Origin of the sequence: Caulobacter sp. DWR2-3-1b2 (genome assembly GCF_049896345.1) — a bacterium.
Classification (GTDB): Bacteria; Pseudomonadota; Alphaproteobacteria; order Caulobacterales; family Caulobacteraceae; genus Caulobacter.
In genome coordinates this window covers 1-109433 of record NZ_JAFCUC010000006.1, presented here as the reverse complement: position 1 = coordinate 109433, position 109433 = coordinate 1, and the positions used below count along the sequence as shown (strand labels likewise).

Genomic DNA, 109433 nt, shown 5'->3' with positions numbered 1-109433 from the left:
GTGATGGTCACCCACGACATCGCCGAGGCCGCGCTGCTGGCCGACCGCATCGTGGTGATGGCGGGGGGCAAGGTGATCGCCGACGATACGCCGAAGACTTTGCTGGCCGGCCATGCCGACCCGGCCGTCGAGGCCCTGATGCAGGCTCCCCGCCGCCAGGCCGCCCGGATGCGGGAGATCACCGGTGAATAGCGGTCTGCTCTCGCTCCTTCCCGACCGCCTGGCCTGGCACGTGGTGCTGTCGGCCTCGGCCCTTGGGCTCGGCCTGCTCATCGCCCTGCCGCTGGGCGTGCTGGCCGCCCGCAGCCCGCGCCTGCGCTGGCCGGCCCTGGCCCTGGCCGGACTGGTCCAGACCATCCCCAGCCTGGCCCTGCTGGCGCTGTTCTACCCGCTGTTGCTGCTGCTCTCCAACCTGGCCAAGGGGGCGTTCGGCCACGGCTTCTCGGCCTTGGGCTTCTTGCCGTCTCTGCTGGCCCTCACCCTCTATTCCATGCTGCCGATCCTGCGAAACACCGTGGCCGGCCTGACCGGTGTCGAGCCGGCGATCGTCGAGGCGGCGCGCGGCGTCGGCATGACCGACCGCCAGCGGCTGTGGCGCGTCGAGCTGCCCCTGGCCCTGCCGGTGATCATGGCCGGCGTGCGCACGGCGGCGGTGTGGACCATCGGGGCGGCGACCCTGTCGACCCCCGTCGGCCAGACCTCGCTGGGCGACTACATCTTCTCCGGCCTGCAGACCGAGAACTGGGCGATGGTGCTGACGGGCTGTATCGGCTCGGCCGCCCTGGCCATGGCCGTCGATCAACTGCTGGGCCTGGTCGAGCGCGGGGCCGAGCGGCGCGACAAGCGGATCTGGGGCGCGGGCCTGGCGGGCCTGACCATCGGCCTGGTCGCCGCCGTCGCGCCCCTGGCCGCCGACTTCGCGCCTCACCCCTCGACCTATGTGATCGGGGCCAAGAACTTCTCCGAGCAATATATACTGGCCGAGCTGATGGCCGACCGGCTGGAGGGGCATGGGGCGCGGGTCACCCGCAAGATCAACCTCGGCTCGGCCGTCGCCTATCGCGCCTTGGCGGCCGGCGAGATCGACGCCTATGTCGACTATTCCGGCACCCTGTGGGCCAATGTCCTGGGCCGCACCGACAATCCCGGCCGCGCCGCCGTGCTGGATGGCCTGCGCGCCGAGCTGAAGCGCCGCGACGGCGTGGTGCTGCTGGCGCCGCTGGGCTTCGAAAACGCCTACGCCCTGGCCATGCGCCGCGACAAGGCCCAGGCGCTCGGGATCAGGACCCTGGCCGACCTGGCGGCCAAGGCGCCCGACCTGACGATGGGCGGCGACCTGGAGTTCTTCTCGCGCCCCGAATGGGCCAACGTCGAGCGCGTCTACGGCCTGCGGTTCAAGGCCAAGCGCCAGTTCCAGCCCACCTTCATGTACCGCGCCCTCGGCTCGGGCGAGGCCGACGTGATCTCGGCCTTCTCCAGCGACGGGCGCATCGCCGCCGACGGCCTAGTGGTGCTGGGCGACCCCAAGGGCGCTCTGCCGCCCTATGACGCGGTGCTGCTGGTCTCGCCGAGCCGGGCGAACGACGCGCCGCTGCGCAAGGCGCTGGCCGGGCTGGACGGAGCGATCACGGTCGAGGCGATGAGGGCGGCCAATCTCAGCGTTGACCGCGACGACCACAAGAGCTCGCCGACGGAAGCAGCGAGGGCGCTGGAGAAGGGTTTGAGAACGGGACAGCCGTGAACGCCCGGCCGAGTCGGCTCGGGTCCCGACGTTGGTCGGGATAAGCGGAAGGTAGGGGCGCGCAGTTGCCCCCAACGCGCCCTCACGCCGGCCACATCTCAAGTTTTCCGTGCGAACGACCGCTCACCACCTTGAGACGTTCAGCCAACAGGCGGGCGCCCGACTGGGGGGAATTGTGGCGGTTTGGCGCCGTTGCGCTGCACAGCGATCTGCTCAAAAGCCGCAAACGGCGCCGTCCAAAGGGGCGCCTGAGCCTGCAACGGCGCTGTTGCGGTTCGGTAACGGAACGATCTGTTGCAGAAATTTCAGGTTCGGCGAACAGTCAGTTCGCGGCAATGTCCGTGAGTTCAGTTTGTATTCGCGTCCAAAAATAAGAATAGCCTAATTGGGTTGAAGCGCCATGGAGGAGAACACAATCGCGCGTTAAGCGCATGAGGGGGTATAGATGAATAATTACTCGCGGAATATTCTGCTCGCAGGAGTGTCGCTCATTTCGCTTTGCGCGACCGGTGCGGCTTTTGCTGCCAGCGCGGACACTCCGGAGACCCCGGATCCCACCGAAGTCGAAACCGTCATCGTCACGGGCACGCGCACCACCGGCATGAAGGCCGTGGACAGCCCGGCCCCGATCACGGTGCTCGGCAGCGACGTTCTCAAGCGCACGGGCCAGCCGGACATGATCCAGGCCCTTGCCCAGAACGTGCCCTCCTTCAACGCCCAGGCCTTCGGCGGCGACACCGCCGCCCTGACCCTGTCGGCCAAGCTGCGTGGCATCAGTCCCAACCACACCCTGGTTCTGCTGAACGGCAAGCGCCGTCATGGCACGGCCAACCTGGCCGTGCTGGGCGGGGCCTATCAGGGCGGCGCGGCCGCTGATCTTAACTTCATCCCGCTGGCCTCGGTCGACCACATCGAAGTGCTGCTGGAAGGCGCCGCCGCCCAGTACGGCACCGACGCCATCGCCGGCGTCATCAACATCATCCAGAAAAAGGCCACGTCCGGCGGTGAGGTGATCATCAGCGGTGGCGGCTATCAGGACGGCGGCGGAACCACCGGCGACTTCACCGCCAATATCGGCATCGCCCCGACCGAGAAGTCCTATCTGAACCTGACGGGCGAGACCAAGTACCACGGCTACAGCTTCCGCGGCGCCTATGACCCGCGCGTAGTGGATTCGGTCTATAACGCCGGCGCCAACAACAGCCCGGCCAAGAGCTATCCGCAGGTCAAGAACGCCCCCAACTGGCCCTATGTGAATCGCATCGCCGGCGACGCCCAGTACCGCCAGACGGTGCTGGCCTACAACGCCGGCTACGAGATCACCCCGGACATCGAGCTTTACAGCTTCGGCACCATCGGCCGCAAATGGAGCGCGGCCCACGAGAACTATCGCCTGCCCAACGTCGTCAAGGGCAAGATGGCGACTGACATTGCGTTTCCCCTGGGCTTTGACCCCAAGGAGTCGATCACCGAGACCGACTACGCGGTCACCGGCGGCCTCAGCGGCGTGACCAACGCCTGGAACTGGGACATCAGCTCGACCTATGGGAAGGACGACGACTCGGTCAACGTCCTGAACACCGCCAACGCCTCGCTCTATGCCGACACCTCGACCCTGACGACCGCCGGCTACACGCCGCGCAACATCCACGCCGGCGGCTTCATCAACACCCAATGGAGCAACACCCTCGACGTCAGCCATGACTTCGAGGTCGGCATGGCCGGCCCGCTGACCTTCGCGGCGGGCGGCGAATACCGCAAGGAAACCTACGAGATCACGGCCGGGGACAGGGCCACCTATTATGGCGGCGGTTCGCAGTCCTATTTCGGCTTCGCCCCGGTCAACGCCGGCAAGCACAAGCGCAACAACAAGGCGATCTATGCCGACATCGCCCTCAGCCCGATCGCGCCCCTGAAGCTGGACGCCGCTGTCCGCTATGAGGACTTCAGCGACTTTGGCGACACCACCGTGGCCAAGCTGACCGCGCGCTACGACTTCTCGCCGGCCGTCGCCCTGCGCGGCACGGTCAGCAGCGGCTTCCGGGCGCCGACCTTGGCGGAGTCCTACTATTCGGGGATCAATGTCTCGCCCAGCTCGATCAGCGGCCAACTGCCGCCCAACTCGCCCGGCGCCAGCCTGCTGGGCATCAACGGCCTGAAACCGGAAAAGTCGGAAAACTTCAGCATCGGCCTGGTCACGCATCTGGCGCCGAAGCTGACGATCACGCTCGACGCCTATGAGATCAAGATCAAGAACCGCATCGTCAGCTCCGGCACGTTGTACGGCGAGAACATCATCACGGTCGGCGGCGTGAAGGTGACCAACGGCATCGTCTCGCCGGCGGTCATCGCGGCCCTGGCGGCCAACGGCGTCAATGTGGATTCCTCGATCCGCACCAACGCCACCTACAGCGTCGGCGCCAACATGTTCGTCAACGGTCTCGACACCCGCACCCGGGGCGTCGATTTCGTCGGCACCTACTATTCCGACTTCGACACCTGGGGCCGGATCGACTGGACGCTGAGCGGCAGCTACAACAAGACCGAAGTCACCAAGATCGCAGCCAATCCGCCTGGCCTGGATCCGCGCCTGACCCTGTTCGACGCCATCTCGATCGCCAATCTGGAAGACACCTCGCCCAAGTACAAGATCATTGCCGGCGCCTTCTGGAGCCTGGACAAGTGGGCAGTGAACCTGAAGGAAACGGTCTACGGCGAATCCTCGGGCCTGAGCAATGACAGCGGCTCGTCCAACCTGATGAAGACCACGGTCAAGACGGCTCTGATCACCGACCTGGACATCAGCTATGCGCTGCTGGACTCGGTGAAGCTGACGATCGGCGCCAACAACCTGCTCAACCGCTATCCCAACCGGATCAACGGCCTGCTGCGCGAACACTATCTGAAGAACAACAGCAACGGCTACGTGACCCAGTTCCCCTCGTTCTCGCCCTTCGGCATCAACGGCGGCTACTACTACGGCAAGGTCGTCTACAGCTTCTGATCGCTGGACCTGCCCTCGACGGCGGAAGAGCCGGGCCTCGCGCCCGGCTCTTTTCGTTTCGATTCGCTGTTCTCGTTTTTGGTCAAGAGAGTGAAATTTCACTTCGCCCGCTGTTCGCGCAGGCGGCGCTTCCGGCGCCCATGCGCACGGCATAAGCGGGTTTTAAGGACGGCCCGGGGAGTTTCGCATTGCTCCGGCGAGGCGCAAGTTTCGTGATGCGCAAGCTGGGGCGTCCGGTTCGCGGACGATCGATCACAGCACAAGAAAATTTCGGGGGTCGTATGGGTGATCAATCGGTCGCGGCGTCGGGTGGCGTGTTGACGCGGCGGCGGTTTTTCGAGGGTCTCGCGGCCTTCGGCGGCGTTTCGCTGGCCATTGCCGGCATGGACGCCCTGGGTTTCGGCTTCTCCTCGGCCATGGCCGCGCCCCCCACCCTGGAAGGCGACGCGAAGGGGACCAAGGTGGTGGTGCTGGGCGCCGGCCTGGCTGGCATGACCGCCGCCTATGAGCTGACCAAGGCCGGCTACCAGGTGCAGATCATCGAGGCCCGGTCGTTCGCCGGCGGTCGCTGCCAGAGCGCGCGCAAGGGCTTCCAGCACACCGACCTGAACGGCAACGCCCAGACCTGCGACTTCGACGAGGGCCTGTATATCAACCACGGCCCGTGGCGGATTCCGTATCACCACCGCTCGACCCTGCACTACACCAAGCTGTTCGGCGTGCTGCTGGAGAGCTTCGTCAACGACAATGACGCCGCCTATGTCTATTTCGAGAAGGGCGAGGGCCCGTTGAAGGGCAAGCCGGTCCGCAAGGGCCAGATCGCCGCCGACGCCCGCGGCCATGCCGCCGAGATGATCGCCAAGGCCGCCTCCAAGGGCCAGCTCGACGCGCCGATGACGGCCGAGGATCGCGACCTGTTCGTGGCCTACATGATCAATGAAGGCCGGCTGTCGGCCACCGACCTCAGCTACACCGGCGCCGACGGCCGCGGCTTCGACGTCAAGCCCGGGGCCGGCGTCGATCCTGGCCCCGGCAAGGAGTCCACGCCTTACAGCCTGGCCGACATCCTGCATTCCAAGGCCTGGCAGGTGCTGACCTCGGTCGCCGGCTACGAGCAGCAGCGCACCATGCTGCAGCCGATCGGCGGCATGGACCAGATCGCCAAGGGCTTTGAAAAGCGCGTCGGCAGCCTGATCCGCTATTCCTGCGTGGTCGACAAGATCAAGCAGAACGCCAAGGGTGTCACGGTCACCTACACCGACAAGTTCGGCGAGCAGGACACCATCTCGGCCGACTACTGCATCTGCACCATCCCGCTGAGCGTGCTGAAGAACATCGACGCCGACTTTTCCAAGCCGTTCAAGGCCGCCATGTCCGGCGTGGCCTATGCGCCGGTCAACAAGATCGGCCTGCAGATGAAGACCCGGTTCTGGGAAGACAACCACTTCATCTATGGCGGCCACATCTACAACGACATGCCGGGCATCGGCACGATCACCCTGCCGTCCACCGGCTGGCAGAGCCAGAAGGGCGTGCTGCTGGGCTATTACGCCTTCGGCGGCGAGGCGGTGAAGGTCAGCATGAAGAACCCCGCCGACCGCGCGGCCTTCGCCGTGGCCGCCGGCCAGAAGGTGTTCCCCGAATATGCCGAAAACTTCGAGACCGCCTTCTCGTTCAGCTGGCACCTGGCGCAGTTCAATCTGGGCGGCTGGGCCGAGTGGAGCGAGGACGGCCGCAAGGAGTCCTATCCCGTGCTGTGCGAGCCCGACGGCCGCATCTATCTGTCGGGCGAGCACCTGACCTATCTGGGCGGCTGGCAGGCCGGCGCGATCGAATCAGCCTGGCAGCAGATCGGCAAGCTGCATGCCCGGGTGCGCGCGGCATGAGCCGAAGCTATGCCTTGGGAAAACATGGGTTTGGAGATTCCATGAGCCATTCGATCGTCTTGGCTTGCGGCCTCCTGGCCGTGTCGGCCTTCGCTGTCTCGGCGCATGCGGCGACGCCCCAGTCGCTGTTCAACGACAACTGCTCGGCCTGTCACCAGACCACCGGTAAGGGCGTCAAGGGCGCTTTCCCGGCCCTGGCCGGCAACGCCTTCGTGCGGGGCGACGCCGGGCCGGTGATGGCCACCGTCCTGGCCGGCCGGGCGGGCATGCCGTCGTTCAAGGACGACCTCAGCGACGCCGAACTGTCGGGCATCCTGACCTATGTCCGCTCCTCCTGGGGTAACAAGGGCAAGCCGGTGACCCCCGCCGACGTGGCCGCCGCGCGGGTGAAGCTCAAGGCTGTGAAGAAGCCGATCAACCTGCAGGCTCATTGACTATAATTCCGTCTTCCCGGCGAAGGCCGGGACCCAGGTGAAACCCCGTGAGCCGCTCTGGATGAATCTGGGTCCCGGCCTTGCCGGGAAGACGGGTGAGAGTGGCGTCCGAAATTTTCAAAAACGACATCAAGGAAACGACTCATGAAGCGCCTGATCCTCGCCGCTGCCCTGGCCGCACCATTCGTTTTGGGCGTCGCAACCGCCGCCAACGCCCAGGCGGTCCATGTCGGCCCGCCGACCTCGCCGATCTCCAGCGTGGTGGTGGCGCCCGCCGGCTATGAGACGATCTATGTTAGCGGCATGACCCCGCCGGCCCTCGACGCCAAGGGCGACACCGCCCTGCCGGCCACCTTCGGCGACACCAAGACCCAGACCCTGGGCGTACTGACCCGCATCCAGGACGCGCTGAAGGCCCAGGGCGCCGACATGGGCGACGTCGTCATGATGCGCGTCCTGCTAGTCGGCGACCCGGCCAAGGGCGGCAAGATGGACTTTCCGGGCATGATGGAGGCCTACAAGACCTTCTTCGGCACGGCGACCCAGCCCAACAAGCCGGCCCGCATCACCAGCCAGGTGGTGTCACTTGTCGCTGGCGGCATGCTGGTGGAGATCGAGGTCCAGGCGGTGAAGAAGCCGAAATAGAGGGCTTTTCCACAATTCCGCTCATCCCGGCGAATGCCGGGACCCAAATCCCATGGCGTCGAGGATGATTGGAAGAGCTCCGCGCCCGTGGAACCCAGTCTGAGTCCTTCCATCTGGGTCCGGGCATTCGCCGGGATGAGCGGAACGGGAAGAGGCCCTAGCCCTCCCGCAACAGCGCCCCCAACACCTTCAACCCCCGCTCCGCCGCCTCTGGCGCGGCCAGGCTGAAGTTGAGCCGCAAGGTCGAGCTTGCGCCGCCCTGGGCCAGGAAATGGCTCCCCGGCGTGAACAGCACGTTCCGCTCCAGCGCCCGCTTCAGCAGCGCCTCGGTATCCACGCCATCCGCCAGGGTCAGCCAGAAGAACAGCCCGCCCGGCGGGGTGGTCCACGCGGCCCGGTCGCCCAGATGTCGCGTCAGGGCCTCGGCGAAGACGTCGCGCTTTCGCCGGTAGAGGTCCACCACCCGCGCCATCCGCGCCTCACGGTCCGGGTCGGTCAGATATTGCAGCACCATCCATTGGCTCAGTCGGTTGGTGTGCAGGTCGGCCGCCTGTTTCAGGCGCACCAGATAGGGGAACAGGTCTTCCGACGCGGTCAGGAAGCCCAGGCGAAGGCCCGGGGCGACGGTCTTGGAGAACGAGCCCTGGTAGATCCACGACGCCGACTTCAGGTCGGCGCTGACGGGCCGGCGGTCGCAGGGCTCATAGGCCAGGTCGCGATAGGGATCGTCCTCGAACAGGATCACGTCATGGGCGTCGCAGGCCCTCGCCATGGCCAGGCGCTCGGCCGTGGTCCAGCACTGGCCGGTCGGGTTCTGGAAGGTGGGGGTGACGTAGGCGAGGGCGGGGGCCGCCTCGTCCCAACCGGCGGCAGGCGCGGCGCGGTCGAGGATCTCGAACCGCGCGCCGAAGAACCGGAACACCTGCAGGGCAGCCAGATAGGCCGGCGATTCCACGGCCACCCCGACGCCCGGATCGACCACCAGCTTGGCGACGAGATCGATGCCCTGCTGCGAGCCCGACAGCACCAGAATCCGCTCGGCCGGCGCGTCGATCCCCAAAGCCGTCAGTTCCTTGGCGATCTGCTCTTGCAGGTCGGGCTCGCCCTCGGTCGGGCCATATTGCAGAAGGGCTTGCGGCGGGGGCGGCAGGTCTAGCCCCGCGAAGGTCTCGGGCGAGGGCAGGCCGCCGGCGAACGAGATCACCCCCGGTCGCTGGGCCACGCTGAGCATTTCGCGCACCGGCGAGGCGTGCAGGTCGGCCTTCCGCATCGACAACCGCGCCATGGTTCGTCTCCCCCTTCAGGGTCAATAAGCTTGACCTATCGACAGTCATTGATCGCGTCGACTACTGTGTCAACATGATTGACCTAAACCGCCAGGCCCAGCTGCGGACCGCGATCGAGTCGCTGTACTTCGCCTATCGCGGCTTCACCGACCGCCCCGACCGCATGCTCGAGCGGCGGGGCCTGGGCCGCGTGCATCACCGCATCCTCTACTTCATCGGCCGCCGGCCCGACGTGTCGGTCAAGGGCCTGCTCGACCTGCTGGCCGTCAGCAAGCAGGCGCTGAACGCGCCGCTGCGACAGCTGTTGGAGATGGGGCTCGTCGCGGCCGTGGAGGGGACGGAGGACCGCCGGGTCAAGAACCTGCGGCTTACTGCTGAGGGCCAACGGCTGGAAGCCGAGCTGACCGGCGCCCAGATGAAGCACCTGCAAGCCGCGTTCGACAGTGCAGGCCCGGCGGCGGAGCAGGGATGGCGGGACGTGATGGCGGCGCTGGTCCAGGGCTAGGGCAGACGCACAAAGTACCGGTCAAGCGACCCGATGTTGGCAATCCTTGCCAAATTATGCCAACAATAGCTTGGAGGTCCGCCGTGGCTACAATGAACGTCTCTCTCCCTCACGCGATGAAGGCCTGGGTTGAAGGCCAAACTGACGGGGGGCGCTACAGCAACGCCAGCGACTATGTGCGCGACCTTATCCGGCGCGACCAAGAGCGCGCCGACAAGATCGCCGCTCTGCAGCGCCTTATCGACCAAGCTGAGGAAAGCGGCGTGAGCGCCAATTCGATGAGCGACATCTTAGCCGTGGCGCGAGTGCGGGCTGGCGTGGTCCGTGACCTATAGGCTCAGCCGGAACGCCGAAGACGATGTGATCCAGATCTACGTGACGGGCGTTACGGAATTTGGCGTCGATCAAGCCGAGCGTTACCACGAAGGACTGGAACGCGCCTTCGCCTTCCTCTCCGACTTTCCTCTCGCGGCGCCGGAGCGAGCCGAGCTGAAAGGCTCCATTCGGGTCCATCCCTACAGAAGCCATATCATCATCTATCGTCTGGACGGCGCGGACGTCCTTATCCAACGGGTGCGTCAAGCTGGCGAGGATTGGCTGGGGCGGACGATCTAGTCGATCCGGCGACCTTTCGCCGCGTGCCAGACCGCATGCTGTTAATCCTCCCTAACCCGCTGTTAACCATGACCGGCGAGGATGCCAGCCATCAGTTCCCTTCGCGTGCGCGCGTCAGCAAGAGGCTCTCCGATGACCGGAGCCGAAGTCCTGGATGTCGGCCGCGACGCCATCTGGCTCACCCTGCAGCTCTGCGCGCCGGTGCTGCTGGTGGGGCTGGTGGTGGGTGTGGCCATCGGCCTGTTCCAGGCGTTGACCCAGATTCAGGAGGCCACCCTGGTCTATGCGCCGAAGATCGTGGCGATCTTCGTGTCGCTGCTGCTGTTCCTGCCGCTGATGGGCGCGCTGATGTCGGGCTTCATGCACGAGATCGCCGCCAAGATCGCCGGGATGTAGCTTGGACAGCTACGCCACAGTCCTGCAGATCTATGTGGCCGGCCTGGTCTTCGCCCGGATCGGGGCGATGGTCATGCTGATGCCCGGCGTCGGCGAGACCGTGGTGCCGCCGCGCATCCGCCTGTCGTTCGCCGTTCTGATGGCCATCATCCTGTCGCCGCTGGTCTCGAGCTCCATCACCACCGTGCCCAGCAGCGTCGGCGACGTGGCCGGGGCGGTGATCCACGAGGTGCTGATCGGCCTGATGATCGGCATGGTGCTCAAGCTGTTCGTCAGCTCGCTGACCACGGCCGGCGAGATCATCTCGATCCAGACCACGCTGTCCTTCGCCCAGACCGCCAACCCGGCCGGCGCCCCCAGCAGCACGGCGGTGGCCACCTTCCTGTCGATGCTGGGCCTGGTGCTGATCATGGTCACCGACCTGCATCACCTGTTCATCGGGGCGATGGTCAAGTCGTACGACATCTTCCCGTTCGCCCGGGCCGTGCCGGTCAATGACGCCGCCACCCTGGCCGTGCGCACCGTGGCCGACAGTTTCAAGCTGGGCGTCCAGCTGGCCGCCCCGGTGCTGGTGTTCTCGATCGTCTTCAACCTGGCGACCGGCCTGGTGGGCCGGGTGATGCCGTCGTTCCAGATCTTCTTCGTCACCTCGCCGCTCAGCGTCATCCTGGGCCTCTCCCTGCTGGGCCTGTCGCTCGGCGGCATCGCCATGGTCTGGAGTGATCGCTATCGCGAGCTCCTGGCGGTGTTCAACTAGGGACGCGCCATGGCCGACGAACCCGACGACGCGTCAAAGACCGAAGAGCCAACAGCCAAGAAGCTGTCGGACGCGCGCGCCAAGGGCGACGTTCCCAAATCCGCCGACATCTCGCAGCTGGCCTCGCTGTCGGGCGCTTTTGGGGTGGTCGTCATCGCCGGTGGCTGGTTGACCCGCGACATGGTCAACACCCTGACCCCGTTCTTCGCCCACGCCGGCACCATGGACGTCGAGGGCAGCATCCGGGCCATCGCCAGGACCACGGTGATGGCCGCCTTGCCCGCCGTGATCCTGGTGATGGTGGTGTCGGGCCTGCTGGGCGCGGCGGCCAATGTGGCGCAGTCGGGCTTCATGCTGTCGCCCGACAAGATCAAGCCCGATCTGCAGAAACTGAACATCATCAAGGGCCTGGGCCGGATCTTCGGCCCCGACGGGTTCATGCAGTTCGCCAAGTCGGCCCTGAAATTCATCGTGACCGGGCTGATCGCCTGGTACGTGGTCAAGCCGAACGCCGCCGAGATCCCCAACCTGGTGGGCATGGACGTGGCGGCGATCATCCCGATGTCGCTGAAGCTGTGCGTCAAGCTGTTCTGGATGGTGCTGATCTTCCTGGGGGCCACCGCCGGCTTCGACTGGTTCTGGCAGCGCATCCGCTTCACCAAGCGGATGCGGATGAGCCTGCAGGAGGTCAAGGACGAGATGAAGCAGTCCGAAGGCGACCCGCACATCAAGGGCAAGCAGAAGCAGCTGCGCATGCAGCGCTCGCGCCAGCGGATGATGCAGGCGGTGCCCAAGGCGACCGTGGTGGTCATGAACCCCACCCACTACGCCGTGGCGCTGAAATACGAGCAGGGCGAGAACGCCGCTCCGGTTTGCGTGGCCAAGGGCGTCGACGACCTGGCCCTGCGGATCCGCGCGGTGGCGCAGGACGCCGGCGTCTACATCCTGGAAGACCCGCCCCTGGCCCGCGCCCTCTACGCCACCATGGAGGTCGACGACCAGATCCCGGCCGAGCATTTCGAGGCCGTCGCCAAGGTCATCGGCTTCGTGCTGAACAACAAGCAAGCCAAGGCGCGCAGCTGGGCGGAGTAAGGCGTCGCCCCGACTCATTTCCGTCACGGAATCACGAATCGATGACGGATCGCGCTCCAAGGGTGCGTTAAGGGTATCCTATCCAACGAATCGGCGGGCAAGGTCCCGTAAAGGCTGAAGAAGGATTTCGGTCACCCATGACCGAGGCGTCCACCAAAGACATCGCAGGGCCCGGCAAGCGTCGCCCCGACTTCCTGATCTGGGGAGCGGCGATCTTCCTCGTGCTGGCCGCCGTGTTCGCTGCCGCGCCGGCCCTCAAGGCCGGTCCGGCCACCCTGGCGGGGCTGCTGCTCTTGGGCGGGATCGCCGGCGTGGCGATCCTGGGCCTGGTGGCCATCCGCGCCTCGACCAATCTCCAGGACGAGAGCCTGGAAGGCGCCGAGACCTTCATCGACGCCCTGCCCGAACCCGCCGCCCTGACCGCCGCCGACGGCCGTGTGCTGGCCGCCAACCCCGCCTGGACCGACCTGATCGGCGACGCGCGTCGCCTGCCCAAGGGCGCGGCGGGGGCCGGGCTGTTCACCGCCCTGGTCAAGGCCCAGGGCGGTGAGCGCGCCGAGGGGACCCTGGTCGTCGACGGCCGTGAGCGTCCGGCCCAGGTCTCGCGCCTGCGCGGCGGCCGCCTGCTGGTTCGCCTGCCCATCCTCATCGAAGCCCCTGTCGTCGCCTTGGCCGCCGCTCCGGCCCCGACCCTGGCCGAGACCGCCCCGGCCCCGCGCACCCTGGACGCCTTTTCCGGCGCCTCGCCGTTCGGCGCGGCCCTGCTGGAGGGGCTGGACCCCTTCAACGCCCGCATCCTGGAAGCCAATCCGGCCCTCACCGCCATGGCGGGCCCTGTGCCCACCGGCACGGTGTTCGGCGCCCTGATCGACCCGCCGTCGCGCGCCGAGGCAGACACTCGCCTGGCCGAGGGCAAGGCCGGACCCTTCGAGGTGCGCCTGGCCCGCGACCCGACCCGCATCGCCCACCTCTATCTCTACCGCGCCGAAGGTCGGCTGGTGGCCTATTTGATCGACGTGTCCGAGCAGAAGCAGATGGAACTGCAGCTGGCCCAGGCCCAGAAGATGCAGGCCATCGGCCAGCTGGCCGGCGGCGTGGCCCATGACTTCAACAACCTGCTGACCGCCATCCAGCTGCGCCTCGACGAGCTGCTGCACCGCCACCCGGTCGGCGATCCCTCGTATGAAGGCCTCAACGAGATCCGCCAGACCGGCGTCCGCGCCGCCGACCTGGTGCGCAAGCTGCTGGCCTTCAGCCGCAAGCAGACCGTGCAGCGCGAGGTGCTGGAGCTGGGCGAGCTGATCAGCGAGTTCGAGGTCCTGCTGCGCCGTCTGCTGCGCGAAGACGTCAAGCTGATCACCGACTATGGCCGCGACCTGCCGCAGGTGCGGGCCGACAAGAGCCAGCTCGAGACCGCCGTGATGAACCTGGCCGTCAACGCCCGCGACGCGGTGCGGGCGGCCAAGGGCGGCGGCGTGGTGCGCATCCGCACCGCCCGCCTCACCCAGGACGAGGCCCAGTCCCTGGGCTTCCCCGGGGCCGAGGGCGACCAGGCCTTCATCGAGGTCAGCGACGATGGCCCCGGCATTCCGCCCGAGGTGATGGGCAAGATCTTCGACCCGTTCTTCACCACCAAGCCGGTGGGCGAGGGCACGGGCCTGGGCCTGGCTACGGTCTATGGCATCGTCAAGCAGTCCGACGGCTGGATTCATGTGCACAGCCGGCCGGGCGAGGGCGCGGCCTTCCGCATCTTCCTGCCGGTCTATGTGGCCACCCCCGCCCAGCAGGCCGCCGCTGCGGCCGCCCTGGCCATGGCCGAACCGGCCAAGCCGCGCCCGCCCCGCGACCTGTCGGGCGCCGGCCGCATCCTGTTCGTCGAGGACGAGGACGCCGTGCGCGGCGTCGCCGCCCGCCTGCTGCGCGCCCGGGGCTACGAGGTGCTGGAAGCCTGCGACGGCGAGGAGGCCCTGATCATCGCCGAACAGCACGCCGGCACCATCGACCTGCTGATCAGCGACGTGATCATGCCCGGTATCGACGGCCCCACCCTGCTGAAGAAGGCCCGGATCTTCATCGGCAACGCCCCGGTGATGTTCATCAGCGGCTATGCCGAGGCCGAGTTCAGCGATCTGCTGGAAGGCGAAACGGGCGTCACCTTCCTGCCCAAGCCGATCGACATCAAGACCCTGGCCGAGCGGGTGAAGCAGCAGATGGCGGCGGCTTAGGGCAGGGGCGAAGGCCGACGGGTGAGGGGTGTCTCGGACCTTTCCGGACAAGGCTTCCGACCCCTCATCCGACCCGCTTCGCAGGCCACCTTCTGCCGCAAGGGGAGAAGGAAACTCCGGCGGCAACTCACCCTTCGCTGGCCTTCGAAACGTCTGCTTCTCGGCGAACGCCCGCATCCGCCTCGCCGTTGCGGGCGGACTGTGAAAGGGGCTGGGCGCCATAAACAAACGCTCCGTCCCCCACCCGCTTTGGGGAAGGTGGCCCCAAGAGGTCGGGTGGGGTTTGATGAGGCAGCCGGCGTAGCCCCACCCGTCGGCTTCGTCGCCACCCTCCCCGTAAAGGAGAGGGAAGGAGCGTGAGGAGGTCGGCGCGAGTGACGACGAAGTAACATCGAGCAAAATCAACGCCCTAAACCTTTTCAATCTTTTTGACGCTCACCCCTTTTGGGCGCCCTCATAATGATCTCACCCCATCGCACGGGGAGGGACGTCGGCCGGCGACCTGACGGGCGGTGGGAAGTGGTCGAGCGGGTAGGCTTGGCCGCCGTGTTTCCTTCGGGAGACGCCCCAGGTTGGTCCGGAGCAGGTTCACCCCCGTGGTGACGAAACTCCGGCGCCTGGGGTAGGCGACCCAGCCAGCAGGCATGCGGGGGTTACGCATGCGGTGCGGGACCGGGGCTCGCCGCCCTGGCCCGCCCGTCGGGGGCGCGAGCGAAAGCGTCGGGAGAAGGGCTAAGACCCCTGCCTGCCCGACCGCTCCCGAATAACGGTTCCACGCGAAGCGCTCGTCTTCGTCGAAACGGTAATCACACTGCAAAACCTCCGGGCGGAGCCCGGGCGCTTCGCAACCCTCCCCAAACCAACTCACAGCCAATTGGCGTGGGATCACACCCACTTGCCCCACCTGACCGCTGCGCGGTCTGTCCGCCCCATGGGGGCGGAGCCTCGCGCGATCTGAGCCCCGCCCCCTATGGGGGCGGACAGGCGACGCAGTCGCCAGGTGGGGGCAAGTGGGTGAGCCACAGGAGGAAAACATGTCCGACGACCGCAAGCCCTTGCCGCGTTGCCCCATCGATCGCGCCATCGCGCGGCTCACCGCCGCCCAGGTCCGCCACGCCCAGCTCCAGCGCCTGGCCCGCCTTCAGCGCGAGGTCGCCGTCCTCGGCGATCCGGCCCAGCCCGGCGCCTACGAGACCTTTCGCCAGGGCTCGAACGCCCGGATAGACGAGATCATGAAAAAGCTGGCCGCGCTTGGCGCCTAGAGCATCGCGCGGAAAAGTGGCCACCAGTTTTCCGCAAAAGCGATGCGAGAACAGATGCCTAGCCCCGCCGCAAGAGCACCGTCGGTCCGTCCTTGTAGATCGTCCGCGCCACCTCGACGAACTCCATGCGCCTTGCCAGCTTCAGCGACGGGGCGTTGTCCGGATCGATGATGCAGACCACGGGACCCTCGCCCCACACCGTCTCGCCCCAGGCCAGGCCCGCCGTCACGGCCTCCGACGCCAGGCCCTGCCCATGCGCCCAGAGCGCCAGCACCCAGCCCATCTCGGGAATTCCGTCGATCGACGGCTCCAGCGCCCGGTGAAAGTCGGCGAACCCCACCTCGCCGACATAGCGGCCGGTGGCCGTCTCGCGCACGCCCCAATAGCCGTAGCCCAGCAACGACCACAGGCCGCGGGCCCGCAGCAGGCGCGCCCAGCTCTCCTCCGGCGTCGAGGTGCGGCCGCCGACATGGCGGGTGACCATCGGGTCGCTCCACAGCGCGACGCTGTCCTCGAAGTCGGACCGCTCCGGCGGGGCCAGGGTCAGGCGTGCGGTGGTCAGCACGGGCAGGGACGACATGCGGTCGGGGCCTCCTGTTTGCGACGGTCAGGGCGCAGCCTATACCGGCGTACGGCCCGCCAGCCACATGCAACTCGAGCGCTTGCCCATGACCTCGCCCACCGACGCCATCGCCGCCCGCCGTAAGCTGACCAACAGGCTGATCGCCGGCAAGGACGCGCGTCGCCTGGCGCCGTTCTTCGCGCTGGACATCAAGGTGATCGTCGGCGACGGGTCATTGATCCTGGGTCGCGACGACGTGCTGGCCGCCTTCGCCAGCCAGTTCACCGACCCGGCCTTCGTCGCCTATGTCCGCACCACCGAACGGGTCGTGAGCGACGCCCAGGGCGACCGGGCCGCCGAGCACGGAACCTGGGTCGGCACGACGCGCGGCGTGGCGGATACAAGCGGGACCTATCTGGCGACCTGGCGCAAGATCACCGGCCAGTGGGTGATCGAGAACGAGCTGTTCGTGACCTTGAGCTGACACGGTCCGCCGCATGAAACATGCGCTTGGCCGCAAGATGACGGGAAATTAATGCCGCCGCCGTTGCCGCGCCGGGCAAGGCCCTCTAGGCCTTTGCCCAGCTAGATCCAGGGCAAGGGGACCCACGCCATGCAAAACCGTCGTCAGATGCTGCTGTCCACCGTCGCGGCGGGCTTCGCCGCCAGCGCGCCCAGCCTGGCCCTGGCCGACGCGCCCGCCGCCGCCGCCGCCACCGGCGAGGCGGCCAGGCTGAACGCCCTGTTCGACGCCTTCATGGCCAAGACCCTGCGCCAGTCGCCCGAGACCACCACTGGCCTGGGCATGGACGTCGGCGACCTGGCCTGGACCAAGTCGCTGCTGGCCGACCGCTCGTCCGCCGCCATCGCCGCCGGCGTCGCCCAGACCAGGCAGCAGCTGGCCGACCTGCGCGCCATAGACCGCAAGGCCCTGACCGGCATGGACGGGGTCAATTACGATACCGTCGAGTTCACCCTAGCCGTGCAGGATGAGGGCAACAGCAAGTTCAGCTATGCCGGCGGCGGCTCCGGCGCGCCCTATGTGCTCAGCCAGCTGACCGGCTCCTACCAGTCCTGTCCCGACTTCCTCGACACCCAGCACGCCATCGAGACCAAGGAAGACGCCGACGCCTATCTGTCGCGGTTGGAGGCCTTTGCCCGGCTGATGGACCAGGAGTCAGCCATCGCCGCCCGCGACTTCGCCGACGGCGTGATCCCGCCGGACTTCGTGATCGACAAGGCCCTGATCCAGATGAAGGCCTTCGCCGGCACGCCCGTCGCCGAGGCGCCGCTGGTGCTTTCGGTGGCCCGCCGGACCAAGGCCAAGACCATCCCCGGCGACTGGGCCGGCGAGGCGACCAGGATCTACGAGACCTCGGTGCTGCCCGCCCTCAAGCGCCAGATCGCCCTGCTGGAAAGCGTCCGCCCCAAGGCCACCCATGACGCCGGCGTCTGGCGGCTGAAGAACGGCGACGACTACTACGCCGTGTCGCTGAAGAACTACACGACCTCGAGCATCACACCGGACGAGATTCACCAGCTGGGTCTGGACCTGGTCAAGTCGCTGTCGGCGCAGATCGACGTGCTGTTCAAGAGCCGGGGGATCACCAAGGGCACAGCGGGCGAGAAGATGCGCGCCCTGGCCACCGATCCCGCCCAGATCTACGCCAATACCGACGCGGCCAAGGAACAGCTGATCGCCGACCTCAACGCCAAGGCCAAGTGGATCGACAAGCAGCTGCCGGCCTATTTCGGTGAACTGCCCAAGGCCCCGCTGGAGATCCGCCGCGTGCCCAAGGCCATCGAGGCCGGCGCGCCGGGCGGCTACTACAATTCGCCGTCGCTGGATGGCAAGCGTCCGGGCATCTACTGGATCAATCTGCGCGACACCGCCGAGCAGCCGAAGTATCTGCTCACCACCCTGACCGTCCACGAGGGCGTCCCGGGTCACCACCTGCAGCTGTCGATCTCGAACGAGGCCAAGGGCCTTCCGCTGATCCGCAAGACCATCGGCAATTCCGGCTACACCGAGGGCTGGGCGCTCTATACAGAGCAGCTGGCCGTCGAGATGGGCATCTATAAGGACGACGCCTTCGGCCATATCGGCATGCTGCACGACGCCCTGTTCCGGGCCGTGCGCCTGGTGGTCGACAGTGGCATGCACCACAAGAGGTGGAGCCGCGAACAGGCGGTCAAGTACATGGCCGAGACCATGGGTGACGAGGAGAGCGGCACGATCACCGAGATCGAGCGCTATGTGGTCTGGCCGGGCCAGGCCTGCAGCTACATGATCGGCAAGATCACCTGGCTGAGGGCCCGCGAACGGGCTCGCAAGGCGCTAGGCAAGCGGTTCGACATCCGCCAGTTCCACGACGCGGGCCTGCTGGCCGGCATGACGCCGCTGGTCGTGCTGGACCGCGTGGTGGACGACTACGTAGCCAAGACCAAGGCCGGTAAATAGGGGTTAGCCCCAGCCTTCCGAAATCCCGGCCCGCCGTGCTGCCGGGGTGACGGAGGCCACCTTCAACGCCGGCTGCGGCTTGTCGGCCGGCTTGCCGAACAGCCAGCCCTGGGCGAAATCGACCCCGGCCTTGCGGACGACCTCCTCGACCTCGACGGTCTCGACCATCTCGGCGACGGTGCGGATATTCAGGTCGCGGCACATCTGGACCAGGTGGCGCACCATGGCCCCGTCGCGGCCGCTGCCGGCCAGTTCGCGCACATAGCGGCCGTCGATCTTGACGATGTCCAGGCTCAGTTCCTGCAGATAGGCGAAGGACGAGGCTCCAGCCCCGAAATCGTCCAGGCACACCAGTGAGCCGAGGCCTCGGAGGGCCTGGATATGCTGGTTGGCGCGGGGCAGATCGTCGATGGCGCTGGATTCGGTGATCTCGAAGATCAGGCGACCCTTGGCCTTGTCATGCTTGGCCAGCAGGCGGCCGATGTGATCGACGAAGCCCTCGTTGACGATCGTCCGACCCGAGACATTGACCGCCAGCTTGATGGCGCCCGTTCGGTCGCCGGCCAGACGCTGGACGGCCATCTCGGCGATCGCGTGGTCCAGCTCCTCGATCAGGTCGAGCTCCTCGGCCATGCGGATCAACTGGAACGGGCTGCCGCCGTCCTCGAAGCGCACCAAGGCCTCGTGGTGATGGGCGATCCCCGTCGCCAGGTTGACCACCGGCTGGTAGGCCAAGGTGAACCGCCGCTGGCTGACCGCCACGCCCAGGGCGCCGGCCTTGGCCAGGGTGCGCTTGACCGAGCGGTTCATGGCTTCCGACAGGCTGATCGGGGGGGAGTCCTTCAGCCCCTCGCGAAGGAAATCGTCCAAGGCGTAGCGCAGGGCCTTCAGCCCGCGGGCCGGGGCGACGCCGGCGTCCAGCGGCACGACATGGGCGGTGGCCGTCAGCGTCGTGGACTTGGTCAGGCGTTGGGCCATGTCATCGGGATGGTCGGACTTGGTCCGCACCAGGGCGAAGCGTTCGGACGACAGCCGCGTGGCCATGCCGCCGGCGTGCGACTCGGCCCGCACCGCGCCGGCCAGCTTGACGTCCAGGGCGTGGGCCTCGCGAGGCGACAGCTGGTCGCGGACGACGTCCAGGCCCGAGAAGTCGACCATCGCGAGTTCAAGCTCGAGCCCGGTGACCCGGGCGGCCTCGAACAGGCCCCGGGCGATATCCTCGAAGCTTTCGCGGCTGCGCAGGCCGATCTCGTCGACCTGGCCCGAAGGGGCGGGGGCGGGGGTGACCGAAACCGAAATCCGGCCGCCATTGTCGGGCAGGGCGCGCATGGTCAGATTGACGTGACGCGGCGGCTCGCCGGCCATGCGCAGTGTGACGGGTCCGCGCCGGAAGCCATCGCTCATCACATTGAGCACGGCTTCGACCAGCGGGCGGTCGGCGGCGGTGAAGAGATCCCGGAACACCCGGCCCATCACCGAACGCTCGTCCAGGCCCATGATCCGCTGGGCCGCCCCGAGCGCCAGGATCACCTGGCCATTCTCGACTTCCATCAGCAGGTCGGCGCTGGCGAAGGCCAGGCCCAGTAGACGGCGCGGATCGATCGACAAAACGGTGCTCCCCCCGGGAAGAGAGCACCATGAGCGCCTGCCTGTTAAGGAGCGGTTGAGGCGCGGACGAAAGCTCGACCGCAGGGCGCGAGAAAATGTCGCAGGGCGGCGATTTGCGTCGCGACCTATGTGACCGCTTCTGACGCATATAGCCGATAGACCGTCCTCATCGCTCCCGCGCCACGAAAAAAGAACATCTTGTGAACACGGAACAAAGCATGTACTCGTTAATCATTCCACAGGCGAAGGGCGCGCCGAGCGCGAACCTCCGATCTGCCGGTCGGAATCATGGAATAAGGGCGGATCTCCAATGAGCAATCAGGCGGCTTTGAAACTCGTGGGCAAAGAAGACGGCGACAAACAGCGCGCTCTTGAAGCGGCGCTGGCGCAGATCGACCGGGCGTTCGGCAAGGGCTCGGTGATGAAGCTGGGCGAAAAGGGCAAGATGGAGATCGAGTCGGTGTCCACCGGCTCGCTGGGCCTCGACATCGCTCTGGGCATCGGCGGCCTGCCCAAGGGGCGGGTGATCGAGATTTACGGTCCGGAAAGCTCGGGCAAGACCACTCTGGCCCTGCACGTGGTGGCCGAGGTCCAGAAGGCCGGCGGCACCGCCGCCTTCGTCGACGCCGAGCACGCGCTCGATCCGGGCTACGCCTTCAAGCTGGGGGTCAATCTCGACAACCTGCTGGTCTCGCAGCCCGACAACGGCGAGCAGGCCCTGGAGATCACCGACACCCTGGTGCGCTCCGGCGCCGTAGACGTGGTGGTCATCGACTCGGTCGCGGCCCTGACCCCCAAGGCAGAAATCGAAGGCGAGATGGGCGACAGCCTGCCGGGCCTGCAGGCCCGCCTGATGAGCCAGGCGCTGCGCAAGCTGACCGGCTCGATCAACAAGACCAACACCATCGTCATCTTCATCAACCAGATCCGTCACAAGATCGGGGTGATGTACGGCAGCCCGGAAACCACCACGGGCGGCAACGCTCTGAAGTTCTACGCCTCGGTCCGCCTGGACATCCGTCGTACCGGCTCGGTGAAGAACCGTGACGAGATCGTCGGCAACAACGTCCGGGTCAAGGTGGTCAAGAACAAGGTGGCGCCGCCGTTCCGCGAGGTCGAGTTTGACATCATGTATGGCGAAGGCATTTCCAAGCTGGGCGAGATCATCGACCTGGGCGTCAAGGCCGGGGTGATCGACAAGGCCGGCTCCTGGTTCTCCTATAACAGTCAGCGCATCGGTCAGGGCCGCGACAATGTCCGCGAGTTCCTCAAGGTTAACAAGGATCTGGCCAACGAGATCGAGGCCGCCGTCCGCAAGTCGTCGCAGAAGATCGAGGAAGAGCTTCTGGTCGGCGGCCCGGAGGAGGGCGACGAAGCTTAGGTCCAGGCCCAGCGCCTGACCTGACACAGGTTTCGCGGCCGCCGTTTCCATAGCGTGCGACCCCGCCTTATAGCCGCCGTGGAATACCGCCTCGGCAGGCCGCGATCCCCGGACGCCTGGACCCCATGCCAGGCGTCCGATTTCGTTTCTCCGACAATCCTCTCACGCAGGGGGAGGTGGCCCGCAGGGCCGGAGGGGGTCTACCGCGCTATCTGCCAATTCCCTTCAAGGGGAGGAGCCGCCCGCTTCGGGGGACGGAGGGGTCTGCTCAGTTGGCCGGTAGGTCTCGCTTCCTAAGAGGAGGTGGCCCGAAGAGCCCCGGCGGCTCCGCCGCCTCGACCACCCAAGTCCTCTCCCCCCCGTGGGGGAGGCGGTCGCGAAGCGACCGGTGTGGGAGTGTGGGGTCGACTGAGTCGGGTGGTGACCTGCGCCGCTCACACCCCCTCCGTCGGCTTTGCCGACACTTCCCCTACGGGGGAGGATCTCAAGCCCCGGCCTGCACCCCAACGACCAACGTGGTTTCCACTCCGCTTGAAACCGCGCTATGCAGCCCCGACCTCCGGTTCGACCGGATCCAGTACGAACACCCGAGACGCCGATGACCAGCCGACCCAACCTGAACGAGATCCGCAGCACCTTTCTGAACTATTTCGGCGCGGCCGATCATGCGATCACGCCCTCGGCGCCGCTGGTGCCGCAGAACGATCCGACGCTGCTGTTCGTCAATGCCGGCATGGTGCCGTTCAAGAACGCCTTCACCGGCGCCGAGGCCCCGCCCTATCCGCGCGCCACCTCGTCGCAGAAGTGCGTCCGGGCCGGCGGCAAGCACAATGATCTCGACAATGTCGGCTACACCGCCCGCCACCACACCTTCTTCGAGATGCTCGGCAATTTCTCGTTCGGCGACTATTTCAAGGAACAGGCGATCACCCACGCCTGGACCTTGCTGACCCGCGAGTTTGGCCTGCCCAAGGACAAGCTGCTGGTCACCGTCTACCACACCGACGACGAGGCCGCCGATCTCTGGAAGAAGATCGCGGGTCTGGATGACAGCCGCATCATCCGCATCGCCACCAACGACAATTTCTGGTCGATGGGCGATACCGGCCCCTGCGGCCCGTGCTCGGAAATCTTCTTCGACCACGGCGACCACATCCCCGGCGGCCCCCCCGGCAGCCCCGATGAGGACGGTGACCGGTTCATCGAAATCTGGAACCTGGTCTTCATGCAGTTCGAGCAGATGGCCGGCGGCGATCGCCTGTCGCTGCCCAAGCCCTCGATCGACACCGGCATGGGCCTGGAGCGCATCGCCGCCATCCTGCAGGGCGTGCACGACAATTACGACATCGACCTGTTCAGGGCCCTGATCGGCGCCAGCGTCGAGCTGACCGGGGTGAAGGCGCAAGGCGACCAGGCCCCGTCGCACCGGGTGATCGCTGACCATCTGCGCTCGTCCTCGTTCCTGCTGGCCGACGGCGTCACCCCCTCGAACGAAGGCCGCGGCTATGTGCTGCGCCGGATCATGCGCCGGGCCATGCGCCACGCCTATCTGCTGGGCGCGGGCGAGCCCTTGATGCACCGCCTGGCGCCGACCCTGGTGGCGCAGATGGGCCAGGCCTATCCCGAACTGCGCCGCGCTGAGGCCTCTATCGTCGACACCCTGCGCCAGGAAGAGGAGCGTTTCCGCGTCACCCTGGGCCGCGGCATGGGCCTGCTCGACGACGCCACCGCGGGCCTGACGGCCGGCGGCGTGCTGGACGGCGAGACCGCCTTCAAGCTCTACGACACCTACGGCTTCCCGCTCGACCTGACCCAGGACGCCGTGCGCGCCAAGGGCATCACCGTCGACACCGACGGCTTTGACGTGGCCATGGACCGCCAGCGCACGATGGCCCGCGCCAACTGGGCGGGCTCCGGCCAGACCGGGGCCGCCGCCGCCTGGTTCGGCGTCAAGGAACGCGCCGGCCCGACCCAGTTCACCGGCTATGACCACACCGAGACCACGGGCGTTGTGAAGGCGATCCTGATCGACGGCGCGGAAACCGACGCCGCCACGGCGGGCACGACCGTCGAGGTCCTGCTCGACCGCACCGGCTTCTACGCCGAGAGCGGCGGCCAGGCCGGCGACACCGGCGTGATCGAGGCGAACGGCGTCGAGAGCCGGGTGCTCGACACCCAGAAACAGGCCGGCGAGCTGTATGTGCACCGCGTCGAACTGGCCGGCCCGCTAAAGGTCGGCGATCAGGTCGTCGCTTCGGCGGACGCCGGCAAACGCGCCACCACCCGCGCCAACCACTCGGCCGCCCACCTGGTGCATGCCGCCCTGCACCATGTTCTGGGCCCGCACGTGGCTCAAAAGGGCCAAATGGTCGATGGCGACCGCATGCGCTTCGACTTCAGCCACGGCGGCCCGCTGACCGCCGACGAGATCGAGCGCATCGAGGCCGAGGTCAATGAGGTGATCCGCCAGAACGCGCCCGCCGAGACCAAGGAAATGGCGCCCCAGGAGGCCATCGAGGCCGGCGCCATCGCGCTGTTTGGCGAGAAATACGGCGACAGCGTCCGCGTCCTGACCCTGGGCAAGTCGCTGACCGAGGACGGCAAGGCCTATTCGGTCGAGCTGTGCGGCGGCACCCACGTGGCCCGCACCGGCGACATCGCCCTGTTCAAGATCGTCTCCGAGCAGGGGGTCGCGGCCGGCGTCCGGCGCATCGAGGCCCTGACCGGCGAGGCGGCCCGCCGCTTTCTGCTTGACCAGGCTGGCGTCGCCAAGGCCTTGGCCGACCAGTTCAAGGCTCCGGTCGCCGAGGTCGCCGCCCGGGTCGACGCCCTGATCGCCGACCGCAAGCGCCTGGAGCGCGAATTGGCCGACGCCAAGAAGCAGCTCGCCCTGGGCGGTGGTTCGGGCCCGGCTTCGGGTCCAGAGGACGTCGCGGGGACGGCCCTGATCGCTCGTGTCCTGGACGGCGTGGGCGGCAAGGAACTGCGCGGCGTGGCCGAGGAGTTCAAGAAACAGCTGACGTCCGGCGTCGTGGCCCTGGTGGGCACGAGTGATGGCAAGGCCGCCGTGACGGTCGCCGTCACCGCCAACCTAACGAGCCGGTTCAGCGCCGCCGAGCTTGCCAAGGCGGCCGTTCTGGCCATGGGCGGCCAAGGCGCGGGCGGCAAGGCCGACTTCGCCCAAGGCGGCGCGCCCGACGCGACCAAGGCCCAGGCGGGCCTGGACGCCATCAAGGCGGCGCTGGCAGGCTAGAGCATTTTTCGAGCGAAGAGGTTGCGGTTCGCGTGAAGAAAAATGCGTCAAAACAAGAGATTAGAGCTCACGGCCTGACGCAGTCAGGTCGGGAAATGCTCTAGGGCCTTTGGCGACGTTCCCATGAGGTCGCTCCGGCGCTGTCAGGACTGCCCAGGCCGCTGCCGCCGGCCTGCTCTTCGATGGAGGCGGCGACGACTTGGGGATCGGCGGGCTTGGCCATGTCTTCGGACTCGGTGTCCACCCGGTCGGCGATGTTGGGCGCGTCGCGCCTCAGTTCCTCAAGGAGCTGAATGATCTTGGCGCTTTTCTTGTCGGCCAGCAGCGCCAGCTGCAGGGTCAGTTGGGCGCGGCGGTCGGCAAGCTGGTCCTCGCGCCTCTGGGTCACCAGGATCAGGATCGCCACCAGCAGGGCGGCCAGGGTGGCGGCCAATTCCAGCCAGGCGAATGACGGTTGATCGACCCGGCCGCCCCCGCGCCACGCCGCCAAGCCCGCCCAGCCTGCGATCACCACGGTCAGAAAGACGGCGGCGGCGGGCCGGCCGAGCCGCTCTGTGGCGCTGTCGATCAACCGCTGAAGGCTGCTGGCCCGCCGGTAATGGTCGCGATGAAGGCAGGCGACGGCCTCGACCGTATCAACCTCATGGTCGGCGAGGCCATCGGCGGCGCGATGGGATGGTCCACCCGGACCCTCGGTGTCGGCCATCGTCTGTATCTCCCTGGGCAGCCCGGGAGACTGTCAGTCACCGCAACGGCGCCCGTTGCTCATCGTTCCCACTCACCAGATCTCGCGAGGTGTTCACCAAAACCTAGGTCAAGCGAGCTGCCGCCCAAGCCTTGGCGGTAACGGACGTTTCGCGGATCTAGCGGACCAGAACCCGTTCCAGCAGGATCGCCGCGACCGACAGGGTGACGCAGGAGGCGGCCGTGGTCAGGGCCACGATCCGCGCCCCGCCGCGTTCGAACACACTGTAGGCCTTGGTCTGGATGAACACATTGACCGCCGTCGGGGTGGCGGCCATCAGTGTCGCGCCAAGGCGGAAGATCAGCGGCGCGTCGACCAGGCCGGTGGCGAACCAGGTGGCGATGGGCAAGAGGATCAGCTTGGCCACGGCGGCGACGACGATTGGGCCCCAGCGCGGGATCGGGGCCGGTTCCTCGGTGGGGGGATCGGAAGGAACACCGGCGGCCGGCAGGCCGGTCAGGCCCAGCGCCACGCCCAAGGCGACCAAGGCCGCGGGGCTACCCGAGGCCGCTGCGGCGCCAACCGCGCGATCCAGCACGTCGGGCAGGCGCAGGGCAAGGAGGGCCATGGCGGTGCCGGTGATGGCGGCCAGCACGATCGGATTGCGCAAGGCCTGCATCAGCGAGCGCCAGGTCGAGCGTCCGCCGGCCCAGCCCAGCAGGCCTACGCCGATGGCCGCAACGACCACGAAATCGACCGCCACAACGCCCGCCGACACGCGGGCGGCCTCGGGGCCAAGCACGGCGGCGGCGATCGGCAGGCCCAGGAAGGCGCTGTTGCCCAAGCTCGCCGACAAGGCGCCCCCGGCCCGTTCCTCACGGGTCCAGCGGAGCGCGACGCCCAGAGCGACCATCAAGGCCACCACCAGCAAGGCGCAGGCGCCATAGGCCGACAGCCCCAGGGTCAGGGCGCGATCGGGGATACCGACCCGCGACAGCGAATGGATGAGCAGGGCGGGAAAGCCGATCCAGTAGACATAGCTCGACAGGCCGGTCGACATCCGGGCGTCGAACAGCCGCAGCCGCGCCAGGGTGACCCCGGCCGCGACCAGCAGGAAGAAGGGCAGCACCCGCTGCGGCACGTCGAACAGCAGGGGGATCAAGGCGCTACCAGGAAGCTACGGGACGATGACACGCGGCGGTCTCCGCCCAGGTGGGCCGCAGGTCGATACCATTGGCGGCGGCCGGCGGTCTAGCGCCCGATCAGCGCTCGTCTTGCGGCAGGCGCACATGCACCAGCTTCCACTCGAACAGCTTGCCGCGCTGGAAAGTGAAGACCGTGGTCTTGTCCGCCGCATCGGGCCGTTTGACGGCGATCCGCACGCGGTTGGGATCCCAGTAGGCGATGGCGGCGTGCGGTCCGGTGACGGCGGCCTTGGCCTTGTCCATGGCGGTGACGGGCTTGGCGGCGGCGGTCGGCGCCATGCCCGGCGGATAGCCGCGGGTCAGGGCCGACAGCCCCGCGACGGTCAGATAGCGATCCACCTTCGGCTCGCGCGGCGCGATCGGCTCGATGGCCCGCTTGAAGACCCCCAGCGGGTCGCGCCAGATCGACGGCGGTTCGGCCGGCGCCACGGCGGCGGGCTCGGCGTCGTTCAACTCGCTGGTGAGGCTGCGACGCACCGCGGGAAAATCGACCAGTTCGCTGATCGCTTGCACGTCCTCGTACTGGGCGGCGGCCTTGAGGGCGCGAAAGGCAAACCAGGGTGCGGTGGCGAAGGCGGCGGCGAAGACGAAGATCGCCAGGACCACCAGGTCCCACAGCCGTTTCTGAAAGGTCATCGCCGCCCCCGCGCGAAGAAGGTTAACGCCAGCATAGACACCCTAATCCCCGGCGCGCCGCAAGGCTTCTCGCGCCACGCGAGCATGGGATTTCAGACAGTACGCCCGCAAACACCGACCTGCCTTGCCAGACCGCTCCAATCCATGGAAATCGTCAATGCGCCGCGACCCGCCTTGTCCCTCAATTGAAAGCGATCCTGTGTCCGAAGCTGACTTCCCTATCGTCATCTTCCACAACCGCAGCCTGCGGGACCTCGCGCAACGTCGTGGCCATCGTCGAGGCGGCGGGCTATGCGCCGACGGTCGTCAAGTATCTGAGCGTCGGCTGGACGGGCGACCAATTGCGCGACCTGTCGGCTCGGGGGGTGGCGTGTCTCCGCGACCTGTTGCGCGAGATGGGCGCCCCGGCCGGCGAGCTGGGCTTGGCGGACGGGACGGCGACCGAAGATCAGATCCTGGAGGCGACGGTCGCTACCCCCATCCTGGTCGATCGACCGATCGACCGATCGACACCTTCAGCAAGGAAGATGGCGAAATCGTCGCGCCATGTTCCTCGCGTCGCTGATCTTCCGAGCGGCGCGGCCATGATCACGCTGCGGCTCATCACTAACGACGAGGGTGCGCAGGCTGCGGCGCTCCATCGCCGGGCCGGGGCCTTGATCCCCGGCTACGACACGTCGCTTCACTCCGAAGCCGAATTCGCCGCCTTCTATCGTGACAGGGTGATGGTCGAGGGTCCTGTCTGGGGCGCGTTCGAGGACGCCATCCTTCGTGGACATCTCGCGTTGCTGCCTGGATGGATTGACCATCTCTATGTGGACCCAGATTTCCACGGGCAGGGGATCGGCGGCGCCTTGGTGCGACTTGCCCAGAGCCAGCAAGATGAACTGCGGCTCTACACATTCCAGTCAAACCTCAGAGCCCGGACTCTCTACCAGCGGCATGGCTTCCTGGTCGAAGAACTGACCGACGGCGCACGCAACGAAGAGAAGATGCCTGACGTGACCTACCACTGGCGACGCCGCTAAATTGTTTAAGCCCACCACGAACGAAAAACGCCCCCCGGTTTCCCGAGGGGCGCTGCTTCTGTTCCGTCGATGACGGTTCGCGACCTAAACCGCCATCGCGATCTTCAGGTTCTCGTCGATCTTGTCGAGGAAGCCTTCGGTGGTCAGCCACGACTGCTGGTCCCCGACCAGCAGGGCCAGGTCCTTGGTCATGAAGCCGCTCTCAACAGTGTCGACGCAGACCTTTTCCAGGGTGTGGGCGAAGGCCGTCAGTTCGGCGTTGTCATCCAGCTTGGCGCGGTGGGCCAGGCCACGGGTCCAGGCGAAGATCGACGCGATCGAGTTGGTCGAGGTGCTTTGGCCCTTCTGGTGCTGGCGATAGTGGCGGGTGACCGTGCCGTGGGCGGCCTCGGCTTCCACCGTCTTGCCGTCCGGGGTCATCAGCACCGAGGTCATCAGGCCCAGCGAGCCAAAGCCTTGGGCCACGATGTCGGATTGAACGTCGCCGTCATAGTTCTTGCAGGCCCAGACATAGCCGCCCGACCATTTGATGGCCGAGGCCACCATGTCGTCGATCAGGCGGTGCTCGTAGTGGATGCCCTTGGCCTTGAAGGCCTCGGCATATTCGGCGTCGAAGATCTCCTGGAAGATATCCTTGAAGCGGCCGTCATAGGCTTTCAGGATCGTGTTCTTCGTCGACAGATAGACCGGATAGCCGCGACCCAGGCCATAGGCGAGCGAGGCGTGGGCGAAGTCGCGGATCGACTCATCCAGATTGTACATGCCCATGGCCACGCCGGCCGACGGGGACTTGTAGATTTCGTGTTCGATCACCACGCCGTCCTCGCCGACGAACTTCATCGTCAGCGTGCCCTTGCCGGGGAACAGGAAGTCGGTGGCCTTGTACTGGTCGCCGAACGCATGGCGGCCGACGATGATCGGCTGGGTCCAGCCCGGCACCAGGCGCGGCACGTTCCGGCAGATGATCGGCTCGCGGAAGATCACGCCGCCCAGGATGTTGCGGATGGTGCCGTTCGGCGACTTCCACATCTTCTTGAGATTGAACTCGGTGACCCGCTGTTCGTCTGGGGTGATGGTGGCGCACTTGACGGCGACGCCGTGCTTCTTGGTGGCCTCGGCCGCGTCGATGGTCACCTGGTCGTTGGTGGCGTCGCGGTTCTCGACGCTGAGGTCGAAATAGTCGAGCTCCAGGTCCAGATACGGAAAGATCAGCTTGTCCTTGATCAGCTTCCAGATGATCCGGGTCATTTCATCGCCGTCCATATCGACGACGGGATTGGCGACTTTAATCTTGGCCATTGCAGGGGCTTTCCTCTGGCGGTGGCGCGCCTGTGACTCTTTGGCGCACAGGGCCCAGGAGCGGCGCGGACGGGAGGCCTATAGACTGTTGCAAGCCGCTGGGAAAGGCGAGGTCGCGACGACGTCGTCCTAGGCGGTTAAGGCGCTGATCGGGTAGGGTAAAATCTTGTTGAGGCTTGCGGGGTAACAACGGGCGTGGAGAGCCGTCGAGCCAATACCGAAGTTACGTCGCCACTTGCCCGGCGCCTGTTGGCGATCGTCGCGATCCTGTCGATCGCGGTGACTGGCGTGGCCACGGCCGTGACCTTCGTTTTTGTCCAGCGCGCCGCCGCCGACGTCCAGATCCGCCACCTGGCCGAATATGTCGCCGAGAGGGTGAAGACCGAGGACCGTCTGTTCTCGGACCTGGTCAAGGTGCACGAAGCGGCCTCGGACTCGCTGGCCCGCCGGCTTCAGGCGTTGGATTCCGCCACCGTCGACCGGGAATTCGACGCTCAGTTCCCAAAACAGGGCGACGGCACGCGACGCTCGGTCGATACGCTCTATGACGGCGGCGTGGTCGATGGTGACTACACCTACGGCATCGGCGGTTTTCTGCGCGACGCTGATAAACTGACCCGGCCTCAGAAGGCCCTGATGCTGGCCGCCACCCAAGTGGTCTCGCACACCGGCGAGGCCGAGCTAAACCGCTACGACAACTTCTACTTCTTCACGCCCGATACCCGGCTGGTGATGTTCGGTCCCAAGCGCGCCGACCGGCTGATCTACTACCGCCGCAAGGCCCCGCCGACCCTGGATATCCGCGGCGAGGAGATGAACCTCCTGACCCTGCCGCAGCAGAACCGCCAGCGGGTCATGAAGTGCACCAAGCTGATCTCCGACCCCAGTGGCCGAGGGCTGAACTCGGCCTGCGTGACGCCCTTCGACTATCACGGCCAGCAGCTTGGCGCCTGGGGCACCAGCCTGTCGCTGGACTCCTACCTGCTGCGCGCGGTGGGCGACGCCCTGCCGGGTGGGCGCAACATGATCGTCTCGTCCGACGGCGAGCTGATCGCCTTGCCGGGCCTGGCCAAGAACGGCGTGGTCGACGCCCAGACGCTGGTGCGGGCCCAGAGCGAGGAGGGCGTCGCCGACGTCGTTCGCCAGATCCGGGCGCGCGGCGACGATGTCGGCGCGATCCGCAACAAGCACCGGGTGATCGCCTATGGCCGGCTGAAGGAGCCCGACTGGTACTTCCTGATGATCTTCCCGTCCGGCGACCTCGTGTGGTCGGCGGTCAAGACCGCGTCGTGGGTGCTGCTGTTCGGCGTGCTGGGCGCGGTGGTGCAGGTGGCGCTGCTCTACCGCGTGATGCGCATCACCGTCGAACGGCCGCTGGTCGTGCTGGCCGACGCTCACCGCACGGGCAATGTCTATGAAGCCGAGCCGATCGAGACCCGCACCGACGAGATCGGCGCCCTGGCGCGAACTCTACGCAGCCAGCGCGACGGCAATATCGAGCTGCTCCGTTCGCTGGAGGAACGCGTCGCCGAACGCACGATCGAGCTGGAGCGCGCCAACCAGGCCAAGTCGGTGTTCCTGGCCAACATGTCCCACGAGCTGCGCACGCCGCTGAACGGCGTCATCGCCATCGGCGATCGGCTGGCCGAGGAGATGGATCCGGAGCGTCGCCGCCAACTGGCCGCCCTGGTCACCTCCTCGGGCCGGCTGCTCGAGCAGGTGCTCAGCGACATTCTCGACGTCTCCAAGATCGAGGCCGGTCAGTTCCAGCTGTCCTCGGCGGCGTTCGACCTGAACCAACTGGTCAATGGTGTCGCCGAACTGCACCGCGCCTCGGCCGAGGCCAAGGGACTGGATTTCAACTGGTCGCTGGAGCCCGGCTCTGAAGGCGCCTATCTGGGCGACGCCGGACGGATCAGCCAGATCCTCAACAACCTGCTGGCCAACGCCGTGAAATTTACCGCCGTGGGCGGCATCGGCCTGGTGGTCGAGCGCACCGAGGAGGGGCTCAGCTTCACGGTCAGCGATACGGGCGTCGGCTTTGACGACACCGTGCGTCGCCGCCTGTTCAAGCGCTTTGTCCAGGCGGACCAGTCGATCACTCGCCAGTTCGGCGGCACGGGCCTGGGCCTCTCGATCTGCGCGGCCCTGGCCGAGATGATGGGCGGCCGCATCGACGCCCGGGCCGTGGTGGGACGTGGGGCGATCTTCCAGGTCGATCTGCCGCTGGCCCAGGTCCAGGCCATCGAGATCGACGACGATGGCGACGGCGAGGAGGTTTCCCTGGAGGGCCTGCGCGTGCTGGTCGCCGAGGACCATCCGACCAATCAGAAGGTCGTCGAGATCGTGTTGCAGCCGTTCGACGTGATCCTGACCATGGTCGAGGACGGTCAGGCGGCGGTGGAGGCCTTCGAGGTCGGCGCCTTCGACGCGATCCTGATGGACATGCAGATGCCGATCATGGACGGCCTGACCGCTACCCGGCTGATCCGCGAGCGTGAAGCCTCCACCGGCGCGCCGCCGGTGCTGATCATCATGCTGACCGCCAATGCGATGGAAGAGCACGTCGCCGCAGCCAAGGCCGCTGGCGCCGACCTCCACCTGGCCAAGCCCATGCGGCCGGCCATGTTGCTGGAAGCCCTGGCCCGGGTGCGGATAAAGCCGCGCGCCGAGCCGATCAGCGCGGTGAGCTAGAGCCCGACTTCACCTCTCCCGCCGCCTTGATCACGATCCGCCCGACATCGGCGATCAACCGCTCCTGCTCGACCTCGCCTAGCGACGAGCCCGACAGGAATACCGCCACGGCGACCTTGCGGCCGTCCTTCAACCGATAGGTGCCGATGTCGTTGACCACCGGTGTGAAGCCTAGATCAGTGCGCGCCGTGCCGCCCATGTGGGCCAGCCCCGCCTCGTTCGGCAGGGCGGCGCGCAGGCGGCCGGGCGCCGCGGGGCTGTGGATCATTAGGCCGATCAAGCGCTGGGTCGAGGCCGGGGACAGAAGTTCGTTCTGGTTCAGAGCTTCCAAAAAGCGCACGGCGGCCAGCGGCGTGGCGGTGTCCTTCGGATCGGTCAGAGAAGCCAGGGTCGCGCGACGGCGGGCCTGGGCGGGCACGGCTCCCAGCGCCGCGCGATAGGCGGCCTCGCCCTTCCAGTCGGGGCGGAACGAGGCCAGGCCAAGACTGTCGGGCTCCAGTTGGCGGGTATAGCGATCAATATCGAGGCGCTCGATCTTGCGACTCTGCAACCAGGCGGTCACCGCGCCCGGTCCGCCGATCTCGCGCATCAAGAGGTCGGCGGCGGTGTTGTCGCTGTCACCCACCGCACGCTCCAGCAGGTCGCCGATCGTGTAGTCCTTGCGGCCTGGCCAAGCGTCGGCGATGGGGCTGTAGGGTGGCGAGAGGTCCTCGTCCTCGATCGTCACGGTCTGGTCCAGCTTCAACCGTCCGGCGTCCACCTCGGCCAGCACGGCGGCGCCCAAAGGGGCCTTGGAAACCCCTTGCAGAGGAAAGCGCCGCTCGCCGTTGAACGACATCACCTGGCCAGTGCGCAGATCCTCGACCGCCACGCCCAGGGTTCCGGACCCAGCGCGGTCGGCGACCGTCTGGAACTGGGCGGTCAAGGTGTTGGGGTCGAACAAGGGGACCTCCTGGCCCAGCATCGGCGGCTCTCCGCAGCGGACCAGCAACAGCGTCAGGGCGAGGAGGGCGGGACGGATGAGCATGCGCGGCGGTCTCTTGCGGTCTTGTGGGAGCGAGCTGGACCGTAGCTAAACGCGCGACTTGCCATTGTGGGGCTTGCACCCTGGGTGCGTCCGGCGGCAAAGGGAGGCGATGACGACGATCTTCCCCCCGCCCTGCGTGATCCTCAACCATCCGCAGATGGCCGAAAACATCGGCGCGGTCGCCCGGGTCATGGCCAATTTCGGGCTCGAGGACCTGCGCCTGGTCAAGCCGCGCGACGGCTGGCCGCAGGAACGCGCCTGGCCCAGCGCCTCGGGCGCCACCTGGCCGCTCGACAACGCCAAGGTGTTCGACACCCTGGCCGAGGCCATCGCCGACCTGAAGCTGGTGTTCGCCACCACCGCCCGTCCCCGCGAGACCCGCCTGCCTGTGGTCACCCCGCGCGAGGCCGCCGCCCAGCTGTCGGACGAGGTGGGCCAGGGCCATGCCGTCGGCCTGCTGTTCGGCGGCGAGCGGGCCGGACTGGAGACTGACGACATCGCGATGTGCCAGGCGATCATCAGCATTCCGATCGCCGAGCGCTTCCGGTCGCTGAACCTGGCCCAGGCGGTTTCGATCACCGCCTATGAGTGGAAGCTGACGGTCGACGACCGGCCGTGGGTGAAGTTCGAGCAGAACGTCGAGCCGCCGGCCGACCAGTCCAGCCTGCTGGGCCTCTACGCCCAACTGGAGGAGCAGCTGGAGGAGGCGGGCTTCTATCACCCGCCCGAGAAGAAGCCGTCGATGGTCCGCAACCTGCGCGCCCCGCTGGCAAGGGCCCGGTTAACCGAGCAGGAGGTCCGCACCTTCCGCGGCGTGGTCACGGCGCTATCGCGCGGCCGCGGCCGGGTGCTTGCCAAGCTGGCGGCGCAGAAGGCGGCGAAGGCCGATAAATAAATCTTCTCCCCTCCGGGAGAGGGTTTCAGAACTTCACCCCTCCCACTGAAACACCCGCTCCACGCCCACTCCGAAAACCTGGGCGATGCGGAAGGCGGCTTCCAGGGAGGGGGAGTATTTGCCCTGCTCGATGGCGGCGATGGTCTGGCGGGTCATGCCGATGCGCTGCGCGAGATCGGCCTGGGTCATCTCGCCGTGCTCGAAGCGCAGGCGGCGGATGTCGTTCTTGATCGGGGGCGGGGCGGGCATGGCTCAGCCCGCCCGCCGGTAGCCGAGGATGATCCCGCCGTGCCGGGTGAGTTCCGAGACCGCGAGAGCCAGGATCACCGCATGGGCCATCAGGGTCTTGTCGGCGAAATAGACCGTGATCGCCGCGCCCATCGCCGCCACCTGCAACACGTAGAAAGCCCGCGTCGAAGCCTCCAGATCAATCAGCCGCTCGCGCTCGTCCTGGGCGGTGCGGGGCTCGCGCGACAGGGCCGCCAGCGCGATCTGCAAGCCGACCTGCAAGACCACCAGCACCAATATGCAGGCTGTCAACGGCCCGGCGAAGCCGAGGGACCGGCCCTCGATCGCCATCTTGCCGACATAGGCGACATAGGCGACATAGACGATCAGGGTCGTCCAGAACGAAACCCACGCACTCTTTTCTCGCAGAGCCATGGCCTGCTCCTGTGATGTAAAATATCTTGTACATAACGTCTGCTAAGGGCGTCAGCATGTCAAATATACTTTACACAAGGCGGCACGGTTCGTCGGAGAAGATCGCGCTGGGACTGGCCCGCGCCGTCAAGCCTTGGCAAGGTGCCGCCGACTCACGTTCCGGAGAGCTTTCGATGAAAACCCGCGCCGCCGTCGCTTTTGCCGCCAAGCAGCCGCTGGAGATCGTCGAGGTCGACCTGGAAGGGCCAAAGGCCGGCGAAGTGCTGATCGAGATCAAGGCCACCGGCGTCTGCCACACCGACGCCTACACGCTGGACGGGCTGGACTCCGAGGGTCTGTTTCCCTCGATCCTGGGCCACGAAGGCGCGGGCGTGGTGGTCGAGGTGGGGGCCGGTGTCACCAGCCTGGCCGTCGGCGACCACGTGATCCCGCTCTACACGCCCGAATGTCGGCAGTGCAAAAGCTGCCTTTCCGGCAAGACCAACCTGTGCACGGCGATCCGCGCCACCCAGGGCAAGGGCCTGATGCCCGATGGCACGAGCCGCTTCTCCTACAAGGGCCAGACCATCCACCATTATATGGGCTGCTCGACCTTCTCGAACTTCACCGTGCTGCCCGAGATCGCCGTGGCCCGGATCCGCAAGGACGCGCCGTTCAAGAGCGCCTGCTATTGTGGTTGCGGCGTGACCACGGGTGTGGGGGCCGTGGTCAACACCGCCAAGGTCGAGCCGGGCGCCAATGCCGTGGTCTTCGGCCTAGGCGGCATAGGCCTCAACGTGCTGCAGGGCCTGAAACTTGTGGGCGCCGACAAGATCATCGGCGTCGACATCAACCCGGACCGCGAGGACTGGGGCCGCAGGTTCGGCATGACCCACTTCGTCAATCCCAAGGACGTGCCGGGCGGCGACGTGGTGGCCCATCTGGTGGCTTTGACGGACGGCGGCGCGGATTACAGCTTCGACTGCACCGGCAACACCACGGTGATGCGCCAGGCTCTGGAATGCTGTCACCGCGGCTGGGGGACGAGCATCATCGTCGGCGTGGCCGAGGCGGGCAAGGAAATTTCCACCCGACCCTTCCAACTGGTCACCGGCCGGGTCTGGAAGGGCACGGCCTTCGGCGGCGCGCGCGGCCGCACCGACACGCCGAAGATCGTCGACTGGTACATGGACGGCAAGATCCAGATCGACCCGATGATCACCCACGTCCTGCCGCTCGATCGCATCAACGAGGCGTTTGATTTGATGCACGCGGGGACAAGCATTCGGACGGTGGTGACGTTCTAGATCTCTATAATCCGCTCATCCCGGCGAATGCCGGGACCCAGGTGAAACCCACCAACCGCTCAGGCTGAATCTGGGTTCCGGCATTCGCCGGGATGAGCGGATTGGGGATCTTTGGTCAGGTACCGAAATGTCCAACCTCGAGACCCTCGCCACCCACCGCACCCAAGGCGGGACCCTGCGCTACTGCCAGCACGACAGCGCCAGTACCGGCACGCCAATGAAGTTCACCGTCTGGACGCCTGGACCAGACAAGAATTGCGGGAAGAGACCATTCCCCTATCTCGTCTGGCTGTCGGGCCTGACCTGCACCGAGGACAACTTCACCACCAAGTCTGGCGTCTACGCCTACGCGGCCCAGCAAGGGATCGCCATCGTAGCGCCCGACACCAGCCCGCGAGGGGAAGGGGTGGCCGACGATCCGGCCTATGACCTGGGGCAGGGGGCGAGCTTCTATGTCGACGCCACCCAGGCGCCGTGGGCGTCGCACTTCTCGATGTATTCCTACGTCACCAAGGACCTGTTGGAGGCCGTCGACGGCGCCTTCCCGCTAGATCCGGCCCGGCGGGGGATCTTCGGCCACTCGATGGGCGGCCACGGGGCGCTGACGATCGCCCTGCGCAACCCCGACCGCTTCAAGTCGGTCAGCGCCTTCTCGCCGATCGTCTCGCCGCTGAACTGCCCGTGGGGCGACAAGGCCCTGACCGCCTATCTGGGCGAGGACCGCGCCGCCTGGCGGGCCCATGATGCTGTCGCCCTGATCGAGGACGGCGCGGGCGCCGCCTTCGACGAGATCCTGATCGACCAAGGCCTGGCCGACAACTTCCTCGAAAACCAGCTGAAGCCCGAACTGCTAGAAGCCGCGGCCGCCAAAGCGGGCCGCAAGGTCACCGTCCGCCGCCAAGAAGGCTACGACCACAGCTACTTCTTCATTGCCACCTTCATCGGTGAGCACGTGGCATGGCACGCGGCCAGGCTTTAGGCAGCTTTGAGGGGCGCCGTCGTCGTGATACGGTCGAAACCATGACCCCCGAACCCTCAATCTTCGATCAAGTCGATGACGAGTCGGAAACAGCTGCTGACGCCGAAGGTCTAGCGGACCTAGAGGCTGGACGGGTGGTGCCTCATGCTGAGGTGGCAGCCTGGCTAGACACTTGGGGCGCAGCTGACGAAAAGCCAGCACCGGCGTCGTGGTTCAAGTAATCTGGACGCGCCGAGCGCTTTCGGATTTGGCGGCGCTCCGGGCCTATATAGGCCAGTTCAGTCCACTCGCCGCCCAACGTATGGCCATTCGGCTCAAGCGGGCTGGCGACAGTCTTGGCGAGCATCCCGAGCGAACCCGATCGATCGGGCCAAGCCTGAGAGAATTCACGGCCATTCCACCCTATATTCTGCGCTATCAGGTGACGCTTGAGGCAGTGGTCATCATCCGGATAAGGCACGGCGCCCAGCAGGATGATTAGGTCCTACACCCGTTGACTCCCCGCATCCCCTCCGCCATAAACCGCGCCTTCTCGCCAGCGGCTTGCCGTTTGGCGAGAAGACCACATGACGGATTGATGCGACGCCGCCGTTGAGATCGTGCCCCTGCCAGCAGGGGCGCCGGCCCGGATCGAATAGAAGAGCTACACATGTCCAAGCGCCATAGCGCCAAGTACAAGATCGATCGCCGCATGGGCGAGAACCTCTGGGGCCGGCCCAAGTCGCCGGTCAACCAGCGGTCCTACGGCCCCGGCCAGCACGGCCAGCGCCGCAAGCAGAAGGTTTCGGACTTCGGCCTGCAGCTGCGCGCCAAGCAAAAGCTGAAGGGCTACTACGGTAACCTGACCGAAAAGCAGTTCAGCCGCACCTATGAAGAAGCCGCGCGCCGCAAGGGCAACACGGCTGAAAACCTGGTCGGCCTGCTGGAGTCGCGCCTCGACGCCATCGTCTATCGCGCCAAGTTCGTGCCGACCCCGTTCGCCGCCCGCCAGTTCGTCAACCACGGCCACATCCTGGTCAACGACAAGCGCGTCAACATCGCCTCCTACCGCGTCAAGCCGGGCGACGTCGTCAGCGTCCGCGAAAAGTCGCGCAACATGGCCTTGGTCATCGAAGCTTTGGCCTCGGGCGAGCGCGATTTCTGCGAGTATGTCACCGTCGAAGCCAAGGCGATGAGCGCGACCTATGTCCGGATCCCGGAACTGTCGGAAGTGCCTTATCCGGTGAAGATGGAACCCAACCTCGTCGTCGAATTCTACGCCTCGTAAGACGCGTCGCCTTCGCAACGATCGGAAAGGCCCCGGGAAACCGGGGCCTTTTTCGTATCGGGTCGCGCCCTTGAAACCGGCGCCGCGCCTTCCCAGTTACAGCATGCGGGCCGGGCCCCTCTGGCGAGTGATGCAAGCACTCGTGATGTCGGACCGCATCGGGTGTTCTCGATGTCTGGGTCCGGTTGTCCCCCTCCCGCGTTCCGGATCAGCATCGAGAGCACCCGTTCCATCCACGGAACCAGGACCGCCCATGCCACTTCTGATGTGCCCCAATTGCGACGCCTCCATGCAGGCCGTGCAGCGCGCCACCGTCGAGTTCGACATGTGCCCCCAATGCCGGGGCGTTTGGCTGGACCGCGGCGAGCTGGAAAAGCTGATGGCCATGGAGCGGGGTGAGCCGCGTGTCGCCCAACCCCGCCTGCCCGATTACGACAGGCCCCGCGAGCCGCGCGACGACCGGCGCGATGACGACCGGCGCTACGACCAGGGCGGCCAGAGCAAGAAGAAGCGCTTCGACCTGTTCGACATCTTCGACTGATCCCGCGACAATCTGTCACCCCGCCTCGCCGAGGCGCGTGTCCTTAACCAGGCGACAAGGCGCACGGCGTTATCTGCTTGAAACGCCAAGGGGAAAGCCATGACCGTCACGCTTGAGAAGACCCAAACCACCAGCATGGTCGACGTGCTCGAAGCCCTGTCAGCGGAGATGTCGATCGCGGCGGTGTCGTGCGGCCACCTCGACGGCGCGCTGGGCCAGATCCTCGAGGAAGTGCCGATGGAGTCGCGGATGAAGGTGATGCAGGAGCTGCACATGGTCGACATGCTGGCTCAGCACATCACCGCCATCACCGACTTCACCGCTGGCCTGGCCCAATCCATGGCCGCCACGGGCGCGCCTGACGTCCACGGCTCGCTCTCGCGGATTACCTTGGGCGACGTGGCTAATCGCTTGCGCGAGAATTTGGCCAAAGGCCAAGCCTAAGGGGCCGCCACCGGCAGCACCGGATTATACTCCCACGTCCACGGCATCCCCACGTCGCCAAGCGCCGCCTTCACCAGGGGCGGGAAGAGCCGCGCCCCGACGCCGCTGTTGGTCAGCATGACGATGCAGCGCTGGCCGCGTTCGACACAGATCAGCTGATTGTCGGTGATGTCGTTGTGGCCGCCCTTGTACAAGGCGTGGCCTTGAGGGCCGTCGAACACCACCACGCCGATCCCGGCCGCCAGACCGATCTTCGCATTGTCTGGATTGTCGACGATCCGGAACGGTGGGAACTGGTGGGCGCCGACGATCGGGAAACTGGCCTTGGTTCGCTCGGCCCGCGCTTTCACCGACAAGCCTTTGCCCGAGACCATGGCGGCGGCCAGCTGCGCGAGATCGTGGATCGAGGTGTCCAGCGAGCCGGCGGCCTTCACGCTGCCCCGCATGTCATGGTCCTCGAACGACCCATCGGCCTTGTAGCCGTCGGCCAGGTTGCCGGCGAAGTCGTCGCGCCAGATCATGCTGCTGCGGGTCATGCCGAGGGGGGCGAAGATGCGTCGCTGCATCTCGTCGCCGACCTTCAGCCCGAGGCCCTCGTCGATGACGAATTGCATCAGGTTGATCCCCTCGCCGGAATAGGCGTAGCGCGTGCCAGGCTCCAGGTTGAACCGCAGCTTGTTGTCGGGGTCATAGACCCGCTGGTTGGCCAAGCCCGAGCTGTGGGTCAGCAGCATCCGCGGGGTGATCTTTTCCCAGCGCGGATCGCCGGCCAAGTCGGCGTAGCGCGGATAGTCGGGCAGCGGCTTTGGCAGATAGGTCTTTATCGGCGTGTCGAGATCGATCTTGCCGTCATCCACCAGCATCAGCACGTACTGCGCGAAGGCGGCTTTGCTGATCGAGGCGCCGTACATGATCGTTTCAGGCGTCAGGGGCAGCTTCTTCTCGACATTGCGAAAGCCCTGAGCCGAGACGTGCACGACCTTGCCGTGCTCGATCACCGCGAAGGCCAGGCCCGGGATCTTGCCCTGCCTCATCAGTTGGGCGGCCGTTGCATCCAGCGCCCCGTAGTGGGCGGCGAAGGCGGGCGAGGCAGCGGCCAGGGACAAGGCCACGGCGGCGATCGAAGCGATTTTACGGAGCACTCGGGTCCTCGTCGGTTGCGCGCGGCCAAGCCGTGGGCAAACTAGGGCGGAGTTTCTCTCTAATGCCAAGGCGTGCATGACCCTCGATCGACGCGGACTGCTGGCGACCGGGCTCCTGTTGGCCCTGGGCGGCTGCGCGGCGTCACGAGGAATCACCCTGGTGGCGGGCCCCACGGGCGAAACAGCCGAGCTGGAAGCGCTGGAGGCGATCACCGCCACTCGCGACGGCTTGGTTCTGCGCGTGACTTCCAGCGGCTGCACGCGCAAGGAGGATTTCACCTTTTACCTCGATCACGCAGCCTTGCCGCCGACGGTAGCCTTTGCCCGCAAGCGCGTGGATGGCTGCCACGAGGCGGCGGAGGCGGTCGAGCTTCGGTTTAGCTATGAGGAGCTTGGTGTCGTCAGGCGGGGGCGGTTGGCTGTGCTCAATCCCGTGACGCAACAATAGAGCATTTCCCGACCTGACTGCGTCAGGCCGTGAGCTCTAATCTTCTGTTTTGACGCATTTTTCTTCACGCGAACCGGAACCACTTCGCTCGAAAAATGCTCTAGCTCAGCCCTTCAGGTCGCCCACCCAGGTGTAGCCTGTGGCGGTCTTGTGGGGCAGCAGTTCGCGGCGGTAGTCGATCTCATGCCGGCGCGCCACCCAGCTCCATCCCGCCCGCTCTTCGGGCAAGGCCCAGGCGTCCCAATGGGCGATCGCCAGGTCCGGACCCAGGCCAGATAGACCACGTTGTTGACATGGCCATTGTTAACTATGCTGCGGGAAGGAACAGTTCCGGGCGCTAGGCCAATTTCTCGCTTCGACCCGTTGCGGACATTTCGACTATCCGTTTGAGCGGGTTTTCAGACACAGCCGCTATTGCGAGCGCTTCGCCACACGCGTAGGTCGCTCTTGCATTCCGCCGCCCACTCTGTGCTCCTCCCTAGGGAGAGCGCATTGCGCCGAGCGGGGACGGATCATGGGTAACCCAATAACCGATCGTCAGCTCGCTTGGTCCAGGCGGTGGGCCGAGATCGCGACCGGCTGTTTTTGCTATTTCATTGTGGTGCTTGTCCTTCTGCATGGTCTGCGGCCGGACTACACACCCGTAGACCACATGATCAGCGACTATGCGGTCGGACGTCTTGGCTGGGTGATGACGACGGCCTTCGTGGCGCTGGCCGTGGGCTGCCTGACGCTAGGAATAGGAATGGCCATGGCCGGTCCGAGATCCTTGCCGGGCCGTGCAGCGGTGCTGCTGCTGTGGGTCGCGACGGTGGGCCTATTGACGACGGCGACGTTTCCCACCGATCTTGAAACGGCGGCCACGACAATAACGGGCAACATCCACACCGCCAGCTTCCTGGTCAACGTGGTCAGCGTGATCCTGTGCTCGCTGCTTTTCGCCGTCAGCTTTCACCAGAGCGAGGAGTGGCGCGGCTATCGCTGGATCGGCCTGGCTCTGGCGATCGCCTTGCTCACGGCGTTCATCGCCCAGTTCCTGACCCTGCATCGAGGCGCGCCCTATGGACTGACGAACCGTCTCTTCGTCGCCGTGCTCATGAGCTGGTTCGTGGCGACCGCCATACGACTCCGCCGCGTCGCCATTCTGCGACAGGTGGCGTGACATTCAATGCGTCGTTGGGCGGTCCAACCGCCTACAAAGGGTGGTTCCTGCCCTTGATGGCGACCAGAATCGGCCTTGGTTTGGCCACCTCTGGCGCGGGGGCCAGTTTCTTTTTTCCACCCTTCAGAAGTTCGAAAGTCCGCTTCCGGGCTTGCGGCAGACGACAACGTCGCCTCAGCAAGCTATCGCCGACTGTGCAGTCAGCATTGTCTATTCAATACAGAGCGTTAGCCCGATCTGGCCAACTTGTGAATGTGTTGACAATTGTTGACGTGGCCATTGGCGTCGATCTCCGACGCCTTCGGTTCGAAGGTTAGCTGAAAGGCGTCGCCCGCCGGGACGAAGACCCGGCTCAAGCGCGCGCCCCGAAAGTGTGGGCGGTTTCGGGACAAGGGCGCGCGTTCGCTAAGAGAGGTGAGCCCGCCGAAGGCGGTCTCAAGCGGCGATCAGGCCTTGCTCTTCCATCAGGGTCTTCAATTCGCCCGACTGGAACATCTCGCGGACGATGTCGCTGCCGCCGACGAATTCGCCCTTGATGTAGAGCTGGGGAATGGTCGGCCAGTCGGTGAAGGCCTTGACGCCCGCCCGCAACTCGTCGTCCTGCAGCACGTCGACGCCGATGAACTCGACGCCCAGATGGTCGAGGATCTGCACGGTGATCGACGAGAAGCCGCAGCGCGGCTGATCCGGCACGCCCTTCATGAACAGCACGACGGGGTTTTCGGCCACGGTCTTGGCGATGAACGCCAGGGCGGGCGAGGCGGCGGCTTCGGCGGTGACGTCGGTCATGGGGGAAGATCCTTGGCGTAGCCTCTCAGCTAGGCGCCAGGGCGGTCCGGGTCAAGGGCGAGGGCGTTGCAACGATCGGGGACAGGCCCATGGGCCTGGCTCCGATCGTCAGGCCCGACGCTTGTTGCGTTCGGCTTCCTGGGCCGAAAAGCGGGCCATTTCGATCTGGGCCGAGCAGCCGGTCGGCAGGTCTCGCTCGGCGATGGCGGCCAGATCGGCCAGTTCGGCCGGCGTGCTGGCTGTGATCTGCACCGTGGCCAGCGAGGGCTCGGTGAGGGCGTAGGCCAGGCAGATCTGCTGCGGAGTCCAGCCGTGGGTGTCGTGCAGGAAGGCGTAGCCGCCCACATCGGCCAGCGGGTCGGTGCGGCGACGCCACAGCGACGGCTTTGGCAGGAAGGCCTTGCGATCGTCGCGCAGGGCGTGGGGCCAGAAGTCTAGCCCGACCACCGCGATCTCACGGCCCATGGCCGCGCGCACGCGATTGCGCTCCACCCAGCCCGAAGCCAGGTTGAACGGCGTGGCCATGGCCTCGAACAGCCCCGAGGCCACATAGGCGTCGAACTTGTCGCCCCCGCCGGCCACCGCCAGGGTGCCGACAAGCCGCGCGCTACGGACGGCCTTCAGGTGTTCCAGGGTCTCGGTCGGGAAATCATTGGCGTCCGGATCGTCGATCGTGGCGACGTCCAGATAGCCCAGGCCCGTGCGGTCCAGCGCCTGTTCGATCATGTCGTGGATCGCCTCGGCCTTCAACGCCCGGTCGCTCTGGGCGCGCAGCCGCCAGCCGATGAACAGCAGCCGCCGCTCGACCGTGGAGAAGGCTTCGGTCGCGCCTTCCATCAGGGCCGGCGACACGCCGTCGAACTCGAAGCTGTTGATGCCATTTTCCAGCGCCGCGAAGATCAGCTTGCGCCAGTCGTCGGCCTTAAGGCGCGGCTGGTCCTGGAGGCTCAGCGAGATCGCCGAGACCGCCACGCCCGCATTGCCGAAGGGTCGGTAGCGCACCGGGCTATTCCGGAGGCGCGGCGGTTTCGAGCGCCAGGGCGTGCAGCGCGCCGCCCAGCACATCGGCCAGGGCGCGGTTGACCATCTGGTGCTGCTTGACCCGGTTCAGGCCCCTGAAGGCCGGCGAGACGATGCGCGCCTTGTAGTGATCGCCGTCGCCCGCCAGGTCGGTCAGCACGATCTCCGCGTCGGGAAACGCGTCGTTGAGGCGGGCTTCGAGGTCGGCGGGGGACATGGGCACGGCGGAAGACTCCGAATCTCTGCGCCTTGGTTATGCCGCGTAAACCTTAAGAACGGGCGTACGATGGAAATGCGCGCTGGGCCGGAGCTGTCATTTCTCGACTGGCGATCCCGGACGACGCGCGGCATGAAGACGTGGTCACCGGGATGTCTCACATGCGTCACCACCTGATTTCCGTCGCCCTCCTAGCCGCGCTCTCGACCGCCAGTTACGCCACCGCTGCGCCCAATCCCGGCGTCCACGCCCTCGACGACGTCCGCATCCTCTCCGCCGACGACATGGAAGGCCGGGGCGTCGACACGCCGGGCGGGGCCAGGGCGCGGGCCTATATCGTCAAGCGGTTCGGCCAGATCGGGCTGAAGCCGCAGGGCGCGACGTTCGAGCAGCCGTTCACCTTCACCAGCCGGCTGGGAAAGATTCTGCACGGCGTCAACCTGGTGGCTCGCATCCAAGGCACGTCGAGCTCGGACAAGGTTCTGGTGGTCTCGGCCCATTACGACCACCTGGGGATCAAGAACGGCAAGATCTATAACGGCGCCGACGACAACGCCTCGGGCGTGGCGGGCCTGCTGGCGGTGGCCGAGGCGTTCAAGGCGCGGCCGCCGCGTCACACGGTGCTGATCGTCGCTTTCGATGGCGAGGAAAGCGGCCTCCGGGGCGCCAAGGCCTTCGTAGAGAAGCCGCCCGTGCCGCTGGACACGCTTGGTCTGGAGGTCAATTTCGACATGATCAGCAAGAACGCCGAGGGCGAACTCTATGTCAGTGGGGCTGGCCCGCAGCTCTGGCTGAAGGCGGTGCTGGAGCGCGTCGCCAAGTCCGCGCCGCTGACCCTGAAGCTTGGCCACGACACCGACGCCAACGGCAAGCACGACAACTGGACCGACCAGTCCGACCAGGGACCTTTCGCCGCCACCAAGGTCCCCTGGGTCTATTTCGGCGTCGAGGACCACGCCGAATACCACCAGCCCACCGACGATTTCGAGACCGTGCCGCGGGACTTCTTTCAGCACGCGGTGACGACGGTGGTGATGGCGACGCGCGCACTGGACGATGATCTGGACGCGATCAGCAAGGCGGCCGGGCGGTAGGTCGGTCGGCGCGTGACGCCCCCTCCGTCAGCTTCGCCGCCTCCTCCGCCGTTGCACGGGGGAGGAGAAAGATCATTCAGCTTCCTCCTCACCCGTGAAACGGGGGAGGCGGCGCGATGCGGATACGCATCGTGATGGAGGAGGCGTCCTGGCGCGGCTTTCAAAAGAATTACATCCTTCGGCAGCCGCCGCCCGTAGCTCCGTCGCCTCGATCAGGGGCGAGGACCACCCGGAGCCCACCCCCATGAAGACGACCCTGCTGCTCGCCGCCGTCGGCGCGCTGACACTTTCGGCGGCCCCGACCTTCGCCCATGTCGCCGCCCAGATGAAGCCGACGCCGATGGCGCACGAGAAGACCGTCATGGTCGGCGGCGCCGCCATGTACCCGTCCAAAACCATCGTGCAGAACGCGCTGAACTCCAAGGATCACACCACCTTGGTCGCCGCCGTCAAGGCCGCCGGCCTGGTCGACACCCTGTCGGGGCCCGGTCCGTTCACGGTGTTCGCCCCCACCAACGCCGCCTTCGCCAAGCTGCCGGCCGGCACGGTCGAAACCCTGATCAAGCCCGAGAACAAGGCGACGCTGACCAAGATCCTGACCTATCACGTCGTCGCCGGTCGCATGACCGCCGCCAACCTGAAGGCCAATGCCAAGGCGCACGGCGGCAAGGCGATGCTGACCACCGTTCAGGGCGAAAAGCTCACGGTCAGCAAGGCCGGCAGGGGCTGGAAGGTCACCGACGCCAAGGGCGGCTCGGCGATGATCACGGTTCCCGACGTGATGCAGTCGAACGGCGTGATCCACGTGGTGGACACGGTCTTGATGCCGTAATGGGCGGCGTGTAGGGGGCGTCACTTGCCCCCTACGGATCGCTTCGCGATCGTCTTCCCCCAAAGGGGGAAGAGCTCGAACCATACGGTGCTCCGCCCCCCCGTGGGGGTGGACAGACCGCGAGAGCGGTCAGGCGGGGGCAAGTGCGTGAGCCGCCAGAGCATTTTTCGAGCGAAGTGGTTCCGGTTCGCGTGAAGAAAAATGCGTGAAAACAAAAGATTAGAGCTCACGGCCTGACGCAGTCAGGTCGGGAAATGCTCTAGCCCGCCGTCTCGTCCACCTCTTCCGAGTCGTCTTCTTCCAGTCCGAACACCTCGTCGATGACCTCGACGATCTCCTCGAGGTCATCCAGCGTGACCTTCAGCTTCAGGGTCGTCTCGTCGTCGCCGGTGACGGTCAGGAAGATGCCGTCCTCGGTTTCCTCGAGAATGAACTCGTCCAGGTTGGCGATCGTGGTCATGGGGCCGTTCCTCGTTTTCGGGCAAGCGGCCAGGGCGGGGCTTTCGTTCCCGCCCAACCCTTACGCCTCCACCGAAAGATAGTCTCGCCCCACGCAGCATCGTGACGCCGAGCACGTCAGCCTGTTCGCCGACCCTGTAGCGTGGGGGCCGACAGCCCTATCAGACGCGACCGGTCCGCCATGACTGTGTGCTGCGCGATCTTGGTTGAGACTTCGCGCCGGTGCTCACCAGCGCCGCTGGCGTTCGGCAACCGTCACTTCGCCGCCGAGGGTCTGACCAGCCAGATCGTCGAGCTAGCTAGGGCGCGGCGTCGATCTGTGTTTAGCTGGTCGAACGCCGTCATGGCGCGACAGGCCGGGACGCCGAACGCGGCGCTGAGGCCACGGCTTCGGGGGGAAGCGATGATCCTGACCTGGCTCTGGAAACTCGTGCAGTGGTTTCGGCGCGGTGACGATCCGCCAGCGCTGGAGGCGGCCCGGCCGCCCCTGCGATCGGCCGACGACCTTGGCTTCATCAATCAGTCCACCGACCAAAACAACGCCGATCCCGTGATCTTCGCCGGTCCGAATGATCCGCTCTCGCAACCCCTATCTTCCACTCACCCCGGCCAACGCCGGGACCCAAGCTGAGCCTGGCGGTTTCGCTCTGAGCCAACGGTGGACTCGGCTCGGGTCCGGGCTTTCACCGGGATGAACGGATTTGTGGGTTAGTCGACGCAGATCGTGCCGGTCGACTTGCCGGCCACGATCTTGGCGTAGCAACCGAACTGGACATTGGTTCTTTGGCACTGCCCGACGGTCGCGGCCTGGGACTCAGCGTTGCCGTCGGCGATGCACGAGCCTTGGCAATCGGCCTTGTCGGAACACATCTTGCCGGCGTCGGCATAGGGCAAGACGCAGGTCTGGCGCTGCATCCGGCCGACGGGCTGCAGCGTTCCGCCGCGCGTCGAGCACGAGGCGTCGGCGCTTTGGGTGGCCCCCGTTTGCGAAGAAAGGGCCGGACCGGAGGCGGCGGGGGCGCAGGCGGCCAGCAGCGACAGGGCCAGGCTGGCCGCGGCGAGGATCGAGAACTCACGCATGGGGTGTTTTCCTTAGGCGGGGGCGTTCATGAAGCCCGGCATCCAGGCCTCGTGGGCCGCGCGCAGGGTCTCAATGGGAATGCTGAAAAGGTCGCTCGAAGCGAAGGCGTCGCCGCCGGCCACGCCGGCCAGGTTGGCGTGGACGCCCGCTTCCTTGGCCGCCAGCAGCAGGCCGTCCGGATCGGGCGTGGCGACCAGATAGCGGGCCTGGTCCTCGCCGAACAGGTAGGGATGGGCGTGGGCGTGGCTGGCGGCGTTGAGCGTGATCCCGACCTTGCTGGCCAGGGCCACGTCGGCGGCGGCGATCAACAGGCCGCCGTCCGACAGGTCGTGCAGACCCGCCACCAGGCCGGTGGGGATCAGGCCTCGGACGAAGTCGCCGTTCTTGCGCTCCAGAGCCAGGTCGACGGGCGGCGGGGCGCCATCCTCGCGGCCGAGGATCTCGCGCAGATAGATCGAGGCGCCCAGTTCACCGTGGGTCTCGCCAATGAGCACCAGCGTGTCGCCCTCGGCCACGTTGCCGAAGCCCATGCGCAGATCGTAGTCATCGAGCAGGCCGACGCCGCCGACCGTTGGGGTCGGCGGAATGGCGACGCCGTTGGTCTCGTTGTAGAGGCTGACATTGCCGCTCACGACCGGGAAGTCGAGCGCCCGGCAGGCCTCGGCCATGCCGTCGGTGGCGCGGACGATCTGGCCCATGGTTTCGGGCTTTTCGGGGCTGCCGAAGTTGAGGTTGTCGGTGATGGCGATCGGCGTCGCGCCGGCGGCCGTCAGGTTGCGCCAGGCCTCGGCCACGGCCTGCTTGCCGCCCTCATAGGGGTCGTTCTGGACATAGCGCGGGGTGACGTCGCTGGTCACGGCGATGGCCTTGCCCTTGCCGTGAATGCGCACGATGCCAGCGTCGCAGCCGGTGGCGCTGTCTTCCAGGGTGTCGGCCATCACGTGGCGGTCATACTGTTCCCACAGCCAGCGCTTGGAGGCCATGTCGGGGCTGCCGACCACCTTCAGCACAGCGGCGGTCCAGTCGGCGGGGGCGGGGACCTGGCCGGGGTCGAGGCGCGGATGCAGGGCCGGTTGCACCCAGGGTCGGTCATAGAGCGGGGCGTCGTCGAACAGCGGGGCCAGGGGCACGTCGCAGACCGTCTCGCCGTGGTGCTTCAGCACCAGGCGGCCGGTGTTGGTGGTGACACCGATGACGGCGGCGTCCAGGCCCCATTTCTCGAAGATGGCGTGGCCTTCGTGCTCGCGGCCGGGCTTGAGCACCGCCAGCATGCGCTCCTGGCTTTCCGACAGCATCATCTCATAGGCGCTCATGCCGGTCTCGCGTTGCGGGACCATGTCCATGTTCAGCTCGATGCCGACGCCGCCCTTGCCGGCCATCTCGACCGAGGAGGAGGTCAGGCCCGCCGCGCCCATGTCCTGGATGGCGGCGACGGCGCCCGTGGCCATCAGCTCCAGAGTGGCCTCGATCAGCAGCTTCTCGGCGAAGGGGTCGCCGACCTGGACGGTGGGGCGCTTCTCCTCGGAGTCCTCCGAGAACTCGGCCGACGACATGGTCGCGCCGTGGATACCGTCGCGGCCGGTCTTGGAGCCGAAATAGACCACTGAGAGGCCCGCGCCCGGCGCCGCCGAATAGAAGATCTTGTCGGCGTCGGCCAGGCCCACGCACATCGCGTTGACCAGGATGTTGCCGTTATAGCCCGCGTGGAAATTGGTCTCGCCGGCGACCGTGGGCACGCCGACGCAATTGCCGTAGCCGGCGATGCCGGCGACAACACCTTCGACCAAGCGCTTGGTCTTCGGGTGACTGGGATCACCGAACCGCAGGGCGTTGAGCAAGGCGATCGGCCGCGCTCCCATCGTGAAGACGTCGCGCATGATGCCGCCCACGCCTGTCGCCGCGCCCTGATAAGGCTCGATGTAGGAGGGGTGGTTGTGGCTCTCCATCTTGAAGATGATGGCGTCGCCGTCGCCAATGTCGATGACGCCGGCGTTTTCGCCGGGGCCGCAGATCACGCGGGGGCCAGTGATCGGGAACTTCTTCAGCTGGTTCTTCGACGACTTGTAGGAGCAGTGCTCGGACCACATCACCGAGAACACCCCCAGCTCGACCAGGTTGGGCTCGCGACCCAGGCGGTCGAGGACGACGGCGTACTCCTCCGCGTTGAGGCCAAATTCGCGGGCCGTGTCGGCCATGGACTTCTGGAAGGCGGGCGAGGTGCTCATGGGCGGGCCTTCTAGCGTGGACCGGCGGATTCCGCCATATTCTAGAAACATCAAGGGCGGTTCTAGAATGGGCATTAGCATCAAGAGGGTGGAGACCGAAGACCTTGCTCGCCAGGTCGCCGTTATCACAGGGGAAAGTTTGACCGAAGCGATCCATCAGGCGTTGGTGGAGAAGGTGGCGCGGCTTTCAACGCCCTATGCCCTTTCGGCCGCCGAGGAGGCCGCCAAGCTGGCATTCTTCGCTGAACTCGACGCGCGCCCCATTCTCGACCCTCGCGACTGGCGTGAGATCGAGGCTGAGCTTTACGACGAGAACGGTCAACCGATCGGATGATCGTCGACACCTCAGCCCTGTTGGCCATCGCCCTGCGCGAACCGGAGCGCGACACCTTCTATGTGTTGCTTCTCCGGGCCAAGCGTCGCCGGATGTCGGCGGCGTCCTATGTCGAGGCGGCCGAGGTCTATATGCGGCGAACCAGCGTTTCGACGGGCATCGCGCTGTTGAATCGCGACCTGGCTCAGCTGCGGATCGAGATCGTCGCCGTGACGGCGGAGCAGGCCTATGCCGCAGCCGAGGCGCGGCAAACTTACGGCAAGGGCCGGCACGACGCCGACCTGAACTACGGCGACAGTTTTACCTACGCCCTCGCCAAGTCCCTGGACGAGCCCCTGTTGTTCAAGGGAAATGACTTCATCCATACCGACGTGAAGCGAGCCGCTCCATGATCTCTCGCCGCCATTTGCTCGCGCTCACCGCAGCCCTGCCGCTGACGGCCGCCGGCGCTGCCCCCGTCCGGGTGCAAATGGTCACCGATCTGGGGCCGATCGTCATCGAACTCTATCCGGCCAAGGCGCCGATCACCGTGGCCAATTTCCTGGCCTATGCCGACCAGCATCTGCTGGACGGCGGCGCCTTCTACCGAACGGTCTCGCCGAAGAACGACAACAACCCGGCGACGATCAGCGTCATCCAGGGCGGGCTGAACCGCGACGACAGCCCGCTGCCGGCCATCGCCCACGAGACCACCAAGGTCACGGGGATTCTGCACACCGACGGGGTGATCTCGATGGCGCGAGGCGCGCCGGGCACGGCGGGCTCGGAATTCTTCATCTGCCTGGACGACAATCCGGCCCTGGATTTCGGCGGCGCCCGCAACAAGGACGGCCAGGGCTTCGCGGCCTTCGGCAAGGTGGTCGAGGGCATGGATGTGGTTCGCAAGATCCATGACGCGCCGACCGTGACCAAGGCCGACGATCCCTACATGAAGGGCCAGATCCTCGATCAACCAGTGAAGATCAAGAGCTTGAGCCGGCGTTGAGCCTGTCCCCCTGTGGGGGAGGATCTGAGCCCTACTTCCCCACCACCGGCAGTTCCACGAAGCTGGCCTTGCCCGGCGCATGGAACACCGTCTCCGTCGCCTTCTGGTAATCGGCCGGCTTGGCCAGGAAGATGTTGGGCACGAAGGTCTGCGGGTTGCGGTCGTAGAGCGGGAACCAGCTGGACTGCACCTGGACCATGATCCGATGGCCGGGCAGGAACACGTGGTTGGCGTTGGGCAGGGCGAAGCGGTAGCCCAGCGGCGCATTGGCCTTGATCGGCTTGGCCTGGGCGAAGCCCTCTCGATAGCGGCCCCGAAGGATGTCCATCGCCACAGGCAGTTGATAGCCGCCCATCGTTGGATCGCCGGGGACCTCGTCGGGATAGACGTCGATCAGCTTGACCACCCAATCGCCGTCGGTCCCGCTGGTCGCCGCGGTGAGGTTGACGATCGGCTCGCCACTGATCTTCAGCGGCGCGGTCAGCACATTGGTTGTGTAGGTCAGCACGTCAGTGCGGCCCGAGGCCTCGCGTTGGTCATCGACCAGCCATTGCGTCCAGGTCAGGGGCGGGACGTAGCCGGTCGGCTGGCTGGGGCGAGCACGATAGGGCACTGGCTTGGCCGGGTCGGAAACATAGGCGTCGCTGGTTGCCTCGCCGGCGGCCTCTCGGGCCTGGGGCGCGACGAAGTCGGCCTTGAAGCCCGCGTGGAGATAGAGCGGGGTGGGGGTGATCGCGCAACCCTTGGCGCAGCCCGAAGGCCAGGCTTCCAGCTTGCGCCAGCGGTTGGTCCCGGTCTCGTAGGCGGTGACGGGCGCGACGTCCATGGCCGGGGCGTCGTCCTTCAGATAGTGGGCCAGGAACGGGCCCAGCACGTCCTGACGGAACTGCAGGGCGGTGTCGGCGCCAAACTTGATCGCGCCCAGACTGGCGGCGTCGTGGATCTGCTGGCCATGGTTCCAAGGCCCCAGCACCAGGAACACCTTGTCATTGGCGGTGTCCTTGGGCTCGATCGCCTTGTAGACGGCGGCCGCGCCGTAGATGTCCTCCTGGTCCCAGAGGCCAGCGACCACCATCACCGGCACCTTCAGCGGCTCCTTGCCCAGCAGCTTGTCGACCGCCTGGTCGCTCCAGAAGGCGTCATAGTCCGGGTGGGCCAGAATCTTGCGCCAGAAGCCGGTCTGTTCCAGCCCCATCTGCGACCCCAGCGCCCCGGCTGAGCCGGCCCGCATGAAGAGGTCGTAGTCGTCATGCACGCCCGAGGCCCACTTCTCCTCGTTCTTCCGGCTGCCGACCTGCTCGTAGATATAGGGCATGTTCTGTTGGCGGAAGGCGCCGTTGTGAAACCAGTCGTCGCCCATCCAGCCATCGACCATCGGGTTCATCGGCACGGCGACCTTCAGGGCCGGGTGCGGATTGAACAATGCTTCCAGGGTGGTGAAGCCGTCGTAGGAGATGCCCAGGATTCCAACCTTGCCATTGGTCTCGGGGATGTTCTTGACCAGCCAGTCGATGGTGTCCCAGGTGTCGGTGGCGTGGTCGACCTGCGTCGGGTTTTGCGGCCCCTTCAGTGGCCGGTTCATCACATAGTCGCCTTCCGAGCCGTGCTTGCCACGAACGTCCTGGACGACGCGGATGTAGCCGCCCTCGATCACCACATCGACCGGGTGGTCGTAACCGTCGATAGCGTCGGCCAGGTGGGTGGTGGCGTTGATCGAGGTCATCGCCGTGGCGTCATAGGGGGTGCGGGTCAGCAGGATCGGCGCGCGCTTGACGCCCTTGGGCACGAGGATGACGGTGTGCAGCTTCACCCCGTCGCGCATCGGGATCATCACGTCGCGCCGCTCGTAGTCGAGACGATCCGTGGCGAGCTTGAAGACGTCGGGGGTCTCGCTGGGCAGGCTGCCTGGAGCCACGGTCTGCGCGAAGCTGGCTCCGGCCAGCAGCAGGCTCGCGGTCGCGAGTAACAGAATCGTTTTCATGTGAATCCCCCAGCAGCCAACCTTGCGGAGAGGATCGCACGCTCTCTTCCCCCGTGAAACCAGGAAGGAGGCGCGATGCGACTACGCATCGTGACGGAGGGGGCGTTCCAGCGCCGAGCTTTTTGGGACCGGATAAGCCGCAAGGCCCCCTCCGTCACGCCGCCTATCGGCGCCGCGCCACCTCCCCCGCTATGTGGGGCAGGAGAAGATTCAGATCAGGCGCTGGCGAACACGCTGCGGAAGAGAAGGGCGCCGTCGGCCGAGCCGAGGTCGGGGTCGAACGACCGGTCGGGATGGGGCATCAGGCCCAGCACATTGCCGCCGGCGTTGACGATGCCAGCGATGGCGCGGGCCGAGCCGTTGGGATTGTCCTTGTAGCGGAACACCACCTGGCCCTCGCCCTCGAGGCGGTCCAGGGTATCCTCGTCGGCGAAGAAGTTGCCCTCGCCGTTGCCGACCGTCATCACCGCCTCGCGCTGCTCACCATATTCGGCGGTGAAGCGGGTCTGGCCGTTAACGATATCGAGCTCGACCGGCTTGCAGATATATTTCAGCTTCTCGTTGCGCAGAAAGGCGCCGGGCAGCAGGCCCGCCTCGCACAGCACCTGGAAGCCGTTGCAGATCCCGACCACGGCGACGCCGTTGCTGGCGGCCTTGACCACTTCCTTCATGACCGGGCTCTGGGCCGCCATGGCTCCGCAGCGCAGATAGTCACCGTATGAGAAGCCGCCGGGCAGGACGATCAGGTCCAGGTCGTCCGGCAGGGCCGTCTCCTGGTGCCAGACCATCTCGACGCGGGCGCCGGCGGAGCGCTCGATGGCGACCTTGCAGTCACGATCGCAATTGGAACCGGGGAAGACAACGACGGCGGCTTTCATGGCGCGGGCCTGTAGCATCGTTCGCGTGGGTTGTCAGCGCCCGTTCGGTGGCCGACGCCCCCTCCGTCGGGCTACGCCCGCCATCTCCCCCGTTTCACGAGGGAGGAGAAGGTCAGCTTTCCTAACCCGCGCGGCGGGGGAGGTGGTGCGATGCGAATACGCATCGTGACGGAGGGGGCGTCCGGGCGGCTGCGAACGCCTGCTACGCGCACTTGTCCAGCACCGGCTCCACCGGCGCCGCGTCGGGCGAGGGGAACGGGATCTTGAACGTGAAGGCGTCGGCCGTCGGGCCGTGCTGTTCCAGCAGCGCCAGGCGCGACTTGGCCTCATCGATGGTCGGATGGTGACCGGCCGGCGCCCACCACAGCACCATGAAGACGTCCATGCGCTCGAACCATTCCGCGCGGCGGCGCATGATCTGCAAATGGTCGCCGCGATAGACAAAGGCGCCTAGCGACTGGATGTCGATCCAGACCGACATGTTGATGGCGATCATCGGGTCTTCGTAGGGCTGCAGATCGACGGCGCTGTTGCCCTCGCCCTTCAATCGCCAGACAAAGCCGGGCGAGGCCTCGGCCAAGGCGTTCACCCGGTCGAGGCTGTCGACAAAGTCCTTGATCGTCGGGTCGTCGATCGGCGCCCGAAGGCGGGCGATATTGACCTCCGCCAGTTGCCAGTCCGCGCTCATGCTGTCGCTCCCATCAGCCTGTGGCAAGAGGATGGGGGCGATGGTCTAGCTTCGCTAGGGTATCAGTGTTCGTCGACTGAAAATGCCGTCTCGCTGGTCACCATGCGCGCCTCGGCCGCGCCCATCGGCACCGTCGCGGGCCAGCGGGCGCCCAGCAGCCGGTCCTTGGCTAGACGTGCGACGCTGACGCTGTCGGACTGGTTGCCGCCCAAGACGAAGAAACTGGTGGCGTCCTCGCCGACATAGAATGCGACATGGCCCAGGAAGCCGCCCGGCGAGACTCGCCAGAACACCAGCACAGCCCCGGGCTGGGGCGTGCAGGGCGCGCCGAACTTCAGCCAGTTGCGCGCGCCCAGCACATTGGTCGACAAGGGTTCGGCGTCTTGCCGCTAAGCGCGACCTAGCCGAAGTTGATCGCGTAGCTCTCGATCACGGTATTGGCCAGCAGCTTGTCGCACATGGCCTTGACCTCGGCCTCGGCCTTGGCCGGGTCGGTCTCGGTGACGTCGAACTCGATGGTGCGGCCGACCCGTACGCCCGACACATCGGCCCAGCCCAGGCCGTGCAGCGCGGCTTCGACGGCCTTGCCCTGGACGTCGAGGACGCCGGGCTTGAGGAACACTTGGACCTTGGCTTTCATGTCTTTCCTGACCTTTTCACTCTCTCCCGGAGGGGAGAGGGAGGGACCCATGCGCAGCATGGGAGGGTGAGGGGTGAAGGCGTCAGACGGCGTGCCGGCACGACGGGAAGGGCGTAACCCCTCATCCTCCCACGACTTCGTCGCAAGCCCCTCCTTCTCCCTCTGGGAGAAGGTGTTCTTAGGCTAAGCCACGCCGCCTTGGATGACGGTGGGCATTTCCTTCATGATGCCGAGCCGGCGGGCCACCTCGGTATAGCTTTCGATGACATTGCCAAGGTCGCGGCGGAAGCGGTCCTTGTCCATCTTCTCATTGGTGGTCGAGTCCCACAGGCGGCAGCTGTCGGGGCTGATCTCGTCGGCTAGGATCACGCGGCTGAAGTCGCCTTCATAGATACGGCCAAACTCGATCTTGAAGTCCACCAGGGTGATGCCCACGGCGCTGAACAGGCCGCTCATATAGTCGTTCACCCGCAGGGCCATGGCCATCATGTCGTCGATCTCCTGGGTGGCGGCCCAGTTGAACGCGGTGATGTGCTCCTCGGAGACCATCGGGTCGCCCAGCTTGTCGTCCTTGTAGTAGAACTCGATGATCGAGCGCGGCAGAGGCGTGCCCTCGGCCAGGCCCAGGCGCGTGGCGATCGAGCCAGCGGCGATGTTGCGCACCACCACCTCGAGCGGGATGATCTCGACTTCCTTGATCAGCTGCTCGCGCAGGCTGAGGCGGCGGATGAAGTGGTTCTGGACGCCGATCGCGTTCAGGCGAGTCATCATGTACTCGCTGATGCGGTTGTTGATCACGCCCTTGCCTTCGAGCACGGCCTTCTTCTGGGCGTTGAACGCCGTGGCGTCGTCCTTGAAGTACTGGATCAGGGTGCCGGGCTCGGGACCCTCGTACAGGATCTTGGCCTTGCCTTCGTAGATCTTCTTGCGGCGGGTGGTCATGGCTCTCGTCGAGGCCCTTCTGAATGCGAAGCGCGCCCGGCCCGAAGAAACGAAAAGCGCGCGCGGCGGATGGCGGCGCGCGGCGTTCGACTCAAGGCCGCTCACGAAAAATGTCCTCTCGAAACTAGCCGAACGCGGTCCCTGGCGCAAACGGCCCTAGTCGTGGCCTCGGGATTGTGACCGGATTGCAGGCGCTGCGGCGTTGCTTGTGATTGCCCACTGGCCCGGCAAGGGATATGCAGCGCGCTTAGAGACTATTGGGGCTTTCATGACCACCTTCGACGAACGCGAACAGGGTTTCGAACGCAAGTTCGCGCACGACCAGGATCAGGAATTCAAGGCGACCGCCCGTCGCAACCGCCTGCTGGGCGAATGGGCGGCCGAATTGATGGGCCTGGCCACGGTCGAGGAATATGCCCGCGCCGTCGTGAAGTCTGATTTCGAGCAGCCCGGCGACGAGGATGTGCTGCGCAAGGTGGCCGGCGATCTCAAGGGTTCGGGCGTCAATGTCGGCGAGGGCGAGGTGCGTCGCAAGATGGACGAACTGCTGGCCGTGGCCCGCGGTCAGATCATCGCCGGCGCGTAGGGCCTGCCGCCTTCCAGATGCGAAAAGGGCCGCCCCACCGGGGCGGCCCTTTTGTTTTTAGGCGTTACCAGACCCGCGAGCGATCCTCGGGCTTGAGGTAGTAGGTCTCGCCCGGCTTGACGCCGAACGCGTCGTACCAGGCGTCGACATTGCGCGTCGGGCCGATCACCCGGAACGAAGACGGCGAGTGCGGGTCGGACGCCATCTGCTGCTTCAGCGAATCGGGACGGGTCTTGTCCTGCCAGGCCTGGGCGAAGGCCAGGAACAGGCGCTGGTCACCGGTCAGTCCGCCGATCACCGGGGCCGGCTTGCCGCCCAGCGACGTATGGTAGGCGTCCAGCGCCACCTGCAGGCCGGCCAGGTCGGCGATGTTCTCGCCCATGGTCAGCTTGCCGTTGATCTTGCTGCCAGGCACAGGCTCATAAGCGTCGTACTGCTTGCCCAGCACATCGGCCTGGGCGTCGAAGCGCTTGGCGTCCTCGGCGGTCCACCAGTCGCGCAGCTTGCCGGTGGCGTCGATCTTGCGGCCCTGGTCGTCGAAGCCGTGGCTGATCTCGTGGCCGATCACTGCGCCGATCGCGCCATAGTTCACCGCCGGGTCGGCGGCCGGATCGAAATAGGGCGCCTGCAGGATGCCGGCCGGGAAAACGATCTTGTTCTCCAGCCCGCCGTTGTAGGCGTTGACGGTCTGCGGGGTCATGCCCCACTTGCCGTGGTCGACCGGCTTGCCCAGGTCATCGCGCGCATAGGCCCACTCGAAGGCCCGGCTGGCGACGACATTGCCGTACAGGTCATCGACATTGAGCTTCAGGCCCGAATAGTCGCGCCACTTGTCGGGATAGCCGACCATCACGCTCATCTTCGACAGCTTGGTCAAGGCCTCGGCCTTGGTGGCCGGACTCATCCAGGTCGCCGCCTGGATGCGGGCGGCCATGGCGGTCTTCAGATTGGCGATCAGGTCGACCATCTGGGCCTTGGACGAGGGCGGGAAGTACTTGGCGACATAGGTCTGGCCGACCACCTCGCCCAGGCTGCCGTCCACAAGCTGAACGCCGCGCTTCCAGCGAGGCCGCAGGGCCGACTGGCCGGACAGGGCCTTGACGTACTCGAACCGGCTGTCGACGAAGCGCTTGGACAGGTAGGGCGAGGTTTCCATGATGACGTGGAAGGTCTGCCAGGCCTTCAGGGTCTCAAGCGGGGTGTCGGTATAGACCTTGGCGATATCGCGCACGGCGGTCTTCTCGCCCAGGATCACCTTGGTCTGGCCCGGCAGGCCTGAGGCGTCCAGATAGGCGGCCCACGGGAAGGGGGCGTAGGTGGCCAGCTCGCCGACGGTGGTGGGGTTATAGACCTTGTCGATGTCGCGGCGGTCGGCGACCTGCCAGCTGGCCTTGGCGATGGCGGTCTCGAAGGCCACGACATCTGCGGCGGCCTTTGCCGGGGCGGGGTGGCCGGCCATGGTCAGGGCGCGGGTGACAAAGGCCGTATAGGCGGCCAGCTGCGGCTTGAAGGTGTCGGTCAGATAATAGTCGCGGTCCGGCAGGCCCAGGCCCGACTGGCCGATATAGAGGACGTTGATCTCGGGGTTCTTGGCGTCCGGCGCGATGTCCAGCGAGAAGATGTCGCCGCCGAAGCCGCCATGGGCGCGGCCCAGGGTCTGGACGAACTGAGCCTTGGTGGCGATCGCTGTCACCTTGGCCAGGTCGACCTTCAGCGCCTTGTCATCCGCCGCCTCGACCTTGGCCTCGTTGGTGAAGCTCCTGAACAGCGCGCCGATCTGGGTCGAGGGCTCGGCGGTGTCGATCAGGGTGCGCAGCTGGTCCTGCGAGCGGTTGTAGACATCGTAGCCGACCCCGGCCGAGCCCTGGTCGGCGGGGATCTCGGTGCGGGCCTCCCAGGCGCCGTTGGCGTATTTGTCGAAATCGGTCCCCGGCGACACCTTCGGGTCGCCGCCGGTCAGATCGACGCCCCAGGCGCCGTACATCGGCTTGGCCGGATCGGCCGCGAACGCGGCGGTGGACGAAATGGCGAGCACCGAGACGGCGGCCAGCAGGATCATGCGCATGTGCGGAAAAACCTCTTTCCCTATAGGCGGCGAATGCTGCCCTAGTCGGAGACGGCGCGCTGATTAAAATGCGGTAATGTTCGGCGATATCGTCATATTGCCTTTTCAACTGCCTTAGCTAAGTTAGTTAGCTAGGAGAGGCGCCCATGACCGTTGTCACTATTCACTATGCAAAGACAAACCTCTCTCGCCTGTTGGCCGAGGTCGAGGCCGGCGGCGAGGTTGTCATCGCCCGCGGCAAGGCGCCGGTGGCCACGCTGACGCCAGCCAAGCCGCCATGCCCCAAGCGGGTATTCGGCTCGATGAGGGGCCAAGTCGCGCTCGACGACAGCTTTTTCGAGCCGCTGCCCGACGATGAGTTGGCGCTCTGGAACGGCGACGACGCTTGAACCTCCTGCTCGACACCCATGCCTTGATCTGGTTCGTCGCGGGATCGGAAAACCTGTCGCCGCCGATCCGGGCGGCCATTGAGGACGAGCGCAACGCCGTCCATGTCTCGGCGGTCTCGGCCATGGAGATCACCACCAAATTCCGCCTCGGCAAGCTGCCCTCGGCGGCGCCGCTCGCCACCGACTTCACGCGCGTGGTCGCCGAGCGCGGCTTCATGCCCCTGCCGATCACGCTCGGTCACGCCGAGCGGGCTGGCGCCATGGATATTCCGCACAAGGATCCGTTCGACCGCTTGCTGATCGCCCAGGCGATCGCAGAGGCCATGACGCTGGTGTCCAACGAGTCGGTGTTCGATGGTTTCGGCGTCAGTCGTCTATGGTAGCGTGGCTCAGTCCAGCCAGGCCTTCATCGCGTTCCACAGCGCCAGCTTGTCATCGAAAGACCGCGCCGCGTGGGCCGGGCTGGAGGAGGGCAGGGCCAGGGTGGGCAGGCGGGCGCCCAGCAGCTTGCCGCCGAGCTTGGCCGCCGCGCCGCCATTGAACGCCACGCCGCGCAGGGCGGGCAGGGCGCCCACGAGCGCCACGAGGTCGTTGGCCTCGGCGTCGACGATGGCGGCGTCGAGGCTGCCGGGGCGCTTCGCCTCGGCGATGACGTCCCACAGCCCGACGCCGCGCGACAGCAGGGTGGTCAGGCGGCTTTCATAGGAGAGGGCGACCAGCGGTGTCTTGAGCACCCCCTCCAGCAACCGCCAGAAGGCGTTGCGCGGATGGCCGTAATATTGCGCGACCGCCAGCGAGGCGTCGCCCGGCAGGCTGCCCAGGATCAGGACGCGCGTGCGCGCGTCGACGACCGCCGGGAAGCCCGCCTTGCGCCCCTCCCGGAGGGACAAGGACCTAAGCCTGCTCGCCGAACACCCGCTTGAAGATCACGTCGACATTCTTGGTGTGGTAGCCGTAGTCGAACAATTCCTCGAGCTCGGCGTCCGACAAGGCCTTGGACACCACCTCGTCGGCCTTCAGGAACTCGATGAACCGGCCCTCGCCGCGCCACACCTTCATCGAATTGCCTTGCACGGCGGCATAGGCGTCCTCGCGCGACACGCCCTTCTGGGTCAGGGCCAGCATCACGCGCTGCGAGAACACCAGGCCCCCCAGCTTGTCGAGGTTCCGCGCCATGTTGTCGGGATAGATGTTGAAGCGCTCGATCACCCCGGCCAGGCGGCGCAGGGCGAAGTCGAGGTGGATGGTGGCGTCGGGCCCAATGCCCCGCTCGACCGACGAGTGGCTGATGTCGCGCTCGTGCCAGAGGGCGACGTTCTCCAGGGCCGGGGTCACGGCCGAGCGGACCAGCCGGGCCAGGCCGGTCAGGTTCTCGGTCAGGATCGGGTTGCGCTTGTGCGGCATCGCGGACGAGCCCTTTTGCCCGATCTCGAACGGCTCCTCAGCCTCCAGCACCTCGGTGCGCTGCAGGTGGCGGATCTCGGTGGCCAGCCGCTCGACCGACGAGGCGACCACGCCCAGGGCGCAGAAATAGGCCGCATGACGGTCGCGCGGGATCACCTGGGTCGAGACCGGCTCGACCACCAAGCCCAGCTTGTCGGCCACGTACTGCTCGACCCGCGGATCGACATTGGCGAAGGTGCCCACGGCGCCGGAGATCGCGCAGGTGGCGATCTCGAACTTCGCCATCGCAAGTCTTTCCTTAGCCCGCTGGAACTCGGCATAATAGCCGGCCAGCTTCAGGCCAAAGGTGATCGGCTCGGCATGGATGCCGTGGCTGCGGCCCACGCACACCGTCATCCTGTGTTCCAGCGCCCGGCGCTTCAGCGCGACCAGCAGCAGGTCGACGTCCTCGATCAGCAGGTCGGTGGCCTTGGACAGCTGAACGGCGAAACAGGTGTCCAGCACGTCGGAGCTGGTCATGCCCTGGTGCAGGAACCGCGCCTCTGGGCCGACGATCTCCGACACATGGGTCAGGAAGGCGATGACGTCATGCTTGGTGACGCGCTCGATCTCGTCGATCCGGTCGCTATCCCAGACCGCGTCGCGGCCCTTCTCCCAGATCGTCTCGGCGGCGCGCTTGGGGATGACCCCCAGTTCGGCCATGGCGTCGGCGGCGTGAGCCTCGATCTCGAACCAGATCTTGTACTTGGTCTGGCTGGACCAGATGGCGACGGCTTCGGGGCGAGAATAACGGCTGATCATAGGGCCGGGGTTTCGGCGCGGCGGGGGAGAGAGTCAAGGGTGGGGTGGGGGGAGAGGCCCCCGCGCCGTCTGTGGTCTGTTGTTCGCGCGGGGCATGATGTCGGCTTCCGACCCGTTGCGGACATCCACGCGGTCAATCAAGACATCGTCGGCAAGCGCTATGGCGGCGGCTTGTCGTGATCGGAAGTAGCGAATGGACAGTTCGAAGAAACCTCACTTCGGGATTGATGCCCCGGGTCTCGTCCGCGCGTTCTTGCTGGCGGGCATGGCGCTGGCTTCGGCCAGCGTAGGCACCTTCGTCTTTGCGCCCCCGGCTCTGGGAGTTTGGATCGGCAGCATCGTTCTGATTCCCGCGATCTACGCCCTCTTTATGTTTGCGCTGATGATCCGGGGAAGTCTTGTCGACAAGGTTCGTGATGCCGAGGCCATTCTCGATCTTCATGAATGGAGGGGCAGCGAACAGGTTCTGGACGTGGGTTGCGGTCGGGGTCTGATGCTGATCGGGGCAGCCAGACGACTGACCACTGGCCGAGCGATTGGCGTGGATATTTGGTCTGCAAACGACCAGTCAGCCAACGTCTCGGGCGCACCGATCAACAATGCTCGTATTGCGGGGGTGTCTGACCGGGTTGAGGTCGAAACTGCCGATGCTCGTCACTTGCCGTTCGCGGACGGTTCTTTCGATGTCGTCTCGTCGAGTTGGGTCCTCCACAATCTTGAGGATGCCGGGGACCGGCTGTCGGCATTGAAGGAAATGGTTCGGGTCACCCGGCCTTCCGGCACGATCCTGCTGACCGACATCGTCAACCGCCACGAATATGTTTCGGCGATGAAAGGGATGGCTGTGGAAGATGTGCGGCTGGTCGTGCTTTCGCCGGGCAGGGACCGGTTCCTGAGTGCCGTTTCATTCGGGTCGTTCCAGCCCGCTACAGTGTTCGCTCGCAGGACAGATCACGAAGTCGGGTGAACGTCCGCTAGCCACCCTTCTCGGCCCACTAGAGCGTCTGCTTTCGGCGCAAGCTCGCCATCAAGGCTTTAAGGCGCGGCCTCGCCGTTGCGGCGGGATGGGGCTTGGGTTCTGGCATTCTTGAACCCTCTACCCATGGGAGAGGGTTCGAAAAGGGGGGCGCTCAAGGGGGATCGAGGCGGCTCCATCCCCATGATCCCGAACCACAACCACAGCAATATCAGAGCCCTAAAAATAGTCAGCGTCACAACCGCTGGCGCAGCTAAACCTCCCGTATCCTGATCTCACCTCGCCGCACCGGAAAGGGCGCATGGCCAGCGACCGATGCGGCGGCGGGGGACGATCGAGCGGAATTGGGCTGGAGGGGGGGGTTACTTCAGCGTGTCCGGGGAGCCTGGCGTTGCAGGCCCCGCCCGCCGTCGGCGTCGTCGGAAACGACCCGGGCCGAATCCGGCTAAGCCTCAACAGGGCGCCCACCGGACGCTGCGCGACCACCTCCCCCACGGGGGGAGGACTTCTAGTCCAGGTCGAACACGAACCGGTCATGCTCGGGATGCAGACAGCTCTGATCCACCGGCGCGGTGGGATCCGCCAGGAAGGCCCGGATCATCTTGCGGGCGCAGGCGCTGCTGCGGAACACGCCGTGGGTGGTGTTGGGGATGATCGACAGCTGGCCCTGGCTGAACCGGCCGACCGCCGCCTTGGCCACGTCGGGCGGGCAGCCGGGGTCGATCTCGGCGGCCAGGAAGAAGGTCGGCAGGGCGCTGCTGACCGGCTTGGCCTCGACCGGGTCGGGCGCGCCGACGGGATAGGCCTTGCAGACGCTGAAATAGCGCCCCATCGAGGCCTCCAGCAGCCGCGCGACCGGGTCGCGCTGGGCGCCCTGGCGCATCGCCGCCTCGCTTTCGAAGGGGAATTCCTCCTTGCACAGATGGGTCAGGTGCTGGGCCTCGGCATAGCCGCTGCGGCCGGCCATCTGCTCGTCCAGCCGGGCCATGTCGCCGGCCGCGAACTCGGTGACCGTCGCGGGCAGGGCGCGGGCGTCGGGGCCGCTATAGGCCGCGTCCATCAGGAAGCCGCCCAGGTCGTCGGCGCTATAGACCTGGCCGTTGATCGTCTGGGGACCGGCCAGGAGGCGGCCGGCCAAGGCGTCGAGATCGGCGGCTGGGTGCGGGTATTTGGCGTGGCAGGCGGCGTCGGCGGCGCAGCGCTTGAAGATTTCCTTCACGGCGTCCGACACCATCTCCGGCCCGCCCTGCGCCCACTTGGCCTCCGGCGTCCAAGGCGAGTCGAGCACCACGGCCCGCACCCCTTGCGGCGCGTGCTTGACCACGGCCAAGGCGATGCGGGTGCCGTAGGACACACCCATCAGGTCAACCTGTTTCAGGCCCAGGACTGTGCGCAGGTCCTGGATGTCCTTGACCACTTCCTCGGCGTTGTACTGGCTCAGGTCGACGCCCGAGGCGGTGAAGCGCTGGGCGCAGGCGACCAGCTGCTGCTGCGCCGCGTCGTTCAGCGGGCCGGCGTCGTTGAGCGCCACCTCGCCGCAGTCCAGGGCCGGCGAGGCGCGGCCGCCGCCGCGCTGGTCGAAGAAGATCCAGTCCTGATCGACCCCGACCAGTTCCTTGGCGACCGGGCTGCGCAGCGTGCGGCCCAGGGTCTCGACCACGCCGCCGCCGGGGCCGCCATGCAGGAAGATCACCGGCACGGCGCCGGGCCTCGGGACGCTGGCCTTGACGATGGTCACCGGCAGGGCGACGCGGCGCACGCCGGGTCCGCCGCGCGTCTCGTCGACGGTCAGGACACCGCATTGGATCGTGTTGGCGACGCCGCTGTAGTCGCCGGCGCACGGGCCTGGCGTGAACTTCGGCGCGGCGGCGTGGGCGCCGCTGGCCATGGTCAACGCACTCGCAGCCAGGGCTGCTCCCAGGATCAGACGCATGTCACCCTCGCTTTCAAAACGGGGCGACAGCAGCACGGGGCCGCCATGGCCGCAAGCACGGGTTCAGTCCAACCCCATCTCCGCCCGCAGCTGGGCCGGCGTCACCCCTGCCGCCCGCAGGTCGCGCAGGGTCTGAGCCTTGTCGCGCTTGGCGTAGCGCTTGCCGTCGGGGCCAGTCAGCAGGGGGTGGTGGCGATAGGACGGGGTCGGCAGGTCCAGCAGGGCCTGAAGCAGGCGCTGGATGTGGGCGGCCTCGAACAGGTCCTGGCCGCGGATCACCTGGGTGATCCCCTGCAGGGCGTCGTCCAGCACCACGGCCAGGTGATAGGCGACCCCGACGTCCTTGCGGGCCAGGATGATGTCGCCGGCCAACTCGGGGCGGGCGGCGATCAGGCCGGTCTCGCCGTGGGGGCCCGCGCCGTGTTCGACGAAGCTCAAGCCGTCGAACCCGCCCAAAGCCGAGCGGGCCGCGTCCAGCGACAGCCGCCAGGCAAAGGCTTCGCCTCGCGACAACCGCGCGGCTTCCTCGGCGGACGGGAGGCGCGCGCCAGAGAACGGCGTCCCCGGCTCGTGCGGCGCCCGGCCAATGTCCAGCTCCTTGCGGGTCCGGAAACAGCGGTAGACCAGGCCCTTGGCGCGCAAGGTCTCGATGGTGGCGCGATAGCCGGCCAGGTGCTCGGACTGTCGGCGCACCGGGACTTCCCAGGCCAAGCCCAGCCAGGCCAGGTCCTCCAGGATCGCCGCGTCATAGTCCGGCCGGCTCCGCGTGGCGTCGATATCCTCGATCCGCAGCACGAACCGCCCGCCCTCGGCCCGCGCCGCCTCGAAGGCGGTCAGGGCCGAGAAGGCATGGCCGCGATGCAGCAGGCCGGTCGGGGAAGGCGCGAAACGCGTGGCGAAGGCCAAGCCGCGTTAGCCTTGGTCGAGCCTGGCGAACATGCCCAGATGTTCGAACACCGCGCGCAGAAAGGCCTCTTCGCCGCCAAGGGCCTCCTTCAACGGATCGAACTGCTTGAAGCCGATCATCTCGGCCAAACCGTGCCCAGCGCACCAGGCGGCGATGGTCGCCAGTTCCAGGTCGATCTCCGAGACCGTGCCGCCGCTGCGCTCGTCGATCGTGTTGCGCACCTGGCAATAGGCGCCGTCGTCCTTCAGCTGATCGGGCAGCGAATCCTTGTCGCGCGAGCAGTCGTACATCACCCGATAGATCGCCGGGTTGTCGCGCGCGAAGCAGACATAGGCCACGCCCAGGCCGGTCATTCGCTCGTTGGCGTCGGCGGCCTTCTGGCGGGCGGCGGTCAGGGCCGCGTCAAGCGCTGTCCAGCCCTCATGCGCGACGGCCTCCAGCAGCTCGCCCTTGTCCTTGAAATGATGATAGGGCGCGGCAGGGCTGACCCCGGCTTCGCGCGCCACGGCCCGGAGCGAAAGCGCGGCCGGGCCGTCCTTCTCAAGAATGCGTTGGGCGGCTTCGACCAAGGCGCGGCTGAGGTCGCCATGGTGATAGGGCCGGGCTTCTGGCGCCAAGGATTTGGAGGCGGACTTTGTCATCCCAGACACTGTTACTCCATCCGTTCCTAAAATCCATCTAAACGCTGCAAAGATTATCTTGACGCCGTTTAGATCGATGCTATCTAAGCACTGTCCAGATCGGACCAGGTCGGTTCTCCCAAGCCGAACCCGCCTCAAACCAACTCACTAAGGACGTGTGTGATGACCAAGACTTTCTTCGCCTTCGAAACCGTGCTCGACCGCATGGCTGTCGGCTTCTTCCTGGCCGCGGCTGTCGGCATCGCCGCCGCCTTGATCGGCGTGGCCCTCTGAACTGGTAGCGTTTGTGACCGACGGGATTTGCGGATCCCCCCGCTGTCCCGCCGACACGACGCCGCCTCCGCAGTAATTTAAAGCCGCCCGCGTTTGCCCGCCGGCGGCTTTGGCATGTCTTGATCAGGGCGTACGGGCCGACTAGGTCAAGGCTCCTGTCGCGGAACGTCCCGTCGCGGGCCGGATTTCCTAGTCATGACCGTTTCACCACCAGCCCAGACGGCGCGCCAATGAGCGTGGCCTTCACCAAGGAAGGTGACAGCGAAGCTTTCGCCGCCGACCTGTTGGACCGTCCGATCTCGTCCCATCCCAATTTGGTGACGCCGCGAGGGCTGGTGCAACTGGAAGAGGGCCTTGCCGCCGCTCGCGCCGCCTATAGCGCCGCCCAGGCCGCGGGCGACGTCGCCCAGGATCGCACCGCCATGGCTCGCGCCACCCGCGACCTGCGCTACTATTCGGCCCGCCGAGCCAGCGCCCAACTTCGTGAACTCGATCCTACCCTGGACGTGTTGCAGTTTGGCGGGGCCGTCACCTTCGATCGCCAAGACGGTCGGCGTCAGACCTTCCGCATCGTGGGCGAGGACGAGGCTGATCCTGCCCAGGGTTCGGTGTCCTACGTGTCGCCGGTGGCGCGGGCCATGCTGGGCAAGGCGGCGGGCGACACCGCCATGGTCGCCGGCGGCGAGGTCGAGATCGTCGAGATCACCGCAGGCTAGCCGAGCGCCTGAAGGCCGGTCGCACTGCGGTGGCGGGAGTGTCGATCCCACCGGGCAACAGGCGCGAGGGCTGATTGGCCGCCAGGGGCCAGGTCAGGGCGATCATGGGCAGGGCGGGCGAGGACATGGCGAGTTCCCGGACGAGTGGATGACCGCAGGCGACCATAACCGCGATCGTTCGGGGGCTTAGCGCAAGGATGTCTTGGTTCTGTCGCGGAGTTGGACCATCCTTTCCGAGCGTTCGGGAATGAATGGCGATTCCTGAGAATGCGTGGGAAGGAGGCCCGTCTTCAGTCCGATCGCGTATCCGCTTCATGGGGACCTGTCCGGTCCCGCATTGCGCAGAAGCCCTCCGGGCTTCCAATTTCGTTGGAGCCCTCCGGGCTTCCAATTTCGCTGGGGCCCTCCGGGCTCCAGTGGGAGGCCCTGATGCAGGTGCTGTCCCGTCCTCCGTCCGGCATGCCGGCGCTTGTGCTCAATGCCGACTATCGGCCCTTGAGCTATTATCCGCTGTCCCTCTGGCCCTGGCAGGAGGTGATCAAGGCGGTGTTTCTCGAACGTGTCGAAGTGGTCTCGACCTACGACCACGTGGTCCGTTCGCCCTCGTTCGAGATGAAGCTGCCCAGCGTGGTGTCGCTGAAGCAGTATGTGCCGCAGGACCGTCCGCCAGCCTTCACGCGCTTCAACCTGTTTTTGCGCGACGGGTTTTCTTGCCAGTACTGCGGGGCGCTGGACGACCTGACGTTCGACCACGTCATCCCGCGTTCCCGCGGTGGACGCACGACGTGGGAGAATATCGTCACCGCCTGTGCGCCCTGTAATCTTGGCAAGGGTGGCCGGACACCGCGTGAGGCTGGCATGCACCCGTTCCACACGGCGCGCCGGCCCAGCATGCACGAGCTGCAGGATCGCGGCCGCCGGTTTCCGCCGGGCCACCTGCACGCCAGCTGGCTGGACTACCTCTATTGGGACATCGAGCTGGAGGCGTGATCTCGCCACCCAGGAAAGCACCTTGGCTCAACTTGCATCGACTCACCGCCAAGCTGACCCAGAGACGGGGGCTTGGCGAAGAGGGCTAGAGCATTTCCCGACCTGACTGCGTCAGGCCGTGAGCTCTAATCTTTTGTTTTGACGCATTCTTCTCCACGCGAACCGGAACCACTTCGCTCGAAAAATGCTCTAGATGCTGAGCAATCCGACGCTTGACGCCCATGGCCGGCAACTGTGCGCCAGGCGTCGTCTGCGATGGGCCATGGTCGCCACGGCGATCGCCAATATCGCCCTGTGGTCGGTGGTTTTCGGTCTCTAGGCCGACCGACGACTCAAGGGAAAGTGCTGCGACGCCCGGTTGGCGAACCGGACCGGGCGTTCGACGTCCGACGCGAGCGTGGAGGGTGAGAACACCGCCTTGGCGACCGGCGCCAGGCGTCGGGCGCCGCGTCGGCGGTCCTGGGCCAGGATGTCGCTGAAGCTGGCGCCGCCGCGCTGACGGGCCAAGGCGCGCAGGCCTTCGATCTGGCTGGCGAAGTGGATCACGCAGACGCCGATCGTGTCGGCCGCCAGGTCGCCGAACGAGGCGCTGCGGCCGGGGGTGAACAGTTGGGCCACCTCGACGCTCGCGCCCAGCATCACTGCGGCGATCGCCAGGTCGCGGCGGCGCATGCGCGGAAAGGCGATGAACGAAACGGCCAGCAGGGCGCCGAAGGCGAGGGCGTGGGCGACCTTGTCGCTGAGGCCGAACACGTGCTCCAGGCCCTGATAGGGACCCAGCATCAGAATGGCTGCGGATACGGCTCCGGCCACCAGGACGGCGCGGGCGGTGGTCACGACATGGTTGGGCGTCAGCATGGCTTTCCGAGCTCAGGTTTGAGCGCAAAGCCTTACTGGGACTTGGACTACAAGCCGTGAAGGAACAGGGTCAACCAAAGATGACCGATCGCGTCCGCATGGCCTCCGTCATGCCGGGCGGGTTGCGACGACGGAGGCAAGGTTGGGCTCTAAGTTTTCTTGGCGGCTTCAGCGGCCGCTTTCGCCGCGTCGTCCGTGACCTTCTTCCAGGCCTGGTACTCTTCCAGATAGGGCTGGCGACGCAGGATCTTGGAAGCTGGATCGACGATCACCGGCACGGTGTCGCCGACCTTGATCCGCCCCGCGCCGTCGGCCATGGGCAAGGTGACGAGCTTGTCGCCGACCTTGACCTCGACGGGCATCGGGAAGGGCTTGCCCGAGGGAGTCTTCCAGCTCAGCACCAGGCCGTCGCCGTCGCGGGTCTGCAGCAATTCCGGCAGCTTGGCCTGATAGAAGTAGGCGTCGAAGAACCACTGATAGTCCTTGCCCGTCGCAGCGTTGACGATGCGGATGAAATCCTTGGTGGTGGCGTAGCGCGGCTGGAAGTTGCCCGGTTTCGGATCGGGCCGGCCATAGACCAGGGTGCGCACCGACCTGAAGAACGCTTCATCGCCGATCGTGGCGCGTAGCGTGTGCATGATGTTGGAGCCCTTGGAATAGATGTCGCCGGCCGGGCCGCCTGCGGGCTTGTAGACGTCGTCCTCGCTCATGACGCGGCCGGCGACGACGGGGAACCTGTTCACGGTGGTGGCGCGCTGGGCGTTCAGGCGCGCCATATATTCCATGTCGCCGTGCAACCACTGCGAATAGAGCGGCTGCATATAGCTGCCCAGGCCCTCGTGGATCCACATGTCGTCCCAGTCGACATTGGTCACCTGGTTGCCGAACCACTCGTGCGAGAACTCGTGCTGGAACAGCCAGTCGTAGCCGTAGACGTCCTTTTTGTACTCGTTGCCATAGGCGTTCATGGTCTGGTGTTCCATGCCCAGGTGCGGGGTCTCGACCACGCCCAGCTTTTCCGAGCGGAACGGGTATGGGCCGATCATCTGCTCGAAGAAGTCCAGGGTCTGGGGGAACTCGGCGAACAGAGCCTTCACCTTGGCCGGGTCGTCGCTCTTCAGGTGCCAGTATTCGATCGGGAAGCTGTCGCCGAACCGGCTCTTGTAGGTGTCGGAGATCTTCTCGTACGGGCCGATGTTCAGGGCGATGGCGTAGGTGTCGGGATGCTTTTGGCGCCAGTGGAAGGTGCGCCAGCCGTCCTTCTCCACGACGTCGATCAGCACGCCGCCGGCCGGAGCCGACAGCGGAGCCGGAACGGTCACGTAGAAATCGACCAGCTCCGGCTCGCCCGTCGGGAAGTCGATGCACGGCCAGAAGAGGTCACAGCCGTCGCCTTGCACGGCCGTGGCGATCCAGGGCTCGCCGGTCGGGGCGGTCTTCCAGACGAAGCCACCGTCCCATGGCGCCTTTTCGGCCACGTGCGGCACGCCGCCATAGCGGATGCGGACCACGGTTTTGGCGCCTGCGGCCAGCGGGCGCGGCGGCGTGATGGTCAGGCGACCCTCGGGATTGGTCCAGGCCGAGGCGGGGAGAGCCTTGCCATCGACGGTCAGGCTGCTGATCGGCAGGTCGCGGTCCAGGTCCAGCACGATGCGGGCCAGGTCGGTCTTGGCCCGCAGGGTCAGGGTGGCGTCCCCCTCGATCGCCTTGCGGTCGGGAAAAACCTTGACCTTCAGATCAACGTGCTCGATGGCCAGCGCCGCCTCTTCGGCCGGCATCTGGCCACCGGTGCCCAGGGTCAGGGCGGTGGTCTCGGCCGGCTTGGCCGGCGCTGCGGCCTGGGCGCGAGCGACTTGAGCGGACGTGGCCAAGGTTAGCAGGGATGCCGCGCACAGGGCGGCGGTCCGACGAAGATGGATGTTCACCCGCAACTCCCCTCAACCCGACAATCACGGGCCGCATAATTTCAGCGACATGGGTAAGCGCGGTCGCGCCGCGCGCCAAGGGCGAAGTTTCGGGGGGAGTTCTGCCGAAGTTCCAGCGAACGCCGGTCAGATCTTCTCGCTAATCTTGATCGCCGCCCGGCAGCCGGCGCGGATCACCGCCGACAGCAGTGGATAGGCCGGCGCCTCCAGGGCGCCTTCCGCGATAGCGATCTCCTTGTGGGCCAGTTCGTCGTCGCGGAACTGGCTGAGTTCGGCGGCCAGGGCGGGGTCGCGGACCTCAAGCTCGGCGATCTGCCCGGCATAGTGCTGTTCGATCACCGTCTCAACCGCCTCGGTGCAGGCGTGGGCGGCTTTCTCACCCAGCAGAGCCGTGCCCGCGCCCAGGGCGAAGGCGGCGGCGCGCCAGACCGGCGACATCAGGGTGGGGCGCACGCCGTGTTCGCCCAGCAGTTGGTCAAAGCGGCTGAGATGGACCTGCTCGTGGCCCTCCATGTCCTTCAGCTGGCCCGCGATCCGCTCGCGCCCGGGGGCGTTGCGCATCACCGTCTGCTGGCCGCGATAGATGTGCACCGCCGCCAGCTCGCCCGCCTGATCGACCCGCAGGATCTCGGCCAGGCGCGCCTTCTGGGCGCCGAGACCGGGGCGGGGTGGCACAGGCTGGCTCATCTCAGACGGCCTTGGGTTTGCGAAGAGCGGCGAAGACCGAGGCGACGGCCAGGCCCAGCGAGATCAAGGCGTTCCAGCCCGCCATCGACAGGCCCAGAAAGACCCAGACAGCCTTTTCGCAGGATGGGGCGGCGACCTTGGCGCCCTTCAGCATGGCGATCAGGTCGTCGGTCGAGGCCGCGCCGCCAGCGGCGCAGGCCGCGGGACCAGGCCACCACTTCCATTCCGCCCCGGCGTGATAGGCCGCCAGGCCGGCGCCATAGAGAAAGCCGACGCCCAGCAACAGGATCAACGGTCGGCGCACCTTGTCCGCCCAGGCCGTGCGCGACAGCACGACGGCGACCGCCGCCACGGTCCCGGTCAGCCAATAGACCTCGCGTTGCTTCAGGCACATCAGGCACGGGGCCAGCTTGCCGAAGGTCTCGAAGGCATGGGCGGCGCCGAGCATGAAGGCGCAGGCGGCCAAGGCCAGCAGCGGCCAGTGCGCGACGGCCAGGTCCAGCGGGCCTCGCATCGGCGGGGCCGTGGCGAGCGCTTCGCCCGCCGGCCCCGTCGCGCGGATTTCGCTGGCCTTTGGTTCGCCGTTCTCGAGGCTGTCGATCGTCATGCCGCGCAGGCTCCGCCGCTGCTTCCCCCCAAGAAGTGGCTGGCCGCGAGGCCGATGACAAGGAGGGCGACGAGAATGCCGGCGAACAGGGCCAAGCGTTTTTCGATGACCGGCATCATGGCCGGGCCGAATTTCTTGACCACCCAGGCGACCAGGAAGAAGCGGGCCGAGCGGGTAATCGTCGAGGCGATGATGAACATCGGGAAGCTGAAGGCGGCCAAGCCTGACGCAATGGTCACCAGCTTGTAGGGAATGGGCGTCAGGCCCTTGGCCAGGATCACCCAGACGCCGTATTGGTCGTACCAGCACTTGAATTCGTCCATCCCGCCAGCGTGGCCGGTGACGGTCATCATCCAGACGCCGACCGGCTTGAGGAAGAATCCGATCGCATAGCCCAGGCACCCGCCCAACACCGAGCCCAGGGTGCAGATCGCCGCGTAGCGCCAGGCGCGGTCGGGTCGGGTCAGCACCATCGGGGCCAGCATCACGTCGGGCGGGATGGGAAAGAACGAGCTTTCGGCGAACGAGACGGCGAAAAGGCCAAGCGGGGCGTGGCGCGAGGCGGCCAGGCCCATGACCCAGTCATAGAGACGACGCAGCATGGAAGCTCCGAAATAAGGACGCGCCGTAGCTAGCAGGGGGCCACGGACTTGTCGCGGCGGTTCACGCGATCGCGTGCAATCCTATTGGAATTGCCGGCCTGGATGGCTATCACGCGCGTTCGATGGCTTTTGCCGTCCACATTGTTCGAAAGACCGTCCCATGAGCGATACGCCCCCCGATCACCTGGCCTCCAACCCGAGCAGCCCGCATCATGACGCCAGCGTGCTCGAACGCGGGGTGGGGATCGTCTTCAACGGGGTCGAGAAGACCAATGTCGACGAGTATTGCATCAGCGAAGGCTGGATCCGCGTCACCGCCGGCAAGGCCGTCGATCGCAAGGGCAATCCGATGACCATCAAGCTGCAGGGCGTGGTCGAGCCGTACTGGCGCAACGACAACGCTGAAGAGGCCTGAGACATGGCCCCGCGCCGCTTGATCGACCTTCCCGGCTTCGCCGACCTGGAGACCCGGGCGCTGATGAAGCCGTCGTTCGCCGAGCCGCAGGCGCGCGCGGAGTTTCCCGAGATCGATCAGCTGGCGCGCGACACCTTCGGTCTCACGGCCGACGAGGCCGCCGCCATCCCCGATCCGGAGGGCTGGGACGGCATTGACGTCAAGGCGATGCGCGACCAGGCCGACGCATTCGAGCTTGAGCGCTGGGACGTCACCGACGACAAGCGCCGGCCATTGCGGATTCTGGGCCATTTCAGCCATCCGCTGTGGCTGGCCTTGCGCGGCGTGGCCGGCCATCTGCCATTCGCGCCCGAGCCGGACGAACACGATCCTTCGGCCACTTCCCTGGCGGCCGAAGCGGCCAAATTTCGACGCGACAAGCGGTAAGGCGGGCGCCGCTACTTCTTCTTGCCGAGCTCGGCGGCGATGTCCTTGATCGAATTGCCGACCTTGCGGTGGGCGGCGACGATCTGGTCGCGGGTCACACCCCAGCGTTTGCACCAGTATTCCACCTGGTGGCGCTCGCGCGGATCAAGCCGGTCCTCGTCGCGGAAGTCGCGCTTGCCCTTCGGAATACCCATCGCCGTGTCTCCTCGTCGTGCGCAGCGCCTATCCTGCACGCGAAGCGTTGTCGAGGTAATGGCGCGATACGACAACGGACCTGGAGATCGATCTTGAGCGACCCCGACCCCGACCTCGAAGCCATGGCCCAGGACGAGCTGTCGCGCGCCATGACCCTGACCTGGCGAGACCTCAACAAGGTGATTCCCTGGGGCGACACTTTCGAGGGCGTCTCGCCGGCCGGCCGGAATGTCGAGGTCGAGCGAAACTATCTTTGGGCGACGCAGAGCGGCGGCGACATTCTATGCGAAGTGGCCGTCTACGGCGGTCCTAGCCGCTACGACCAAGGCGCCAAGGCGCGCGGCGTGATTTCCCGACCTTTCGCGTAACCTTGGTCGTGCAACTCGGCTCCGCTTGCGTTAACCCTATGACTCTTGATGTCTGATGCTGGAGGGGGCGCGGTGTACCAGTCAGAGTTTCCTGTCGAGACGCCGGTGCCGATCTTCGATCCCACCCTCCTGGCGGGGATCGCCCTCGTCGTGGCGGCCGTGGCCATTCTCACCTATTATGTCGGCAAGCATGTGGGCGGTCGTGGTCGCGACGATCGCTGGCGCGACGTGCCCAGGATCATCCACGAGGCGATCAAGCTCAAGTGCGTGGCGGCCACCAGCGCGCCCTCGGGCGAGCTGTTCTGGAAGGCGCAGGATCTGGTCGAGGAAGTCCAGAGGCGGGTCGGGCCGATCCTGATGTTCGGCGGACCCTGCGCAAAGGCGCTGAAAGGCGTCTCCGAGGCGCTCAAAGGAGAGCCGGTCGAGGAAAAGCCCAAGGAAAAAGACAAGTCCAAAGGCGCGCACGACAAGAAGGACGACAAGCACGGCGGGCATGGCCATGGGCACGACGCTCACGGCGCCAGTCACAAGGCGGAAACCGAGCTGGAACTGGCCGCGGCGAATGTCACCATCCTGGGCGGTCAGACCTTGGTGCTGACGGGGCGCCGTCCCGGACACGAGCCCGACCATGGACATGACGAACACAAGGACGAAGAGCCCAAGGTCCTTGACCACAAGGACTATGCTCGCCAAGTCCGTATGGCTGTCGTGGAATTTTCCGATTTCTGGAGTCGCGGCGATTGCCTGAAAGAGCTGGAACGTTGCCAGAAGGTGCTGACTCATACCGACCCCACGCTAAAGCGCCTAAACGAGCGACGGTCGCACGAAGAGTTTTGAGCACGGCGGCGCCCCTTCCCTGGGCGTCCTCAAGGCTGGATGCGCAACCGGCGAGCGAAACGCGCAGTTTCCTTCCTCCGCGAACGGGCGCGATTGAGCCGCGCCAACTGGCTGGGCCAAATCGATCCCAGTCGACGCGAGCGAACGCAAGAGTCGCGGGCGTCTGGAGGACAAAAGGAAGGACGGCATGGCCGCTACGGTCTCACAGATGATTCCCGCCCCGCCCGAAGGCGCGCCCGAGCACGTCTCGCTGGCGGACTATCTGCCCTACCAGCTGGTCATCGCCGCCAACGCGGTCACCAAGCTGATCGCCCGCGCCTATGAGGACCGCTTTGGCCTCAGCATACCGCAATGGCGCCTGATGTCGGTTCTGGCCGAGGGGCCGCTGACCCAGCAGGCGGCGGTGACCAAAACCGCCATGGACAAGGTGCGGGTCAGCCGCGCCGCTCAGGATCTCGTCGAGCGTCGCCTGGCTGTCCGCCTCAGCAACCGCATCGACCGCCGCTCGCACAGCCTCGAGCTTACCGCCGCCGGCCGCCGCCTGTTCGCCGAGATTGTGCCCATGGCGCGCGCCTACGAGGCGGCCTTGCTCGCGGGCCTCGCGCCGGGCGAGGTCGCGACGCTTAAGCGCCTGCTGGGACGTCTGGAGATCGCCGCTGGCACGCTCTACGGGGCCGATACCGCGCCAGGCTAGCGGGCCCAGATCCACGGTTCGGACGATCGCGTGTGGAAAGCGCCTCAAGGCGTCTGGAAGTTCACGCCCGCCTTTGCTAGGAAGCACTCCCCTCGCCGAGACGCCCTGACGTCCGGCTTTCTGAAATGGGGACACGGCCTTGCTCTCAAGCGGGCCGGCGCCGTGCGGGCGTGGTGGAACTGGTAGACGCGCCGGACTCAAAATCCGGTTCCGTAAGGAGTGCCGGTTCGACCCCGGCCGCCCGCACCAACATAGTTGCAGTGACTACCGCCTCCGCCGAACCTTGAAATTTGTCCCTCGTCCCGGAAGCGGACATCGCCAGGGTCAGAGAAGAGGTGGAAAGGCGACCCTCCTACTGCCAAGGTCGAGGAATGCGGAAGACTCTAATCGCTCTCGTCTGTCTCATCCTCGCGATACCCGTCGCCTATGTCGGCTTCGTCGCATTCGGCGCGCTTCAGCATGGGTACAGGTGGTCTGAAATGGATTGGAATAGCGACGGAAAGACTACCCCGTCGGAGTTCCTGACTGCAGCAGACATTGGGAAACGAGAAGCGATTTCAGCCCCGAAAGGCTGCATCGAGTACTACGCCTACAAAGACGGGCTTCCTGTCAGGATCGACTGCCCGATTGGTTCAACTCCACTGAAAGCTCATTGATCAAAGTCCGCTCACGCCCAACGATGCCTGCGCGCTTGATCTCTGAAGTAGTCCCGATGCCCCCGCGCATCCGAAGCCATGCGTTCTCCTGCAATTAGCGCCAACCTATCAAGCCCTTGGTCTGTCAGTTCGTAAGCCTTAATGGCTGTTCCGTCGGTAGTGAGATGAGGGCGAAGTGATATCAGGCCGATGGTCAGAAACTTCTTGATGCGGGCATGGTGACTACGCGCCTCCTGCGAGTTAACGAACCAAAAGCCTACTTGGCTCAAGAAAGCCGCCTCTGAGGTCCGTCCAGGCAATGGCGGCTTTTCTGGCACTAGAAGGCTCCGGATACTCAGCCGCGCGTCTCCAGTTGCAAAGCTAGAGGCTCTGGTTCGAAGCTTCAACGTCCGACTAGGGTCGGGTGCAGAAACGAGGGCCTCGCCCGAAACCAGACCTTGGGCGCCATTCCGGAAAGCGGTCGGGGCGAAGGTCTGATCGGGGTGGTGAGCGGATCAAAGCTCTCCTAAGCTTCACATTGTGGACAGTGCAGCTTCGCTATCGTCTTCGAGAATGCCGCACAGCGCACGCTTGAGCAGGCGGACCTACCTCAATCGACAGATATGTTAAAGAGCTGCGCCGCAGGAGCGTGGCGTCGTAGGCTCCTAATAGCTTCTAATATCCACGGCGGGTACTCGGCCTCGATCTGGAACGCTGGCCACGAAGTCAACACTGGCCCGTAGGAAGTCTGCAAGTGGTAGCCACTCCCCGCGATATTGGGCAAGTCTCATGGCGATCAGGAATCCACCACGGGAGATTCGGCCGAGTTCATGCAGCGGCAGATAGGGAGCGGAAGTGTGAGCTTTTCTAGTCAACGCATTGAGTACGATGCGAGACAGGCGACCATTGCCGTCCTCGAACGGGTGAATATTGCAGATCGAGGTCATTGCAACAGCAGCGGCGAAGGCGGGCTGCTCGTCGACATGCTCAAGGATGAAGCCGTGCAGGCTCTCAAGGCCGGGGCGAACCTCTTCGACTTCGGGGAACACGACATACGTCCCAAGGCGGTCAGGAAGACTTCGGACGCCCGTGGTGCGTAGGCCTTGGCTTCTCCCGTGGATCAGCCGATGGAGCTCTGACAAGGTCTCGGGAAATGCCGACGCGTGCCCGCTCAACCCGCTCAAGAGTTGGATTTGAGCGGCCGCACGGGTCGGTAGTTCTAGCGGAGTCCTAGGATCAAGCGCGTCGACGGGCGACCGCGCCAACATCTCCACAGACAAGCGATGCTCCAGAGCTTCGATCCGAGGCAACGCGTCGATCAATGTCCCCTTAAGTCCGAGCGACCAATTGACGATGCCTGCATCATTGTTCCGAGGTAGGCTCAGCGCTTCGTCCAGGGCTATAAAACTCGCTTGGACTTCTGGCGAAAGCCCTTTCCAGCTCGGCAATCTCATCACCGAAATCCGCTTGAAGCTGGATGGTTTCGGCGTTTCGGGCGGCGTGATCGTGGGCGCGGGAAGCTCGGCCACAGATGGTCCTCAAGGGATTTCGTTGAATTTGTTATGCAGGGTTGTGAATTTGGTCAACGTGCGCTTCTCTACTTCGATCTGTCCGCAGAGGTGCTGCATGCTTTTCGAAGACTCAAGTCTGATCGATATCGCTGATCAAGAACTCCTTATGGGAGCCAGCTATGGCTCAAACGTCACGGTGTCGGAGATTATCGTGATGGCTTCAAGCGGCGGCGGCAATAGTGTCGAAGTAAATTACGATTACTATCAACAAAATGTCCGGCCCGACCGCGATGAAGCGGCGTTTGAGGCTTGGAGCGACACCTTCAGGCAAGAAGTCGAAGTGTTCGGCGCAAGTCACGTGACCGGAGATCCAAACTCACCCGTCTATCAGCAGGCGCGCGAGGCCATGCAGGCGCTCTACGCTCTAGCGAAAATAATGGTGGCCGATCCCCACCAAGTGAACACAAGCTATTTCCCAGCTCCTGGTGGCACTTTGACGTGGACAGAGTTGTTGCAGTCGGTCGAGCACACCAGGATAGACGTGGGGCCTCACTCCCTGTCGTTCCCGGCCTGGACTGACGTATCCGGGACTGACAACATAATCCACATCGATCCCGTACGACTAACAGACTAGACTAATGCGTTCGGGCCGGTCGAGGGGTTGAACTATGTTATCTACCATGAACTCGCCCACGCTAGCATCGATGGTGAAGCTGGAGCGTTAAATCCCAACCGCGAAGCCATCACGAATGAATACGGACAAATACTTGCAGGTATAAACGGCGCAGTGTACCCGACCGACTCCGAACTTGCCTTGGTTGGCGGGACGGTACCGAGAACATGATGAACATAACGATCGCGGTCATCGCATTGTTTGGCGTTTTCGCTGGCGCCCACACGAAGGGTGGGGCTTCGCCGTCAAATGCCGGCCTGCGTCAACTGCGGTGTGATGCAGCCGTGTCCGCCCTCCCGCTCGGCGCGCTGGGTGACACATATTACAGCTCCGCTCCCACCCGCCCTTTCAGCATAGACCTGTCGCCTGATACGTTGAAAAGCGGCTGGCAAGGCCAGGCTCCGCGAGCATCGACCCTGTCGAGTTTCGAAATGTCACGTGGGGAGTCGGCTCTTACGTGTGAGAATGTTCGCAAGGTGGCCGCCGCGCACGGAGCTTTAGCTTCGGAGACCGGAGCTAACGCGCAGTTGCGCAGCATTGGAATTGGCAAACGCACCGCCTATGTCCATCGCATGTCGCTCCCGGCCTTGGATGAGCTTGGCACCGAGGCTATTGCCGAAGTTGTGAGCTCCAGCAATCAGTTAGGCGGTGGCGTCTACCTAGTCTTGCTGCACAAGGCAGGTGGGCGGTGGAATGTGGTTGGGCGCAAGGCGATCGTGCTGAGCTGACGCTTAGGGGGCACGGAAAGCAGGTCAGCAAACCTGAAAACCGAAGCTGGGTCGCCTGACAGCCGCGCCCCTCATTTCCGCACCCGACCGAGGCTGTGTGAAAACGCAATCTGGACCTCGAAGCGACCTTCGACGGGGCCAACAAATGGCCAATCTCGCGCTTTGTCGCGCATGGAGACCGGTCGGGACGCGAAAGCTTTCTTCCGTGAGAGGGTTCAGCACTGCGTTTTCACACAGCCTCGACCCATCTCAGACATCGTGCGCGCCTAAGTACGCAACGCGCTCAATGTCTGAGATGGGTCGGGTGCGGAAATGAGGTCCGGGCCTGGAATCGGACATTGCACCAATCCGCAATATCGCCAGCGTTAGGTTGGCCCCACGTCGGCATAACGCGCACAGAACGCGCAGCGGGCGTAAGTCACTGACTTTACAAGGAACCCGCTCGTCTCAAAATCCGGTTCCGAAAGGAGTGCCGGTTCGACCCCGGCCGCCCGCACCAACATAGTTGCAGTGGCTACCGCCTCCGCCGATCCTTGAAATTTGTTCCTCGTCCCGGAAGCGGACATCGCCAGGGTCAGAGAAGGGTGGAAAGGCGACCTAGGTTCACCATCCACTAGCCGACGTTCGTCGCGATCATCGTTATCCCAAATGTGCCCAGTTCGTGCGACTGGTAGGCATGAATCACGACGCAGACATCGACGCACTCAAGCGCCAACTAGAAGCAGCCAATGCAACGCTTGCCGAGCTGCGTGAGAGCGAGGTCCTTTATCGCACCCTGTATAGTTCTTCCGACGAAGGCTTCATGGAGGTTGAGGTTGTCCAGGACCCGGACGGGCAGGTCGTCGACTGGCGCTACATAGTCGTCAACCCGGCGGTTGAGCGCCTGACGGGGATAAAGGACATCGCGGGGCGTCTGGTCAGCGAGGTTATGCCCGATCTTGAGATGGAGTGGGCCCAACGGTACTCGCACGTCGTGAATACGGGCGAGCCGATACGCTTTGAGTTGCCGGCGTCGGGGCTGGGCCGCTGGTTCAACGCTTATCTGGCGCGTATTGGCCCTGCCGGCAGCCTCCGGGTTGTGGTCGTGTTTAGCGATGTAACTGAACGCAAACGCAGCGAGCTCGCGTTGGAGGAGAGCGAGGCGCGACAGACGTTCCTGCTGAAGTTCAGCGACTCGCTACGGGCGGAACCAACCGCAGAGGGCATAGCAAACCGGGCGCTCCAGATGCTCCGGGAACATCTGCGGCTTGATCGCTGCTACATCGGAATCTATCGCCTGGCCGACGATGCGGGCGACTTCCCCCATCAGGTGCACGACGACCGTCTGCCCCCGTTGCCCGCTCAAGTGCGTTTGTCCGATTTTCCCGAAGCGCTTCAGGTCGCCTTTGATCGCACGCTGGTGATCGACAATGTGGTGGAGATGGAGGGCCTTTCAGACACCGACCGGGCCAGTTTCGCAGGCCTCGGCCTGGGCGCTTTGATCGCCGCGACTCTGCGCAAAGGCGAGAACAACCCGCTTTGGGCGATCAACGCCATCTCAACCGGTCCACGAGTCTGGACACAGGGCGAAGTCGCCCTTGTTGAAGAGGTGGCTGAACGCACCTGGGCAGCGGTCGAGCGCGCCCGGACCGAAGCGGCGCTGCGCGAAAGCGAGCGGCGGCTTAGAGCCGAGCGCGCTCTTGCCCAAGACGTCCTCGACAATATGGGGGACGCATTTGTCTTGCTTGATCGAGATCTCCGCTTCTTAGATCTGAACATAGAAGCAATGCGGCTGGAGGATCGGCCACGCGAAGCCCTTATTGGAAAGACGCACGAAGAAGCGCACCCGGACGCTGCGCCCGAACTGGGCGCTCTCCTCCGTCAGGCAATCGCGGAACGGCGCGCCGTGACGCTGGAACACAACTTCATTTGGCCAGATGGACGCGCCACTTGGATAGACATGCGCGCCTATCCTTTTGCCGAGCACCTGGCGGTCTTCTACCGGGATGTCACGGCGCGCAAGAATACCGAATTTGCGTTGCGGGATTTAAATGCCGCTCTTGAAGGCCGAGTTATTGAGCGAACGCAGGCTCGCGGACGGAGCTGGGCCTTAAGTCCGGACCTGATGGGCGCGTTGGATCAACGAGGCTTCTTCGTCACCTCTAATCCCGCCTGGCTGGCAGTGCTGGGATGGTCGGAGGACGAGGTAAGGCGGACGACTATATGGGACCTACTACACCCGGACGACTTGGAAAACACGCGCGGCGGGTTTCATCTAACCCAGCAAGGCCAAGCAGCAATCAACTTTGAGAACCGCTACCGGCACAAGGATGGCTCGTATCGCTCGATCTCCTGGGTCTGCGTCCCCGACGACGGTCTGGTGTATTGCACAGGCCGTGACGTGACCGTGGAGAAGAAGCGTGAAGCGGAGCTAGAGGTTGCAAAGGAAGCTCTTCGCCAAACCCATAAGATGGAGGCGTTGGGCCAGCTTACTGGGGGAGTCGCTCACGATTTTAACAACCTGCTAACGCCCATAGTTGGCGCGCTCGACCTGCTTCAACGTCGGGAACTGGGGAACGACCGCGACCGGCGCTTGATCGCTGGCGCAGCACAGTCAGCGGATCGCGCTACGACACTCGTTCAGCGACTTCTTGCGTTTGCTCGCCGACAGCCACTTCAGGCGGTGCAGGTAGATGTTGCCAAACTCGTGACAGGGATGGCCGATCTGATCGAGAGTACGACCGGGCCACAGATCGAGGTTAAGGTCGAAATCGGGAACGACCTGCCCCCAGCCAAAGCCGACCCGAACCAACTTGAAATGGCCTTGCTTAACCTGGCGGTGAATGCCCGCGATGCGATGCCTGACGGCGGCACGTTGTGGATTTCCGCTAACGCCGAGGCTATCGACCAGGCGCATCGGTCCCAGCTGAGCGCCGGACGCTACTTGCACATCTCAGTAGCGGACACGGGGGTCGGAATGGATGAGGCGACGCTAGCTCGCGCGGTCGAGCCCTTCTTTTCGACCAAGGGCGTCGGCAGAGGAACCGGCCTTGGTCTGTCGATGGTTCACGGCTTGGCCTCTCAGCTGGGCGGAGCGGTCACGATCAAGAGCACGCCTGGGATAGGGACGAACGTGGAGATGTGGCTGCCCCAGGGCGAAGGCGACGCAGAAATCGAACCCGCGTCGAAAAAGGAGCAAGTGAAGGTGGAAGGGGCTCGCGGCAAGGTTCTCTTGGTGGACGACGAAGAGCCTGTGCGGCTGAGCACGTCCGCGATGCTCATGGAACTCGGCTACGATGTCATAGAGGCAGTCTCGGCGGTCGAGGCGCTCGGGCTCTTGGAGGGGGGCTTGGCTCCAAATATCGTGGTGACGGATCATCTGATGCCCGGCGTGACTGGCACCGAGTTAGCCTACACGGTACGGAATGCTTGGCCGGCGATTAAGGTGCTGGTTGTGTCGGGCTACGCCGAAACGGCAGGAATTTCTCCAGAGCTCCCCCGGCTAACGAAGCCGTTCCGTACCGCCGACCTTGCCACCAGCCTGAACAGCTTGGACTGATATCGCACCGATTCGACCCCAGGCACTTGGTGCTGGCGTCAAGCGGCTCAAGGAGCTGGGAAGTGGACATCTGTAACGTCCGCAATGGGTCGGGTGCGGAAATGAGGTCCGGGCCTGGAATCGGACATTGCACCAATCCGCAATATCGCCAGCGTTAGGTTGGCCCCACGTCGGCATAACGCGCACAGAACGCGCAGCGGGCGTAAGTCACTGACTTTACAAGGAACCCGCTCGTCTCAAAATCCGGTTCCGAAAGGAGTGCCGGTTCGACCCCGGCAGCCCGCACCATAATCTTTCGACAGCGGCCGCCTAAGGCTCACCGCCCCGGATCGAAGTCCGGCGTTTGGGCCGTCACATAGGCCTCCCAGCCCGCGCGATCGTGGAAGTCGAGGCCTTTGTCCCAGGCCGCGCCCATGTAGTAGACGAACGGCTTGCCGGGCTCGACCTTGATCAGGACCAGGTAGTTGTCGGCGTCCTGGCGCACCTCGACCAGGGCCTTGGGATCCACCATCAAGGCGACGCCCATCGTGCCTTTCACCGGATCGGTCGGCTCCCAGTAGGAGACGCGGCCCCTCGCCAGGTCCTTGGTGAGCGCGCCGCCTGCGCCCTGATGCGTGGCCTTGCGCTTGCTGATGCCGATGCCGATCACCAGCGGGCCGGGCTTGTCGGAGCTGATGGTCGAGACCATCCGCGTGAAGTTTGAGCCCAGCGGCAGGGTGAAGGTGCGGGTCTCCCAGACCTTGCGATCCACATCGACCGGCCAGGGCGCGTAACTCACCTTGAAGGAGGCCACGTCGCCGCCGGTCTTGAGGATCTCGTAGGACTTCCAGTTGCGCGACACCCACAGCTTGTTGTCCTGCCAGACGCCCAGCCCGCCGGCGCCGCGAAAGGTGTTGACGTCGTAGAAGTCCAGCCCCTCGCCGTGGAAGTCGTGCTGTTTTCCGGTCTTCAGCTGGCGCTCCATGAACGGCCAGCGCACCAGCTTGCCCCAGGCGTCTATGCCGGAGGTCGAGGGCGGCTCATAGGCCTGCAGGGCGGGGCCGTAGATGCGATGGGCCGTGCGGTCGTTTTCCCAGAGGATGTCGTCGTAGCGATAGGGCGCGTAGCTGACGACGGCGCGGGGCTTCTGGCCGTCGGCGTCGGGCTTGACCAGGACCGGCTCCACCAAGGGCGGCAGGGTCGGCGCGGCTTGGGCGATGGCGAGGGCGGCAATAGCCAGGGACGCCGCCAGGGCGAGGGTGAGAATCCGCTTGGACATGGAGTGATCCCGTTTCTCTAGATTTCGGTGCGGCGTGCCAGTTCGCGGCGCTGTTCCGCCATTTTCTGGCGGGTCTGTTGCAAGGCGTCCTGCTCAGCCAAGGCCAGCAGGTCGTCGATCACCTGGGCCAGGTGAAAATGGATCGCCTGGCGCGCGGCCCTGGGATCGCGTTGGCGCAGGGCCGCGACGATCTGGCGATGCTCGTCGATGAAATCACCCCCGCCATTGCTGCGGGCGCGGCGCAGCAGGGCGGCGCAGGCCGGGGATTGCTGGCGCAGGGTCCACAGGTCCTCGACACCGGCCTCGATGGCGGCGTTGCCGGTGGCGCGGGCGATGGCGAGGTGGAACGCCTGCTCCAGGCGCTCGATCTCGTCGGGCGAGACGCAGCGCCCCATCTGGACGACCAGTTGGTCAAGGTGGGCGAGGTGTTCGCCGGCGATGGTGGCGGCCGACAGGGCGCAGGCCTCGCCCTCGAACAGTCGCCGCGCCTCGGTCAGTTCCAGCGCGCCAACCTCCAGGTCAGCGGTGTCCTCGACCACCGGGGAGGCGTTGACATAAACGCCCGAGCCCTGCCGCGCCTCGACCAGGCCCTGGAACTCCAGGGCGATCATGGCGTCGCGGATGGTGGGCCGGCTGACGCCGAAGTCATCCGCCAATTCGCGCTCGGACGGCAACTTGTCGCCCGGTCCATATCGGCCTTCGCCAATGGCGGTGGCGATTGCCCGAGCAATCTGCTGATAGAGCTTTTGAGGATCGGCGGAGCGGGTCATGTCGATCATCCTAGCGGGGGCGAGAGGCGGAGCAACCGAGCTCACGGCTGCGCCGCGCTCCCGCGCGCAGGCGACAGCCGAGAGACCTCGCTGGCCGTTAGCAGGAAGGCGCCGACGCCGTAGAGCTGGGTGTCGTCGGGACCTACCTGGTCGGGCGCCGCGCCCACGCGCTGCACCCAGCCCAGCTTGCCGTCGGGCTCGACCGCCGAGACGAGCGCGCTCCAGCCCTTGTCGATCGCTGGGCGGTAGCGGGCGGCCGGCAGCACCCCGTGGTTCACGCCCCAGGCCAGGCCGTAGACGAAGAAGCCCGTGCCGCTGGTCTCCGGCGTCTGTTGTGGCTCCAGCAGCGAAACCGGCCAATAGCCCTGCTCGCCCTGCAAGGTGACGATCTTGGTCGCCATCTGCCTGAACAGCGCCTCGTAGCGCGGGCGGCTGGGATGGTCCTTGGGCAGGTCCTGCAGGATGCGGGCGACGCCGGCGAAGGCCCAGCCATTGCCGCGCCCCCAGAAGATCTTGGCCCCCGCGTCGCTGCGCTTGGCGATGAAGCGGCTGTCACGGAAATAGAGGTGGTCGTTCTGGTCGTAGAGCAGGCTGGTGGTCGCCCAGAACTCGCTGTCGGCATGGGCCAGGTAGCGCGGATCGCCTGTCTCCTTCGACAGGGAGATCCAGGTGGGCGGGGCCATGAAGATGGCGTCGCTCCAGCACCAGCGGGCCTGGCAATAGGGATCACCGCCCTGGGGGGGCTTGGCCTCGAAGCCCAGATCGACGCTCGAAGGGCTGGCCAGGACGGTGTCGAAGCGGGCGCGGACCGGGGCCAGCTTGGCGGGGTCATGGGTGCGGGCGGCGGCCCAGACCCAGACCGCGCCGGTGGCGTCGGCATCGGCGTGGCGCGGGCGCTTGTCGAAGCCCCAGCCCTCGGCCTGGCCGTGGGCGAGGATGGCGTCGGTGTATTTGGGCGCCTTGGCGGCGTCGGCATAGGCGGTCAGGCCGATATAGAACGCCGCCTGGATCCAGTCGCGGGGCGCCTCGGTGTCGCGCCGAAACTGCGAGGCGGGCACGTAATCGAAATTGTCGATGTGGCTCAACTGCCAGTCGGCGACGCGCGCGCCCTCGACCAGGGCCGAGCTCTGGACGGCGGCGCCAGGCTTGGCGGGCGTCGCGGCGCAGGCTTGCAGCGGACCGATCAGGGCCGCCGCGGCCAGAAATGCTCCCAACAGGCGTCGCGGCATCGTGTCGTCTCCCTAGGTCGTCTTGTTCTTGTCGGTCCTGCCAACCCGCTTCAGCGCAGATCGGCCAGGCTGAAGGTGTCCATGTCGTCGAAGTCCAGGTTCTCGCCGCCCATCGACCAGACGAAGCGGTAGTCGGCCGTGCCAACGCCGCTGTGCATCGACCAGCTAGGCGAGAACACCGCCTCGCCGTCGTCCATGAATACCGTGCGCGGTTCGGAAGGCTCACCCATGATGTGCATCACCCGGGCCGGGGCGGCGTCGAAATACATGTAGATCTCGCTGCGGCGGCCGTGGGTGTGGGGCGGCATGGTGTTCCACACATTGCCGGGTTCAAGCTCGGTGAAGCCCATCACCAGTTGGCAGGTCTCGACGATGCCGGGGCGGATGCTCTGGCGGATCACCCGGCGGTTGGCGGTCTTCTGATCGCCGGCCTGGATGACGCGCGCCTCGTCCTTGCGCACAAGGCGGTTGGGATGGGTCGCGTGGGCGGGATAGCTGACAAAGTAGAACTTGGCGGGATCCTCCGGCGCGCCGCCGCCAAACACCACGTCGCGCACCCCGCGACCGATATAGAGACTGTCGTGGCGGTCCAGATCGTGGCGAACGCCGTCCAGGCTGATCCAGCCTGCGGCGCCGATATTGACGACGCCCACCTCGCGGCGTTCGCAGAAATAGCTCGCCGCCAGGCGGCGATCGGTGGGCAGGGCCAAGGAAGCGCTCAGTGGCATGGCGGAGCCGACGACAGCCCGGTCGACCTCGACATAGGTCATGGAGACCTCGCCTGGTCTGAACAGGTCGCTGATGACGAAGGTATCGCGAATCGCTCGCGCCGACATGCGGCGCAGTCCCTCCCGGTCGGTGCTGGGACGCAGGTTCATGCCGTCGGAGGGTGTCATCAGCCGCGTTTCAAGTTGTGGACGCGAGCGCTGGCGACGTGGTCACTCCTGAAGTCGTTGCGAGCCTGGTTCATGCGCCCTCACTGATGTGACCAATCTGGTATTACCAATTAGCGGCGAGATGGAAAAGCTAAATGACCATCTCCTTGCCAATTTCGCGAAGCCGAAAGGGAGGTCAGCACGCCGATCGGCGTGAAAGCTCAAACAAGTCAACATACAGGCTGGATATAACGTTGATTTCAGCCCTGGCTTGGCAAGTTACATTTTCGTTCGTCATTTTGGTCTGACCAAGTTGACGCCAAAAAATGGCCAGAGCAACCGGTTGGGCGTCCGCGAGGGAGGGGAAGCATCATGAATATCCAACGGGCTTTGTTGGCTTCACGGCCGTGATCGCGGTCGCCAACAACCTGCTCGACCAGCGTTAGGCCTAGGGCCTGGGGAATGGCGCGTCTGGCTACAGCAACCCGGCGATCCCGACCGCCTTGGGCCGCACCTGGTTCACCGGCTGCGGCGCCTTCCGCGACTTCGGCGCGCGTCTGGACGTGAACTTCTAGAGCATTTCCCGACCTGACTGCGTCAGGCCGTGAGCTCTAATCTTCTGTTTTGAAGCATTTTTCGTCACGCGAACCGGAACCACTTCGCTCGAAAAATGCTCTAGCGCGCGTTTGGCTTACATGGAAGCGACCGCTCTAATCTCCGTCTTCCCGGCGAAGGCCAAGATCCATATTCATCCTGAGCGGCTCGTGGGCTTCACCTGGGCCCGCCCTTCGCCGGAGAGACGGGGATTTTGGACGACGGTTTGATCTGAAGCAAATTCACTCTCGGACTCTTCACGACCCTGCCGGCCGGACCTGTTCGCGGGTCCGGTGGTCCTCCGCCTGAGGCTACTTAGCGGCGCTGGCGGCTCTCAGGGCGATTTCCTCGCGCTTGCTGGCCAGGCGCTCGCGGGTTTGTTCCATGGCTTCCAACTCGGCGGTCAGCAGCAGGTTCTCGATCAAACCGCCCAGGTGGGTCTGCATGGCGGCGCGGGCGGCCTTGGGGTCGCGGGTGCGAAGGCTCTCGATGATGTCCCGATGCTCGTCGTTCAGCGGCCGCTTGCGCACGTGCCGGGCCTTTTCCAGCATCTGCATGCACAGACGCGACTTGTAACGCAGGTCCCAGGTGTTCTCGACCACGCGGACGATCGCGCTGTTGCGGGTGGCCTGGGCGATGGTGATGTGGAATTGGCGGTCTGCCAGTTCCGACTGTTCCTTGGTCGATTCCTCGCTGTTCATCTCGGCCAGAAGCGTCTCGAGATAGACCAGTTCCTCCTCGGTGATCAGCGTGGCGGCCAAGGCGGCGGCCTCGCCCTCGAACAGGCGGCGCGCCTCGGCCTGGTCGAAGGCGCCGATATCGAGGTCGCGCGGGATCGGTGGTTGCGGACCGGGCTGGCGGACATAGACGCCCGAGCCCTGCTTGGCCTCCAACTGGCCGCGCATCTCCAGGGCGATGACCGCTCGGCGCACGGTGGGCCGGCTGACGCCGAACTCCTCGGCCAGGTCGCGCTCGGAGGCCAGGCGCTGGCCGGGCAGGTAGCGGCCGTCGGCGATGGCCTGGCCGATCGACGCGGCCACGCGCTGGTAGAGGCGCAGGGGATTGGCGGTCGGCGTCGTCATGTTGTCTTGAGGCCCTCTCGACGCGGCTATCTTAGGCGGCGTTGAGAGGGAAGGGTAGGGCGGCTAGTCGGCAGGCGGCGGAGCGCCGCCGCTGGCCATGGCTTTCCTGGTCAGCCAGATGCAGGGGATCAGCAGCACTGTCAGCCAGGCCGAGGCGCGGAAGAAGTCGAGGGTGGCCAGCAGATAGGCCTGGTTGACCACCTGGCCGGTGGCCGCGCCCACCGCCTGGGCATGGCTCATGCCCACCGCCTGCATGTGCTCCACCGCCGCCAGCCAGGCCGGATCGTTGGAGCTCATGGTTTCGGCGATGCGGGTCTGGTGCGCCGCTTCGCTGCGGTCCCAGATCGTGGTGGTCAGGGAGGCGGCGAAGCTGCCAGCGGTGATCCGCGAGAAGTTCGACAGGCCCGAGGCCGACGGCAGTTGCTGGGGCGGCACGCCATTGAGCGAGATGGTGACCATCGAGATGAAGAAGGTGCTCATCGCCACCCCCTGCACCAGCATCGGCCAGACCAGGGCCTTGAAGTCGACGTCCGGCGTGAAGCCCGAGCGCATGTAGAACGACAGGGCAAAGGCGGCCATCGACAGGGTGGCGGTCCAGCGGGCGTCGACCTTCTGCATGATCCGCGCGCGCTATGAGGGCGGCCTTTCGACCTACCAGAACGTGCTGATCGCCGAGCAGGCCGTGCTGACCAACCGCGCGACGGCCGCGCGGTTCTTGCCCCAGAAGTCCAACTCCCAGCTGAAATCGAGGCTGAGGCGGCCGTAGTCATTATAGCCTTGAGGCACGAAGTCGGGGGGGATCCCGTTGTTGTAACTCTGCTTGGCCCGCTCGGCGCCGGCGGCGGCGCTGAGGCTGGGCAGCTGCGCGGCCCTGGCCTGAGTGGCCAAGGCCTGCGCCCGTCGCAGTCGCGCTTGAGCCTGGGCGAGGGTGGGCGAGCCGTTCAGGGCCTCGTCGACCAAGCCGTCCAGCTGAGGGTCGCCATAGGCCTTCCACCAGCTGTCGACAGGCCAGGCGCCCTCGGGCGCCGGGAGGGTCTGGGTTGTCGCATAGGTGCCAGGAGCCTTGGCCAGGCGAGCCGCGGTCGGGGCCGGCATCGTCGCGCAGGCGCTGGTCAGCAGAGCCGCCAACAGGATGGCGACGGTGACGCCGACCTCGCCGGACCGTGGCTTCCTGCAGGCGAAGAGCATGTCCAGGGCATTCGTGGTCATGGGAGTAGCCGGCTTGAATTGACCGTACCGTACGGTCATATAACTGGTTGTATGTAACCCGAAGCTTGACGGGATCGAGGGGCGACCCCTCTTGATCGAAAAAGAACGATGCAGGACACAAAGCCGCGCCTTAATCGAGACGCTCGCCGTGAGGCCATCCTCGACGTCGCTCGCGACGTCTTCCTGAAGGAGGGCTACGCCAACGCGTCGATGTCCACGATCGCCGCGCGGCTGGGCGGCTCGAAGGGCACGCTCTACAACTACTTCAAGAACAAGAAGCAGTTGTTCGCCGCCTATGTCGTACGCCACTGCGCCTGGCAACGCGACGCCATGTTCGAGATCTCGTCTGAGATCGACGACATCCGCGCCGCCCTGACCAAGGTGGGCCGCACCTATCTGTCGATCGTGCTGAGCGATTTCAGCATGGCCAATTTCCGGGTGATCGTCGCCGAGGCCGAGCGCACGCCGGAGATCGGCCAGGCATTTTACGAAACCGGGCCCAAGAGCGGGGGACTGCTGCTGGGCGCGATCCTCCAAAAGGCCGCCGATACAGGTCAGTTGAAGCTGGCCGATCCCGTCCACGCCGCGCAGCAGTTCATCGGCCTGTGCCAGAACCGCCTGATGAAGGCCCGCCTGTGCAACGCCATGGCCGAGCCGACCGCTGCGGAAATCGACGGCGAGGTGCTGCCCGCCGTCGATGTGTTCCTCGCGGCCTACGGACGGGAACGCTAAGGCGAGCGATTTCCGCTTGGCGCGCGGCGCTTAAGGCGGCACTTGAAGCGCCGAACACGCGTTCCAGGAGGTTAGCCGGCCATGCCAGGCGTCACGATCGTCGACCACCCGCTGGTGCGGCACAAGCTGACCAAGATGCGCGACAAGGGCACCTCCACCAAGACGTTCCGCGCCCTGATGCGCGAGACCGCCACCCTGCTATGTTACGAGGTCACCCGCGAACTGGCGACCCATACCGTGCGCATCGAGACCCCCGTCGCGCCCACGGACGCCGAGGTGATCGCCGGCAAGAAGCTGGTCTTCGCCCCGATCCTGCGCGCGGGCCTGGGCATGGCCGAGGGCATGCTCGACCTGGTGCCCTCGGCCCGCGTGGCCCACATCGGCCTGTTCCGCGATCCGGCCTCGCTGGAGGCGGTCGAGTATTATTACAAGGCGCCCGAGGATATCGCCGACCGCCTGGTCATCGTCGTCGATCCGATGTTGGCCACCGGCCACACGGCGATCGCCGCCGTCGCCCTCCTCAAGAAGTCCGGCGTCACCGATCTGCGCTTTGTCTGCCTGGTGGCCTCGCGCCAGGGCGTTGAGGCCCTGCGCGCCGCCCATCCCGACGTCGCGATCTGGACGGCGGCGGTGGATGCCGAGCTCAATGACCACGGCTATATCGTGCCGGGCCTGGGTGACGCCGGAGATCGAACCTTCGGCACCCGCTAAACCTGGACGGGAGGTCGCTTCCGCCAGCCTGAGTCGCGCGTTAAGGCTTTCGCATGCCCGTCGCGCCCTTGATTTTTGTCGTTGACGACGACGCCGTCACCTTGGAACTGATTCAGATCGGACTGGAGGCCGACGGCATGGCGGTGCGCACCTTTGGCTCGGTGGCGGCGGTGCTGCCTGCCCTGGCGCGTGAGACGCCGGCTCTGCTGCTGCTCGATGTGCGCATGCCCGGCCAGAGCGGGCTGGACGGCCTGAAGGCGGTCAAGGAATCCCTCGATGGCGCGGGCCTGCCTGTGCTGATGCTGACGGGGGATGGCCGGCTGGACCGCATCGTCCAGGCCATGCAGCTAGGCGCGGCGGGTTATGTGATGAAACCCTTCAGCGCCCAGCAACTGGCCGCCAAGGTGCGCGAGACCCTGGCCGTCTAGAACGGCCACCAACTCCGCCACCAGTTCACGAGGCCGTCCCAGAAGCTGGTGACGCGCGCCATCGGTGAAGGCGCGACCGCGGACTCGGGCGGCGGGGCGGGCACGAACCAACTGGGCGCGGCCGGTGGAGCGCAGTTCATTTGCATGCCTACGCCCTTCAAATAGCCGCGCCGCACGCCGCCCGCCCGCACCGCCGCCTGAACGGCCCTGTCATGTTTAGCCGCGCCGGTCAGTTTGCGGATCCAGCCTCGGAACGGCAGGACGTTCTGGGTGGTGTGACGCACCTCGCCCACGCCCGCGCCCCAGGCGGCGTCGGCGACCTTTTTGCCGCGCGAGCGCCCGTCAGGCGGTGGGGCTTCGTCGAGATCGCGGCCCAGGGCCGCGTCCAGCCGGCCGATCTCGCCGGCTATGCCTTCGCAACGCTCCAGGCCCTCCATGTCATAGGGCTTGGCGACGGCGCGCTGCAGAACGGCGGGGATCTGGGCCTGCTTGAGGTTCAGGTCCTCCAGCGGCGCGGCGACCGCGTCGCGCATCGTGTCCCTGTGCTCCATCGTGCCGGGATCGGCCGCCAAGGCGGAGCTGGCGAGCAGGGCGGCGGACACCAGGGTCGGAATAAGCAGTCTGCGCATGTCGCCGAGATCGCCTGTCTTGGCCGGAGCGCGCAAGCGGATTCGCGACCTAGGGGCGGCAGCCCACGATGCCGTCCTTCACCACGAAAGACCACGGCCTGGCTCGCCGCGATGTCCTTGGTCGGATCCCCAGTCACCGCGACGATGTCGGCGATGGAGCCGGGCTTCAGCCGGCCCAGGTCGTCCTGGCGGCGCAGCAGCTTGGCGGGGATAGGCAGCGCTCGGTCCCCACAAAATCCCCGATACAACCTCAGTAAATGCAATGGCTTATAAAATAATCAGCGTCACAAACCCTGGCGCGTTCAAAACCCTCTGATAATGGTCCCACCTGAAAGCACGGGAAGGGCGTCCGGCCGGCGACCGAGCGGCTTTCAGGGGTGGTCGAGCGGGAAGTGCTCGCCGGTGGTCTTCAGTGACGCCTCGGGCGTCCAGGTCAGGTTCCCTGCAACATGGGACGAAGCCCTGGCGACGAGGGACCGGCGATCGTGGCAGGTGCGGGCTGAAATCGCCCGCACGGTCCGGAGGGGTTAGCCGCCCTTCCGCCCGCCGGGGGCCAACTTCGGAAGCGGGTTAAGACCCCGCGCGCCGATGGCTCCCGTCTGAAGGCCGCGCGAAGCGTCCGACCTTGTCGAAACGGTATTCAAAATCAAAGCTATTCCGGGCGAGGCCCGGGCGCTTCGCACCCTTCCCAACCTTCAGCGGCGGTCCGCCTGAAGCGGCGAAACCGTGTTCAGGTCCTCTCCACAGGGGGAGGCCTTGGGCGCGATTCAGATTTCCTGGTTGTATTTGCCGACGCGGTCGCCCAGGCGAGGCTTTACCTCTTGGCGGAAGAGGGCGCGCATGTCGTCCTCGGACTGTGTGCTCTCGACCACCACGACGATCTCCGGCTTGTTGGACGAGGCGCGGACCAGCACCCACGAGCCGTCTTCCAGGTGCACGCGCACGCCGTTGACGGTGATGACCTCGGTGATCTTCCGGCCCAGGATCGAACCGCCGGCCGCGAACAGGTCCTGGTATTCCTTCACCACATCGTCGACGACGCCGTACTTTACCTCGTCGCCGCAGTGCGGGCTCATGGTCAGGGAGGTGAAGGCCACCGGCAGGGCCTTGCGCATGTCCGAGAGCTTCAGGCCGGGATTGCGATCGAGCATGGAAAGGATCGCGGCGGCCGCGGTCAGGCCACAGTCGTAGCCGTAGCCGAGGTCGCCGTTCATGAAGAAGTGGCCGCTCTTCTCGAACCCGGCCAGGGCGCCCAGCTCGGCGCTCTTGCGCTTGATGTAGCTGTGACCCGTCTTCCAGTAGATCACCTTGCAGCCATGGGCCGCCAGGACCGGGTCGGTGGCGTAGAGGCCCGTGGACTTCACATCGACCACGAAAATCGCGCCAGGATTCAGGGGCGCCAGGTCGCGGGCCAGCATCAGGCCGATCTTGTCGGCGAAGATCTCCTCGCCCTCGTCATCGACCACCCCGCAGCGGTCGCCGTCGCCATCGAAGCCGAAGGCCAGGTCGGCGCCGTGCTCGCGAACGGCCGCGGCCATCGAGTGCAGCATCTCGACATCTTCCGGGTTCGGATTGTACTTCGGGAAGGTGTAGTCGAGCTCGGTGTCCATGCCGACGACCTCGGACACGCCCATGCGCTGCAGGGCGTCGACGGCGAAGGCTCCGGCCGTGCCGTTACCGCAAGCGGCGACCACCTTCAGGGGGCGGGTGATCTGGGCGCGCTTGGCGACGTCGGCGATGTAGCGCTCGGCCTCGCCCTCGACGCGGATCAGCTTGCCGCCGTCGCGCTCGACGAACTGGCCGCCCAGCACGATGTCGCGAAGCCGGCCCATCTCATCGGGGCCGAAGGTCAGGGGGCGTTGGGCGCCCATCTTTACCCCGGTCCAGCCGTTTTCGTTGTGGCTGGCGGTGACCATGGCCACGCAGGGAATGTCCAGGTCGAACTGGGCGAAATAAGCGGTAGGCGACAGGGCCAGGCCAATGTCGTGAACCTCGCAGCCGGCGCTGATCAGGCCCAGCATCAGGGCGTTCTTGATCGAACTCGAATAGGAGCGGAAGTCGTGGCCAACCACGATCTTCGACAGGCCCAGCTCCTGGATATAGGTCCCCAGGCCCAGGCCCAGCGCCTGGATGCCCAGCAGGTTGATGTCAGGCCCAAACAGCCAGCGCGCGTCGTATTCGCGAAATCCCGTCGCCTTGACCAAGGGCTCGTTCTCGTAGGCGGCGGTGTTGGGGACGAGATCGGTGCGGGGGATTGAGAACATCGGGCTCGCTCGATTAGGGAGTGCTGCGTTTAGCCGCGCCGTCCGTGGTTGGATAGCAGGTTCGCGTTCAGATCACGCCGGCGCGTAGAAGGTCGTGCACATGCAGGATGCCGACTGGGCGTTTCTGGTCGACCACGAACAACACCGTGACGCGTCGATCGTTCATCACCTTCAGAGCCTCGGCCGCCAGGGCGCCAGGGGCAATCGTCAGGGGAGCGCGGGTCATGACCTCGCCGGCGGTGTGGCTCATCAGCCCATCCATGTGGCGACGCAGGTCACCATCGGTAATCAGTCCGCTGAGCGTTCCGTCGGGTGCGACCACGCCGACAGCGCCGAAACGCTTTTCGCTCATCATCAGCAGGGCTTCGGACATCGGCGCGGCTTCGCGGGTCAGCGGCAGTTCGTCGTGATCGTGCATCAGGTCGCCGACCGTGCGCAGCATGGCGCCCAGTTTGCCGCCCGGATGGAAGACACGGAAGTCGCTGGCGGTGAAGCCGCGGCGTTCCAGCAAAGCGACGGCCAGGGCGTCGCCCAAAGCCATTTGCAGCGTGGTCGAGGTGGTCGGGGCATTGACCTCGGCGGTGGCCTCCGGCGCATCGGGCAGCAGCAGCAGGATGTCGGCGGCGCGGCCCAGCTGACTGTCGGCCATGGCGGTGATGGCGATCAGCGGGATCGCGAAGCGCTTGGCGTAGGCCAGGCTATCGGACAGCTCACGCGCCTCGCCCGACTTCGACAGGGCCAGCACGACGTCGCCCTGACCGATCATGCCCAGGTCGCCATGGCTGGCCTCGGCGGCATGGACGAACATCGCAGGCGAGCCGGTGGAGGCCAGGGTGGCGGCGATCTTGCGGGCCACGTGACCGGACTTGCCGATACCCGTGCAGACGACACGGCCCTTGGCGTCGAACAGGGTCTCGACGGCGCGGACGAACGAATCGCCGAGCGATTCGGATAGCTGACTCAGCGCCTCGGCCTCGGCGTTGAGGACCCGCTGGCCGACGACGATGGCGTCGAAAGCGCTCATGGGCGGCTCGGCGGGGCGACGCTGGCGGCGCGTGTCGCTTCGGCCTCTTGCCGGACGGCCGCGTCCTTCTCGCGCTGGATTTTCTGTCGCATCGCTGGCGTTTGCTGCAACGGCACGTCGCCCCATGGACCGGGCGAGCGGTCGCCATAGCCCTGCGGCAGGATCATTGCGAGGGCGATCATGGCCAGGCCAATGAGCGCCATGAGGGGCATGAAGATGCGATCAGGCATGACCTGCCTATAGCACGCCCCATTTTTTTAGACAGGGAGAGGGGGGCGAGAGAAGGGCGTGGCGCTTGACGCAAGGTTCCTCGGGGCTTAGCCCGCCCTACGACACATCCTGGAGGCCCGATGCCCGTCCTCGTCCTGCTCCGCCATGGCCAAAGCCAATGGAATCTCGAAAACCGCTTCACCGGCTGGGTGGACGTTGATTTGACCGCCGAGGGCGAGGCCCAGGCCCGCAAGGGCGGCGAGCTGATCAAGGCCGCCGGCATCGATATCGACGAGGCCTATACCTCGGTCCAGACCCGGGCGATTCGCACCAACAACCTGGCCCTGGACGCGGCCGGCCAGAGCTTCGTGCCGGTCACCAAGGACTGGCGCCTGAACGAGCGCCACTACGGCGGCCTCACCGGACTGAACAAGGCCGAGACGGCCGAGAAGCACGGCGAAGAGCAGGTCACGATCTGGCGCCGTTCCTATGACATTCCGCCGCCGGAACTGGCCCCTGGCGGCGAATACGACTTCAGCAAGGACCGCCGCTATGCCGCCAAGGACCTGCCCTCGACCGAGAGCCTGAAGACCACCCTGGTCCGCGTCCTGCCCTATTGGGAAGCCGAGATCGCGCCCAAGCTGAAGGCCGGCGAGACGATCCTGGTCGCCGCCCACGGCAATTCTCTGCGGGCCATCGTCAAGCATCTCTTCAACGTGCCCGACAGCGAGATCGTCCATGTCGAGATCCCGACTGGCAATCCGCTGGTGATTGACCTGGACGCCGACCTCAAGCCGACCGGCGCTCGCTACCTGGACACGTCGCGCGCTCAGCCTCTGCCGGCCATCGGATGATCAAGAGCGCTAGTTTTCGCACATGGATGGTCACGCAAGGCCATACGGTTAATACTGCGAGTAGCTACTCCTCTTACCTAAATGCGATCGACACGACGCTTGGCGGCTTGGACGAAGCCATCGAACGTGAGGGACCTGAGGGAACCCTGCGGTTGCTTGACCAAGCCATCGCAGATCAACAGATCACCTATCCAAGCGACAAAAAGGCGGGCTTGAAACGCTACCTGCAATTCCTTGCTGTAGGGGCACCTTCGAGTGACGCTTCTTCCGAACAAGAAGCAGTCGGCACCACGGAGCCGGATGGATTCGCCTTTCGTTTCGAACGCGAGATGCAGGTTCAGGTGAGGCAACAGCTCGCGGTGCTGGAGCCTGGCCTCGTCGCTGTGGATGACGGGTTGGAAATCTCGGTCGGAACCGGGCGAATCGATATCTTGGCCGAAGATAGCCAGAAGCGTCTTGTGGTTATTGAGTTGAAGGCTGGTCTTTGTCCCTCATCTGCTTTCGAACAGGTGCTTGGCTACGTCGGGGACGTGCGCAAGCTCTACGACAGACCCGTGCGTGCCATGCTCATTGCGGCGGATTTCTCCCCTCGCACCCGAGCGGCCGCGTCGGAAGTGCCAAGCCTCACGCTTCATCGCTATAGTTACCAGCTATCCTTTGATCCTGTGGACTAGCCTAGGCCGCTCCCGAAGCAGTTGGAAACGCAGCGTTAATGCCGGACCGCGCATGCTGGTCGCTTAGCCCTTCGGGGAGACGACAAGAGCACCCATGAACGCCCCGCCCGCGGCAGGCCAAGAGCATCAGCGCCTGACGCAACACGAAGTGGATCTGATCTGCGCCAAGCACGACCGCCTATGGTCGGCTCGGCTCGGCGGAGCGCGCGCCGTGTTCGCCTTCTATGATCTGTCGGGCCTGTCGGTCACCGGCCGCAATCTGTGCGACGCCGATTTCACCGGGGCGCTTCTGGTCGGCTGCGATTTTCGCCGCACCAAGCTCGACAACGCCAGTCTCTACGGGGCCGATCTGCATGGCTCCGACTTGACCGACGCCTCGATGCGACGCTGCGACCTGCGCGGCTCCAGCCTGCGCGGCGCCAACCTGACCGGGGCAGACCTGTTCGAGGCCGACCTGCGTGAAGGCCAGATCGCTGCGGCCGACCGCAAGGAAGGCTACCGGGTCATCGAACCGGTGCAGCGCGAAGCCCAGGCCCACGGCGCGATCCTGGCGGGCGCCAACCTCGAACGTTCGCGCCTGTCTGGCATCATCGCCACCAAGGCCGACTTCAGCGACGCGATCCTCAAGGACGCCAAGCTGATCCGCGCCAACCTCAAGCAAGCCAATTTCAATGGGGCCAACCTGGCGGGCGCCGACCTTTCCGGCGCCAACCTGACCGGCGCCGACCTGCGCAACACCGTTCTGGTGGGCGCCAAGACGATGTCATGGAACATCAACGATACGAATCTCGACGGCGCGTTGACCGACAAGGTCTCGGGCACCGACATCGCCGACATGCCCTACGAGCAGATGATCGCCGACCACGCCCGCTGGTGCGAGACCGGTGGGGCCGAGGGCAAGCCGTCGGTGTTCGACAAGGCCGACCTGCGCAACCTGAAATCCGTGCGCGGTTTCAACCTGACGGCCCTGTCGGCCAAGGGCGCGGTGTTCTACGGCCTGGACATGGAAAGCGTGCAGATGCAGGGCGCGCAACTGGAGGGCGCCGACCTGAGAGCTTGCAACCTTCGTCGCGCCGATCTGCGCGGGGCGCGGCTGAAAGGGGCCAAGCTGACGGGCTCGGACCTGCGTGACGCCCAGCTTGGGCCGTTGCTGATCGGCCGCGACAGGCTTCTGCCCAGCGACCTGACCGGCGCATTGCTGACCAATGCCGACCTGGCGCGGGCCGATCTGCGGCAGGCCTGCCTGGTCGGGGCCGATCTTTCGCGGGCCAATTTCACCAACGCCATACTCAAGGACGTTAACGTCACCGGCGCCATTCGCCAGGGCGCACGGGGTCTTGACGACGTCATATAGCGCCAAGTGTCGTTTTTCGACAAATAGCGATGATTGGGAGCGGGCCTTAACCCTTCGCTCGTTGATCGGCGATATTTTGAAGTTGTATCAAGAGGTTGAGGTTGATGACGGCGGCGCAGACCATGGCCGGAAGGCGGCGGATCAGCCAAGCCGAGCTGGACATGATCGTGGCTGCACACGAGAAGTTCGTCACCGGCAAGCAGGGCGGCAAGCGCGCGTCGCTGCGCTTCATGAACCTGTCGGGCCTGGACCTTTCCTACCGTAACCTCGCCGACGCCGATTTCTCGGCTTCCATTCTCGACGGCTGCCGGATGGTGCGCACCAAGCTCGAGCGCGCCAATCTGTTTGGCGCCGACCTGCGCATGGCCGATCTGCGCCAGGCGATCCTCATCCGCGCCGACCTGCGCGGGGCCTGCCTGCGCGGCGCCAACCTGTCCCAGGCCGACCTCACCCAGGCCGACTTTCGTGAGGGCCAGGTGGCCATTCCCCATCCCCGCAAGGGGCTGGAGAGCTCCCGCCACGAGACCCGCAACGGCGAGGTCGATGAGGTCAACTTCTCGGGCGCCACCCTCGACGGTTCGCAATTTTCCGGCGTCTCGGCCTTCAAGGCCGACTTTAGCGACTGTTCGCTGCGCGGCGCCAAGCTGTCGGGCGCCAATCTGAAGGAAGCCAATCTCAGCGGGGCCATCCTCGACGGCGCTGACGTCAAGGGTGCAAACCTCGAGGGCGCCAACTTCACCGGCGCGGTGATGACCGGCGTGGATACGTCTCTGGCCCGCACGACGGGGGCGGCCATGCAGGGTTGCCTCGAGGCGTCCACCGAGCGGGCGATGTCGCGAGCTGACGAGATCTATCAGCGCTGCCTGGGCAACCAGGCCTGGTGCAAGACTGGGGGCAAGGAAGGCGCCCCCGCCCGCCTCGATGGCGAAGACCTGCGTCCGCTGGGCGACAGGCTCAAGGGCTTGCGCCTGACGGCGATGAGCGCCGCTGGGGCTTGCATGGTCGGCATCGATCTTTCCGGCGCCCAGCTACAGGGCGCCAATCTGCAGAACGCCGACCTGCGCACCGCCAACCTCCGCGGGGCCGACCTGCGCGGCGCGAAGCTGTCGGGCGCCAACCTGACCAAGGCCGATCTGAGGCAGGCCTGCCTGTCACCTCTGCCCTTGGGACCCGAGCGCAAGACCCAGGCCAAGCTCACCGCCGCGCGCTTGCGCTACGCCCTGTTCCAGTCGGCTGATCTGAGCGAGGCGATCCTTGACGACGCCGATCTGTGCGGCGCGGATTTTACCGGCGCGCGCCTGACCAAGACCAGTTTCCGCGACTGCGACCTCGACCAAGCCCAAGGCCTGGACTTCGCACCAGCCTGAGGCTGCATCAGACCAGCGCGAGCGAGTACGTGGCGCCCGTAAATGCGCTTCAACTGATCCCAGAAAAAGGGCGGCGCTTCGCAGCGCCGCCCTGACAGTCATAGAGGGGAAATCAGGTAACGCGTGAAGGTGGAGTTAGGCTGCCTTCTCGCTTTCGATCTTGTCGCCCTCGATCAACGGCGAGGCCGACTTGATCTCGATGGTGCGCGGCTTGAGAGCCTCGGGCAGTTCGCGCTTCAACGAGATCGACAGCAGTCCATCCGACAACGCGGCTTCGGTGACGATCACATAATCGGCCAACTGGAATTGCCGCTCGAAGTTGCGCGCGGCTAGACCGCGATGAAGGTAGTGCTTGGCCTCGTCATTGGCGGCCTTTCGGCCCGTGACGGTCAGAAGATTTTCCTTCACCTCGATGCCGAGTTCTTCCGACTTGAAGCCGGCCACGGCGATCTCGATGCGATACGCGTTCTCGTCAGTGCGCTCGATGTTGTAGGGGGGATAGCCCGAGGTGGCCTCGTTCGAGGCGGCGGCGTCCAACTGGGCGGCCAGGCGGTCGAAGCCGACGAGGGAGCGGTACAAGGGTGAAAGGTCAACGGTACGCATGGTGACATCCTTCTTTCAAAGCAATGTTGTTCAGTCAGTTCTGACCTTTGGTGACCCTGGATAGGCATCGCCGACGGTCCGGAAGGCCCGGGGATCCAGCGCCTTCGAGACCAAGGTGGTGAGGCGAATTTCCACTTCAAGGGGTTGAATGAGGGCCTTGAGGGTGAATCGCTTGCTCGCCGTTCGGTGACGGTTAAGGTCGGCGCGCCCCTAACCGGAGAGCCCGACGATGCCCCTACACCGCCGTCTCCTGCTGGCCGCCGCGGTCGCCCTTTGCGCCGCGCCGGTCCTGGCCCACGCCGCCCCTGTCGATGATCCCGCCCTGAAGGCCGCCATCGCTTCGCCCAGCCGCACGGCCGCCAGCGTCGCCCGCGACGGCGCGCGCCACCCTTATGAAAGCCTGGTGTTCTGGGGGCTGAACCCCCATCAGACCGTGATCGAGGTGTCGCCCGGTGGCGGCTATTGGACCGAAATCCTGGCCCCCTACGCCAAGACCACGGGCGGAACCTACATCGCTGGCGTGGCCGACCTGTCCAATCCCAAGATCTCCGACGGCGCGCGCAAAGGCCGCGCGAACTTCGAGATGCGGTTCATTGATCCGGACAAGTATGGCAGGGTCCGGTTCGCCAATTTCGGCCCCACGGCCGGGCCGCTGGGCGTGCCGGGTTCGGCCGATCTGGTCCTGACCGCTCGCAATGTCCACAACTGGACCGTCCAGCCTGGCGTGGCCGACAAGATCTTCGCCGACTTCTTCGCGGTGCTCAAGCCTGGCGGGATCCTGGCGGTCGAGGATCACCGAGCCGATCCGAAATCCGAGACCGATAAGGGAGCGGATGGGTATCTGGCCACCGCCACCGTGGTGGCCTTGGCGGAAAAGGCCGGGTTCAAGTTCGACGCCAAATCCGAGATCAACGCTAACCCCAAGGACACCAAGGACCATCCGTTCGGCGTCTGGACCCTGCCGCCCGCCCGCCAGAGCGCGCCTGGCGGTCAGCCTGCGGACCCGGCCTTCGACCACGCCAAGTACGACGCCATCGGTGAAAGCGACCGCATGACCCTACGCTTCCGCAAACCTGGCTGACGAAGGTCGTTCGCGGCCTCTTCAGGCCGCCGTTTCGCCAAGGTCGGGTGCAAGATCGGAGGCGTTGAAGGTTTTGGGGGGAAACATGGACTCGAGTGGTCTCTGGTCACGACGGGCGTTGCTCACGGGAACGGCCGCGCTGGGCCTGGTCGGCTGCGGCCGCAAACCTAGCGCCGCCGAGGACGCCAAGCCGCCGGCCAAGGCCGCGCCGATGAGCCTGCGCGACGCCGCCCAAGGCGATTGGCGTTCGGCTGCCGACAGGGCGCGCGATGTCTGGCGTCATCCCGTCCAGACCCTGGAGTTCTGGGGCCTGAAGCCTGGGCAGACCGTGGTCGAGTTCTGGCCTGGCGCGGGCTGGTACACCGATATCCTGGCGCCCTACCTGGCCGCGACGAGCGGCAAGCTCTATGCGGCCGCGCTGCAGACCGACCTACCCGATGATCCAACCGCCAAGGCGATCGTCGAGGCCTATCGCCGCAAACTGACCGACAAGCCCAAGGTCTATGGCGACGTCGTGATCACCGCCTTTGGGCCGACCAGCGGTCCGGTCGCCCCGGCCGGTTCGGCGGATCTGATCCTGTTCCTGCGCAACCTGCACAACTGGATGGCCGCTAGCCTGACCGAGAAGGCCTTCCGCGACGCTTTCACCGCCCTCAAGCCCGGCGGCGTGCTGGGGATCGAGGAACATCGCGGCGAGCCGGGTCGCGTGCAGGACGTGCTGGCCGCCGACGGCTATGTGCAACAGGCCTACGTGGTCGAGATGGCCAAGGAGGCCGGCTTCGTCCTGGCCGATCAGAGCGAGATCAATGCCAATCCCAAGGACACCAAGGACCATCCGTTCGGTGTCTGGACCCTGCCGCCGACCCGGTTGTCGGCCCCGCGCGGCGAGCCCGCCGAGCCCGGCTTTGACCACGCCAAGTACGACGCGATCGGTGAGAGCGACCGCATGACTCTGAAGTTCATCAGACCGGAGCAACCATGATCTCGACCCGCCGCGCCGCCGCCACAAGCCTGATCGGCCTGATTTTGGTCTCCACCGCGACGTTGTCCATCGCCCGGGCCGAGACAGGGAAGCTGGTTCCCGCCACCAAGGTTTTCTCGTTCCTGGAGGCTTTCCTCAAGGTCCCCGCCGCTGAGCGCGCGAGACTGAAGGTCAGCTACGCCCTGCGTCGCGATGGGAGGCCGGCCCCCGGGATCAAGGCTGTTCTCGTCGAGGCGAGCGGCGCGCGCACGCCTCTGCCAATGGACGGCGAGGGACGGTTCGAGCGCACGCCGACCTTGGCCCAACTTCAGGCCAAGGCCCAGATCGCGTTCGACGTCCCGGCCGGTGACAAGTTCGGCGTCGCCATGCAGCTAGATCCCGTGCTGAAGCCAGCGACCGACTATGATGCACGCGAACTCATCGCCACCGTCGCGGAGTCCAACACCGCCATTCGCAAGGCCGCCGGAGCGATGGCGATGATGGCGCCGCAGATGGAGGGACTGACCTTCCTGAAAGCCGAGTCGGGGACGGCCGTGTTCCCCGACGGAAGCACCAAGCCCTTGCCAGCTTCGGCGGGTGCGGTGATTTTCGAGCCCAACGCGTTCAAGGGCGCGACCCGGGTGCGACTCGGAAGAACGCCGGCTGTCATCGACTATTACGACAAGAAGAAATAAGCGGCGGCCGAGTCTGAACAGTGTTTACTCGCCGCGATCCAGCGGCCAGTCTGCCGCCGCAGAATTCACGCGCCACAAAGAGGGAGACGCGCTCATGGCCACGTTGCAGGAAATTACCGATCGTATCAAAGGCGCTGTTGGCGACGACAGCGGCCTGGGCAAGAGCTTGAAGTTTGACCTGAAGGATACCGGCGTCATCCATATCGACGGCGGCTCGGTCACCAATGAAGACAAGCCGGCCGACCTGACCATGACCCTGTCGCTGGACGACCTGCTGGCCATCGGCGCCGGCACGCTCGACCCGACCATGGCGGTGATGACCGGCAAGCTGAAGCTGTCCGATATGGGCACGGCCATGGCCCTGCAGTCGAAGATGGCGGCCCTCTTCGCGAAGATGCGCTGATCCATGGACGGGGCGGCGCCTCTGGTCTCGATTCCCGAGGCGCCCGTCCCCGATCACGGAAATGCCGAATGGTTCAGCGGCGCGGATGGGGCGACCCTCCGCGCCGCTTTCTTTTCGCCTGAAGGTCCGCCGAGGGGTTCGGTGGTCGTAAGCCCTGGCCGCAGCGAACCGATCGAGAAGTATTTCGAGGTCGTCCAGGATCTGCTGGACCGGGGTTTCGTGGTGCTGGTTCATGATTGGCGCGGGCAGGGGCTGTCACACCGCGCGCTGCCCGATCGGCTGAAGGGTCATGCGGCCGGTTTCAAGGATTTCATCTCGGACTACCAGGCCCTGCTGGCCGCCTTCGAGGCGCGCCTTCCCAAGCCGTGGATCGCCTTGGGCCATTCGATGGGCGGTTGCCTGACGGTGCTGATGCTGGCCCAAGGCGAGACGCGGTTTTCCGCCGCAGTGCTGTCGGCGCCCATGCTGGGGCTGAACACCGGCGGCAAGCCGGCCCGCGCCGCCCGCGCCTTGGCCTGGACCATGGCTCGCTCCGGCCTGGCGGGCGACTATGTGCTGGGCGACAAGGGCGACCCGTTCGCCCACACCTTCGCCAACGACGCCCTGACCCACGATCCGGCCCGCTACGTCCGCTTCCAGGCCCAGGTCCACGCCAACCGCGACCTGGCGCTAGGCGGCATCACCTGGGGCTGGAGCGACTTCGCCTTCGCCGCTTGCGCCTGGTTGAGGCGGAGCAAGGGTGTCGAGGCCATCACTATCCCGGTCACGATCGTCGGGGCGGGGCAGGACAGCCGCGTGCTTGTGGCGGACGAGAAAGCCATCGCCGCTCGTATCCCCAACGGTCGCTATATCGAGATCGAAGACGCCTTCCACGAGATCCTGATCGAGACCGACAAGCGCCGGGCGCTGTTCTGGGCGGCGTTCGACGAGACGACGGACGAGATCCTCTAAACCCGCAGAAATTGGCCTACTTCGCCGACCGCCCGAGCGCCACCAGCGCCTCATCCAGGCACCGCCGATCACCCGCGATCACCATCTGACCGCCGTTCTGCCCGATCGGCTTGCCGCGCCAGTCGGTGACGACGCCACCAGCGCCTGCGATCACCGGGATCGCCGCCTCGATGTCCCAGGACTGCAGGCCGGCCTCGATCACCATGTCCATCTTGCCCATGGCGACCATGGCGTAGGCGTAGGCGTCGCAGCCCAGACGGGCCAGTTTGGCGGTGGCGCGCACCTGCAGCCAGGCGCCGCGCTCGGCCCCGTCGAAACAGGCGTCGGGATCGGTGGTGGCGATGACAGCGTCGGTCAGCCTGGCGCACTCCCGCACCTGGATCGGCCGGCTCTCGCCGCGCGACATCAGGCGCGAGCCGGCGGCGCTTCCGATGAATAGCTCGCCGACATAGGGCTGGCCGATCGATCCCAGCACCGGGCGGCCCTGATGGCGCAGGCCGATCAGGGTGGTCCACAGCGGCAGGCCAGAGATAAAGGCGCGGGTGCCGTCGATGGGATCGAGCACCCAGACGAACTCGGCGTCCGGGCGATCCTCGCCATATTCCTCGCCGATCACGCCGTGGTCTGGATAGCGTTCGGCGATCAGCCCGCGAATCGCCGCCTCGGCGCCGCGATCAGCTTCCGTGACCGGGTCGAAGGCGGCGTGGCTGTCGCGCGGCAGGTTCTTGCCCGCGCCCTTGTCCTCCAGCCCGTGGTCCGCCCGGAACAGCGGCAGGATCGCCGCCGCAGAGGCGCGGTTGAGGTCGATGACAAAGGCGTCGAACTGGGCGAGGCGGTCGGCGGAGAGCGTCATGGGCGGAGAATTACCCCGCCCTTCGACTCGACGCCACCATTAGCGCGGCTAGAGCATTTTTCGAGCGAAGTGGTTCCGGTTCGCGTGAAGAAAAATGCTTCAAAACAAAAGGTTAGAGCTCACAGCCTGACGCAGTCAGGTCGGGAAATGCTCTAGGCCTCGGCGACCTCGCCACCATTCAGCGACTTGGCCAGGTCCAGCAGGCGACGTCGCGGACGCTCGCCCAGCAGGTAATAGGCGCGGACCAGGTCCAGCGTCTCCTTGCGGGCGAACATCTCGCCGCCCTCGGCCTCGGCGGCGGTTTCCTGGCGAGCCTGATCTGACAGCCCGTCATAGAAATAGCCGACGGGCACTTCGAGCGCTTCGGACAGCTGCCAGAGGCGCGCCGCCGAGATGCGGTTGGCACCGCACTCGTATTTCTGGATCTGCTGGAATCGCACCCCGACGGCGCCAGCCAGCTGTTGTTGCGTCAGGCCCAGCAAACGGCGCCGACGGCGCAGTCGCTTGCCCAGATAGACGTCGATATCGTTACCCATTGGAGTTCACGCCCCCGATTGCGCTAGCGTCCCGAAACGGCACGGCCTGGGTTGACATCCGCAAGTCGCGTGCCGGGCGAATGGCGCCCCCGGGTGGCCGCTACGCCGAGTCCCACTTGTCAAAAAAGCAGGCTACTAAGAGTTCATGTCGGTTAAGCGTCGGCCTTGGGCCCAGGACATCCTATGGCGCGCGGAAGCGCTCGGTTTCGACCTCTTCATCGGGCTGGTGCGCCTGCTGGGCGTCGATGCGGCCTCGGCCTTTGGCGGTTGGCTGGGCCGCACGGCCGGGCCGCTAAGCGGCGCCCACAAGGTGGCTGTCCGCAACCTGAAGCTGGCCTTCCCGGACAAGGACCCGGCCTGGCATGCGGCCATGCTGCGCGCTCAATGGGATGGCTTGGGCCGAACCTTCGCCGAGTTTCCGCTGATGGACAAAATACTGCCCTCGACCGGGCGGGTCGAAGTGGTCAATCAGGAACGTCTCTTTCAGATCGCCACCGAAAAGACCCCGGTGGTCTTCGTTTCTGGCCATCTGTCCAACTGGGAAGTGATGCCCGCGGCGATCGTTGATTCCGGCGTCATCTGCGAGATGACCTATCGCGCCGCCAACAATCCCTATGTGGACGAGCGCATCAAGGCCAGCCGCTTCCGTTACGGCGTACGGCTCTTTGCGCCCAAGGGGGGAGACGGGGCTCGGGAGCTGTTGGAGGGGATGAAGCGGGGCAAGTCGGTGGCCCTGATGAACGATCAGAAGTTCAACAATGGCGTCGACAGCCCGTTCTTCGGTCACCCGGCGCGCACCGCGCCGGGACCCTCGCGCCTCGCTATCCGCTTCGGCACAGTGCTGCAGCCGATGTCGGTGCAGCGGGTCAAGGGCGCCCGATTCCGCGCCGTGGTCCATGACCCGATCGTCCTGCCCCATACCGGCGATCGCACCGCCGACATCGAGGCCGGCGTGAAGCTGGTCAACGCCTTCATGGAAGAGCGCATCCGCGAGCGGCCGCACGAGTGGTTCTGGGTCCATCGGCGCTGGCCCAACGAGGTCTATGCGGCGATGGCCGCTCGGGGCGACTAGACCCTAGAGCTCCAGCACCCGCTCGGCGCCACGCCGCTTCGGTCCCTTGTAGCCGGGATCGTCACGCCGCCGCCGGCAGGGGCCGAAATAGTCCTCGGTGCGGATGAACGGCCGAGGCTTAAAGATCACGGTATTGATGCGGTCCAGCAGCGAGCGGGCCGTGACCGGCTTGACGACGATCTCGGTGACTCCAGCGTCGCGGGCCTCGAACACCCGGTGCCGCTCGGCGAAACCGGTCAGCATGATGATCGGCAGGAAGGGGTCGGCGCTGTCGGGCGATTGACGGACAAGCTGGGTAAACTGCACCCCGTCCAGCGGCGTCATCTTGAAATCGACGATGGCGATGTCGACCTCTCGATCGCGGACCACCTGCAGGGCCTCGGCCCCATCCATCGCCTCGTACACGTGTCGAACACCCACGCCCTTGAGGATCGTCGAAACGATCGCTCGCATATGATGGTTATCGTCCACCAGCAGGAAACGCAGCTGCTCTAGCGCCGCAGACATCCAGGCTGACCTCCAAGGCGTCAACGAGAGGGGTGGGATACGTCAAGGTTGACGATATGTCGATCCTCGACATATCAGGCGTGCAACAAAAGTCGCTTCACACGCGAGGCGGAGCGGGGCCGATCATCAGCGACGGATCCAGGTTCTGACCATGCCAACGCATCCGCCAGCAAAGGTGCGGACCGGTGGCGCGGCCTTCTTTGCCCACGGCGCCGATGAGTTGCCCTTGGGCGAGCGTCTGGCCAGCAGTCACGTCAACGCGCGACAGGTGGAGATAGGCGGTGATCAGGCCCTGGCCGTGGTCGATCAGGATCAGCCCGCCCTCATAGTGTAGGCCGGTCTCGGCGAAGCTGACCACGCCGGCGGCGGGGGCCACCACGGGCGCGCCGACCGGGGCCGCAAAGTCGACGCCGTAATGCGGGCGCTTGGCCTCGCCGTTCAGAATCCTCTGCCCGCCGAACCGCGCCGAGCGCCGGATGGCCTGGAGCGGCATGATGAAGCCGGTGCGGAAGAAGTCGCCGTCGATCCTGCTGGCGAAGCCGGCGCCCTTGCGAGCGTTCTCGGCGGCGATGCGGGTCAGCAACGCAGGGTCGCTGGGCGAGACCTGGTCGCCGGCCAGGCCGTCGATGCGCTGGATGTCGAAGTCGCCCGGGGCGATGGTCGTCTGGTGGCTGGCGGCGCCGTCGGCGGTCTCGACGGTGATCAGGGCCGGCGGCGGCGCGTCGCGGTCGAAGCCGATCACGAACCAGCCGGCCGCCGAAGCTTGGGTGGCGGGCTCGCCGTTGAGCAGCACCTGGGCGCGCGGTGCGGTGCGACCCACCACGAAGCCGCCCTGCACGAACTTTCCCGACAGCGTCAGGCCCGGCGCCGCGGCGCGGGCGATGGACCCCTGAAGAAGCGCCCCGGCCAGGCCGGTGGTCAGGCCAAGAAGCGAGCGTCGCCGGTTCAGCCTCGGCTCTCCTGCCAGCGCTTCAGGGCTTCGGTCGGGCCGGCATAGGCTTCCTGCAACTCGGGGCTCCAGTAACGCAGGTTTTCCAGCGCCACCTTCGCGCCGGTAACGGCGCACAGCACGTAGTGGCCGGGGCTCATGACGGCGAACTCGCCGTCGCCGTAGTGCAGCGTGGCCGGGCCGCCGGATTTGCCGAGATTGGGATCGAACGTGTTCATCAAGGTCTTTTACGACAATTGGGGGCGGGGGAATAGGTGGGCTCACTCATCATCCGCTCATCCCGGCGAAGGCCGGGATGTGGATTCACACTTGAAGTGCAACAGGGCGTAGACCTCGGCGGGTGTCTGGAAGCCCAGGCACTTTCGAGGCGTGTGGTTGTTGAGCCTGTTGAGCCACAGGATGTCGTCCAGGTCGAGGGTGTCGAGGTTGGTCTTGCGCGGGAGGAAGCGGCGCAGACGGCCGATGGCGTTCTCGACGCCGCCCTTCTGCCAGGGCGAGT

118 protein-coding genes, 1 tRNA gene and 2 pseudogenes (1 of these 121 running past the window's edge) are annotated in these 109433 nt (G+C 65.8%); 65 read left to right on the top strand and 56 right to left on the bottom strand.

Annotated elements, in window-relative coordinates:
* From ACP694_RS16070 to ACP694_RS16045, 6 genes are all read left to right on the top strand, one after another.
* Positions 1-192, top strand: the 3' end of a protein-coding gene (locus tag ACP694_RS16070) for an ATP-binding cassette domain-containing protein (RefSeq protein WP_426014007.1). The gene continues 573 nt to the left of window position 1, outside the view; 192 of the gene's 765 nt are visible here — the last part of the coding sequence; its start codon lies beyond the left edge, outside the window; it ends in the stop codon at positions 190-192.
* A complete protein-coding gene (locus ACP694_RS16065) occupies positions 185-1741 on the top strand; it encodes a glycine betaine ABC transporter substrate-binding protein (protein WP_426014005.1) in 1557 nt (518 codons plus the stop codon). Before ACP694_RS16070 ends, ACP694_RS16065 begins: the two co-directional genes overlap by 8 nt.
* A 481-nt stretch (positions 1742-2222) precedes the next feature.
* On the top strand, positions 2223-4745 hold the full coding sequence (locus tag ACP694_RS16060) for a TonB-dependent receptor plug domain-containing protein (RefSeq protein WP_426014003.1): 2523 nt from the start codon (positions 2223-2225) through the stop codon (positions 4743-4745).
* 281 nt (positions 4746-5026) lie between these two features.
* Positions 5027-6631 (top strand): flavin monoamine oxidase family protein, encoded by a 1605-nt coding sequence (locus ACP694_RS16055; protein ID WP_426014001.1) that lies wholly within the window; start codon positions 5027-5029, stop codon positions 6629-6631.
* 41 nt (positions 6632-6672) lie between these two features.
* Complete coding sequence (locus ACP694_RS16050; RefSeq protein WP_426013999.1) at positions 6673-7065, top strand: c-type cytochrome; 393 nt, start codon at positions 6673-6675, stop codon at positions 7063-7065.
* A gap of 144 nt (positions 7066-7209) precedes the next feature.
* Positions 7210-7710, top strand: a complete 501-nt coding sequence (locus ACP694_RS16045; protein WP_426013997.1) for a RidA family protein — start codon at positions 7210-7212, stop codon at positions 7708-7710.
* A 157-nt stretch (positions 7711-7867) separates the two neighbouring features.
* Here ACP694_RS16045 and ACP694_RS16040 read toward each other — a convergent pair whose 3' ends face one another.
* Positions 7868-8995 carry a PLP-dependent aminotransferase family protein gene (locus ACP694_RS16040; protein ID WP_426013995.1) on the bottom strand — a complete coding sequence of 376 codons (1128 nt, stop codon included), beginning with the start codon at positions 8993-8995 and terminating at the stop codon, positions 7868-7870.
* A 74-nt stretch (positions 8996-9069) separates the two neighbouring features.
* Between ACP694_RS16040 and ACP694_RS16035 the strand changes: the two genes are divergently transcribed.
* The 8 genes from ACP694_RS16035 to ACP694_RS16000 all read left to right on the top strand — a co-directional run bounded on the left by ACP694_RS16035 (position 9070) and on the right by ACP694_RS16000 (position 15848).
* Complete coding sequence (locus ACP694_RS16035) at positions 9070-9501, top strand: MarR family winged helix-turn-helix transcriptional regulator (RefSeq protein ID WP_426013993.1); 432 nt, start codon at positions 9070-9072, stop codon at positions 9499-9501.
* 56 nt (positions 9502-9557) lie between these two features.
* Positions 9558-9836: a type II toxin-antitoxin system ParD family antitoxin gene (locus ACP694_RS16030; RefSeq protein ID WP_426013991.1), complete on the top strand. Its 279-nt coding sequence runs from the start codon at positions 9558-9560 to the stop codon at positions 9834-9836.
* 25 nt (positions 9837-9861) lie between these two features.
* Entirely contained in the window at positions 9862-10116 is a 255-nt protein-coding gene (locus ACP694_RS16025; RefSeq protein WP_426013989.1) for a type II toxin-antitoxin system RelE/ParE family toxin, read from the top strand.
* A 132-nt stretch (positions 10117-10248) separates the two neighbouring features.
* Positions 10249-10512 carry a flagellar biosynthesis protein FliQ gene (gene fliQ, locus ACP694_RS16020; protein ID WP_426013987.1) on the top strand — a complete coding sequence of 88 codons (264 nt, stop codon included), beginning with the start codon at positions 10249-10251 and terminating at the stop codon, positions 10510-10512.
* Between the two features lies 1 nt (position 10513).
* Positions 10514-11269 carry a flagellar biosynthetic protein FliR gene (gene fliR / locus ACP694_RS16015; protein ID WP_426013985.1) on the top strand — a complete coding sequence of 252 codons (756 nt, stop codon included), beginning with the start codon at positions 10514-10516 and terminating at the stop codon, positions 11267-11269.
* 9 nt (positions 11270-11278) lie between these two features.
* Positions 11279-12361, top strand: coding sequence for a flagellar biosynthesis protein FlhB (gene flhB / locus ACP694_RS16010; RefSeq protein ID WP_426013983.1), 1083 nt, complete (start codon positions 11279-11281; stop codon positions 12359-12361).
* A gap of 137 nt (positions 12362-12498) precedes the next feature.
* Entirely contained in the window at positions 12499-14586 is a 2088-nt protein-coding gene (cckA, locus tag ACP694_RS16005) for a cell cycle histidine kinase CckA (protein ID WP_426013981.1), read from the top strand.
* 1034 nt (positions 14587-15620) lie between these two features.
* A complete protein-coding gene (locus ACP694_RS16000) occupies positions 15621-15848 on the top strand; it encodes a hypothetical protein (protein ID WP_426013979.1) in 228 nt (75 codons plus the stop codon).
* Positions 15849-15906: 58 nt separating this feature from the next.
* On the opposite strand, the gene ACP694_RS15995 is transcribed toward ACP694_RS16000, so the two are convergent.
* Positions 15907-16428, bottom strand: a complete 522-nt coding sequence (locus ACP694_RS15995; RefSeq protein ID WP_426013977.1) for a GNAT family N-acetyltransferase — start codon at positions 16426-16428, stop codon at positions 15907-15909.
* 88 nt (positions 16429-16516) lie between these two features.
* Between ACP694_RS15995 and ACP694_RS15990 the strand changes: the two genes are divergently transcribed.
* Both ACP694_RS15990 and ACP694_RS15985 read left to right on the top strand, forming a co-directional pair.
* Positions 16517-16894 (top strand): YybH family protein, encoded by a 378-nt coding sequence (locus ACP694_RS15990; protein ID WP_426013975.1) that lies wholly within the window; start codon positions 16517-16519, stop codon positions 16892-16894.
* Positions 16895-17023: 129 nt separating this feature from the next.
* A complete protein-coding gene (locus tag ACP694_RS15985) occupies positions 17024-18871 on the top strand; it encodes a DUF885 domain-containing protein (protein ID WP_426013973.1) in 1848 nt (615 codons plus the stop codon).
* A gap of 3 nt (positions 18872-18874) precedes the next feature.
* Here ACP694_RS15985 and ACP694_RS15980 read toward each other — a convergent pair whose 3' ends face one another.
* Positions 18875-20479, bottom strand: coding sequence for an EAL domain-containing protein (locus tag ACP694_RS15980; RefSeq protein ID WP_426013971.1), 1605 nt, complete (start codon positions 20477-20479; stop codon positions 18875-18877).
* Between the two features lie 310 nt (positions 20480-20789).
* Between ACP694_RS15980 and recA the strand changes: the two genes are divergently transcribed.
* A complete protein-coding gene (gene recA / locus ACP694_RS15975; protein ID WP_426013969.1) occupies positions 20790-21860 on the top strand; it encodes a recombinase RecA in 1071 nt (356 codons plus the stop codon).
* Between the two features lie 598 nt (positions 21861-22458).
* Positions 22459-25113, top strand: coding sequence for an alanine--tRNA ligase (gene alaS, locus ACP694_RS15970; RefSeq protein ID WP_426013968.1), 2655 nt, complete (start codon positions 22459-22461; stop codon positions 25111-25113).
* A gap of 100 nt (positions 25114-25213) precedes the next feature.
* Here the strand turns inward: alaS and ACP694_RS15965 are convergent, their stop codons facing one another.
* The 3 genes from ACP694_RS15965 to ACP694_RS15955 all read right to left on the bottom strand — a co-directional run bounded on the left by ACP694_RS15965 (position 25214) and on the right by ACP694_RS15955 (position 27639).
* Positions 25214-25819, bottom strand: a complete 606-nt coding sequence (locus ACP694_RS15965; RefSeq protein WP_426013966.1) for a DUF1003 domain-containing protein — start codon at positions 25817-25819, stop codon at positions 25214-25216.
* A gap of 157 nt (positions 25820-25976) precedes the next feature.
* On the bottom strand, positions 25977-26960 hold the full coding sequence (locus tag ACP694_RS15960; protein ID WP_426013965.1) for an AEC family transporter: 984 nt from the start codon (positions 26958-26960) through the stop codon (positions 25977-25979).
* A gap of 100 nt (positions 26961-27060) precedes the next feature.
* Complete coding sequence (locus ACP694_RS15955) at positions 27061-27639, bottom strand: DUF2939 domain-containing protein (RefSeq protein WP_426013964.1); 579 nt, start codon at positions 27637-27639, stop codon at positions 27061-27063.
* 266 nt (positions 27640-27905) lie between these two features.
* On the opposite strand from ACP694_RS15955, the gene ACP694_RS15950 reads away from it, so the two are divergent.
* The gene (locus ACP694_RS15950; protein WP_426013962.1) at positions 27906-28667 is read left to right on the top strand and encodes a GNAT family N-acetyltransferase; all 762 of its coding nucleotides are present in this window, start codon (positions 27906-27908) and stop codon (positions 28665-28667) included.
* A gap of 84 nt (positions 28668-28751) precedes the next feature.
* On the opposite strand, the gene ACP694_RS15945 is transcribed toward ACP694_RS15950, so the two are convergent.
* Entirely contained in the window at positions 28752-29966 is a 1215-nt protein-coding gene (locus ACP694_RS15945; RefSeq protein ID WP_426013960.1) for an NADP-dependent isocitrate dehydrogenase, read from the bottom strand.
* A 195-nt stretch (positions 29967-30161) separates the two neighbouring features.
* On the opposite strand from ACP694_RS15945, the gene ACP694_RS15940 reads away from it, so the two are divergent.
* Entirely contained in the window at positions 30162-32660 is a 2499-nt protein-coding gene (locus tag ACP694_RS15940) for an ATP-binding protein (RefSeq protein WP_426013959.1), read from the top strand.
* Here ACP694_RS15940 and bla read toward each other — a convergent pair.
* Positions 32644-33687 carry a class A beta-lactamase gene (bla, locus tag ACP694_RS15935; RefSeq protein ID WP_426013957.1) on the bottom strand — a complete coding sequence of 348 codons (1044 nt, stop codon included), beginning with the start codon at positions 33685-33687 and terminating at the stop codon, positions 32644-32646. The two genes, ACP694_RS15940 and bla, sit on opposite strands and share 17 nt — an antisense overlap.
* Positions 33688-33796: 109 nt before the next feature.
* Here bla and ACP694_RS15930 point away from each other — a divergent pair, with 109 nt between their 5' ends.
* Positions 33797-34582 (top strand): RNA methyltransferase, encoded by a 786-nt coding sequence (locus ACP694_RS15930; RefSeq protein ID WP_426013955.1) that lies wholly within the window; start codon positions 33797-33799, stop codon positions 34580-34582.
* A 33-nt stretch (positions 34583-34615) separates the two neighbouring features.
* Here ACP694_RS15930 and ACP694_RS15925 read toward each other — a convergent pair whose 3' ends face one another.
* Both ACP694_RS15925 and ACP694_RS15920 read right to left on the bottom strand, forming a co-directional pair.
* Positions 34616-34831 (bottom strand): helix-turn-helix transcriptional regulator, encoded by a 216-nt coding sequence (locus tag ACP694_RS15925; RefSeq protein WP_426013954.1) that lies wholly within the window; start codon positions 34829-34831, stop codon positions 34616-34618.
* A 3-nt stretch (positions 34832-34834) separates the two neighbouring features.
* Positions 34835-35245 (bottom strand): hypothetical protein, encoded by a 411-nt coding sequence (locus ACP694_RS15920; protein WP_426013952.1) that lies wholly within the window; start codon positions 35243-35245, stop codon positions 34835-34837.
* A gap of 173 nt (positions 35246-35418) precedes the next feature.
* Here ACP694_RS15920 and ACP694_RS15915 point away from each other — a divergent pair, with 173 nt between their 5' ends.
* The 7 genes from ACP694_RS15915 (at position 35419) to ACP694_RS15885 (ending at position 39762) form a co-directional block, all read left to right on the top strand.
* Positions 35419-36531: an S-(hydroxymethyl)glutathione dehydrogenase/class III alcohol dehydrogenase gene (locus tag ACP694_RS15915; RefSeq protein ID WP_426013950.1), complete on the top strand. Its 1113-nt coding sequence runs from the start codon at positions 35419-35421 to the stop codon at positions 36529-36531.
* A gap of 127 nt (positions 36532-36658) precedes the next feature.
* A complete protein-coding gene (gene fghA, locus ACP694_RS15910) occupies positions 36659-37510 on the top strand; it encodes an S-formylglutathione hydrolase (RefSeq protein ID WP_426013949.1) in 852 nt (283 codons plus the stop codon).
* Between the two features lie 41 nt (positions 37511-37551).
* On the top strand, positions 37552-37731 hold the full coding sequence (locus ACP694_RS15905; protein ID WP_426014229.1) for an antitoxin: 180 nt from the start codon (positions 37552-37554) through the stop codon (positions 37729-37731).
* Positions 37719-37991 carry a type II toxin-antitoxin system RelE/ParE family toxin gene (locus tag ACP694_RS15900; RefSeq protein WP_426013947.1) on the top strand — a complete coding sequence of 91 codons (273 nt, stop codon included), beginning with the start codon at positions 37719-37721 and terminating at the stop codon, positions 37989-37991. Before ACP694_RS15905 ends, ACP694_RS15900 begins: the two co-directional genes overlap by 13 nt.
* Positions 37992-38159: 168 nt before the next feature.
* Complete coding sequence (gene rpsD, locus ACP694_RS15895; protein WP_426013945.1) at positions 38160-38777, top strand: 30S ribosomal protein S4; 618 nt, start codon at positions 38160-38162, stop codon at positions 38775-38777.
* A 253-nt stretch (positions 38778-39030) separates the two neighbouring features.
* Positions 39031-39318, top strand: coding sequence for a zf-TFIIB domain-containing protein (locus tag ACP694_RS15890; protein WP_426013943.1), 288 nt, complete (start codon positions 39031-39033; stop codon positions 39316-39318).
* 99 nt (positions 39319-39417) lie between these two features.
* The gene (locus ACP694_RS15885) at positions 39418-39762 is read left to right on the top strand and encodes a hypothetical protein (RefSeq protein WP_426013941.1); all 345 of its coding nucleotides are present in this window, start codon (positions 39418-39420) and stop codon (positions 39760-39762) included.
* Here ACP694_RS15885 and ACP694_RS15880 read toward each other — a convergent pair.
* Positions 39759-40904 (bottom strand): serine hydrolase domain-containing protein, encoded by a 1146-nt coding sequence (locus ACP694_RS15880; protein ID WP_426013939.1) that lies wholly within the window; start codon positions 40902-40904, stop codon positions 39759-39761. The genes ACP694_RS15885 and ACP694_RS15880 overlap by 4 nt on opposite strands.
* Before the next feature lie 76 nt (positions 40905-40980).
* Between ACP694_RS15880 and ACP694_RS15875 the strand changes: the two genes are divergently transcribed.
* Positions 40981-41352 carry a hypothetical protein gene (locus ACP694_RS15875; protein ID WP_426013937.1) on the top strand — a complete coding sequence of 124 codons (372 nt, stop codon included), beginning with the start codon at positions 40981-40983 and terminating at the stop codon, positions 41350-41352.
* Between the two features lie 108 nt (positions 41353-41460).
* Here ACP694_RS15875 and ACP694_RS15870 read toward each other — a convergent pair.
* Positions 41461-41699: pseudogene (locus ACP694_RS15870) on the bottom strand (thioesterase family protein); the annotation flags it as partial.
* 167 nt (positions 41700-41866) lie between these two features.
* Between ACP694_RS15870 and ACP694_RS15865 the strand changes: the two are divergent.
* Entirely contained in the window at positions 41867-42514 is a 648-nt protein-coding gene (locus ACP694_RS15865) for a DUF998 domain-containing protein (protein ID WP_426013935.1), read from the top strand.
* 435 nt (positions 42515-42949) lie between these two features.
* On the opposite strand, the gene grxD is transcribed toward ACP694_RS15865, so the two are convergent.
* From grxD to ACP694_RS15850, 3 genes are all read right to left on the bottom strand, one after another.
* Positions 42950-43303 carry a Grx4 family monothiol glutaredoxin gene (grxD, locus tag ACP694_RS15860; RefSeq protein ID WP_426013934.1) on the bottom strand — a complete coding sequence of 118 codons (354 nt, stop codon included), beginning with the start codon at positions 43301-43303 and terminating at the stop codon, positions 42950-42952.
* 108 nt (positions 43304-43411) lie between these two features.
* Positions 43412-44305, bottom strand: coding sequence for an aldo/keto reductase (locus tag ACP694_RS15855; RefSeq protein ID WP_426013933.1), 894 nt, complete (start codon positions 44303-44305; stop codon positions 43412-43414).
* Between the two features lie 4 nt (positions 44306-44309).
* Positions 44310-44546: a BolA family protein gene (locus ACP694_RS15850; protein ID WP_426013931.1), complete on the bottom strand. Its 237-nt coding sequence runs from the start codon at positions 44544-44546 to the stop codon at positions 44310-44312.
* 155 nt (positions 44547-44701) lie between these two features.
* On the opposite strand from ACP694_RS15850, the gene ACP694_RS15845 reads away from it, so the two are divergent.
* Together ACP694_RS15845 and ACP694_RS15840 are read left to right on the top strand one after the other, a co-directional pair.
* Positions 44702-45634, top strand: coding sequence for a M20/M25/M40 family metallo-hydrolase (locus ACP694_RS15845; protein WP_426013929.1), 933 nt, complete (start codon positions 44702-44704; stop codon positions 45632-45634).
* A gap of 244 nt (positions 45635-45878) precedes the next feature.
* Positions 45879-46466 (top strand): fasciclin domain-containing protein, encoded by a 588-nt coding sequence (locus ACP694_RS15840; RefSeq protein WP_426013928.1) that lies wholly within the window; start codon positions 45879-45881, stop codon positions 46464-46466.
* 259 nt (positions 46467-46725) lie between these two features.
* Here the strand turns inward: ACP694_RS15840 and ACP694_RS15835 are convergent, their stop codons facing one another.
* On the bottom strand, positions 46726-46926 hold the full coding sequence (locus ACP694_RS15835) for a hypothetical protein (protein ID WP_426013927.1): 201 nt from the start codon (positions 46924-46926) through the stop codon (positions 46726-46728).
* 402 nt (positions 46927-47328) lie between these two features.
* Between ACP694_RS15835 and ACP694_RS15830 the strand changes: the two genes are divergently transcribed.
* Positions 47329-47556, top strand: a complete 228-nt coding sequence (locus ACP694_RS15830) for a hypothetical protein (RefSeq protein ID WP_426013925.1) — start codon at positions 47329-47331, stop codon at positions 47554-47556.
* A gap of 77 nt (positions 47557-47633) precedes the next feature.
* On the opposite strand, the gene ACP694_RS15825 is transcribed toward ACP694_RS15830, so the two are convergent.
* Both ACP694_RS15825 and purL read right to left on the bottom strand, forming a co-directional pair.
* Positions 47634-48005 (bottom strand): hypothetical protein, encoded by a 372-nt coding sequence (locus ACP694_RS15825; protein WP_426013924.1) that lies wholly within the window; start codon positions 48003-48005, stop codon positions 47634-47636.
* 12 nt (positions 48006-48017) lie between these two features.
* Positions 48018-50231, bottom strand: coding sequence for a phosphoribosylformylglycinamidine synthase subunit PurL (gene purL / locus ACP694_RS15820; RefSeq protein ID WP_426013922.1), 2214 nt, complete (start codon positions 50229-50231; stop codon positions 48018-48020).
* A 67-nt stretch (positions 50232-50298) separates the two neighbouring features.
* Here purL and ACP694_RS15815 point away from each other — a divergent pair, with 67 nt between their 5' ends.
* The 3 genes from ACP694_RS15815 to ACP694_RS15805 are packed head-to-tail and all read left to right on the top strand — an operon-like array spanning position 50299 to position 51550.
* Entirely contained in the window at positions 50299-50565 is a 267-nt protein-coding gene (locus tag ACP694_RS15815) for a type II toxin-antitoxin system VapB family antitoxin (protein WP_426013919.1), read from the top strand.
* A complete protein-coding gene (locus tag ACP694_RS15810; RefSeq protein WP_426013917.1) occupies positions 50562-50957 on the top strand; it encodes a type II toxin-antitoxin system VapC family toxin in 396 nt (131 codons plus the stop codon). Before ACP694_RS15815 ends, ACP694_RS15810 begins: the two co-directional genes overlap by 4 nt.
* Positions 50954-51550 carry a peptidylprolyl isomerase gene (locus ACP694_RS15805; RefSeq protein WP_426013916.1) on the top strand — a complete coding sequence of 199 codons (597 nt, stop codon included), beginning with the start codon at positions 50954-50956 and terminating at the stop codon, positions 51548-51550. Before ACP694_RS15810 ends, ACP694_RS15805 begins: the two co-directional genes overlap by 4 nt.
* Before the next feature lie 31 nt (positions 51551-51581).
* Here the strand turns inward: ACP694_RS15805 and ACP694_RS15800 are convergent, their stop codons facing one another.
* From ACP694_RS15800 to purC, 6 genes are all read right to left on the bottom strand, one after another.
* Positions 51582-53531 (bottom strand): CocE/NonD family hydrolase, encoded by a 1950-nt coding sequence (locus tag ACP694_RS15800; protein WP_426013914.1) that lies wholly within the window; start codon positions 53529-53531, stop codon positions 51582-51584.
* A gap of 215 nt (positions 53532-53746) precedes the next feature.
* On the bottom strand, positions 53747-54409 hold the full coding sequence (gene purQ / locus ACP694_RS15795) for a phosphoribosylformylglycinamidine synthase subunit PurQ (protein ID WP_426013913.1): 663 nt from the start codon (positions 54407-54409) through the stop codon (positions 53747-53749).
* A 202-nt stretch (positions 54410-54611) separates the two neighbouring features.
* Positions 54612-55097: a DUF3291 domain-containing protein gene (locus ACP694_RS15790; RefSeq protein WP_426013911.1), complete on the bottom strand. Its 486-nt coding sequence runs from the start codon at positions 55095-55097 to the stop codon at positions 54612-54614.
* 62 nt (positions 55098-55159) lie between these two features.
* A complete protein-coding gene (locus ACP694_RS15785) occupies positions 55160-55468 on the bottom strand; it encodes a hypothetical protein (protein ID WP_426013910.1) in 309 nt (102 codons plus the stop codon).
* Between the two features lie 29 nt (positions 55469-55497).
* Positions 55498-55737, bottom strand: coding sequence for a phosphoribosylformylglycinamidine synthase subunit PurS (gene purS, locus ACP694_RS15780; protein WP_426013908.1), 240 nt, complete (start codon positions 55735-55737; stop codon positions 55498-55500).
* 183 nt (positions 55738-55920) lie between these two features.
* Positions 55921-56679, bottom strand: a complete 759-nt coding sequence (gene purC, locus ACP694_RS15775; protein ID WP_426013906.1) for a phosphoribosylaminoimidazolesuccinocarboxamide synthase — start codon at positions 56677-56679, stop codon at positions 55921-55923.
* A gap of 268 nt (positions 56680-56947) precedes the next feature.
* Between purC and ACP694_RS15770 the strand changes: the two genes are divergently transcribed.
* A complete protein-coding gene (locus tag ACP694_RS15770; protein WP_426013904.1) occupies positions 56948-57265 on the top strand; it encodes a DUF1476 domain-containing protein in 318 nt (105 codons plus the stop codon).
* 64 nt (positions 57266-57329) lie between these two features.
* On the opposite strand, the gene ACP694_RS15765 is transcribed toward ACP694_RS15770, so the two are convergent.
* Positions 57330-59330, bottom strand: coding sequence for a M13 family metallopeptidase (locus ACP694_RS15765; RefSeq protein ID WP_426013902.1), 2001 nt, complete (start codon positions 59328-59330; stop codon positions 57330-57332).
* Between the two features lie 146 nt (positions 59331-59476).
* Here ACP694_RS15765 and ACP694_RS15760 point away from each other — a divergent pair, with 146 nt between their 5' ends.
* Both ACP694_RS15760 and ACP694_RS15755 read left to right on the top strand, forming a co-directional pair.
* Positions 59477-59719, top strand: coding sequence for a type II toxin-antitoxin system Phd/YefM family antitoxin (locus tag ACP694_RS15760; RefSeq protein WP_426013900.1), 243 nt, complete (start codon positions 59477-59479; stop codon positions 59717-59719).
* Entirely contained in the window at positions 59716-60102 is a 387-nt protein-coding gene (locus ACP694_RS15755) for a type II toxin-antitoxin system VapC family toxin (protein WP_426013898.1), read from the top strand. Before ACP694_RS15760 ends, ACP694_RS15755 begins: the two co-directional genes overlap by 4 nt.
* Before the next feature lie 6 nt (positions 60103-60108).
* Here the strand turns inward: ACP694_RS15755 and ACP694_RS15750 are convergent, their stop codons facing one another.
* The gene (locus ACP694_RS15750) at positions 60109-60609 is read right to left on the bottom strand and encodes a DNA-deoxyinosine glycosylase (RefSeq protein ID WP_426013896.1); all 501 of its coding nucleotides are present in this window, start codon (positions 60607-60609) and stop codon (positions 60109-60111) included.
* Positions 60610-60613: 4 nt separating this feature from the next.
* Positions 60614-61924 (bottom strand): adenylosuccinate lyase, encoded by a 1311-nt coding sequence (gene purB / locus ACP694_RS15745; RefSeq protein ID WP_426013894.1) that lies wholly within the window; start codon positions 61922-61924, stop codon positions 60614-60616.
* 193 nt (positions 61925-62117) lie between these two features.
* Between purB and ACP694_RS15740 the strand changes: the two genes are divergently transcribed.
* Complete coding sequence (locus tag ACP694_RS15740; RefSeq protein WP_426013892.1) at positions 62118-62891, top strand: class I SAM-dependent methyltransferase; 774 nt, start codon at positions 62118-62120, stop codon at positions 62889-62891.
* A gap of 517 nt (positions 62892-63408) precedes the next feature.
* Here ACP694_RS15740 and ACP694_RS15735 read toward each other — a convergent pair.
* The 3 genes from ACP694_RS15735 to ACP694_RS15725 all read right to left on the bottom strand — a co-directional run bounded on the left by ACP694_RS15735 (position 63409) and on the right by ACP694_RS15725 (position 66381).
* Positions 63409-64833: an alpha/beta fold hydrolase gene (locus tag ACP694_RS15735; protein WP_426013890.1), complete on the bottom strand. Its 1425-nt coding sequence runs from the start codon at positions 64831-64833 to the stop codon at positions 63409-63411.
* Positions 64834-64896: 63 nt separating this feature from the next.
* A complete protein-coding gene (gene gluQRS / locus ACP694_RS15730; protein WP_426013888.1) occupies positions 64897-65739 on the bottom strand; it encodes a tRNA glutamyl-Q(34) synthetase GluQRS in 843 nt (280 codons plus the stop codon).
* A 6-nt stretch (positions 65740-65745) separates the two neighbouring features.
* Entirely contained in the window at positions 65746-66381 is a 636-nt protein-coding gene (locus ACP694_RS15725) for a TetR/AcrR family transcriptional regulator (protein ID WP_426013886.1), read from the bottom strand.
* Between the two features lie 503 nt (positions 66382-66884).
* On the opposite strand from ACP694_RS15725, the gene greA reads away from it, so the two are divergent.
* Positions 66885-67370, top strand: a complete 486-nt coding sequence (greA, locus tag ACP694_RS15720; protein ID WP_426013885.1) for a transcription elongation factor GreA — start codon at positions 66885-66887, stop codon at positions 67368-67370.
* Here greA and ACP694_RS15715 read toward each other — a convergent pair.
* Entirely contained in the window at positions 67357-67497 is a 141-nt protein-coding gene (locus ACP694_RS15715; protein ID WP_426013884.1) for a hypothetical protein, read from the bottom strand. The two genes, greA and ACP694_RS15715, sit on opposite strands and share 14 nt — an antisense overlap.
* Before the next feature lie 299 nt (positions 67498-67796).
* Here ACP694_RS15715 and ACP694_RS15710 point away from each other — a divergent pair, with 299 nt between their 5' ends.
* Both ACP694_RS15710 and ACP694_RS15705 read left to right on the top strand, forming a co-directional pair.
* The gene (locus ACP694_RS15710; protein ID WP_426014227.1) at positions 67797-68360 is read left to right on the top strand and encodes an HNH endonuclease; all 564 of its coding nucleotides are present in this window, start codon (positions 67797-67799) and stop codon (positions 68358-68360) included.
* 193 nt (positions 68361-68553) lie between these two features.
* On the top strand, positions 68554-68679 hold the full coding sequence (locus ACP694_RS15705; RefSeq protein ID WP_426013882.1) for a hypothetical protein: 126 nt from the start codon (positions 68554-68556) through the stop codon (positions 68677-68679).
* Here the strand turns inward: ACP694_RS15705 and ACP694_RS15700 are convergent.
* From ACP694_RS15700 to ACP694_RS15680, 5 genes are all read right to left on the bottom strand, one after another.
* Positions 68676-69218 (bottom strand): VanZ family protein, encoded by a 543-nt coding sequence (locus ACP694_RS15700; RefSeq protein WP_426013881.1) that lies wholly within the window; start codon positions 69216-69218, stop codon positions 68676-68678. The genes ACP694_RS15705 and ACP694_RS15700 overlap by 4 nt on opposite strands.
* A gap of 149 nt (positions 69219-69367) precedes the next feature.
* Complete coding sequence (locus ACP694_RS15695; RefSeq protein ID WP_426013879.1) at positions 69368-71143, bottom strand: M1 family metallopeptidase; 1776 nt, start codon at positions 71141-71143, stop codon at positions 69368-69370.
* A gap of 126 nt (positions 71144-71269) precedes the next feature.
* Positions 71270-71830, bottom strand: coding sequence for a demethoxyubiquinone hydroxylase family protein (locus ACP694_RS15690; RefSeq protein ID WP_426013878.1), 561 nt, complete (start codon positions 71828-71830; stop codon positions 71270-71272).
* Position 71831: 1 nt separating this feature from the next.
* Positions 71832-72437 (bottom strand): disulfide bond formation protein B, encoded by a 606-nt coding sequence (locus ACP694_RS15685; RefSeq protein WP_426013876.1) that lies wholly within the window; start codon positions 72435-72437, stop codon positions 71832-71834.
* A complete protein-coding gene (locus ACP694_RS15680) occupies positions 72434-73039 on the bottom strand; it encodes a YqaA family protein (RefSeq protein ID WP_426013874.1) in 606 nt (201 codons plus the stop codon). Before ACP694_RS15680 ends, ACP694_RS15685 begins: the two co-directional genes overlap by 4 nt.
* Before the next feature lie 160 nt (positions 73040-73199).
* Here ACP694_RS15680 and ACP694_RS15675 point away from each other — a divergent pair, with 160 nt between their 5' ends.
* Entirely contained in the window at positions 73200-73454 is a 255-nt protein-coding gene (locus ACP694_RS15675) for a DUF3297 family protein (RefSeq protein ID WP_426013873.1), read from the top strand.
* A 3-nt stretch (positions 73455-73457) separates the two neighbouring features.
* Positions 73458-73880 (top strand): hypothetical protein, encoded by a 423-nt coding sequence (locus ACP694_RS15670; RefSeq protein WP_426013871.1) that lies wholly within the window; start codon positions 73458-73460, stop codon positions 73878-73880.
* 11 nt (positions 73881-73891) lie between these two features.
* On the opposite strand, the gene ACP694_RS15665 is transcribed toward ACP694_RS15670, so the two are convergent.
* Entirely contained in the window at positions 73892-74074 is a 183-nt protein-coding gene (locus ACP694_RS15665; protein ID WP_426013869.1) for a DUF3606 domain-containing protein, read from the bottom strand.
* Between the two features lie 123 nt (positions 74075-74197).
* Between ACP694_RS15665 and ACP694_RS15660 the strand changes: the two genes are divergently transcribed.
* The 4 genes from ACP694_RS15660 to ACP694_RS15645 all read left to right on the top strand — a co-directional run bounded on the left by ACP694_RS15660 (position 74198) and on the right by ACP694_RS15645 (position 76223).
* Complete coding sequence (locus ACP694_RS15660) at positions 74198-74443, top strand: hypothetical protein (protein ID WP_426014225.1); 246 nt, start codon at positions 74198-74200, stop codon at positions 74441-74443.
* Between the two features lie 48 nt (positions 74444-74491).
* Positions 74492-75280, top strand: a complete 789-nt coding sequence (locus ACP694_RS15655; RefSeq protein ID WP_426013867.1) for a hypothetical protein — start codon at positions 74492-74494, stop codon at positions 75278-75280.
* Positions 75281-75467: 187 nt separating this feature from the next.
* Complete coding sequence (locus ACP694_RS15650) at positions 75468-75974, top strand: MarR family winged helix-turn-helix transcriptional regulator (RefSeq protein ID WP_426013866.1); 507 nt, start codon at positions 75468-75470, stop codon at positions 75972-75974.
* A gap of 164 nt (positions 75975-76138) precedes the next feature.
* A tRNA-Leu gene (locus tag ACP694_RS15645) sits at positions 76139-76223 on the top strand.
* A 1051-nt stretch (positions 76224-77274) separates the two neighbouring features.
* Here ACP694_RS15645 and ACP694_RS15640 read toward each other — a convergent pair.
* On the bottom strand, positions 77275-78138 hold the full coding sequence (locus tag ACP694_RS15640) for a Fic family protein (protein ID WP_426013864.1): 864 nt from the start codon (positions 78136-78138) through the stop codon (positions 77275-77277).
* A 97-nt stretch (positions 78139-78235) separates the two neighbouring features.
* On the opposite strand from ACP694_RS15640, the gene ACP694_RS15635 reads away from it, so the two are divergent.
* The 3 genes from ACP694_RS15635 (at position 78236) to ACP694_RS15625 (ending at position 83059) form a co-directional block, all read left to right on the top strand.
* Positions 78236-78754, top strand: coding sequence for a hypothetical protein (locus ACP694_RS15635; RefSeq protein ID WP_426013863.1), 519 nt, complete (start codon positions 78236-78238; stop codon positions 78752-78754).
* A 209-nt stretch (positions 78755-78963) separates the two neighbouring features.
* Complete coding sequence (locus ACP694_RS15630; RefSeq protein WP_426013861.1) at positions 78964-79521, top strand: hypothetical protein; 558 nt, start codon at positions 78964-78966, stop codon at positions 79519-79521.
* A 676-nt stretch (positions 79522-80197) separates the two neighbouring features.
* Complete coding sequence (locus tag ACP694_RS15625) at positions 80198-83059, top strand: PAS domain S-box protein (RefSeq protein WP_426013860.1); 2862 nt, start codon at positions 80198-80200, stop codon at positions 83057-83059.
* 316 nt (positions 83060-83375) lie between these two features.
* Here the strand turns inward: ACP694_RS15625 and ACP694_RS15620 are convergent, their stop codons facing one another.
* From ACP694_RS15620 to ACP694_RS15590, 7 genes are all read right to left on the bottom strand, one after another.
* On the bottom strand, positions 83376-84317 hold the full coding sequence (locus tag ACP694_RS15620; protein ID WP_426013858.1) for a DUF4861 family protein: 942 nt from the start codon (positions 84315-84317) through the stop codon (positions 83376-83378).
* A gap of 17 nt (positions 84318-84334) precedes the next feature.
* A complete protein-coding gene (locus ACP694_RS15615; RefSeq protein ID WP_426014223.1) occupies positions 84335-85096 on the bottom strand; it encodes a FadR/GntR family transcriptional regulator in 762 nt (253 codons plus the stop codon).
* A gap of 32 nt (positions 85097-85128) precedes the next feature.
* Positions 85129-86316 (bottom strand): glycoside hydrolase family 88/105 protein, encoded by a 1188-nt coding sequence (locus ACP694_RS15610; RefSeq protein WP_426013856.1) that lies wholly within the window; start codon positions 86314-86316, stop codon positions 85129-85131.
* A gap of 50 nt (positions 86317-86366) precedes the next feature.
* On the bottom strand, positions 86367-87212 hold the full coding sequence (gene kduI, locus ACP694_RS15605) for a 5-dehydro-4-deoxy-D-glucuronate isomerase (RefSeq protein WP_426013855.1): 846 nt from the start codon (positions 87210-87212) through the stop codon (positions 86367-86369).
* A gap of 884 nt (positions 87213-88096) precedes the next feature.
* Complete coding sequence (locus ACP694_RS15600; RefSeq protein ID WP_426013853.1) at positions 88097-88867, bottom strand: FadR/GntR family transcriptional regulator; 771 nt, start codon at positions 88865-88867, stop codon at positions 88097-88099.
* Positions 88868-88930: 63 nt separating this feature from the next.
* Positions 88931-89485 carry a hypothetical protein gene (locus tag ACP694_RS15595; RefSeq protein WP_426013852.1) on the bottom strand — a complete coding sequence of 185 codons (555 nt, stop codon included), beginning with the start codon at positions 89483-89485 and terminating at the stop codon, positions 88931-88933.
* A 33-nt stretch (positions 89486-89518) separates the two neighbouring features.
* Positions 89519-90076 carry a TolC family protein gene (locus ACP694_RS15590; RefSeq protein WP_426013850.1) on the bottom strand — a complete coding sequence of 186 codons (558 nt, stop codon included), beginning with the start codon at positions 90074-90076 and terminating at the stop codon, positions 89519-89521.
* Positions 90077-90184: 108 nt separating this feature from the next.
* On the opposite strand from ACP694_RS15590, the gene ACP694_RS15585 reads away from it, so the two are divergent.
* The 3 genes from ACP694_RS15585 to ACP694_RS15575 all read left to right on the top strand — a co-directional run bounded on the left by ACP694_RS15585 (position 90185) and on the right by ACP694_RS15575 (position 91947).
* Positions 90185-90808: a TetR/AcrR family transcriptional regulator gene (locus ACP694_RS15585; RefSeq protein ID WP_426013848.1), complete on the top strand. Its 624-nt coding sequence runs from the start codon at positions 90185-90187 to the stop codon at positions 90806-90808.
* A gap of 81 nt (positions 90809-90889) precedes the next feature.
* Positions 90890-91519 carry a uracil phosphoribosyltransferase gene (upp, locus tag ACP694_RS15580; protein ID WP_426013847.1) on the top strand — a complete coding sequence of 210 codons (630 nt, stop codon included), beginning with the start codon at positions 90890-90892 and terminating at the stop codon, positions 91517-91519.
* 53 nt (positions 91520-91572) lie between these two features.
* Entirely contained in the window at positions 91573-91947 is a 375-nt protein-coding gene (locus ACP694_RS15575) for a response regulator (RefSeq protein WP_426013845.1), read from the top strand.
* Here the strand turns inward: ACP694_RS15575 and ACP694_RS15570 are convergent.
* The 4 genes from ACP694_RS15570 to ACP694_RS15555 all read right to left on the bottom strand — a co-directional run bounded on the left by ACP694_RS15570 (position 91944) and on the right by ACP694_RS15555 (position 96094).
* The gene (locus ACP694_RS15570) at positions 91944-92576 is read right to left on the bottom strand and encodes a hypothetical protein (RefSeq protein WP_426013843.1); all 633 of its coding nucleotides are present in this window, start codon (positions 92574-92576) and stop codon (positions 91944-91946) included. The two genes, ACP694_RS15575 and ACP694_RS15570, sit on opposite strands and share 4 nt — an antisense overlap.
* Positions 92577-93343: 767 nt before the next feature.
* Positions 93344-94840, bottom strand: coding sequence for a phosphomannomutase/phosphoglucomutase (locus ACP694_RS15565; RefSeq protein ID WP_426013842.1), 1497 nt, complete (start codon positions 94838-94840; stop codon positions 93344-93346).
* A gap of 67 nt (positions 94841-94907) precedes the next feature.
* Positions 94908-95864, bottom strand: coding sequence for a KpsF/GutQ family sugar-phosphate isomerase (locus ACP694_RS15560; protein ID WP_426013841.1), 957 nt, complete (start codon positions 95862-95864; stop codon positions 94908-94910).
* Positions 95861-96094: a hypothetical protein gene (locus ACP694_RS15555; RefSeq protein ID WP_426013839.1), complete on the bottom strand. Its 234-nt coding sequence runs from the start codon at positions 96092-96094 to the stop codon at positions 95861-95863. The genes ACP694_RS15560 and ACP694_RS15555 overlap by 4 nt, the downstream gene beginning before the upstream one ends.
* A gap of 120 nt (positions 96095-96214) precedes the next feature.
* Here ACP694_RS15555 and gpmA point away from each other — a divergent pair, with 120 nt between their 5' ends.
* From gpmA to ACP694_RS15535, 4 genes are all read left to right on the top strand, one after another.
* Positions 96215-96928 carry a 2,3-diphosphoglycerate-dependent phosphoglycerate mutase gene (gene gpmA / locus ACP694_RS15550; RefSeq protein WP_426013837.1) on the top strand — a complete coding sequence of 238 codons (714 nt, stop codon included), beginning with the start codon at positions 96215-96217 and terminating at the stop codon, positions 96926-96928.
* Complete coding sequence (locus tag ACP694_RS15545) at positions 96925-97602, top strand: endonuclease NucS domain-containing protein (protein WP_426013836.1); 678 nt, start codon at positions 96925-96927, stop codon at positions 97600-97602. Before gpmA ends, ACP694_RS15545 begins: the two co-directional genes overlap by 4 nt.
* Positions 97603-97696: 94 nt before the next feature.
* On the top strand, positions 97697-98956 hold the full coding sequence (locus ACP694_RS15540; protein ID WP_426013834.1) for a pentapeptide repeat-containing protein: 1260 nt from the start codon (positions 97697-97699) through the stop codon (positions 98954-98956).
* A gap of 104 nt (positions 98957-99060) precedes the next feature.
* Positions 99061-100323, top strand: a complete 1263-nt coding sequence (locus ACP694_RS15535; protein WP_426013832.1) for a pentapeptide repeat-containing protein — start codon at positions 99061-99063, stop codon at positions 100321-100323.
* 135 nt (positions 100324-100458) lie between these two features.
* On the opposite strand, the gene ACP694_RS15530 is transcribed toward ACP694_RS15535, so the two are convergent.
* Positions 100459-100926, bottom strand: a complete 468-nt coding sequence (locus tag ACP694_RS15530; RefSeq protein ID WP_426013831.1) for an Hsp20 family protein — start codon at positions 100924-100926, stop codon at positions 100459-100461.
* A gap of 229 nt (positions 100927-101155) precedes the next feature.
* On the opposite strand from ACP694_RS15530, the gene ACP694_RS15525 reads away from it, so the two are divergent.
* The 5 genes from ACP694_RS15525 to ACP694_RS15505 all read left to right on the top strand — a co-directional run bounded on the left by ACP694_RS15525 (position 101156) and on the right by ACP694_RS15505 (position 105017).
* Positions 101156-102007: a class I SAM-dependent methyltransferase gene (locus ACP694_RS15525; RefSeq protein ID WP_426013830.1), complete on the top strand. Its 852-nt coding sequence runs from the start codon at positions 101156-101158 to the stop codon at positions 102005-102007.
* An 85-nt stretch (positions 102008-102092) separates the two neighbouring features.
* A complete protein-coding gene (locus tag ACP694_RS15520) occupies positions 102093-102989 on the top strand; it encodes a class I SAM-dependent methyltransferase (RefSeq protein ID WP_426013829.1) in 897 nt (298 codons plus the stop codon).
* Positions 102986-103663, top strand: coding sequence for a hypothetical protein (locus ACP694_RS15515; RefSeq protein ID WP_426013827.1), 678 nt, complete (start codon positions 102986-102988; stop codon positions 103661-103663). Before ACP694_RS15520 ends, ACP694_RS15515 begins: the two co-directional genes overlap by 4 nt.
* 94 nt (positions 103664-103757) lie before the next feature.
* Positions 103758-104066: an SCP2 sterol-binding domain-containing protein gene (locus ACP694_RS15510; protein WP_426013826.1), complete on the top strand. Its 309-nt coding sequence runs from the start codon at positions 103758-103760 to the stop codon at positions 104064-104066.
* Positions 104067-104069: 3 nt separating this feature from the next.
* A complete protein-coding gene (locus tag ACP694_RS15505) occupies positions 104070-105017 on the top strand; it encodes an alpha/beta fold hydrolase (RefSeq protein WP_426013824.1) in 948 nt (315 codons plus the stop codon).
* Between the two features lie 16 nt (positions 105018-105033).
* Here the strand turns inward: ACP694_RS15505 and hisN are convergent, their stop codons facing one another.
* Together hisN and ACP694_RS15495 are read right to left on the bottom strand one after the other, a co-directional pair.
* Positions 105034-105870, bottom strand: a complete 837-nt coding sequence (gene hisN / locus ACP694_RS15500) for a histidinol-phosphatase (protein ID WP_426013822.1) — start codon at positions 105868-105870, stop codon at positions 105034-105036.
* Between the two features lie 152 nt (positions 105871-106022).
* Positions 106023-106406: a helix-turn-helix domain-containing protein gene (locus ACP694_RS15495; protein ID WP_426013821.1), complete on the bottom strand. Its 384-nt coding sequence runs from the start codon at positions 106404-106406 to the stop codon at positions 106023-106025.
* A 145-nt stretch (positions 106407-106551) separates the two neighbouring features.
* Between ACP694_RS15495 and ACP694_RS15490 the strand changes: the two genes are divergently transcribed.
* Positions 106552-107478, top strand: a complete 927-nt coding sequence (locus ACP694_RS15490) for a lysophospholipid acyltransferase family protein (protein WP_426013819.1) — start codon at positions 106552-106554, stop codon at positions 107476-107478.
* A 3-nt stretch (positions 107479-107481) separates the two neighbouring features.
* Here the strand turns inward: ACP694_RS15490 and ACP694_RS15485 are convergent, their stop codons facing one another.
* From ACP694_RS15485 to ACP694_RS15470, 4 genes and pseudogenes are all read right to left on the bottom strand, one after another.
* Positions 107482-107985 (bottom strand): response regulator, encoded by a 504-nt coding sequence (locus tag ACP694_RS15485; protein ID WP_426013817.1) that lies wholly within the window; start codon positions 107983-107985, stop codon positions 107482-107484.
* A gap of 97 nt (positions 107986-108082) precedes the next feature.
* Positions 108083-108823, bottom strand: a complete 741-nt coding sequence (locus ACP694_RS15480) for a M23 family metallopeptidase (protein WP_426013815.1) — start codon at positions 108821-108823, stop codon at positions 108083-108085.
* Positions 108824-108930: 107 nt separating this feature from the next.
* Entirely contained in the window at positions 108931-109152 is a 222-nt protein-coding gene (locus tag ACP694_RS15475) for a DUF2093 domain-containing protein (protein WP_426013813.1), read from the bottom strand.
* 57 nt (positions 109153-109209) lie between these two features.
* A pseudogene (locus ACP694_RS15470) lies at positions 109210-109433 on the bottom strand (IS30-like element ISAzs27 family transposase); the annotation flags it as partial.

Excerpts from the sequence above, each read along its gene's own strand:
- purS (WP_426013908.1), bottom strand. The coding sequence starts at position 55,737 with ATGAAAGCCAAGGTCCAAGTGTTCCTCAAGCCCGGCGTCCTCGACGTC.
- ACP694_RS15890 (WP_426013943.1), top strand. The coding sequence starts at position 39,031 with ATGCCACTTCTGATGTGCCCCAATTGCGACGCCTCCATGCAGGCCGTG.
- ACP694_RS15945 (WP_426013960.1), bottom strand. The coding sequence starts at position 29,966 with ATGGCCAAGATTAAAGTCGCCAATCCCGTCGTCGATATGGACGGCGAT.
- ACP694_RS15990 (WP_426013975.1), top strand. The coding sequence starts at position 16,517 with ATGACCTCGCCCACCGACGCCATCGCCGCCCGCCGTAAGCTGACCAAC.
- purL (WP_426013922.1), bottom strand. The coding sequence starts at position 50,231 with ATGAGCACCTCGCCCGCCTTCCAGAAGTCCATGGCCGACACGGCCCGC.
- ACP694_RS16045 (WP_426013997.1), top strand. The coding sequence starts at position 7,210 with ATGAAGCGCCTGATCCTCGCCGCTGCCCTGGCCGCACCATTCGTTTTG.
- rpsD (WP_426013945.1), top strand. The coding sequence starts at position 38,160 with ATGTCCAAGCGCCATAGCGCCAAGTACAAGATCGATCGCCGCATGGGC.
- ACP694_RS15955 (WP_426013964.1), bottom strand. The coding sequence starts at position 27,639 with ATGACCTTTCAGAAACGGCTGTGGGACCTGGTGGTCCTGGCGATCTTC.
- purB (WP_426013894.1), bottom strand. The coding sequence starts at position 61,924 with ATGATCAGCCGTTATTCTCGCCCCGAAGCCGTCGCCATCTGGTCCAGC.
- ACP694_RS15585 (WP_426013848.1), top strand. The coding sequence starts at position 90,185 with ATGCAGGACACAAAGCCGCGCCTTAATCGAGACGCTCGCCGTGAGGCC.
- ACP694_RS15840 (WP_426013928.1), top strand. The coding sequence starts at position 45,879 with ATGAAGACGACCCTGCTGCTCGCCGCCGTCGGCGCGCTGACACTTTCG.
- ACP694_RS15515 (WP_426013827.1), top strand. The coding sequence starts at position 102,986 with ATGATCTCGACCCGCCGCGCCGCCGCCACAAGCCTGATCGGCCTGATT.
- ACP694_RS15925 (WP_426013954.1), bottom strand. The coding sequence starts at position 34,831 with ATGCCCGCCCCGCCCCCGATCAAGAACGACATCCGCCGCCTGCGCTTC.
- ACP694_RS15715 (WP_426013884.1), bottom strand. The coding sequence starts at position 67,497 with ATGTCCTCGCCCGCCCTGCCCATGATCGCCCTGACCTGGCCCCTGGCG.
- ACP694_RS15490 (WP_426013819.1), top strand. The coding sequence starts at position 106,552 with ATGTCGGTTAAGCGTCGGCCTTGGGCCCAGGACATCCTATGGCGCGCG.
- ACP694_RS15835 (WP_426013927.1), bottom strand. The coding sequence starts at position 46,926 with ATGACCACGATCGCCAACCTGGACGAGTTCATTCTCGAGGAAACCGAG.
- ACP694_RS15760 (WP_426013900.1), top strand. The coding sequence starts at position 59,477 with ATGACCGTTGTCACTATTCACTATGCAAAGACAAACCTCTCTCGCCTG.
- ACP694_RS15965 (WP_426013966.1), bottom strand. The coding sequence starts at position 25,819 with ATGGCCGACACCGAGGGTCCGGGTGGACCATCCCATCGCGCCGCCGAT.
- ACP694_RS15800 (WP_426013914.1), bottom strand. The coding sequence starts at position 53,531 with ATGAAAACGATTCTGTTACTCGCGACCGCGAGCCTGCTGCTGGCCGGA.
- ACP694_RS15920 (WP_426013952.1), bottom strand. The coding sequence starts at position 35,245 with ATGGCTCTGCGAGAAAAGAGTGCGTGGGTTTCGTTCTGGACGACCCTG.
- ACP694_RS15915 (WP_426013950.1), top strand. The coding sequence starts at position 35,419 with ATGAAAACCCGCGCCGCCGTCGCTTTTGCCGCCAAGCAGCCGCTGGAG.
- ACP694_RS15740 (WP_426013892.1), top strand. The coding sequence starts at position 62,118 with ATGGACAGTTCGAAGAAACCTCACTTCGGGATTGATGCCCCGGGTCTC.
- ACP694_RS15735 (WP_426013890.1), bottom strand. The coding sequence starts at position 64,833 with ATGCGTCTGATCCTGGGAGCAGCCCTGGCTGCGAGTGCGTTGACCATG.
- ACP694_RS15810 (WP_426013917.1), top strand. The coding sequence starts at position 50,562 with ATGATCGTCGACACCTCAGCCCTGTTGGCCATCGCCCTGCGCGAACCG.
- ACP694_RS15525 (WP_426013830.1), top strand. The coding sequence starts at position 101,156 with ATGCCCCTACACCGCCGTCTCCTGCTGGCCGCCGCGGTCGCCCTTTGC.
- ACP694_RS15655 (WP_426013867.1), top strand. The coding sequence starts at position 74,492 with ATGTCTGATGCTGGAGGGGGCGCGGTGTACCAGTCAGAGTTTCCTGTC.
- ACP694_RS15625 (WP_426013860.1), top strand. The coding sequence starts at position 80,198 with ATGAATCACGACGCAGACATCGACGCACTCAAGCGCCAACTAGAAGCA.
- ACP694_RS15905 (WP_426014229.1), top strand. The coding sequence starts at position 37,552 with ATGACCCCCGAACCCTCAATCTTCGATCAAGTCGATGACGAGTCGGAA.
- ACP694_RS15770 (WP_426013904.1), top strand. The coding sequence starts at position 56,948 with ATGACCACCTTCGACGAACGCGAACAGGGTTTCGAACGCAAGTTCGCG.
- ACP694_RS15700 (WP_426013881.1), bottom strand. The coding sequence starts at position 69,218 with ATGCTGACGCCCAACCATGTCGTGACCACCGCCCGCGCCGTCCTGGTG.
- ACP694_RS15815 (WP_426013919.1), top strand. The coding sequence starts at position 50,299 with ATGGGCATTAGCATCAAGAGGGTGGAGACCGAAGACCTTGCTCGCCAG.
- ACP694_RS15610 (WP_426013856.1), bottom strand. The coding sequence starts at position 86,316 with ATGCCGCGACGCCTGTTGGGAGCATTTCTGGCCGCGGCGGCCCTGATC.
- ACP694_RS15885 (WP_426013941.1), top strand. The coding sequence starts at position 39,418 with ATGACCGTCACGCTTGAGAAGACCCAAACCACCAGCATGGTCGACGTG.
- ACP694_RS15575 (WP_426013845.1), top strand. The coding sequence starts at position 91,573 with ATGCCCGTCGCGCCCTTGATTTTTGTCGTTGACGACGACGCCGTCACC.
- hisN (WP_426013822.1), bottom strand. The coding sequence starts at position 105,870 with ATGACGCTCTCCGCCGACCGCCTCGCCCAGTTCGACGCCTTTGTCATC.
- ACP694_RS15635 (WP_426013863.1), top strand. The coding sequence starts at position 78,236 with ATGCTTTTCGAAGACTCAAGTCTGATCGATATCGCTGATCAAGAACTC.
- ACP694_RS15845 (WP_426013929.1), top strand. The coding sequence starts at position 44,702 with ATGCGTCACCACCTGATTTCCGTCGCCCTCCTAGCCGCGCTCTCGACC.
- ACP694_RS15685 (WP_426013876.1), bottom strand. The coding sequence starts at position 72,437 with ATGACGATCGACAGCCTCGAGAACGGCGAACCAAAGGCCAGCGAAATC.
- ACP694_RS15865 (WP_426013935.1), top strand. The coding sequence starts at position 41,867 with ATGGGTAACCCAATAACCGATCGTCAGCTCGCTTGGTCCAGGCGGTGG.
- purC (WP_426013906.1), bottom strand. The coding sequence starts at position 56,679 with ATGACCACCCGCCGCAAGAAGATCTACGAAGGCAAGGCCAAGATCCTG.
- ACP694_RS15680 (WP_426013874.1), bottom strand. The coding sequence starts at position 73,039 with ATGCTGCGTCGTCTCTATGACTGGGTCATGGGCCTGGCCGCCTCGCGC.
- ACP694_RS15665 (WP_426013869.1), bottom strand. The coding sequence starts at position 74,074 with ATGGGTATTCCGAAGGGCAAGCGCGACTTCCGCGACGAGGACCGGCTT.
- ACP694_RS15620 (WP_426013858.1), bottom strand. The coding sequence starts at position 84,317 with ATGTCCAAGCGGATTCTCACCCTCGCCCTGGCGGCGTCCCTGGCTATT.
- ACP694_RS15475 (WP_426013813.1), bottom strand. The coding sequence starts at position 109,152 with ATGAACACGTTCGATCCCAATCTCGGCAAATCCGGCGGCCCGGCCACG.
- ACP694_RS15590 (WP_426013850.1), bottom strand. The coding sequence starts at position 90,076 with ATGACCACGAATGCCCTGGACATGCTCTTCGCCTGCAGGAAGCCACGG.
- ACP694_RS15670 (WP_426013871.1), top strand. The coding sequence starts at position 73,458 with ATGGCCCCGCGCCGCTTGATCGACCTTCCCGGCTTCGCCGACCTGGAG.
- grxD (WP_426013934.1), bottom strand. The coding sequence starts at position 43,303 with ATGACCGACGTCACCGCCGAAGCCGCCGCCTCGCCCGCCCTGGCGTTC.
- ACP694_RS15630 (WP_426013861.1), top strand. The coding sequence starts at position 78,964 with ATGAACATAACGATCGCGGTCATCGCATTGTTTGGCGTTTTCGCTGGC.
- ACP694_RS15540 (WP_426013834.1), top strand. The coding sequence starts at position 97,697 with ATGAACGCCCCGCCCGCGGCAGGCCAAGAGCATCAGCGCCTGACGCAA.
- alaS (WP_426013968.1), top strand. The coding sequence starts at position 22,459 with ATGACCAGCCGACCCAACCTGAACGAGATCCGCAGCACCTTTCTGAAC.
- ACP694_RS16000 (WP_426013979.1), top strand. The coding sequence starts at position 15,621 with ATGTCCGACGACCGCAAGCCCTTGCCGCGTTGCCCCATCGATCGCGCC.
- ACP694_RS15650 (WP_426013866.1), top strand. The coding sequence starts at position 75,468 with ATGGCCGCTACGGTCTCACAGATGATTCCCGCCCCGCCCGAAGGCGCG.
- gpmA (WP_426013837.1), top strand. The coding sequence starts at position 96,215 with ATGCCCGTCCTCGTCCTGCTCCGCCATGGCCAAAGCCAATGGAATCTC.
- ACP694_RS15675 (WP_426013873.1), top strand. The coding sequence starts at position 73,200 with ATGAGCGATACGCCCCCCGATCACCTGGCCTCCAACCCGAGCAGCCCG.
- ACP694_RS15505 (WP_426013824.1), top strand. The coding sequence starts at position 104,070 with ATGGACGGGGCGGCGCCTCTGGTCTCGATTCCCGAGGCGCCCGTCCCC.
- ACP694_RS15520 (WP_426013829.1), top strand. The coding sequence starts at position 102,093 with ATGGACTCGAGTGGTCTCTGGTCACGACGGGCGTTGCTCACGGGAACG.
- ACP694_RS15510 (WP_426013826.1), top strand. The coding sequence starts at position 103,758 with ATGGCCACGTTGCAGGAAATTACCGATCGTATCAAAGGCGCTGTTGGC.
- ACP694_RS15570 (WP_426013843.1), bottom strand. The coding sequence starts at position 92,576 with ATGCGCAGACTGCTTATTCCGACCCTGGTGTCCGCCGCCCTGCTCGCC.
- ACP694_RS15725 (WP_426013886.1), bottom strand. The coding sequence starts at position 66,381 with ATGACAAAGTCCGCCTCCAAATCCTTGGCGCCAGAAGCCCGGCCCTAT.
- ACP694_RS15830 (WP_426013925.1), top strand. The coding sequence starts at position 47,329 with ATGATCCTGACCTGGCTCTGGAAACTCGTGCAGTGGTTTCGGCGCGGT.
- ACP694_RS15530 (WP_426013831.1), bottom strand. The coding sequence starts at position 100,926 with ATGCGTACCGTTGACCTTTCACCCTTGTACCGCTCCCTCGTCGGCTTC.
- ACP694_RS15985 (WP_426013973.1), top strand. The coding sequence starts at position 17,024 with ATGCAAAACCGTCGTCAGATGCTGCTGTCCACCGTCGCGGCGGGCTTC.
- ACP694_RS16055 (WP_426014001.1), top strand. The coding sequence starts at position 5,027 with ATGGGTGATCAATCGGTCGCGGCGTCGGGTGGCGTGTTGACGCGGCGG.
- flhB (WP_426013983.1), top strand. The coding sequence starts at position 11,279 with ATGGCCGACGAACCCGACGACGCGTCAAAGACCGAAGAGCCAACAGCC.
- ACP694_RS15805 (WP_426013916.1), top strand. The coding sequence starts at position 50,954 with ATGATCTCTCGCCGCCATTTGCTCGCGCTCACCGCAGCCCTGCCGCTG.
- ACP694_RS15660 (WP_426014225.1), top strand. The coding sequence starts at position 74,198 with ATGGCCCAGGACGAGCTGTCGCGCGCCATGACCCTGACCTGGCGAGAC.
- kduI (WP_426013855.1), bottom strand. The coding sequence starts at position 87,212 with ATGACACCCTCCGACGGCATGAACCTGCGTCCCAGCACCGACCGGGAG.
- recA (WP_426013969.1), top strand. The coding sequence starts at position 20,790 with ATGAGCAATCAGGCGGCTTTGAAACTCGTGGGCAAAGAAGACGGCGAC.
- ACP694_RS16035 (WP_426013993.1), top strand. The coding sequence starts at position 9,070 with ATGATTGACCTAAACCGCCAGGCCCAGCTGCGGACCGCGATCGAGTCG.
- purQ (WP_426013913.1), bottom strand. The coding sequence starts at position 54,409 with ATGAAAGCCGCCGTCGTTGTCTTCCCCGGTTCCAATTGCGATCGTGAC.
- cckA (WP_426013981.1), top strand. The coding sequence starts at position 12,499 with ATGACCGAGGCGTCCACCAAAGACATCGCAGGGCCCGGCAAGCGTCGC.
- fliQ (WP_426013987.1), top strand. The coding sequence starts at position 10,249 with ATGACCGGAGCCGAAGTCCTGGATGTCGGCCGCGACGCCATCTGGCTC.
- ACP694_RS15615 (WP_426014223.1), bottom strand. The coding sequence starts at position 85,096 with ATGATCGACATGACCCGCTCCGCCGATCCTCAAAAGCTCTATCAGCAG.
- ACP694_RS15790 (WP_426013911.1), bottom strand. The coding sequence starts at position 55,097 with ATGAGCGCGGACTGGCAACTGGCGGAGGTCAATATCGCCCGCCTTCGG.
- ACP694_RS15875 (WP_426013937.1), top strand. The coding sequence starts at position 40,981 with ATGACCCTCGATCGACGCGGACTGCTGGCGACCGGGCTCCTGTTGGCC.
- ACP694_RS16030 (WP_426013991.1), top strand. The coding sequence starts at position 9,558 with ATGCCAACAATAGCTTGGAGGTCCGCCGTGGCTACAATGAACGTCTCT.
- greA (WP_426013885.1), top strand. The coding sequence starts at position 66,885 with ATGAGCGTGGCCTTCACCAAGGAAGGTGACAGCGAAGCTTTCGCCGCC.
- ACP694_RS15485 (WP_426013817.1), bottom strand. The coding sequence starts at position 107,985 with ATGTCTGCGGCGCTAGAGCAGCTGCGTTTCCTGCTGGTGGACGATAAC.
- ACP694_RS15555 (WP_426013839.1), bottom strand. The coding sequence starts at position 96,094 with ATGCCTGATCGCATCTTCATGCCCCTCATGGCGCTCATTGGCCTGGCC.
- ACP694_RS15690 (WP_426013878.1), bottom strand. The coding sequence starts at position 71,830 with ATGAGCCAGCCTGTGCCACCCCGCCCCGGTCTCGGCGCCCAGAAGGCG.
- bla (WP_426013957.1), bottom strand. The coding sequence starts at position 33,687 with ATGCTCATCCGTCCCGCCCTCCTCGCCCTGACGCTGTTGCTGGTCCGC.
- ACP694_RS15595 (WP_426013852.1), bottom strand. The coding sequence starts at position 89,485 with ATGCAGAAGGTCGACGCCCGCTGGACCGCCACCCTGTCGATGGCCGCC.
- ACP694_RS15535 (WP_426013832.1), top strand. The coding sequence starts at position 99,061 with ATGACGGCGGCGCAGACCATGGCCGGAAGGCGGCGGATCAGCCAAGCC.
- ACP694_RS15560 (WP_426013841.1), bottom strand. The coding sequence starts at position 95,864 with ATGAGCGCTTTCGACGCCATCGTCGTCGGCCAGCGGGTCCTCAACGCC.
- ACP694_RS15495 (WP_426013821.1), bottom strand. The coding sequence starts at position 106,406 with ATGGGTAACGATATCGACGTCTATCTGGGCAAGCGACTGCGCCGTCGG.
- upp (WP_426013847.1), top strand. The coding sequence starts at position 90,890 with ATGCCAGGCGTCACGATCGTCGACCACCCGCTGGTGCGGCACAAGCTG.
- ACP694_RS15765 (WP_426013902.1), bottom strand. The coding sequence starts at position 59,330 with ATGCGCATGATCCTGCTGGCCGCCGTCTCGGTGCTCGCCATTTCGTCC.
- ACP694_RS16040 (WP_426013995.1), bottom strand. The coding sequence starts at position 8,995 with ATGGCGCGGTTGTCGATGCGGAAGGCCGACCTGCACGCCTCGCCGGTG.
- ACP694_RS15705 (WP_426013882.1), top strand. The coding sequence starts at position 68,554 with ATGCTGAGCAATCCGACGCTTGACGCCCATGGCCGGCAACTGTGCGCC.
- ACP694_RS15825 (WP_426013924.1), bottom strand. The coding sequence starts at position 48,005 with ATGCGTGAGTTCTCGATCCTCGCCGCGGCCAGCCTGGCCCTGTCGCTG.
- fghA (WP_426013949.1), top strand. The coding sequence starts at position 36,659 with ATGTCCAACCTCGAGACCCTCGCCACCCACCGCACCCAAGGCGGGACC.
- ACP694_RS16050 (WP_426013999.1), top strand. The coding sequence starts at position 6,673 with ATGAGCCATTCGATCGTCTTGGCTTGCGGCCTCCTGGCCGTGTCGGCC.
- ACP694_RS15545 (WP_426013836.1), top strand. The coding sequence starts at position 96,925 with ATGATCAAGAGCGCTAGTTTTCGCACATGGATGGTCACGCAAGGCCAT.
- ACP694_RS15995 (WP_426013977.1), bottom strand. The coding sequence starts at position 16,428 with ATGTCGTCCCTGCCCGTGCTGACCACCGCACGCCTGACCCTGGCCCCG.
- ACP694_RS15930 (WP_426013955.1), top strand. The coding sequence starts at position 33,797 with ATGACGACGATCTTCCCCCCGCCCTGCGTGATCCTCAACCATCCGCAG.
- ACP694_RS15565 (WP_426013842.1), bottom strand. The coding sequence starts at position 94,840 with ATGTTCTCAATCCCCCGCACCGATCTCGTCCCCAACACCGCCGCCTAC.
- ACP694_RS15600 (WP_426013853.1), bottom strand. The coding sequence starts at position 88,867 with ATGACGACGCCGACCGCCAATCCCCTGCGCCTCTACCAGCGCGTGGCC.